This is a genomic window from Zobellia galactanivorans (genome assembly GCF_000973105.1).
In the GTDB taxonomy this organism is placed as follows: Bacteria; Bacteroidota; Bacteroidia; order Flavobacteriales; family Flavobacteriaceae; genus Zobellia; species Zobellia galactanivorans.
Genome location: NC_015844.1, coordinates 862,248 through 977,590, shown reverse-complemented (window position 1 = coordinate 977,590; position 115,343 = coordinate 862,248). Strand labels below are relative to the sequence as shown.

Genomic DNA, 115,343 nt, shown 5'->3' with positions numbered 1-115,343 from the left:
GAAGGAATTTTTGCATTTCATCGAGGGACTTGGTCCTGAACTCGATTACGGTACCTTCTTTCTCGTAGCCCAATAGCTCGTAATACAGGGTCGATTCTTTAAGGCGCTCTTTTTTGATACCGGCTTTCGTCAGTTTTTCGAAGTATCCCGATTTTACCTCTTCAAGGCTCATGGTTTGTGAATCGTAATACACATTGTTTAGGCTTACGACCATTCTACAGCTGTATTCCGGTGTTATACTGTATTCGTAAGTACCGTTGACGTTAATACTGTTCGGATGGCTGTTTTGTGCAAATGTCATAAATGAGAAAAAAATTAAGGTTAAACTTGTTATTGCTTTTTTCATGGAATCGACTTTTGGGTGATGTAAAAAAGTATGTATTTTTTTGAATAAACGTTTCAGGTGCCTTAAACTTATGCAACGGAGTATAAAAATGAGGCGACAATCATCCAGCTACCTATGAATATGCCCAATATCCCCAATTTGCCTTGTTTCGGTGCAATTTTTTGGCGTAGCTCTTCGGCTTTCGCACGTGCATCTTGGCGGTTTGATAGAAATAGTTTGTTAATGAGCCCTGAGCCCAACATAAAACCAAGTCCTGCCGAAACAATGTTGCCGGCAAGAAAGGTAATCCACCAGACCGGAGCGGAGGTCAGCCATCCTAGGTTTAAGATGGCGCTAATAATGCCCCACACGCCCCAGAAGCAAAATACAATACCGATCCATCCTTGGTAGGGCTCTATTTTTTCCAAGAGTTCTTCGGCGTTCGGTTTTTTTGATAGCAGTAATGATGGTACGGCTACGATACTCAATAAAATTAATGTAATTCCCCAGATCATAATGTTGTTTTTTTAGGTTTGTAATAGGGTTAAAAATCTATGGGGCAAAGTTGAGACAATGGCTGGGTGTAAAATACCCTTTTGCTAGCTAAAATGATATCCCTGAAAATAGGGTAGAGTACTTTTCTTTTTATCTTTGTGAGATTCGTTTTCACATAAAAATCACCAAAATTGATTTCTAAAACCACAATTGACCAAGTATACGAAACTGCCCGTTTAGAAGAGGTTATCGGAGATTTTGTGCAATTGAAAAAGTCGGGGTCTAACTTTAAGGGGCTCAGCCCTTTTTCCGACGAGCGGACACCTAGTTTTATGGTGTCTCCCGTAAAACAGATCTGGAAGGATTTTAGTAGCGGAAAGGGCGGGAATGTGGTGGCCTTTTTAATGGAGCACGAACATTTTACCTATCCCGAAGCCATAAAATACTTGGCGAAAAAATACAATATAGAGATAGAGGAGACCGAACGGACCGATGAGCAACGGCAAGAGGCCGATGAGCGTGAGAGTATGTACCTGGTTTCCGAATATGCGCAGAAGCACTTTGCCCAAATGTTATGGGAGAGTGAGCTGGGCAAGGCCATTGGATTGAGTTATTTTAAGGAAAGGGGCTTTACCGAAGACACTATAAAAAAATTCAATCTTGGGTATTGTCTTGATCAGTGGGACGGTTTTACCAAGGCTGCCCTAGAGGAAGGTTACAAGCTGAACTACCTTGAGAAAACCGGACTTACCATTGTAAAACACGATGGTCAAAACCCGAATAACCCAAAAACCTTTGATCGGTTTAAGGGCCGGGTAATGTTTCCGATACATTCCATGAGCGGTAGGGTCTTAGGGTTTGGAGGGCGTATTCTTGGTAATGATAAAAAGGCCGCCAAATACCTAAATTCCCCCGAAAGCGATATCTACCACAAGAGCAAGGTGCTTTACGGAATCTATTATGCCAAACAGTCCATAGCCAAAGAAGATAATTGTTATTTGGTAGAAGGGTATACCGATGTGATACAGTTCTATCAAAGGGGAATTCACAACGTAGTATCGTCTAGTGGTACGGCCCTAACACCTGAGCAGATACGGCTGATCAATAGGTTGACAAAAAACATTACGGTTCTTTTTGATGGCGATGCTGCCGGCCTACGGGCATCTTTGCGCGGTATCGACTTAATTTTGGAACAGGGTATGAACGTTAAGGTCTGTACCTTTCCGGAAGGGGAAGACCCAGATAGTTTTGCCAAAAATAATGCCCTTGAAGATGTACAGCGCTATCTCGAGGAGAAATCACAAGACTTTATTCAGTTTAAAGCCGGTTTATTGGCTCAAGAGGCGGCCAACGATCCTATAAAGCGGGCCGATACGGTTCGCGATATCGTACAGAGTATCTCGAAGATACCCGATGCGATCAAGCGGGAGATATATGTTCAGGAATGTGCCAATATCATGAAGGTATCCGAAGGGGTGTTGTTCAGTACTTTGGCGCAAATGGGCAAGAAGGTAGCCTCTGATACCGCAAAAAAACAACAGCCTCCGCAGACGGCATTTGATGTTGTAAAGAACGATGCACCCGAAGAGAAGGTAGATGTACAATATTTGCTCGAACGTAAGATTATTGAACTGTTGTTGCTTTATGGGGATGAAAAACAAGAGTTTGAAGATTTGGTGCTCAAAGAAAACGAGAAGGGCGATCTGATACTTGAGCCTGAGTCGATAGAGGCCAAGGTATACGAAAAAATTTATTTGGACCTGCAAGATGATGAAATCGAATTGGCGAACGAGCAGTTTCGAAACATTTATTATAAACTCATCGAGGCATTGAACCAAGATACCAATTTTACGATAAATACGTTTTTAAGTGGCTTGGACCAACCGTTGGTATCGGAAATTTCCTCCATATTGATGGAAGAGGAAAAGTATGTGCTCCATAGTTGGGAAAGAAAGGATATTTACCCGAAAGAGAAGAAAAAGGGGGTGGCCCAATTGGTAAGTGAGACCATTTTGACCTTGCGTTGTTTTCTTATAAAGAAGCGGATGACGTCATTGCAAGAACATACGAAGGAAAGCCAGCAAGACCATAGGGAAACCCTTGAGGAGATTATGAACTACCTGCAACTCAATAAGTTGTTGAACAAAAAACTGAACCGTGTGCTTTCTTGATTATTGGCTAAGGTGAAAACGAAATATTGGGGCATAAAAAAACCCTAATGAAATCATCAGGGTCTGTACGTCTTACGAAGGGTCTTGTTAGTACAATTCTAACGCTTTTGCCTGTTGCAAAAGGTCTACCATATTGTCTACGTTTAACTTTTTCATCAAACGCGCCTTATAGGTGCTGACCGTTTTTTCGTTTAAGTTCAAACCGATGGCAACATCTTTGTTTCGCTTCCCGCTAGCTAGTAATTTCAGTACTTCCACCTCACGTGTAGAAAGTTTTCTAAAGAACCTTCTTGGTTTCTGTGTACCTTCGTCGAAAGCCAATCGTTGGGCGAGTTCGTTCGTGATGAACATGTTACCTTCGCTTACTTTTTTTACTGCAGTGATAATGTAATCGATGTCAGAAGCTTTCGAAAGATATCCAAAGGCACCGGCGCGAATCGTACTTAATGCATACACGTCTTCAGATTGACCGCTGTACATTAGCACTTTTACGTTAGGGTGTTCTTTTTTGATTTTTCTTAGCGTGGCTATTCCATTGATTTCAGGAATGTCCATTTCCAGCATTACGACATCGGGACTTGTACTTTCCAATTTTTTGAAAAGTTCCGAAGTCGTTGATACTGCACCTACCATTTCAAACCCATTTGCAGATTCAAGAACATTAGTCACACCCATTCTAATAATGGGATGGTTGTCCGCAATTAATACTTTTATCATGTTGATAGTTTTAATCTAGATCAATAAACGCTTGTTAGCCCGTCTAAAAATACTGACATGCAATGTAAGGCTTAAAAATCTAATTCTTTAAACAAATTTGCTATTTTTTTCATAAAAAACGGGCTTTTTATGAATTTATTCGATTAGACTACCACCTTTTAGGTCAAGTTACTATAATAAGCTGTGTGGTATTTCGCATACGGGTATCGGAATCATCTTGTGGCGGTTAGCGGAATTGAACTTCGTATAGATTAGAAAGACTTCCTTGTCACGACCAGTAAAATCATCGGCGGTTTTACCTTCTTCCTGCATTTTCATGGCCCATTCCAGTTCAGGATAGCTTGCACCTATCTGATCTTCGTCGGTACGGTCATCGCCCCACAGGCCGTCTGTTGGTGCCGCTTTTTGAATATCGTCGTTAATCCCTAGAACACGGGCTATTTCGTATACTTGGGTCTTTAATAGGTCGGCAATCGGGCTAAGGTCGACACCGCCGTCCCCGTACTTGGTGTAAAATCCTACGCCGAAATCTTCTACCTTGTTTCCCGTTCCGGCAACCAGGTAGCCGTCAAGGGCCGCAAAATAATAAAGTGAGCTCATGCGTAAACGTGCCCTCGTGTTCGCCAAGGACATAAAACGCTCCTCTTCGTTTTCGACGGGAGGGAGCGCGGCAACAAGGCTGTCGAATACCGGTGTTAGGTTTACGGCATGCCGTTTTACGTTTTTAAAATTGTGTTGTAACCACTCAATGTGTCGGGAAGCCCGCGTAACCTGATTTTCGGCTTGATGTATCGGCATTTCAAGACATAAGAGCTCAAGACCTGTCTTGGCACAGAGGGTAGAAGTTACCGCAGAGTCGATTCCTCCTGATATGCCGATGACAAATCCTTTCATTTTCGCGTTTACGGCATATTCTTTTAACCAGTCAACAATATAATCTATTACCTTTTCTGTCTGCATAGGATGTTCATTTTGTCGGAATCGACTAACTTTGTGCCCTAAAATTAATGTCTTGAGGTTAAATATTGAAATCAATCGGAAATTACTTTCTAAACTGGCGACGTTTTTTGTCATTTTTACAATTTCTACCTCATTTATCGGGTGTAAAGAAAGTGTAAAGCTGTCTGAAGATGTCAAGAAGATAAAATTAGATGTGCAAATCGATAGGTTCGATAAGGAATTTGCGGCGGCCCGACCCGAAGATTTGCCGGTATTGAAGAAAAAATACCCCTATCTGTTCCCGAAACAGTATTCAGATAGTATTTGGATAGCTAAAATGCAGGATACGGTTCAGGTGGAACTTTTAGACGAGGTGGAAAAGGCCTTTTCCGATTTTTCGGAAGAAGAGCAGTCGCTCGAGCTTTTGTTCAAGCATATAAAATATTATTTCCCGCAATTCGATGCGCCAAAGGTCGTAACGGTGACTTCCGATGTCGATTATAGCAACCGTGTTATTTTGACCGATACGCTATTGCTTATAGGTCTCGATAACTACTTGGGTGCCGACCATAGGTTTTACGTCGATATTCAAAAGTACATCAGGGCAGATCTTGACAAACGCTATTTGACGGTTGATGTGGCCAGTGCCTTTGCGAAAAAAGTGGTGCCCGCCCCAAACGACAGAAGCTTTTTGGCGCAAATGATCTACTACGGCAAAGAACTCTACCTTAAGGATAGATTGTTGCCCTTGGTTTCGGAAGCCCAGCGGATCAATTATTCCGAAGAGCAATTGGCCTGGGCCATAGCCAATGAAGAGCCTATATGGCGGAATTTTATTGAAAGGGAATATTTATATAGTACCGATAATAAGTTAGGGCCTCGCTTTCTTGATCTGGCTCCTTTTTCGAAGTTCGGACTGGAACTCGATAATGAGTCGCCAGGACGTATAGGCCGGTTTATAGGTTGGCAGATCGTAAGGGCGTTTATGGATAGGAACGAGTTAAGCTTGCAGCAAATGCTCAATTTGCCGGCAGAGGAAATATTTAAAAAATCAAATTACAAACCGAAGAAATAATATGGCAAAGTTGCACACTTCAGAAATAACGTTGAAAGTTGGTTTAGACGAAAACCGCGTACCCGAAGAACTTACATGGTCGGCTCAAGACGGGGGAATAGACAACGAAGAGGCTAAGGCCATGCTTTTGTCGGTTTGGGACAGTAAGTCGAAAGAATCACTCAAGATAGACTTGTGGACAAAAGATATGCCCGTTGATGAAATGAAAATATTCTTCCATCAGACTTTGGTTTCTTTGTCCGATACCTTTATGAAAGCCACCCAAGACGAGAAAATGACCGCAACGATGAAAGATTTTTGCGATTATTTTGCGGAAAAATTGGATTTAAAATAAGGACTTTTCTAATTGGCCATAGGGACTTCCATTAAAAGGATTTTTGAATTTTCAAGATAGGAGAGGTCTATACGCTCGGCTTCCTCTATTCCCAATCCGTCCCTTTTGTCCAGGGCAATACCGTTGGCCGTACATTTTCCTTCCAAAAGAAAAATATAGACGCCGTTTGCAGGGTCTTTAAGTTGGTAAGTGGTCTTTTGGCCTTTGTCAAAATCGCCTAGGTGAAACCATGCGTTTTGATGGATCCAAATGCCGTCGTCATCGGCATGGGGCGAAACTATCTGTTGTAGATTGTTCTTAAGGCTATCGGGCTTGAGGCTGATTTGGTCGTAACGTGGACTCACGTTGACCTTGTTGGGGAGTACCCATATTTGCAGGAATTTTACCTGCTGATCCCGACTTTTGTTCTTTTCGCTATGTTGTATTCCCGTTCCGGCACTCATGGCCTGTATGTCGCCTTGACGTATGATTGTGGTGTTGCCCATATCGTCTTTGTGTTCCAGGTCGCCCTCTAGGGGAATGGAGATGATTTCCATATTCTTGTGGGTGTGGGTGTTAAAACCCATTCCGGCGGCTACTTGGTCGTCGTTTAGCACCCTTAATACACCAAAATTCATGCGCTCGAGGTCATGGTAGTTGGCGAAGCTAAAGGTGTGGTAGCTGTTTAGCCAGCCATGGTTGGCGTGACCTCTGGTGTCTGCTTTGTGTATTGTAGTGTGCATAGTGTTGGGTCTTTGAATATTGTGTTGGCTTATTGTTTCGTGCTAAAAAGGGAAATGGTATAATCCAGTAATTCTGAGCCTCCGTATTCCCCGTGTCCGGGAATGGCCGTTTTAAGGTCGGGATAGGCTGCTTTTATCTTTTTGATGGTGTTGCCCCATTCGTTGGTGTTCGCATCGCCTAGGTATCCTTTGGCGGCATTGAGCGATTTAAGGGCGCATCCGCCAAAAAGGAGGTGCTCGCTAGGGATGTAACTTACAATGTTGTCTTTGGTATGGGCCTCGCCAAAATGACGGTTGATTATTTTTTGCTTCCCAATGGTCAGTTCGTTGGTGGTGTCAAAACCAATTTGTGGAACCGGGTTTCCTTCTTTTTTAGCAAGTTCTATGGTCGTATTGCTAGCGTAAGAGGGAATGCTTAGTTCGTGAAAGGCCTCGATCCCGCCAAGGCAGTCGTCGTGAAAGTGGTTGATGACCACGGCCTTGATCTGTTGTTTTTTAGTTTCGGTTATCCAATGGATGAGCTCTTCGGAAGTTTCGTTGTCGGTGGGCGTATCGAAAACAACGGCCTGGCCTTGGTTTATGTAGATAAGTCCGTTACAGGCCACTTTTCCAAAGTCTCCGGTCGATAGGTAAGAGATATGGACGAAGCTGTTTTTGGAGAGCGGGATGATTTTTAAGTCCTCGCTACTGTAAGTTAAGGTCGGTTGTTGTGACTTACAGGAAAAGAAAGCCGTAATCAAGAACAAAAGTAATACGGTTGATTTATAGGTCATGGCTTTTGTTCTTTTAAGTACATAAATATATAGTTTTACATTGCATTATGAAAGATTCCGATATTCAAAAACTTATTTTTATCTACAACGCCGATTCTGGTTTGAAAAACGCATTGTTAGATAGTGCCCACAAAATTTTAAACCCCAGTACGTACAATTGTAATTTATGCGATATTACCTTTGGGGTGTTTACCGAGAACAAAATTTGGAAGCAATTTCGGGAGCAAACCGATTTGGAAATGGAGTTTTTGCACAAAGATGAATACAAGAAGCAATACGCTTCCAAGTTTGGCAATAAGTTTAGTTTTCCGATCATATTGGCCCAGGGCAATGGAGAGCTTCAGGTATTTGTGTCTACGGAGGAAATGAATACCATTGAAGATGCACAATCGTTGATACGGCTTATTGAAGAAAGGGTGAAGGCCTAAGCTTTTGTAGCCTTAAAAAAGTCGGCATTGATGTTGTCTATAAAATTGAGTACGTCGTCACGGCCATAGCCCTTTGATGAGGAAGTGATAAAATAGGAGGGGGCTTCTTCCCATACCCCGTTCAATAATTCCGAGATATACTTGTTTACGTTTTCTTCTATGGCCTTGGGCTTGAGTTTATCGGCTTTGGTAAAGATAATGCAGAACGGAATGTTGTTCTCGCCCAGCCACTCCATGAATTCCATGTCTATTTTTTGCGGTTCGTGGCGAATATCGACTAGAACAAAGGCGCAGACCAGTTGTTCGCGCTTGATAAAATAGTCGGTAATGTATTTTTGAAAAGTGTTCTTGCTCTTTTTCGACACTCGGGCGTAACCATATCCGGGTAAATCGACCAAGAACCAATTACCGTTGATCTTAAAGTGGTTGATCAATTGGGTCTTGCCCGGTCGGCCCGATGTCTTGGCCAGGCTTTTTCGCTCGGTTAGGCTGTTGATCAAAGATGATTTGCCTACGTTTGATCTTCCGATAAAGGCGTACTCGGGCAAGGGTTCGTTGGGGCACTTGGCCACATCGGTATTGCTGATTACGAAATTTGCCGATTTAATGTTCACCTTTAAGCTTGTTTAAGAGAAGTGAAGGGTTGTTAGAAATTGCGTTTGGTCAGCCAGCTGTCAAGAATCTCGTTGAACTTGTCAGGATGCTCCATCATAGGGGCATGGCCACACTTTTCGATCCAGTAAAGATCCGAGTCGGGTAGCAGCTCGTGAAAGAGTTTGGCTACGTCGGGTGGTGTTACACTGTCGTTCTCTCCCCAGATAATACATATAGGGGTGTTCATTTTAGGAAGGTCGTCGGCCATATTGTGCCTAATGGCACTTTTGGCGATTGCCAAGGTCTTTATGATCTTTTTACGGTCGTTGACCGTGGCAAATACTTCGTCTACGATTTCTTTGGTGGCGATCTCGGGATCGTAAAATACATCTTGGGCCTTCTTCTTTATGAACTCGTAATCGCCTCGTCTTGGATACCCATCGCCCATGGCGCTCTCGTACAATCCGGAGCTTCCGGTTATAATGAGGGCCTTTACCATTTTCGGATAGAGTTTCGTGTGTAGGAGGCCAATATGCCCTCCAAGGGAATTGCCCAGTAGTATAACGTTGTCAAGCTGCTTGAACTCAATGAATTTGGCCAAGAACTTGGCAAATTGCTTTACGTTGGTCTTAAGCATTGGCATATCGTAAATCGGTAGCTCGGGTATGAGCACCTTATACCCCTTTTTCGGAAAGTAGTCGGTGACACCTTGAAAGTTGCTTAGCCCTCCCATGAGACCGTGTAAAATAATGAGCGGCGTTCCTTCGCCTATCTCTATATACCGGAACTTTCCTTCCTTAATTAAATTTTTTTCCATTCAAGATACTTCTTGGTCTGTTGGCCAAAGATAGGCATAATCCTATTATGACTTGGTTACAAGTATAGCTCAATAAAGCGAGAATTGGCCATTATTTTTCATTCAGCGGTCAAAAACGTCATTTTTTTTCAAGCAAATTTAACCACAAGTTATGCCGAAAACCCACTATTTATTAACAAAGTGGTAATTAGTGGTAAAATGTGGTAATAAAATTTGTAGTTTTGAGTTATAGTATTGTAAAACAGCTTTTTTAAGTGATCAATTTCATTGGGACATACGATTGTAAGGCCGATGCCAAAGGTAGGGTAATGATTCCGGTTGCCCTAAAAAATCAGATGTCACCGATTTTGAATCAAGGCTTTGTGATCAAAAGATCTGTTTTTCAACCTTGTCTGGAATTGTATCCTATGGAGGAGTGGAATCTTCTGATGCAGAAGATGAACAAGAAAAACCGCTTCAAGAAGAAAAACAATGATTTTATCCGTCGTTTTTCGGCCGGAGTGAAAGTCATTGAGATCGATGGTACGGGACGAATGTTGATACCGAAAAACCTGGTGGAGTTTGCGAACATCTCCAAAGAGGTGGTTTTGAGTTCGGCCATTAACATTATAGAGATCTGGGACAAGGATAGCTATGAGAAAGTATTGGAAGAAACCGCTGAGGATTTCGCCGATTTGGCGGAAGAGGTAATGGGTGATGACGGAGATGACGAAAGCTATGTATCATAATCCTGTATTGTTGCAAGAGTCCGTTGACGGACTCAATATAAAAGAGAACGGTGTGTATGTCGATGTCACCTTTGGTGGCGGTGGGCACTCGAGAAAGATATTGGAGTACTTGGGAAGCGAAGGAAAGTTGTTCGCTTTCGATCAAGACGAAGATGCGCTTGCAAATGCCATTGACGATCCGCGTTTTACGCTGATCAATGAGAATTTCAGGTTCATCCGGCAGTTTTTGAAGTTCTACGGTATTCGAAAAGTGGATGGGATTTTGGCCGATTTTGGTGTTTCCTCACATCAGTTCGATAAAGCTGAACGTGGGTTCTCTACCCGGTTCGAGGCCGATCTTGATATGCGGATGAGCAAAAGGAACCTCTTGTCGGCTTATGAAGTGGTCAATAACTATGATTACGACGATTTAAGAAGGGTTCTTTTTCAGTATGGGGATTTAAGAAATGCCAATGCAATGGCCAAGACCATTTTGGCAAAACGGGAAGAAGCGCCGATCAAGACTACCGAAATGTTGAAAGAGGCGCTGCAGAAGTTCTTGCCGAAAGCCAAAGAGCATAAGATATTGGCCCAGATATATCAGGCCGTTCGCATTGAAGTGAACCAAGAGATCGCGGTAATCGAGGAGTTTTTGTTGCAGACTCCGGAGTTGTTGGATGAAGGAGGAAGGCTAAGTGTAATAAGTTATCATTCCTTGGAAGATCGTTTGGTAAAGCGATTTATACGGGAAGGACAATTTCAAGGTGAGGCGCCGAAGGATTTTTACGGAAATGTTGATGTTCCGTTCAAAAAAGTGGGGTCGCTTATAGTTCCTTCCAAAGAGGAAATAGCAAGGAACAATCGTGCCCGCAGTGCCAAATTGAGAATTGCGGAGCGCATAATTAAATAAAGTAAAAGGAATAAAGAAAAGCGAAAAAATGAAAAAAGGATTGTTGAACATATTAAAAGGTAGGTTTTTGGTGAGCGGCGACGCCCCCAAAAATTGGCTGTTTATCATTTTCACCTCTTTTCTGGCCACCGTTATGATCGGTAGTTCGCATAGTGCCGATAAAAAGGTGCATCAGATAGCGGCATTGAACGAAGAGGTAAAAGAGCTTCGGAACGAATTTGTAGATGTGCGCTCAGACGTGCAACAGTTAAAGTTGGAATCTACGGTAATGCAGATCGTGGCGGAAAAAGGCTTGTACCCGTCAGAGGTGCCGCCAAAACAAATAAAGGTTAAATCAAACAATAAGAAGGAAGAATAGTGGCCGTAACCGAAAAAAGCATATTGACCCGGTTGTACGTTGTAACGGCGTTCATGTTTTTGTTCGCTATTGCCGTGCTTTTCAAATTGGTGAATATCCAGTTTGTGCAAGGCGATAAGTACAAGGCCTTGGCGATGGAGCGCACTGAAAAGATGTTTACCATAGCGCCCAATCGCGGTAATCTATATTCTGACGATGGTAGTCTATTGGCGACTTCCGTATCGCGCTACACCATCCGTTTCGATGCCGTTACCGTGAGTGAGGAAGACTTTAGGAGGAATATCGTTCCCTTGTCCAATGCGCTTTCAAAAATGTTGGGTAAATCGTCTTCGCACTATCAGCAAGTTTTGAGGAAGGCCAAGGTGAACAAGAACAGATATGCCCTTATAGCCAGAAACCTTGATTACTCCGAATACATAGCGGTCAAAGATTTTCCGCTATTCAATAAGGGGCCGTACAAAGGCGGTTTGATCATAGAGCAGAAAACGGTTAGGGAGCATCCGTTGGGTAAAATCGCGGAGCGCAGTGTGGGCTATGAGAACGTAGACGAAAACGGATACTATTCAGGAGTGGGGCTCGAAAGGGCCTACGGTGAATACCTAAGGGGTGTTCAAGGGAAGCGTTTAAAGCAAAAAATTGCCAAAGGCCAGTGGAAGCCGATCGGGTGGGAGAATATCGTTGAGCCTAAAGATGGGTATGATTTGGTGTCTACCATCGATATTAATATTCAGGATATCGCCCACCACGCTTTGCTGGGGCAATTGGAGCATTATAAGGCCGACCATGGTTGTGTCATCGTTATGGAAACCGAAACGGGTGAAGTGAAGGCCATATCGAATTTGGGACGGACCGAAGCCGGTAAATACTATGAGCGCTTGAATTACGCCATAGGGGAATCGCACGAGCCGGGTTCTACCTTTAAGTTGATGTCGCTTGTGGCGGCCCTTGAGGATAAGGTGATTGATACCAGTACTGTACTCGATACCGAGAACGGAAGATGGAAAATTTACGATAGAACGGTAAGGGATTCCAAGTGGGGCGGATATGGTAAGATTTCCGCAGGGCATGCCTTTGAGGTTTCCTCTAACACGGCTTTCGCAAAAATGATCCACAATAATTACAAGAACGATCCCGAGAAATTCGTCAATCGTTTGATGCGTATGAACCTCCATAAAAAATTGGACCTCCCTATAAAAGGGGAAGGGGAGCCGGTTATCAGGTTTCCTGGCGACAAGGGTTGGTCCGGTATTTCATTGGCGTGGATGTCCCATGGTTACGAGGTATCCATGACGCCTTTGCAGGTGCTTACTTTTTACAATGCCATTGCCAATGATGGTGAAATGGTAAAGCCTCGATTGATCAAGGAAGTAAAGGAGTGGGACCGCACCGTTCAAAAGTTCGATAAAGAGGTGATCAGCGAAGCGATCTGTTCAAAGGAAACCGCTTCCAAGGTGCAAGAACTGCTGAAAAATGTAGTCGAAAAAAAATACGGTACGGGCCACCGGTTGTATTCGCCTAATTTTTCCATGGCGGGTAAAACGGGGACCGCGCAAAAAAATTACGTTTCGAAAGATCCTGATAAACTAAAGTACATATCGACTTTTGCGGGGTATTTCCCTGCTGAAAACCCAAAGTACTCCTGTATCGTGGTTATCCATGAGCCGGATAAAAGTGTGGGGTACTACGGTGCCGATGTTTCGGGGCCCGTATTCAAGTCCATAGCGCAGAAAGTATATGCGACTTCTCCTTTGGTAGACGAGGTGGATATGGACAAGATGGAAGACCCGCGATTGGAAAAATCGTATCAAAAATATTATGCCGAAGCCCAAAAACATTACAAGCAAGTGCCCAATGTGAAGGGTATGAGCGGTATGGATGCGGTTTCGATCCTTGAAAACCTTGGGATAGAGGTAGAGGTAAAGGGCAATGGAAAAGTAAAAAGACAGTCCGTTTCCCAGGGAACGAGCATTAAGGAAGCTAAAAAAATTACACTAGAGCTATCGTGAGACTATTGAAGGACATATTGTTCGGGGCAAGCCTGACCGATGTAATCGGTTCTACCAATGTATTGGTGAACAACATCCGTTTTGATTCTAGAAAGGTCGAAATGGACGATGTTTTTGTGGCTATCAAGGGAACGTTGACCGATGGCCATTTGTTCATAGGCAAGGCCATTGACCTTGGGGCAAAGGCTATTGTGTGCGAAACCTTGCCGGAACAGATAATAGATGGCGTAACCTATGTAGAGGTAAAGGATGGTAATACGGCCTTGGCCATGATGGCATCCAATTTTTACGGCAATCCTTCCAAAAACTTAAAATTGGTAGGGGTTACCGGAACCAACGGTAAGACTACCATATCGAGTCTGTTGTACCAATTGTTCAAGAAGGCGGGGTATAAGGTAGGGCTTTTGTCTACCATTAAAATAATGGTTGATGATCAAGTGTACGCCACCAGTCATACCACTCCCGATGCATTGACGATCAATGCGCATTTGCACCTAATGAACGAGGCCGGGGTGGAGTTCTGCTTTATGGAAGTGAGTTCGCATGGCATCCATCAAAAAAGAACACAAGGCTTGACCTTTGAGGGGGCTATTTTTACCAACCTCTCCCATGACCACTTAGATTATCATAAGACTTTTGCCGAGTATAGGGATACCAAAAAAATACTTTTCGATCAGCTGCCTAAAACTGCTTTTGCCCTTTCGAATATAGATGATAAGAACGGAGCGGTTATGTTGCAGAATACCAAGGCCAAAAAGTATACATATGCCCTTAGGACCTATGCCAATTATCGGGCACAGGTACTGGAGAGCCAGTTTAGCGGTACGTTGCTCAAAATAAACGAACATGAACTCTGGTCAAGGCTTATAGGTCATTTCAATGCCTATAATATGTTGGCGATTTTTGCCACGGCCGACCTGTTGGGCATGGAAACCTTGGAAACCTTGCGATTGTTGAGCGAACTGGAAAACGTAGACGGCCGCTTTCAATATTTTATATCGAGTAAAAAAATTACGGCTATAGTTGACTATGCCCATACGCCGGATGCGCTAAAAAACGTACTGGAAACAATCAGTACGCTGAGAACTGGAAATGAAAACGTTATCACCGTTGTGGGGTGTGGTGGCGATAGAGACAGCTCTAAGCGTCCGGTTATGGGTCATATTGCTTCGCAGTTGAGCGATAAGGCCATTTTTACCTCCGACAACCCGAGAGGGGAGTCTCCCATAGCCATTATAGATGCTATGGAAAAAGGGGTGGAACCACAGAACGTAAAGAAAATCCTATCCATAGAAAATAGGGAGCAGGCTATAAAAACGGCATGCCAGTTGGCTAATGCCGAAGATATCATACTCATTGCCGGAAAAGGACATGAGACCTATCAGGAAACGAATGGAAAGCGCATTCACTTTGACGATTTTGAAACGGTGAAAGACGTGCTTAAGCGCTTGGATAAATAACGAAGACCAAAGAAAATATAAAGACTAGAAGCTTAAAAGATGCTATACTACCTATTCGAATATTTAGAAAATGAATACCAGTTGCCAGGGGCGAGCTTGTTTCAGTTCACCACCTTTAGGGCGGCCATGGCCATTCTGCTTTCGTTGATGATAGCAACGGTATATGGTAAGCGGGTTATTCTTTTTCTTCAAAGACAGCAGATAGGTGAGAGTGTACGTGACCTTGGTCTTGAAGGACAAAAGCAAAAGGCGGGTACGCCGACCATGGGCGGCCTCATCATTATCATGTCAACTTTGATTCCAGTGCTTTTGTTGGCAAAACTTGATAACATCTACATCATTTTGCTGATCGTCACTACGCTTTGGATGGGCTTTATAGGCTTTGCCGATGATTATATCAAGGTATTCAAAAAAGATAAACAAGGTCTTAAAGGTAGGTTTAAGGTGTTGGGTCAAGTGGTTCTTGGTCTTGGGGTTGGGGCGACCTTGTACTTTCATCCCGGGGTGACCATGAGGGACGATTCCAGTACCATTATTACCGAGCAATTGACCGTACGTGACGTTATAGGCAAGGAAATCAAATCGGTGCGCACCACGGTTCCTTTTTTTAAGAACAACGAGTTGGATTATAGCGATTTTATCGGTTGGGCGGGAGAAGGTGCCCGTGACTACGCTTGGTTGATATTCATACCGATCGTGATACTTATCGTAACGGCGGTTTCCAACGGGGCCAACCTTACCGATGGTATCGATGGCCTTGCGGCGGGTACGTCGGCCATCATAGTTTTTACACTGGGGGTTTTTGCTTGGGTGTCGGGTAACGTCATCTTTTCAAATTACCTGGATATTATGTTTATCCCCAATTCGGGAGAATTGGTGGTCTTTATAACGGCATTTGTGGGGGCATTGGTGGGCTTTCTTTGGTATAACGCCTTTCCGGCCCAGGTTTTTATGGGAGACACCGGTAGTTTGACGATCGGGGGCATCATTGCCGTGATCGCCATTATTATCAGAAAAGAATTGTTGATTCCCGTGTTGTGCGGAATCTTCTTTGCCGAGTCGCTATCGGTCATGATACAGGTAGGCTATTTTAAGTATACCAAAAAGAAATTTGGGGAAGGTAGGCGTGTTTTTTTAATGTCGCCCATCCATCATCACTATCAGGTAAAAGGATATCACGAAAGTAAGATCGTTACCCGGTTTTGGATTATTGCCATCCTTTTAGCGGTCATAACCGTGGTTACCTTGAAAGTTAGATAAGATGAAAAGATTGGTGGTTTTAGGAGGAGGCGAAAGCGGAGTGGGTACGGCCATCTTAGGAAAACAACAGGGGTTCGAGGTTTTTGTATCGGACCGGGGAAAGATAAAAGAGAAATATAGAGACGTTCTTGAACATTTTGATATTGATTGGGAAGCCGAAAAGCACACGGAAGCAAAGATCCTGAATGCGGATCTGGTCATGAAAAGTCCGGGTATACCCGATACGGTTCCATTGGTGAAGGCATTGCACGATAAGGGCATTCCTGTTATTTCGGAGATTGAGTTCGCATCGCGATATACCGATGCTACTTTGATCGGTATAACCGGAAGTAACGGAAAGACCACCACTACTATGTTGACCAACCACTTGTTAAAAGAAGGTGGGTTGAACGTAGGGATGGCGGGGAATATCGGTGATAGCTACGCTAAAATGGTCGCTGAGAACAATTATGATTTCTACGTTTTGGAAATCAGCAGTTTTCAGTTGGACGGGATTGTGGATTTTAAACCGCATATCGCCATCCTAACGAACATTACGCCGGATCATTTGGACCGATATGATTACAAGTTTGAAAATTATGTCGCTTCAAAATTCCGAATAGCACAGAACCAGAACGAAGACGACTTTTTAATTTATGACGCAGACGATCCGGTGATTGTTGCCTGGCTTGAAAAGCATCCCGTTAAATCAAAATTACTCCCATTTTCCATAGAACAGGAACTGGGGGAAGGAGCATATCTAAAGAACAATAACATAATACTGAACATAACTAACGAGACATTGGAAATGACAAAAGACGCCTTAGCACTTGAAGGAAAACACAATTTAAAAAATTCTATGGCTGCAATGACAGCGGCAAAATTGGTGAGCATACGAAAAGCATCGATACGTGATAGTATCGCTAATTTTCAAGGAGCCCCCCATCGCCTTGAAAACGTATTGAAAATACACCATGTACAGTATATAAACGATTCTAAAGCTACCAACGTAAACTCCGTATTCTATGCTTTGGATAGTGTGAAAACACCTATTGTATGGATTGTCGGAGGACAGGACAAGGGTAACGATTACAGGGAGCTGATGCCTTTGGTTCGTGAAAAGGTAAAGGCTATCGTTTGCTTGGGATTGGACAATGAAAAGATAAAGGATGCCTTTGGCAATGTAGTGGATCTAATGGTGGAAACCTTTGCCATGGACGAAGCGGTTAAAGTGGCCTATAAGATTGCCGAGAGGGGAGACACGGTTCTGTTATCTCCGGCATGTGCCAGTTTTGATTTGTTTCAGAACTATGAAGATCGCGGAAACCAATTTAAGGCCGCAGTAAAGAACTTGTAAAGACAGTACGCAGTGAACGCATTTTTTGAAAATATCAAAGGAGATAAAGCTATTTGGGCCATTGCGGCCCTCTTGGGCTTGTTTTCGTTCTTGCCGGTATATAGTGCCAGTAGTAATTTGGTCTATGTAGTGGGTAACGGAACCACGTTTGGGTATTTGGTAAAACATGCATTGCTATTGTTTTTGGGCTTTGGTATCATTTATGGTGTTCATCGTATCCCCTCGCATTTCTTTAAGGGTTTGTCTTTGATCGCCATGCCTTTGGTGCTGGTTTTGTTGGTATTTACCCTGGCCCAGGGTACTACTATAGGCGGGGCCAACGCAAGCCGATGGATCAGCGTTCCCATAGTTGGTATCTCGTTCCAGACATCGAACCTGGCCGCAGTGGTGCTAATGATCTATGTGGCGCGCTACCTGAGTAAGGTAAGGCATAAAGAGATTACCTTTAAGAGAAGTATATTGCCCTTGTGGATTCCCGTTTTTCTAACGGTGGCCTTAATTTTGCCCGCGAACTTTTCAACGGCGGCCATTATATTTTCAATGGTACTCTTGCTTTGCTTTTTAGGGGGGTATCCGCTAAAATATTTGTTCGGTATCATTGGGGCGAGTGTATTGAGCTTGGCGTTCTTTATACTTACGGCAAAGGCTATTCCAGGGCTGTTCCCGAACCGCGTCGATACGTGGATCAGTAGGGTAGAGAATTTTGCCGATTCGGAAGATACCGAGGCCGATTACCAGATCGAGCGGGCCAAGATTGCCATTGCTACGGGAGGTATTGTCGGTAAAGGTGCGGGAAAAAGCATTCAGAAAAACTTTTTGCCACAGAGCTCATCGGATTTTATTTATGCCATTATCGTGGAGGAGTATGGACTGGTGGGTGGTTTCGCCCTTATGTTCTTTTATATGTTCCTGCTGTTCCGGATCGTGGTCGTGGCCAATGGAAGTGCCACTATTTTCGGTAAGTTGGCAGCGCTTGGGGTAGGGCTTCCCATAGTCTTTCAGGCGTTGATCAATATGGCCGTGGCGGTCGAGCTTTTTCCGGTAACGGGGCAGACCTTGCCGCTGATCAGTAGCGGTGGTACCAGTAGCTGGATGACCTGCTTGGCCATCGGTGTTATTTTGAGTGTGAGCAATAAGGAGGCTAAAGTAGAAAAGCCGTCCGAAGAGATAGATGAAACGAACCCTTTAGAAGTGTTGAGTGGGCAATTATAGATTCATACTTTCCGGTGGTGGAACGGGCGGGCATATTTATCCGGCGATCGCCATTGCGAACGAATTGAAAAGACGGCATCCTGACGCGCAGTTTTTATTTGTGGGCGCCAAGGATAGAATGGAGATGGAAAAAGTGCCTCAAGCAGGTTATGAGATCGAGGGATTGTGGATTAGCGGGTTGCAACGGAAACTGACCCTTAAAAATTTAATGTTTCCTTTTAAAGTAATAAGTAGTTTGATACAGGCCGGAAAAATAGTACGCAAATTCAAACCGCATGCCGTCATAGGTACTGGGGGATTTGCCAGTGGGCCAATGTTGAAGGTCGCTTCCGGAAAAGGGGTGCCCTGCGTATTGCAAGAGCAGAATTCCTATGCGGGTATTACCAATAAACTACTGAAAGATAAAGTGGCCAAAATTTGTGTGGCCTATGATGAAATGGACCGGTTTTTTCCCAAGGACAAGATCGTAAAAACAGGTAACCCGGTCAGGGGAGACCTGGTTGAAATGACGGCCGATAAAAACGAGGCCTTGAAGTTCTTCGGATTGAAAACCGATGTGCCTACCCTTTTGATTTTGGGAGGAAGCCTTGGTGCCCGACGAATTAACCAATTGGTGGCAAAGAACCTCGGTCTTTTTGAGCAAAACGGGGTACAGCTTCTATGGCAATGCGGAAAGCTCTATATCGATGAATATGCGAAATACAATTCCGATTCGGTAAAGGTGCTCGATTTTTTAAATCGAATGGATTATGCCTATGCTGCTTCCGATATTATCATATCACGTGCGGGTGCGGGTTCGGTCTCTGAATTGTGCATTGTAGGAAAGCCGGTGATATTTGTTCCTTCGCCCAATGTGGCCGAAGACCACCAGACGAAGAACGCCCGGGCATTGGCAAACGATAATGCGGCATTGTTGTTGAAGGAAAGTGAGTTGGATGCCAAGTTTGAAAGGGTGTTTATGGGGCTTTTTAATGATAAGGGGCAACAAGAACGTTTGTCGGCGAACATTAAAAAATTGGCCTTGCCGAACGCGACAAAAGATATCGTGGACGAAATTGAAAAATTAATTGGGAATGCCACCCGTAAATAATGGCATGGGAAGAAGTAGAAATGGACTTAAAACGCATACATAACGTATATTTTATTGGCATCGGAGGCATTGGTATGTCTGCTTTGGCACGTTATTTTAAGTTCGTTGGTAAGCAAGTGGCAGGTTATGATAAGACCGAAACACCACTTACCGAAGAGCTTTCCGGCTTGGGTGTCGCCATTCATTACGATGATGATATTTCAGCGGTGGGGGAAGGTTTTAAAAATCAGGAAAACACCCTGGTGGTCTATACTCCGGCAGTGCCTTTGGAGCATTCGGAATATCAATATTTTTTGGCCCAGGGTTTTGAAATCAAAAAACGCTCCGAAGTTTTAGGGCTTATTACCAAAGACAGCTTTTGTTTGGCTGTTGCGGGTACCCATGGCAAGACGACTACCACAAGTATTTTGGCACATCTGCTCAAAGAGTCCGGTGCTGCCTTTACGGGGTTTTTAGGAGGAATATCGGAAGATTTCAATAGTAACTTTGTGTTTGAGGGGACCGACTTTTCGGTGGTCGAGGCAGATGAGTTCGATCGTTCCTTCCTGAGGTTGTTCCCCAATGTGGCCTGTATCACGTCTATGGATGCCGACCATTTGGATATATACGGTAATCCGGAAGAGTTACAGAAGTCATTTTTAGAGTTTGCCGATAAGATTCCCTCGGATGGAGCCCTTTTTGTGCGAAAAGGTCTTCCCTTGAAAGGTATAACCTATGGTATAGAAGACGGGGCGGATTATTGTATAACGCACCTAAGAATAGAAAACGGTACTTATGTTTTTGATTTGGTGACGCCGGAAACCGTTTTGACCAACGTAATGTTCAATAAGCCGGGCCGGCACAATCTTTTAAACGGATTGGTGGCTTTTGCCATGGCGACCCGTGCGGGCTTGCCCCTTGAAAAATTGGCAAGTGCATTGGCGACCTTCAAAGGGGTGCAAAGGCGGTTCTCCTATAAAATAAAGACGGAGAAGTTTGTTTTTATCGACGATTATGCCCATCATCCTACCGAGATAAATGCGGTGTACGATGCGGTTGCCGAAATGCATCCGGGCAAAAAAACATTGGCGGTCTTTCAGCCCCACCTGTTTTCGAGAACCAGGGATTTTGCCGATGCCTTTGCCCAAAGCCTTTCAAGGTTTGATAGTGTGCTGTTGTTAGATATCTATCCCGCACGCGAAAAACCGATAGAAGGGGTAACGGCGGAATGGTTGCTGGGGAAAATTACAAACCCGAAAAGAAAAATAATCGAGAAATCCAAATTGCTAGATGAGATAAAGCGGCAAAATCCAGAGGTACTTATTACTATGGGGGCCGGAGATATAGGATTGGAAGTAAGTAAAATCACAAAAGAATTACAAGATGCGTATTAATTATAACTACATAAAGCTATTGGCCTTGGTCGTTGTAATAACGGGGCTTTACGCATTTTCTAACCAAAGAAGTGCGAAAAGAAGCATAAACGGCATTGCCATCGATTTTGTGGAAAATCAAAATTTGTTCATTACGGAAGGCGCGGTTAATAAATTGTTAATACAAAAATTCGGCAGTCTTGAAAACGTGCCCAAAGAAAAATTAGTTTTGAATACTATTGAGAAGGCCATTGAGGCCAACAAAATGGTGAAAAGTGCCCAAGTTTATCTTACTGTAAACGGTAAGTTGGCGTCGAAAATCATTCAACGCACACCAATCGGACGTATAGAAGGGGATTCAAAATTTTACCTTGACGAGGACGGAAAGCGGATGCCGCTGTCAACGAGTTATTCTGCACGCGTACCCATAATCACGGGCCGCACCACGGAAAAAGGCTTGGCAGATGTATATAAAATTTTGAACTATGTCAATACGGACGAGTTTCTGAAGAAAAACATCATTGGGCTACATATCGAGAATGAAGATGAATATCAGCTTCGTTTTCGTACGGAAGAGTTTGTTGTCGATTTAGGTGACGTAGAAAGACTGGAAGAAAAGTTTAGCAATTTCAAGGCATTTTACGCCAAGGCAAATAAAGACAAAACTCTGCAAAACTATGATGTTGTTAGTTTAGAGTTTGACAATCAAGTAGTGTGCACCAAAATTTAAGTTATGGAAGTAGGTAATTATTCGGTAGGATTGGACATTGGAACAACCAAGATCGTAGCCATAATCGGTAAGAAAAACGAGTATGGTAAAATTGAGGTTCTGGGCATCGGTAAATCTAAGAGTTTAGGGGTGCACCGTGGTGTTGTAAACAATATTACGCAAACCATTCAATCGATACAGCAGGCTGTGGAAGAGGCGGAAGCCAATTCCGGTTTGAAGATTGGGTCGGTTGTGGTCGGTATTGCCGGGCAGCATATAAGAAGTCTGCACCATAGCGATTATATCACCAGGCCCGATTCTGAGGAGGTCATCAATGATGATGATTTAGATAAGCTTTGTAACCAGGTTTACAAGTTGGTAATGCTTCCGGGTGAAGAGATCATTCACGTACTTCCACAAGAGTATAAAGTGGACGGACAGGCCGAGATCAAAGAGCCGATTGGCATGTATGGTGGCCGTCTTGAAGCTAATTTCCATGTGGTGGTAGGCCAGGTTTCTTCCATCAAGAATGTAGGCCGGTGTATCAAGAGCGCCGGACTCGACCTCGGGAACATCACCCTAGAGCCCTTGGCGTCTTCCGATGCGGTTTTGAGCAAGGAAGAAAAAGAAGCCGGTGTGGCATTGATCGATATAGGGGGCGGTACTACCGACTTGGCCATTTTTAAGGATGGTATCATACGGCATACGGCCGTAATTCCATTTGGTGGCGGTGTCATCACCGAAGACATCAAGGAAGGTTGCTCCATTATTGAAAAGCAGGCAGAACTTTTAAAGATAAGGTTCGGTTCGGCTTGGCCAGGTGAAAACAAGGATAATGAAATTGTTTCCATACCCGGTCTTCGTGGTAGGGAGCCTAAGGAAATTACCCTTAAGAACCTTTCGAAAATCATTCATGCACGGGTTGTTGAGATTGTAGAGCAAGTCTATACGGAAATCAAGAATTACGGCCATGAAGAACAGAAAAAGAAACTGATTGCAGGTATAGTGCTTACAGGTGGCGGTAGCCAGTTGAAGCATTTAAAGCAATTGGTTGAATATATTACGGGTATGGATACACGTATCGGATACCCTAATGAACATTTGGCAGGCGATTCAGATGCCGAAATCGCCAGTCCCCTCTACGCTACCGCCGTTGGTCTTTTGATGAACGCCGTAGCCAATGAGAAAAAGATCAAAACGGCAGAAACCAAAGAAACGCTCGTAGACGAAGGAGAGCTCGTTATGGCGGGACACGAAGAGGAAGCGCCCCAGTCAAATGGGCCTAAGGTCAAGAAAGAGCGCAAATCGGTATTTGATAAATGGTCGGAAAAGTTGAAGGACTTTTTGGATAATGCCGAGTAAAAGACAGAAACACACATTAACCAGTAATAAAAGACACTATGAACAACAACACGGAATTTGATGGAATTTCATTTGATCTTCCAAAGAATCAAAGCAATGTAATTAAAGTAATCGGCGTAGGGGGCGGTGGTAGCAACGCAATCAACCACATGTTCCAGTCGGGTATCAATGGCGTAGATTTCGTTATTTGTAATACCGATTCACAGGCCTTAAATAATAGTCCTGTGCCTACTAAAATACAATTGGGTGTTTCATTGACCGAAGGTTTGGGTGCTGGTGCCAACCCTGAGGTAGGTGAACAGGCCGCTTTGGAAAGTATGGAGGAGATCAAACAGATGTTGGCCACTACTACCAAAATGATATTTATTACCGCTGGTATGGGTGGTGGTACCGGTACAGGTGCCGCACCGGTAATAGCCAAACAAGCAAAAGAATTGGACGTGCTTACCGTGGGTATCGTTACCATGCCTTTTGAGTTTGAAGGTAAAATGCGTTGCGAACAGGCAAGGATCGGTATCGAAAAACTACGTTCCAATGTAGATTCCTTGATCGTTATCAATAACAACAAACTACGTGAAGTCTACGGAAACTTAGGTTTCAAGGCAGGTTTCTCTAAAGCGGATGAAGTATTATCGACCGCGGCAAGAGGTATAGCCGAGGTTATTACCCACCACTATACCCAGAATATTGACCTTAGGGATGCCAAGACGGTACTTTCAAATAGTGGTACCGCCATTATGGGTTCGGCCCAGGCAACCGGTTCCGCAAGGGCGCACGAGGCTATCACAAAAGCCTTGGATTCTCCCCTACTTAATGATAACAAGATCAGTGGGGCCAAGAACGTACTTTTGCTTATCGTTTCAGGTTCTCAAGAAATCACTATCGATGAAATCGGTGAGATCAACGACTATATTCAGGTCGAGGCCGGCCATGGCGCCAACATCATCATGGGTGTCGGTGAAGACGAAGATTTAGGAGAAGCGATTGCCGTAACCGTTATTGCTACGGGTTTCGATGTTGATCAGCAGAACGATATCGTCAATACCGAGGCCAAGAAAATCATCCATACTTTGGAAGATGAGCAACGTGCCCAACACGATTTGACGGCTAGAAAGAATATCGTTCATCAAATGCCGATCGAAACAGTAAAGGAAGAAGCGCCGGTGATCAAACACACTCTTGAGGAAGATGTGAAAGAGGAGCCGGGTATGGATTTAGTGGAGACCACAAGCTATATCAAAAACTTCAACGTTTTTTATGAAGAGGTTTTAGAGGAAGTGGCCGAAGTAGATACTTCAGAAGACGATTTTGTAATCGTAAATGCTCAAGATTCAATAAACGATATGGAGGTGGTCGATCCCATGACCGTTCCATACGACAATCTAAAGGAAGAGCAGATCACTATGAGCTTTGATATGCCCTTGACGCAAAAAGACGAGGTGGATGAAGAGGAGCAAGAGAACGTGATTACTTTTAGCCTAGACGATGATGTCAAGGATATCGAGGTAAAAAGCCATGTAGAGGTCATTCCTGTTTTAGAACACAACGACCAAGGTGAAAAGCGCTATAGCTTAGACGACTATATGGAAATAGAGGATAAGCTGAACAGGGCGAAACCGGTTCAAAAGCAAGCGCCAAAACCACAACAGGTGGTAAAGGAAGAGCCTAGAATAGAGGTGAAAGCGGTTGAAAGACGGGTGGAAACACAAGAACAGCCTCCTGTTGAAGTCGATCCGATGAACAGTCCTATCGAAGACCTTTTAAGGGAAAGGGCAGATGAGAGAAGAAGAAAGCTGAAAGATTTCAACTATAAGTTCCAGAACAGTGTGAGCAGTATAGATGAAATTGAAAAAGAACCGGCCTACAGACGTCAGGGAATCGATTTAAACGATGTCAGAAGAGATGAAACCAGGGTTTCAAGAACGACGTTAAGTGAGGATAGTAACGATGAGATTAGGTTGCGCTCCAACAATTCTTTTCTACACGATAATGTAGATTAAGGATTTCAAAATAAACTTAACTAACTCAAGCTTAAACCCGAAAAAATTAGTTTTTTTTCGGGTTTATTTTTTATCTTCGCAGTCCTAAATAAAAAGCATGGGCTTACAACAAAAGGTAATGGAACAGATGAAAGCGGCAATGAGGGCAAAGGATGCCGTTGCGCTAGAATCGCTCCGTGCCATTAAGTCGGCTTTGCTTTTGGCCCAGACCAGTGGGACGGGTGGTGAAATGACCGAGGAGGAAGAAGTGAAACTGGTTCAAAAACTAGTGAAGCAAAGAAAGGATAGTGCCGCTATTTTTAAGGAACAAGGTAGGGAAGACCTAGCGGAACCCGAATTGGCACAGGTAGCCGTAATCGAGCAATTTTTGCCGGAACAGCTTACCGAAGAAGAAATAGAAAAAGTAGTGGTCCAGACCATAGACGCCACAGGCGCGTCAGGTATGAAAGATATGGGCAAGGTTATGGGCATGGTGTCCAAAGAATTGGCCGGTCAGGCCGATGGTAAGACCATTTCGGCCATAGTAAAACAGAAATTAGCATAAAATTGGCCCCGTGGCGCAACTGAATAGCGCATCAGATTTCGGCTCTGAGGGTTGCAGGTTTGAATCCTGCCGGGGTCACTTTAATTGTAAAGCTACTAATTTTAATTAGTAGCTTTTTTTTGTTACATAGCATTCTACATTTAACTACAACCTTTATTGATTTTAAGATAGCTGTAATAGAATTTTTAGATCAGCAGCGTTCATTCTTAAGATAAAATTACACGAACCCACTTTTTTTCAATAACTCCATCGTATGATACAGGTCATTTAATACTGCCTTGATAACCAGTATATTTATGTGGTTCTAATTAAAAAATCATATATCATGGCTACAGTTAAAAATGGTACGGCTAAAAAAGTGTATTGGATTTTATTGATTCTATCTTTAATTATAGGATTTATTTTTTACGGTGCCTTGAAAGATCAATTTAGTGCACAGGTTCTAATTTTTTCTTCGGGTATACCTTTCTTTTTATTTGTAACAGGAATTTTCGGATTGTTGTGGCCTATAATCAAGCCTGCGGGAGATGAGGTTTATATTAGTCATGCTTTATTAATAGGATTACTTTTTATTATCCTATTTTTTATTCATGTTTGGATTCTGTTACCGCATATTTGTCCAGATTTTGGTGGGTGTTTAGGCGTTTGATTTCAACTGATATAGAGGGAATTGGTAAGCATTAATAAATTAGTTGTAACTGATTATCATTTTCTATATAGATGATAAAGCTTTTTTAGCGTAATTGTTTTCTATGCTGTAATGTGAAGATTCGTATTGGTTATGAAGTTAGATATTACCAGAATTAGTTATGCTTTGAGTTGTCTTTTTTGTGCCGCTATGATTTCCCCTACGGCCTGTCTATACTTCACAGGATTCCCCGCTTTTTTTATGGCCTTGTAGACTTTTTGCGGGTTGTGGGTAGATTGGGAAAAAAACTCCCAAAAACCAAGCATTTTCATCTTTATAGGGGTCGGTCCCGAAAGCATGGCGTCGTACTGTGTGTAGATGGTATCGTGAAATTCCCTGAAAATATCCCAGCGATCGACAGGGTAGTCCGTAGTGTCCGCTTTAATCATACTGGGTAAAAACGGATCGGCGATAAGGCCCCTGCCTATCATAAAATGGTTTATGGATGGGAAGCGTTCCCTCAAGGTCTTGAACTGTGCTACGGTAGTGATATCGCCATTGTAGTACAAGGTGTGTTTTGCTACATCCACGCATTTTTGGAAGGCTTCTAGGTCTACGCCTCCTTTGTATAATTGTTTCCCCAGTCGGGCATGGATGGCCACGTTTTTAAGAGGGTACTTTTCCAGTATGGGAAAGGCCTCTAGTATTTCATTGCTGTTCTCATAGCCGAGACGCATTTTCATCGAAATGGTAACATCGGTCTCGCTATGTGCACGATCTAATATGTGGTCTATTTTTTCGGTATTGCAAATAAGGCCCGAACCCATTCCGCTATTGGTGACCATAGGGTAAGGGCACCCCAGATTCCAGTTCAGTTCCGTATATCCTAAAGACTGAATATATTTTATCACAAATAAAAAATGCTCGACGTCAGCCGTCATTACTTGTGGAATGAGTTCCAAGGAAGTATTTACCTCAGGATTCAAATCACGCTGGTAAGACCCCTTAATGATCATCTTTCGGTTAAACCGGATGTATGGGGCATAATAGGTGTCTATTCCTCCAAAAAACTTTTGCTGTGCATTGCGAAAAACAAAATCGGTAAAGCCTTGTAAAGGGGAAGATAAGAGTGTGTAAGACATCAACGGGTTTTGAGCTTACAAAGATAAGGCAATATCACGATATTTCGATACGGGGCCTTAGGACCTTTATTCCGATTGTTTTTACAAGGTGGGATGTAAAATCTTTAAGTGACGGGGAGAAGTGACTTAATCCTATAAAAAACATACAGACCTATTTACATCGTATTCTTAGATGATGTCAATGACCTCCTCACATATATAATGCGTTGTGCCAACGATAAGGGCCAAGATCAAAATAACCAGAAGGCGGATCAAGCTTCGGTTTGCATTGGCTGCGAGTTTTTTCTTGAGGTAAAAATGATCGATAATAATGAATAGAAAGGCTATGATGCTTCCAATGACCAACCCTACGTGAAGTAGGGCGACGCCGTAAGCCCAGTCAAACATTTTTAAAAAACCGGTGGAAGGCTTCGGTTTTGGTCCTAAGATGATACGCATGTGTGCAATTCCGGCTAGTAGTGATATAAACACCCAAACCAAATAGCCTTTAACTTGTTTTATTATATCCATGGATTACATCAAACCGTGATTTTTGCACTCATCTCTTCGTAATGGTCAACCTTGACCCCGAATGTTTTACCGGTAGTTATCATATAATCGACCAAATTGGCTTTTTCGGTATCTTTATTCTTGCTTTCAATATCTAATTGAAGGGAGGTTTTTGATTGGTAGGGGAAATTTGAGATCATTGCCAATGCCTCGTTGATATCCATATCGCTTAGGGTGATGCCGAAGTGCTTCGCCAGTTCTCGGACTTCTTTCATCATTTTTTCAAGTTTGGCCATGTGTGCTGGGTTTTCGGCCAATTCCCCAAGTGTAATGTCGAGCGCTGCGGTCATTGCGGCCAAGGGAGAAACAAAAAGGTATTTTTTCCATAGTATGGTTTTGATATCCTTGGTGTAGCTTGCATTTAGGCCCCCTTTGACCAATAGTTCTTCTAACCATTTATAATCTTGGCCATCGCTATTTCCAAAGAAAATTTTTCCTGGGCCCCCAAGGTGTTTTACTACTCCCGGTCGTTCTATGTTTGAAACGATGTAGATACAGGCTTCGAGTATTTTTGAATTGTCTTGGTCAATGCTGTTTTCGATTACGTTTTTTGAGTCTACCCCATTCTGTATAGGAAGTATTATCGTTTCCTTCTTCAGGCAATCTTGATATTGGCCAATGGCGTTACCGAGTGAAAACGATTTGGTCGATACGATCAATAGATCGAGTAAACCTATTTCCTTGCTGTCATCCGATACCAAATAGGGTTTGCACATAATGGTTTTGCCTTCCGTGGTTAATGAAAGGCCATTGGTGATAATGCTTTCCTTGGTTTTGTTGCGGCAAATAAAAACAATCTGGGTATCTGGATCGTCTTTGTAATTTTCCGTAAGTTTTGCCCCGACGAAACTCCCGACTCCACCCATTCCTAAAATTCCTATTTTCATATGCTTTATGTATTGTCAAAAGTCTTGGCCAACCATTGGGGCCAGGGTTCATTCTACGGTTGTGTTTTGTGCACAATTGCATAAAAATAGGTAAACCTTTTGATTAAGCCTCGGCTCTGCACGACTAATATCCTGTATGCTAATCCGTATGTTTTGTCGTAATTCCCCATAGGTCTTAATATGAGCGGATACGGATCAGGTGATGCAGTAAACCTCCCATTTATAAGCAAAAAGCTGCAGCTTATACATTTTTGTGCGCAGCACATAAGAACTTTATGAAATAACTTACATTTTGGTTTACCTTAATCCTACTTAAAGAAGCGTTGTTGTTTCTTATAAATGTATTAAACTGTTAATTTCCGAGTATTAATGGTATGATTAAAACCACCTATAACAGAATTAAATCAATAGACATGTTAAGAGGTTTGGTCATGGTGATCATGGCCTTGGACCATGTGCGTGATTATTTTCATTACGATGCCTTTCTTTTTGATCCCACCGATTTAACACAAACCAACGGCCCTCTTTTCTTTACGCGATTTATCACCCATTATTGCGCGCCCGTATTTGTGTTTTTGGCGGGAACATCCGCTTTTTTTGTCGGCCAGCGAAAAGGTTTGAAATACTTGTCTAATTGGCTTCTTAAGCGTGGCTTTTGGTTAATTTTCTTAGAGCTTACCGTGGTAAAATTCGCATGGCTTTTTAAATTCGATTTGTCCTATAGTATGCTGCAGGTAATATGGATTCTTGGTCTGGCGATGATTTTCTTGGCAGGATTGATCCATCTGCCCAAGAGAGTGGTCTTGATACTTTCCGCCTTGGTCGTAGGCGGACATAACCTATTCGATTTTTTCGAATCGGGCGGAAGCCTGAATTCCGGTATTTGGTCGTTTCTCCATGGATTTAAATTGTTGACTTATGGCGATGTTCGGATCTTTGTTGCCTATCCTATTTTACCTTGGGTTTTTGTGATGCCTTTAGGGTATTATTTTGGAACCATCTATAAACAGAGTTTTGATAGTAAGACCAGGGCGAAAATTCTCCTGCAAATGGGCGCTGGGATTACCGTGGCATTTTTGATACTCCGGGTTATGAATTATTATGGAGATCCGTATTTGTGGACTTCACAAGGTTCGTGGAGCTATACGTTGATGTCCTTTTTTAATGTGACCAAATATCCGCCCTCACTGTTGTTCCTGCTAATTACGATAGGCCCATCCATTATGCTTTTGGCCTTTGCCGAAAAATGGAAGGGATGGGTATTTGATAAATTGGTAATCATAGGTCGTGTGCCCATGTTCTTTTATATAATCCATATTTATGTTATTCACTTACTGGCATTATTTGCAGCGGTATTAACAGGCTTTAGGGCATCGGATATGTATGTGGACCTATGGGTTACAATGCAACCAGGCCTAAAGGGATATGGTTTTGGTCTAGGGGTGGTGTACCTAATTTGGGCGGTACTTGTTGTAGCCCTCTATCCTTTATGCGCATGGTTTGACCGGTATAAAAGCAACCATAGGGAGAAGTGGTGGTTGCGTTATCTGTAGCTTCTATGGCTTGGGGCTAAAATATAGTGTGGGGAGGTTTGTGTGAATTTATTTTGTGCCGAATGAATGCTTCGGGGAACAACCACCGATCAAAATCTTTTTATCTTTGCTTCGTGAAACTATTGACCTTCATATTGTCCTTTTACTTTCTGGCACTCAATGTGGTACCCTGTAGTGATATGGAACCGCTTGCCGATGGTCAAGTTTCCGTAGTTGCGGATAGCGGTGATGGTTACGGGCATGCCCTAAACGATTTGTGTTCTCCGTTCTGCCACTGCCATTGCTGCCATACACATACGGTCAGTTTTGAAATCTTTTCGTTTGAACCTTTTCAGCCCTCAATTCCTCAAGAAGAATTAGCCCATTTCGATAGTTTGGGCAAAGATATTTCTCTAGACCTCTTACAACCTCCCAAGGTATAATTCAGTTTTTTAGGGGATACCTGTATCCTGTTGTAATGAATTCGTTTTAGATTTCATTACCCTAATTTTTGACGTTAATATTTCTCGACAGAAATAGACATTTTCTAACTGAATTATAGCAACCCATATGATTAATAGAATCATTGATTTTTCAATCCATAATAAATTTATTGTGGGTCTCTTCACGCTAGCACTTATTGGTGCTGGTATTTGGATCATAACCCAAGTTCCTATAGATGCCGTGCCTGATATTACCTTTGAGCAGAACCCGAAAGCCTTGCGCGAACATACCGAAATAGAAAACAAGGGGGGCAACCTGATTGCGGGAATGTACATAAAAGATCGTATTCAGGTAGGGAACAATTTAGTAAGGGCCCTTCCCGTAAGCGCTAGTGTCAAAGAGGGGGCAAAAAGTTTTGAATTTGCCGTAGGAAATGAAGGGGGTGCTTACCGTTTTGTTCCCCACGAGGTCACGCTAGGGGTGAAAGATGGCGATTGGGCAGCTGTTCGTTTTTTACGGCCCTTGGAAGCTATTGTGGCATTTGCGTTCAACAATGCCTACTATTTGATGGCGGAAATGAAAAAGGGAGAGACGGAACATAGCCATCGATGAAAATACCGCCCATTTTGTGCAATATTTTTTGCGTTTAAGGCCCTTATTTTCATTAGGATGCCGTTACTTTAGATAGCTTTAACGGTATACCCTTTGAAACAGGGGGGATGAATTGATAATTTTGAACAATGATGAAAAAAAAGAAAATCGTTCTTCGTGATACTGGAGCCCATGAACATTCCGCAGGTGATGGGCACGACCACGGGGGCAGTTGTTGTGATAGCCAAAAGAATGCCAAGTCGAGCCGTATCAAACAATACACACCTGCAATCATAAGTTTCGTATTGTTGATGTCGGGCATTCTGCTCGATTTTTTTAATGTAGGTTTTTTTAAGGATTGGCTCAGAATCGTTTGGTATGTAGCGGCATATATTCCAGTAGGTTTTCCGGTCATGAAGCAAGGTTGGGAGAGTATATTAAAAGGTGATTTTTTTACGGAATTTTTCTTGATGTCAATCGCTACGGTCGGGGCATTCGCCATTGGCGAGTTCCCTGAGGGGGTAGCGGTAATGCTTTTTTATACCGTAGGTGAACTGTTCCAACATTCGGCCGTGACAAAGGCAAGGGGAAATATAAAGGCTCTCTTGGATGTTAGGCCCAAATCGGCTACCGTTCTCCGTGATGGCAATCCGGTTTCGGTAGCGCCCGAATCGGTGAAAATAGGGGAGCGTATTCAGGTACGGGTAGGTGAAAAAGTGCCCTTGGATGGAAAATTGGTATCGCAAAAAGCCAGTCTGAATACGGCGGCTATTTCCGGGGAAAGCAAACCCTCGACCATTCTTCACGGCGATAAGGTATATGCGGGAAGTATCAATCTTGACGGTGTCGTTGAAATTGTGACGACCAAGGAATTTAAGGATAGTTCCATTGCCCGTATACTTGACATGGTACAGAATGCTACGGCCCGTAAGTCGAAAACGGAACTGTTTATCCGAAAGTTCGCCAAGATATATACACCGATCGTGGTATTCTTGGCCATTGGCCTGACCTTGTTTCCTTACTTTTTTGTGCAAGATTATATATTTAGCGAATGGCTGTACCGTGCGTTGATCTTCTTGGTAATCTCGTGTCCTTGTGCCTTGGTGATCTCTATTCCCTTGGGCTATTTTGGAGGTTTGGGGGCGGCTTCACGCAACGGTATTCTGTTCAAGGGGGCTTCCTTTTTGGATACCATAACCAAAATCAACACTTTGGCCATGGACAAAACGGGTACTATGACCAAGGGCGTGTTCAAGATAAAGGACATCGTAGTGTATTCCGAGGACGGATCCACCAATGCCCCCTTGACCGAACAAGATTTTATGCATTATCTCATGGCCATTGAAGCCCAATCCACCCATCCGATAGCCAAGGCAATTTTGGACTATAAAAACGATGGGGAAGGACATAAGGCCCAAGATGTTTTTGAAGTTGCGGGTAAGGGACTGATAGGTACCGTTGACCGTAAATCGGTATTGGCGGGGAACGAGGCCCTGATGCTCGTCAATGGAATTGTCGTTCCTGAAGCAGCGCGTGCCGTCGTTGAAAGCACGGTTATGGTAGCTATTGAAGGAAAGTTTGCAGGCTATGTCGTGATTGCCGACGAGCTAAAGGAAGGCGCTATGGAGGCGGTCGAAAGCATTCGGAAAATGGGCATTTCAAAAATTGTGATGCTGTCGGGCGATAAAGAGGCCATTACGCAAAAAGTAGCGGGAGAACTACATGTCGATTCGGCCATGGGCGGACTCCTGCCTGAAGATAAGCTTAAGGAAGTAGAACGACTAAAGGGCGTTGCCGGGGCAAAAGTGGCCTTTATAGGTGACGGTATCAACGATGCCCCGGTCTTGGCGGCCAGTGATCTGGGAATTGCTATGGGCGGTTTGGGCAGCGATGTGGCCATTGAAACTGCCGATGTGATCATACAAACGGACCAACCGGAAAAAGTGGTCCAAGCCATCGCCATAGGAAGGTCTACACGCCGTATCGTTTGGCAGAATATCGGTTTGGCTTTTGGGGTGAAGGCCATTGTCTTGATTCTGGGGGCCGGTGGCGTCGCTACCATGTGGGAGGCCGTTTTTGCCGATGTGGGCGTTGCTTTATTGGCCGTTTTAAACGCGGTTCGATTGCAAAATATGAAATGGCAATAGGAGGAAGCGTTCCTATTTTGAGGGGAACTGATTTCTCAGATGGAGGGAATATTGTTAAAATTGATAGATAGCCTAGTTAGGATTCTGTTGGTGTGGTTTTTTTACGCATTTTTATAATCCAAACAACTAGTACCATGCATTTAAAATTTACCAGCACGTTTTACGTGCTTCTTTTTGTATTGATGATTACGGAATTGGGACTGGCCCAAGATGGTGAAATCGAGATTACCGGAACAGTAGTCGAAAAGGGAGGCGGGCAACCGATAGCTTTTGCTACGGTCCTGGTAGGCGATAAGGCCACCCAAAAGGGTATCACGGGTACCACGACCCTAGATGACGGTTCGTTTAGTCTCAAGACCGAGGCCCGTAATTTCTTTGTTGAAGTCAGTTTTATAGGATTTGAGAAAAAAAGATTTGACGACCTCGTGCCCGCAAACGGTAAAATCGCTTTAGGGAAGGTAGAACTCGGGCAAGATGCCCAACAGTTATCCGAAGTCGTGGTGGCAGGCGAGGTTTCACGAACCCAGTTCAAGTTAGATAAACGTGTATTCAATGTCGGAAAGGATATCAGTAGCACAGGTGCGAGTGCCCTTGAGGTTCTAAATAACGTGCCGTCGGTGAACGTGAATATTGAAGGGCAGATAAGCTTACGCGGAAGCCAAGGCGTGCAAGTCTTGATAAATGGAAAACCTTCAATCCTTACCGGAGAGGGCGGAAATGCCTTGGGGACGATTACTTCCGATATGATCGAAAGGGTAGAGGTCATTACCAACCCTTCGGCAAAATACGATGCGGAGGGTACTTCGGGAATTATCAATATCGTTATAAAAAAGGAGGAACGTGAGGGACTTAACGGCTCCATTAGTTTGAATACGGGCTCTCCCGATAACCATAGTTTCGGACTTAGCCTTAACCGCCGAACCGAACGCTTCAATCTGTTTAGTCAGTTAGGGGCCGGTTATAGGGAACTCCCTAGCGATGTGGAGAATGTTAACCGAGATTTGACCGATGGTACTTCCATTTCTTCTGTGGGCGAGGAGTTTAGGAATGAGGAATTTTACAATGTTATCCTAGGAACGGATTACTATATCAATGAGAATAACGTACTGACCTTGTCGGGAAATTTTGCCTACGAAATCGAAGATCAGCCCTCAAACACCAATTTTAAGGCTTGGGATGCAAATGACGAGTTGGTCTCTGAATGGGAGCGTACCGAAACGACCGAGGCTACCAACCCAAAATACCAATATGAATTGCAGTACAAAAGTGATTTTAAAGATCACGAAGATCACGACCTTTTGTTCAGTGCCTTGGGGAATTTCTTTGGGAAGGACCAATCTTCCGATTTTGAAGATCTGACCGTATTCGGGGAAGATCGTGATGGTGTGCAACGAACGCGAACCGAGTTTAAGGAAGCCGAGTATACTTTTAAGTTAGATTATACCCGGCCATTTAATGAAGAGTGGACCATGGAAACCGGGGGGCAATATGTCATGAACGATGTCAGCAACGATTATGAGGTAGAAGATTTTGTGTTAGGGGAGTATCAATCCAATCCAGACTTGACCAATGTTTTTGAATACGACCAAAAGGTTATGGCCTTTTACGGTACAGCGGCATATGAAGGTAATAAGTGGGGAATAAAGGCCGGTGTACGGGCGGAACAGACCCATCTCAATACCTTGTTGAAAAATACCGATGAAAAGAATGGGCAAAAGTATACCAATCTCTTCCCAAGTGCGCATACGTCGTATAAATTCACTGACCAGGTCTCCATGCAGGCAGGGTATTCCCGCAGGGTGTACAGACCCGATTTATGGGATTTGAACCCCTTTTTCAATATCAGGAACAACTTTAATATCCGTAAAGGTAATCCTAGTTTGCAGCCCGAATTCACCGATTCATACGAGATAACGAGCATTTATGTTTTAGGTAAGGCATCCCTCAATTTTAGCGTTTATCACCGTTACACCACCGAAGTGATCGAATCTATCTATACTTTCGACGATGACGTGAAAATTAGTAGTCCCGAAAATATTGGAACGAACAAGGCCACAGGTGTGGAGTTTAATGGGAAATACAGTCCGGTAAAATGGTTTACCGCCACTACCGATTTAAATTATAATAGGTTTGTAAGGGATGGAAGCCTAGGTGAGCAAGTATTCGATTTTACCGCTGACCGATGGTCGGGAAAGCTCATGGCCAAGATCAAGATGCCGGCCGATATTGATTTCGAGGCAACCGGAAATTATCAGAGTGGTTATGAAACCATTCAGGGCAGAACCAGTGAAAACCTGTTTTTAGACCTCGGTGCCCGTAAAAAAATATTGAAGGGCAAAGGCGTAGTGAATATAGGGGTGAGAGATGCCTTCGCTTCTCGGGTAAACGAAACGGAAACGATACAGGAAGATTTTTCAAGTTATAGCCGAAGACAACGTGGTAGGTTTATTACTTTTGGCTTCAGTTACGGTTTCGGTAAAGGCGAGGCCATGGAATATTCCGGTAGAAGAAGATAAATCAACGAATTAAAGACTAAAAATGGGAAGAAAAACGGAAGAAAAAATGCGCACCTATCACCGTTACCTTGGCTTTTTCTTGGCCGGTATCATGGCCATGTACGCCATAAGTGGTATTATCTTGATTTTTAGGGATACCGATTTTCTCAAGAAAGAGTTTGCCATTGAAAAAACGATACAGCCCAATGTTAAGGCTGACGACCTAGGCAAGATGCTCAAAATAAAACACTTTAAGCTAGAAAAGGAAGAGGGCGGTATCGTGCACTTTGAAGGCGGTTCTTATGACAGTAAAACGGGCTTGGCCTCATATACCGTTAAAACATTGCCTTTCGTTTTGGACAAAATGACCAAGGTGCATAAGGCGACCTCTAGCCAACCCTTGTTTTTTCTGAATATTTTCTTTGGGGCTTCCTTGCTTTTCTTTGTGATATCGGCCTTTTGGATGTTCAGGCCCAGTGCCCCGATCTTTAAAAAAGGACTCTATTTTGCCTTGGGCGGGCTACTTCTTACCTTGATCTTGCTTTTTGTATGATCAAGAATCGAGAAGTCCGATTTTAATGGCATGCTTGGTCAGGCCGGCCAAGTTTTTTACCTGCAGTTTTGAGATGAGGTTCTTGCGATAGCTTTCTATGGTATGTTTGCTTAAATAGAGTTTATCGGCAATTTCTTGGGTGGTGTATTCGTCGGCAATGAGCTTTAAGACTTCTTTTTCACGGTCGGTAAGATGCACTTCGTCTTGCTTCTTGTTTTCGAACATGGCATCGGTATAGGCCTGTTTGATTTCCTGTGAGAAATACTTTTCGCCCTTGACAATGGTGCGCATGGCGGTTAAGAGCTCGTCTTTTTCTGCGTTTTTGGGTACATAGCCGTCTACATTGTTTTGGATCAGTTTTTCGATCATACTTCCATCAATATGCATACTCACTACCAAGGTCTTTAGGCTAGGGTGTTTTTCCTTCACTATGCGGTTTAAGGCTATGCCGTCCATTTCGGGCATGCTGAGGTCCGTTATCAGTAAATGGAGGTCGTCAGTGCCATTGATATCTAGATATTTAACGACTTGTTTTCCGTTTTTGGCCGTGGTCCTTACCGAAAATTCAGGGGCATCGTTCAAGATGCTTAGGAGGCCGTCAATGAACATTTTGTGGTCATCTGCTATGATGAGGTTATATTTCATTTGAAGTGGGTTTTATGGGGATTTCTATGGAAATAACAGTGCCCCTGTTTTGTAATGAGTCGATGTGAAACGTACCGTTCATATGGTTTATCCTGCTCCGTATATTTTCAAAACCGATACCTTCTTTTATGTCGGATGGGTCAAATCCTTTTCCATTGTCTTCAAAGAGAAGTGACAATTCCTTTTCCAGCAGGTTCAAGTGGATGTCAACCCGACTTGCTTCGGCATGTTTGAGGGTATTGGTCATCAATTCTTGAATAACCTTGAACAGCTCCATTTGGGTCATGTCGTCAATGCCGTTGATATCCGCTTCAGGATGGGGGTAAAAACCGATTTCAAGTTTTCCGCTACGGGAAATGGAGCCAATGTATTCCCTGATAAGCTCTGAAAAAGCATGTTGCTTGAATTTCTTGGGGATAAGCGTATGCGATATATCGCGCACCAGTTGGTAGGTTTCGTCCAGTTGATGGTTAATTTCCTTCCACTTGGAAGATTCCTTGGTCAGGGAAGCTACCTGTAGCTTGATTCCGGCTAGGTTTCCGCCTATACTGTCGTGTAATTCTTGGGCGATTCGTTTGCGCTCCTCGTCTTGGCCTTCTATGGCGGCCTTGATCAAGTTGAGTTCTTGCTCTTGTTTTAGGGCGGTAACCCTTTGCTGGTTTATGACTTCCTGTTTTTTTGTGAGTTCGCTTTGGGCCTGAATTTTTTGATAGTAAACATAGAGTAAGGCGATAATGGGGATCAATATGATTAAAAAGCCGATAAGAAATGCGTTCTTAATCGTTTTTTGCCTTTCTAATTCCGCGTTCTTGGCGATTTGCTCTTCTTCAAGACTTGAAATCGTTTTCTCTTTTTCTAGGGTTTCGTATTGAATTTCGAGCTCTTTAATGATTTCCCGTTGTTGTTTGGCCGTGATCTTATTGTTGACACGGAACAGCTGGGTCATTGCCGCATAGGCGTTTTTATAGTCTTCCAATTGCGAAAAACTCCTGGCCTGCATCGTTAAGGTCTCCTTTTGGAACTGTAAGTTTTCGCGCTCTATGGCATTGATATAGGCAATGCTTAGGGCTATGTTCGCGGTTTCGTACATCCCTTCCAAGTAATAGAGCTTGGCCAATAGCAGCGAACCTTCAAAATATATGGCGGTAAGATCGTTTGCCAAAGCTTGGTTTCGAACGGATTCGTACTCTTGAAATGCCTTTTCGATAGCTCCCGTTGCTTGGGCCAGTTTGGCCAGTTCAAGTTTTGCCGCAAGTTGCTTTTCAAAATCCTTAAAGTCGGTGGCCATACGCAAGGCCTCGTCGTATTGTGTTTTGGCCAACTCGTATTCTCCTTTCATCAAATGGGCATTGCCCATAAATATTTGGGCCTGTATGGTGAGTTCCGGAAACATGGTGCCAAAATCCATAATGGCCTTTGTCAGGGTTTCAAGGGCTTTATCGCTTTCCGAGTTTTGTATGTAACTATGGGCCAAGCCGATTTTGTTCTTGTATTGAAACTCTTCCGAATGGGCGGCTTCTGCATCTTTTAGGCCTTTGATGTGCCACTCTACCGATTTGTCCAAGAGACCGTTGATGTGGCTGCCGATACCTAAAAAGTAATGTGCTTTGGCATAGTGCAATTGCTTAGAGGCATCCGGTTTGTCCCAATTACCGAGTTCCTTCATGTATAGGTTGCCGTAGTGCAGGATAGAATCGGTATTTCCCCTTTTGATATGTTGTTCCGCCAATTGCTCAAAAACCGAAAAGCGCTGGCTCCCGTAATCGGCATTGTTTAAGGCCTCGTAGTATGAGGTTAGCGATTCTTCCTTGTTGTTCGGAATGGTAGAGAAGGTATTTATCTGAACCTTGTCCGTGTTTGCTGAATCACCATCGGCTTCTTGGGCCTTCACGGGCGATATCCCCAAGAAGAATATCAGGGTGATAATCGCGAGTAGGTGAAAGCTAGGGGCGATATGTAGGCTGTATTTTGTTTTCAGTGCTTTGGTTTTATCCTGGGAGGTACGCGCGTTTTAAATGGTTCCCTTCCAATTCAACAACTTTTTTCTCGATATATTTTAGCAATTCGGGGCAATCACTTTGGTAATCGTCGCAAATTACGGTTTTTGACTTTTTGCCCGTGCGCAAGGTGACAATTAGTTGACTGGTGCAAGAGGTGTCGGTACCGTAATAGGATTCTAGGTCCCAGAATCCGCTGGCCTCTAATTTCTTAAAAAAACCGATGGTCTGTAAGCTGTCTAAAAAGGTTTGGCTGTTATTGTTATAGGTTGAGGTCTCAAAATTGGAGGCGATGCCCGGAATGTGCGAAATTTTGTTCCGGGTAAGTTTGAACGAATCGAAATGAAAGGCACCCCGTTGGACCAATAGGGTATACTGTTCGGGTTTTCCGAAATGCCCCCCATCATGTGCTTTGTTCGATTTGTTGTTGTAGTACGCGGCCACGGCTAGACAAATGCATAAAAGTGTTGGGTAGATGTGTTTCATTGTTCAGGTTCTTGATGGTACAAATGTCATATTTTGTACCACCCTGGTAAATACCTGTAACCGTGAAATCATACCCCCTGAAAACGGGGGTATGTAAATTTTAGGTTTTGCTGATTTCCTCTTCCTTAAGGATCGAGGCAATGATGAGTTTGGCGTGTATCCTAGAGTTTTCTATAAACCACTTGTGGGTTTCCATCCCTCCGCAGATAACCCCTGCCAAATAAATTCCGGAGACATTGGTCTCCATGGTCTCGGGATCGTATTGGGGCAATTTTTTTTCGTCATCTGAAAGTTTGACTCCCATACGTGTCAAGAAGTCAAAATTTGGCTTGTAACCTGTCAAGGCCAATACAAAGTCGTTTTCTAAAGTGATAGTACCCTCAGGGGTATCGACGACGATTTCATTTGGGCGAACTTCTTTAAGCACGGAATTGTAATACGCCTTGATACTGCCCTCTTCGATACGATTGATGATATCGGGGCGCACCCAATATTTTACACGTTGGCCCACTTCGTTTCCCCTTATGATCAGTGAAACTTCGGCTCCCTTGCGCCAACATTCCAAAGCTGCGTCAATGGCCGAATTACTAGCGCCCACAACGGCTAGTTTTTGATGGGCATAATAATGCGGGTCATTGTAGTAATGGGCAATTTTAGGTAGGTCTTCCCCGGGTATGTTCAGGGTATTGGGCAGGTCGTAAAACCCTGTGGCCACGACAACCTTGTCGGCGGTATAGCTCTGTTTGCTAGTGGCGATGCTAAAACTTCCGTTGGTCTTTTCCACTTTTTCCACTTTTTCGAATAGGCGTATGTTCAGCTTGTTGGAACTAACTATTCTTCGGTAATACTCTAGGGCCTCGTTTCGCTTGGGTTTGGCCTCTTTGCTGATGAAAGGTATTTCATCGATTTCAAGCTTTTCCGAAGAAGAAAAAAACTGCATGTTCTGTGGGTAGTTGAACAAGGAGTTTACAATAGGGCCTTTTTCAAGGATGACGTAGTCCAGTCCTTTTTTTTTGGCTTCAAGTCCGCATGCGATTCCTATAGGTCCGCCTCCTATAATTACAACTCGAAAATGCTCCATCTATCGGTAGATTTTTTAAGTTCTGAAATGGTCTGTTTTGGGTCTTCGGTATTAAAGATAAAGCTTCCCGCTACCAGGGCATCGGCACCGGCTTTGATCAGGGCTTTTGCGTTTTTTGAATTGACACCGCCATCGACCTCTATTAGGGTAGGGGCGTCCGATTCTTTGATCAGTTCTTTGAGGTTGTGTATCTTTTCATAGGTATTTTCAATAAAACTTTGTCCCCCAAATCCCGGATTAACGCTCATGATAAGGGCAATGTCCAAATCTTTTATTACGTTTTTGAGCAGGTTGACATTGGTATGCGGGTTTAGGGCAACCCCGGCCTTCATGCCTTCTGCCTTTATGGCCTGTATCGTTCGGTGTAAATGTGTGCAAGCTTCGTAGTGAACGGTCAGATGGGTGGCGCCCAGCTCGGCAAAAGTTTTGATATAACGGTCTGGGTCTACAATCATCAAGTGCACATCTAAGGGCTTTGTAGCATGCTTGGCAATGGTTTTTACGACGGGCATACCGTAGGAGATGTTGGGTACGAATACCCCGTCCATAATGTCGATATGGTGCCAGTCCGCATCACTTTCGTTTACCATTTCTATATCGCGCTGCAAGTTGCCGAAATCGGCCGCCAGAAGGGAAGGTGCAATTTTTGTCTTGCTCATTTTATGTCTGTTCAAAAGGGTTTGTACAAAAGTAGTGAATTGTGTTTTTACGTATTATCCCATGCTGACAAAAGAATGGTATTTCTGCTGTTTTGCTCAGTGTTTTTGGAGATAGCGATCAATTTCGTCTATGTACTTTTGTTTTTCGTCGTTCTTCAGCCAACTCGCCTTAAATCCGTTTTTGGCAAGCGTCGCTATTTGGGGTTTTGAAAGGTTCAAGGCTTGGGCTACGCCTTGGTAATTTTCGTTCATATAACCACCGAAATAAGCGGGGTCGTCAGAGTTGATGGTCACCAACAGGCCATGGGCCATCATTGTGGGCAAGGGGTGTTCCTTTAAATCGCGAACCACCTTTAACTCAAGGTTCGATAGGGGGCATAGGGTAAGTGGAGTCTGTTGTTCGGCTAGTCGCTTTACCAGTTTCGCATCGTCGAGACAGCGGTTGCCATGGTCTATTCGGGTGACCATGAGCAGGTCTAAAGCCTCCCAGATATATTCTGACGGACCTTCTTCACCGGCATGGGCTACTGTCAAGAAGCCTTCTTCCAAGGCCTTTTTAAAGACATTTTTAAATTTTGATGGGGGATTGCCCACTTCAGAGGAATCAAGCCCTACAGCAACGATTTTGTCTTTGTGGGGCAATGCCTGCTCCAATGTTTTAAAGGCCGATGCTTCGTCGAGATGCCTTAAAAAGTTCATGATCAGTTTAAAGCTGATGCCCAATTGTTCTTGGCCATCTTTCAAGGCCTTGTAGATTCCGTTCAAGACGGTCTCAAAGGACACACCACGGTCGGTATGGGTCTGTGGGTCAAAGAATATTTCTATGTGTTTGACATTTTGCCCGCTTACCTTGGTCAGATAGGCCCAGGTGAGATCGTAAAAGTCCACTTCCTTTATAAGGACCGAGGCTCCGGCATAGTAAATGTCTAGGAATTCTTGAAGGTTGTTAAAGCTATAGGCCCGTTTTAAGGCCTCGACATCGGCATAATCAATTTTAAGATGGTTCCGTTTTGCGATTTTGAACATTAACTCCGGTTCAAAAGTGCCTTCAATATGTAGATGGAGTTCGGTTTTGGGTAAGCCTTCGATAAAAGTTTGAATGGAAGCGTCTTTCATAGGGAAGTGCATTTAGTTAAGAAAACGAGAGGTTTACCACTCAATTTAAGCGTTTTTTTACAAAGCTTGTCGCTTTTAACAATTTGTAGTCCCTTAAGGTGTGTACGGTCCCGTCTAAGAGGGTTTTGCTTATATGTGCTTAAGGCCTTCATAAACCGCAATGCCCACGGCATTGGCCAGGTTCAGGCTTCGAACGTGCTCGCTGTAAAGGGGTATTTTATACAGGTGGTCTTCGTACCTCGAAACTAGGGAAGGGGGAAGGCCCACCGATTCTTTGCCAAATACCAGAAATTGTTCGTCTTCATAAGGAATGGACCAATGGTTTTTTGAAGCATGGCTGGAAAAGAGTACGAGGTTCTTGTCGCCGTGTTGCTTCAGAAAGTCGTCTAAGCTATCGTATAGGTACAAATCGAGATGGGGCCAATAGTCAAGTCCTGCCCGTTTAAGGCGTTTGTCATCCAATTCAAAGCCAAAGGGTTTTATAAGGTGCAGCTTGGCGCCAGAGGCCAGTGCCAGTCTGCCAATATTTCCGGTATTGTTGGGTATTTCTGGTTCTACAAGTACAATATTGAACGACATGGGCTATTTTTTGTGAAACGATTTGAGATACAACTGTTCTACCTTGGTTCGGGCCCATGGTGTTCGCCTTAGGAACTTAAGCGAGGATTTTATGGTAGGATTGCTTTTGAAGCAGTTGATGTTTATGCGTTCGGCCAGTTCTTCCCAAGTGTATTTTTCTGTAAGCTTTTCTAGGATATCGGCCAGTTTTACCCCATGTAAGGGGTTGTTCGGCTGGGTTTTCGGTGTTTTGTTTTCAGATTCCATAGGTGTTGGAGGTATAGTGTTTTTGGTCTCGAACCATGACTACATTCTGCAAATACGCTATTGTAGTGCGGGTGTAATTTAAATGTTATAAATGAAAAAACTCCGGTAATCAGCCGGAGTTTATTCATCAATCAAAAAACGAACAGTCATGATAAACTGTTGTTGCTTTTAAAATTACAATATATATGCCAAATATCCAATTTAAGGATTATTTAACGTGTAATTTTCTCGGGTCGATTAACCCAAATAGGTTTTTAGGATCTTACTTCTTGAAGTGTGTTTCAACCTTCTGATCGCTTTTTCCTTAATCTGACGAACCCTTTCCCTTGTCAGGTCAAAAGTTTCGCCAATTTCCTCTAGTGTCATTGAGTGCTGTCCGGCCAAACCGAAGTACAAACGGATGACATCGGCTTCCCTAGGGGTCAAGGTTTCCAAAGCGCGCTCAATTTCGGTGCGCAAAGATTCGTGCAACAATTCTTTGTCGGGGTTTGGCGATTCACCACTACGAAGTACATCGTATAGGTTAGAATCTTCACCGTCGATCAAAGGAGCGTCCATAGATACGTGACGACCTGAGTTCTTAAGTGATTGCTTCACATCCTCCACCGTCATATCCAGCTCTTTTGCAATTTCTTCCGCAGATGGCATACGCTCATGTGCTTGCTCAAGAAAAGCAAAGGTCTTGTTGATTTTGTTGATCGAACCAATTTTGTTCAATGGCAAACGTACAATACGTGATTGTTCGGCCAAAGCTTGTAAAATCGATTGACGAATCCACCATACAGCATAGGAAATAAATTTAAATCCCCTCGTTTCGTCAAAGCGTTGTGCGGCCTTAATAAGGCCAAGGTTACCCTCGTTGATCAAATCGGGTAAAGTAAGTCCCTGGTTTTGGTACTGCTTGGCAACCGATACAACGAATCGAAGATTGGCCTTTGTGAGTTTTTCAAGAGCGACCTGATCGCCTGCCTTGATGCGTTGTGCCAATTCTACTTCTTCATCTGCTGTAATCAAGTCTACTTTGCCTATTTCTTGCAAGTACTTGTCCAAAGATGCGGTCTCCCTGTTGGTGACCTGTTTTGTTATTTTAAGCTGTCTCATGTAAATAAATTAGGTTCAGTTTGCATAGACTGCATATACTTATACGTAATAAAGCCAGAAATGTTACAAACAGGTGAAAAAAAGTTCATTTTTTAGATAAGTCGCATAAAAAAGCCCCAACTTAACGAGTTGGGGCTTAAATTATGTTAAACTTTTAGAAAGATTAATCTCTTCTAGGTTTGCGATCACGTCCGCCACCTCGTCTATCGTCCCTACCGCGACCACGATCCTTGTCGTTACGTGGTGGTCTTTCTACAAAACCTTCGGGTTTAGGTAACAAGGCTTTTCTAGAAACCTTTTCTTTGCGGGTTCTAGGGTCGGTACCCATGTATTTTACGTCAAAAACATCGCCCATGTTTACAACATCGGAAACATTTTCGGTGCGTTCCCATGCCAATTCGGACACGTGCAACAATACTTCATTGCCCGGGGCGTCTAAATATTCGACTACGGCACCGAAATCTAACATTTTAATGACCTTCACCTCGTAAACACTGCCTACTTCAGGTTTGAACATTAAAGAGTCTATTTTGGTCAATACCGCATCGATACCATTTTGGTCCGTACCCAATATTTCAACAATACCTTCTTCGGTAACGGGATCTTCATTGATAACAATGGTAGTTCCGGTTTCTTTCTGAAGTTCTTGGATCACTTTTCCACCAGGTCCGATAAGTGCACCAATGAATTCGTTAGGAATTACACGGGTTACCATCTTCGGAGAGTGAGGTTTTACGTCTGGGTTCGGAGCGGCGATAGTATCGGTCAGTTTTTTAAGGATGTGTAAACGACCATCTTTGGCTTGCTTCAAGGCATTTACCAAAATTTCGTAAGAAAGGCCTTTTACCTTAATGTCCATTTGGCAAGCGGTAATACCATCGGCGGTACCGGTTACTTTAAAGTCCATATCACCTAAGTGATCTTCATCCCCTAAAATATCTGAAAGTACGGCATATTTACCACTTTCCGTATCTGTAATCAAGCCCATGGCGATACCTGATACCGGTTTTTTCAATTGAACACCGGCGTCCATCAATGCCATAGTACCCGAACATACCGTTGCCATAGAAGAAGAACCGTTAGATTCCAATACTTCAGAAACAACACGTACGGTATAAGGGCAGTCATCAGGAACCATTCCTTTCAAGGCACGTTGTGCCAAGTTACCATGTCCTACTTCCCTACGGGAGGTACCACGGATAGGTCTTGCTTCACCTGTTGAGAAAGGAGGGAAGTTATAATGTAGATAGAAACGCTCTTCGCCTTCGTGCGATGGCATGTCTATTTGGTTGGAATCCCTAGAAGTACCTAAGGTTACGGTTGCAAGGGCTTGGGTTTCACCTCGGGTGAAAATAGCGGAACCGTGTGTTGAAGGCAAGTAATCGACTTCACACCAGATAGGTCTGATTTCATCGGTCTTACGTCCGTCTAAACGTAAGCCCTCGTTCAAGGTAAGGTCGCGAACAGCGGCTTTCTCGGCCTTGTAGAAATATTTAGAGATCAAGGAACCGTATTCTTCTTGCTCTTCTTCAGAGAAAGTAGCTATTACTTCTTCTTTGATGGCATCGAATGCGGCAGTTCTCTCGTGTTTTGCTGAACCGGCTTTTGCCACGGCGTATACTTTGTCATAAGCAAGGTCGTGAACTTTTTTGGCCAATTCTTCGTCTTCTCTTTCCGGTTCGTACTCGCGAACTTCTTTCCTTCCGAAAGCTTCGGCAAGTCTTAATTGGGCGGCACATTGTTCTTTGATCGCTTCGTGTGCGAATTTGATGGCTTCTGTCATTTCCTCTTCGGAAATTTCATCCATCTCACCTTCTACCATCATAACGGAATCGGCAGAGGCACCGATCATCATATCGATGTCGGACTCTTCTAATTGCGCTCTGGTAGGGTTGATGATGAACTCACCGTTAACACGACCGACACGTGCTTCTGAAATAGCACATTCAAATGGGAAATCGGATAATTGAATGGCGGCAGATGCAGCCAAACCGGCCATTGCATCTGGCATTACATTTTCGTCATGCGACATGAGTTGGATCATCACCTGGGTTTCAGAGTGGTAATCTTTTGGGAAAAGTGGGCGTAGTACACGGTCCACCAAACGCATGGTCAATACTTCCCCATCACTTGGTCTGGCTTCTCTTTTGAAGAACCCCCCTGGGTAACGGCCCGCTGCTGCAAATTTTTCGCGGTAGTCTACCGTAAGTGGAAGAAAGTCAACATCACTTTGTTTGTAATTGGAAACAACGGTACACAACAGCATACATTTTCCTGATTGCACAACAACAGAACCATGGGCCTGTTTTGCCAATTTTCCGGTTTCGATAGAAATTTCCCTACCGTCCCCGAGGTCGATGACCTCTTTAAATACTTTTGGAATCATAAATTTTAATTAAATACGTCTTTCGACGAATCGTTAAACAATGGTCTTATCGACTTGTTGAAGGTCGAAGTTGTTGTGTTGTGTTGACCAATGAAAAACTGGGTGCAGCTTTTTGTAAAAAAAATATCCTAATACATAGGATTACTAAAATAGATAAAAAAAATAAGGGCCGAAAATTTCAGCCCTTATGATATACTTATTTTCTAATGCCTAGTTCCTTGATAAGCTCACGATATTTTACAATATCTTTCTTTTTCAAGTAATCTAGTAGACTTCTTCTCTTACCTACCAAACGTACTAACGAACGCTCAGTGTTGAAATCTTTGTGGTTTCTTTTTAAGTGGCCGGTCAAATGATTGATACGGTGTGTAAACAATGCGATTTGTCCTTCGGTAGAACCAGTGTTCTCCTCTTTTCCGCCGTGTTTCTTAAAGATTTCGGCTTTTACTTCTTTTGTTAGATACATGCCAATATTATTTTAAATGATTTTTATGTATATGGCCGATTTTCGGTCAAGCGGCAAAGATACAATTAAAATTGATATTTTAAAGGGAGCCCTCTTAATATGTGGACTAAAATTCGCATCCTGATGGAAGCGGGTCTGCTTTTTCCAGGTCATTGGCGAACTTGGCATCCAAGATCGTGGGTATAAAACCGCTTTCTACGGAACCTTTTTGCCCCTTGGTAGAATATCCGGTGGCGTTCATATGGGCACGAACGTATACTTGGGTATTCTTTTTTAATTGGATGTTTGTACCCGTACGTGAAAAAGGTTGTTCGTCAACATGGCTGTGGGTAAGGATCCTTCGATAGATAAGGTGTCCGTCAAGGTCGACGATTTCCCACCAATCGGCGTATTGCTCGCAACCGGTGTCCGCACTTTCAATGGTAACCTCAAAAGAATAGGCGTTCTCATTTCCGGTAGTTTTTACCGCGATTACCCTAGCCCCATCTTTTAAAAAGCTTGCCGCATCTTCAGCGGCAAGCTCTTTTTCTTTATCGGTAGAACAACAGGTCAACCCCAGTGAAATGAAAATAAGAAGAACTATAGGTTTCATGCTGAAATTTCCTCAGACCTAACCGGGTTGTTCTGGATCAAATCAATATAAAGATTGATTTTCTTTTTCAAATCCCTTCTGTGGGAGATAAAATCGAGAAAACCGTGTTCTTTTACAAATTCCGCCGTTTGGAAACCATCGGGAAGTTCTTTTCCCGTAGCTTCTTTTACCACCCTTGGCCCGGCAAAACCGATCAAGGCGCCAGGTTCGGAGATGTTAATATCGCCCAACATGGCATATGAAGCCGTTGTACCCCCTGTAGTTGGGTCGGTACAAAGCGATATGTACGGTAATTTAGCCTCTGCCAATTGTGCCAATTTGGCCGAGGTCTTGGCCAATTGCATCAATGAAAGGGCGGCTTCCATCATACGGGCCCCACCTGATTTTGAAATCATAACAAAAGGAACCTTCTTTTTCATGGCATAATCTATGGCCCGTGCGATTTTTTCGCCTACCACACTGCCCATTGAGCCGCCTATGAAATTAAAATCCATACAGGCTATGACGATGTCTTTGCCCATAGACTTTCCAAAGCCGGTTCTAACGGCGTCTTTGAGTCCTGTTTTCTTCTGGGCGGCCTTTAAGCGTTCTGAATATTTTTTGGTATCCTCGAATTTTAAAGGGTCTTTAGAAGTCAATTTGGCATCAAGTTCCCTGAATTTGTTGTCGTCAAAAAGTATTTCAAAATACTCTTTACTCCCGATGCGAACATGGTAGTCGTCTTCAGGGCTCACATAAAAGTTTTTGGCGAGTACCTCAGACTCAACGATCTTTCCCGTTGGAGATTTGTACCACAACCCTTTTGGGGTGTCTTTTTTCTCTTCCGTCGCCGTTTGTATTCCCTTTTCCTTTCTTCTGAACCAAGCCGTCATATCTTCCATAAATTAGTTTGGGGATGTATTTCTACTTTATAGGGTGTTAACGTTGTTTAGGTCTTCAAAGGCTTTCTTCAATCTTTCGATAAAAGATTTTTCTCCTTCACGTAGCCAAACTCTTGGGTCGTAATATTTCTTGTTAGGTTCGTCGGCACCTTTTGGGTTTCCTATTTGTGATTGTAGGTAGTCTTTGTTGTCTTGGACATAATCACGTACCCCAGCTAAAAATGCATACTGCAAATCGGTGTCGATATTCATTTTTATAACCCCGTAGCCAATAGCTTCCCTGATTTCTTCAACGGTAGAACCCGATCCTCCGTGAAAAACAAAATCGATATGGTTATGCTCTACACCGTATTTTTCGGAAATGTATTCTTGGGAGTTTTTAAGGATTTTTGGGGTCAACTTAACGTTACCTGGTTTGTATACACCGTGAACGTTACCAAAAGCGGCAGCAATAGTGAATTTCGGACTTACTTTAGAAAGCTCTTCGTAGGCGTAGGCAACTTCTTCGGGCTGGGTGTACAATTTAGAATCGTCAACATCTGAGTTGTCAACACCATCTTCCTCACCACCTGTAATGCCAAGTTCGATTTCTAGGGTCATGTTCATCTTGCTCATGCGCTCTAAGTAGCCCTTGCAGATTTCAATGTTCTCTTCAAGAGGCTCCTCTGAAAGGTCGATCATGTGCGAGCTGAAAAGGGATTTTCCGGTTTCGGCGAAATGCTTTTCACTGGCATCTAAAAGTCCGTCTATCCAAGGCAATAATTTTTTGGCACAGTGGTCGGTGTGAAGAATAACGGTAGCGCCATAGGCCTCTGCCAATTGATGAACGTGTTTTGCTCCGGCAACGGCACCAAGAATAGCTGCTTTTTGACCATCGTTGGATAGACCTTTGCCAGCGTTAAACTGAGCACCGCCATTAGAGAATTGAATGATTACAGGGGCGTTTAAACTTGCCGCTGTTTCTAGAACACCGTTAATCGTATCTGAGCCGATAACGTTCACTGCCGGAAGGGCAAATCCTTTCTCCTTGGCATAATTGAAAATCGCTTGTACTTCGTCACCTGTTGCGACACCTGGTTTTATACTGTGGGCCATAATATTTCTGGTCTATATAGTTATGTAAAAAATGAATAGGGCAAATGTAATAAAATAAATAGGTCTAAAAAGATGGGTGTTTATAAGTTTATACCCTATAAGGCCGAATATTGTGATAAAATTAGCCTTTTGCCGCCCTGTTTTATGAGTGTTTTAAAAGATGTGCCTGTTTCTGCACGGTGGGGTGAAAAAATAATTTACGGCCATTTTAGAAGGGGTAGTTGATTCCAATTTGGAGTACCGCGTTGGCGAAATTGTAGTCCCTGAACCATCGTTTTGACATTTCTTCCGCTGGATTATAGGTTTTGAAGCCCAAATCGGCCCGTAAGATAAAATAGGTGAAATCGTATCGGAGTCCGAAACCGGTCCCTAGGGCAACGTCTTCCAAGGATTTGAATCCTGTAAAGGTGGCCGCCGGGTCTTCTACGTTGTCGAAAACGTTCCAAATGTTTCCGGCATCGGCAAAAAGTGCCCCTTTCATATTTCCGATTACGGGGAAGCGATATTCAAGGTTGAGCTCAATTTTTAGGTTGGCCTCGTTAAAGTCATTAATGGCGTCGGTGCTTCCAGGCCCAAGGGAATAGGGAGACCAGGCCCTGATGTCGTTGGCCCCTCCCGCAAAATAGCTGCGAACGAAGGGAATGTTGTCGGAGTTTCCGTAAGGAATGGCTATGCCGAAAAAGCTACGAAAGGCCAATACGTTGGTACGCGATGTGGCCCAATATTTTACATAGTCGAATTCTGTTTTAAGGTATTGGCTGTAAGGAACGCTGAAGACCAATTGGTCTCCGCTGTCATTTTCATTGAAGGGGACAATGTTCGAGAGCAAGGATAAAACATTGCCCGCACTTTCGAACTTGAACCTGAATTGATAGAATTGGTTGTCGGTAAGCCCTTCGCGGTTGTTCAGGTTCAGGGTGTAATTGCTGGCAAAGATCAGGTTGTCTTCGGTAAGCCGTTGTCTTCGCTCTTCGATACGGCTTACGGTTTGAAATTCATCAGCGGTACTCGACACCGTTCCATTAAGAATGGCATTTGTGAAATCGGTGGTTCCTAAAGGAATGCGAAGGCTTGGGTCGTCCGAACTTTCCGAGGTTTCAAAATTACGTGTCAGTTCGGGGTAGTTTATAGCGTCGTTATAGCTGTCAAAATTATCGGCTACCGCATCTAACTGTTCGTAGGAGTTTTGATAGACATTAAAAAATCGGTCGGGGTTTACGTTCTTTACGAACTGTATGTTGAGCAGTTCAATGTTGTGTTTGATAAAGTCCGAAGGTGTCCAGTTATAGCCCAAGACCGTACTGAAGGCCTGTTTGTCTAGGCCTATGTTTTTCTGAAAGCTCGTTCCGACGGAAATCCGTGTTCTGGGCAGGGTATAGCTCGGTATGATTTTACTGGTGTTGATAAAGGGAAACCAGAACCTGGGTATGTCTAAGGTGAGGTCGGCCCCGAACTCTTGAATGTTAAAGAACCTACTGTCTATTATACTGGGGTCGTTCGATGAGCCAATGCTCAATCTGCCCGCCAAATTCAAGTTCTCGGCACCTCCGAACAAGTTTCTCGCCTGTAAGGAAGGACTTAGCGCCAAGCCTACCTGCTGAATGTTGGATCGGGTGACTTCAAATGAGGTTCCCAGCGAATACTTGGGTCGCGCCGCCAGATAAATGTTGGCGTCTAAAACCGCTGCGCTATCGTTGGGTGTTGATGTGATCGTAGGATATTTAAAAACGCCCAAGCTGGTAATTTGCCTATAGGTTCGGGTACGGTCTATATCTTTATAAATACTGTCTTTTTCGAAAAATACGGCATTGGCCAAGGTCTTGGGCTTGAACCTTAGTTTGTTGCGGTAAAAAATGGTGTAGTCTCCGTAACGGATGAACTTTTGTTCGCTATCGCGTTCGTCATATAAATAATCGGTGTAAATATTGATCTTGTCAAATTTGTACACTTTGTATTCGGCACTGGTTACGGCACTGTCGCCCCGTCTTTTAAAGTTGTCGATGTTCAGCTCAATGTTCATTTTTTGATCATTGGCCAATTTAGTGGTATCGGTAGCGATGTCGTAAGAAATTGAGCTTTCTTGAAAGTTATAGATGCCCGAATTTCTAAAAATAGTGCTGAGGCGCTCCCTTTCACTGGCAAATTTCGTAAGGTCGAATTGGTCTCCGCTCTTAACGAACGATTCCGCCTTGTGGAGGGTGTAAATGGAGTCTATGGCCCTTGATGCAATCTTTTTGGATACCGAATCGATCATAAAGGGATGGCCGAGATCGACTTTATAGGCAACCATGGCCCTTCTTTTTTTACTGAGCGTGTCTATCTCGTATGTAGTGTTATTGTTAAAGTAACCTTTGCTTCCGTAATAGGCGCGCAGCCTTTCCAAGGTGCGTCTGGTTTTTGTGGTGTCTAAAATGGCCGGGGCCTCGCCGACCTTTTTGAGCCATTCGCTCAGACCGCTTACCAGAAAAGATTTACCGAGTCGGTCTACCTGTTTTTTGGAAAGGAAATTGATCAGCCTCTGTTCTCGTTTGGCACTTTCGTGAAGCCAGACCTGATAAGATGAATCCGGATTTTTTTTAGCGAGGTTGTGTAGGTTCAGTCGTAACGGGTAGCCTAAAAGTGTGGTGTTCGGCTCTTGAACGATCAAACTTTTTATTTCTTCGCTCTTGACTTCAATGCTGTCGGCGTAAATGGTGTTTTTTTTGAGCAAAAGTTCATCGTCATCCACGCGCTTTAGCGTGTTGCACGAGTTGACCACGAGAGCTATAAGCAATAGGCTTATTCTAATAGTGGACTTAGTAAAGCGAAACGTTTTGCCCATAGAGGTCAAAAATACATTGATTTCATTTAAACTTTTTTATTTGGAGTCGAAAATATAGGGTTTTCTGTAGGGATACACTTTTTTGGGGGAAATTTATGACCTTAATTTTAGTGTTTGGGTATAAATTGTAGCTTCAAAATAGCATATTTGCAGTCTGGATATATTCATAGTAAGACGCACAGAACTCCATGGTTTCAAAAAATCAGATCAAACTCGTTAAAAGTCTACACCAAAAAAAGTACCGTAATCGTCACAACCTTTTTGTGGCCGAGGGTATAAAGGTCGTAAGTGAGTTGGTGGCCTCAGATTTCAAGGTAAATGCCGTTTATAGTACCGATGCCGAAATAGAGGTGGGTGCGGCTGGTTTGGTGGAGCTTGTTTCAGAGGTGGAGTTGAAAAAAATGAGTGCGCTTACCGCTCCGAACAAAGTGTTGGGGGTTTTTGAGATTCCTAAGGCCCGAAAGCCCGATTTGACGGGGTGGGTCCTTGTGCTCGATGATGTTCGTGATCCGGGTAACCTGGGTACGATCATTCGGTTGTGCGATTGGTTCGGTATTGAACATTTGGTCTGTTCCTTGAATACGGTAGATTGTTACAATCCTAAAACCTTACAGGCTACTATGGGGTCGATATCCCGTGTGAATATCGGTTATACCGATTTGCCTACTTTTTTGGAGGGAGTGCCCAGCGATATATATGGAGCCTTTATGGACGGTGTCAGTGTTTATACGAAGGCTATGCCCGAGTCGGGAATATTGGTAATGGGCAATGAGGCCAATGGGGTGTCGAAAGAAGTGGAAGCTTTGGTGTCGCGGAAAATAAGCATACCCCAGTTTGGGAAAAACACTACGGAAAGCCTTAACGTGGCAACTGCTACGGCTATATTGTTAAATGAAATTAGAAGGGGCTAGCGCTTTTTTATTCAAAGGTAAAGTTGATAAAGAGTCCGCGTGTTTTCATGGATTCGATATTTCCGGTCCATGGACTGTTGGGGTCCTTGTCGCGTACCAGTTCGTCCGTTAGGCCGAAGACACCGCGTATGGATGGGGTAAATTTAAAGTACTCGAGGTAGAAATCTATACCGAAGCCCAGTTCGTAGTTGTAAGTCCATTTTTTCATACGGAAGGTTCCGCTGCTGTTGTCGTCAAGACTTTTTTCGTTGCTTCCAAGGTTGAGTGAGGCCGATGGGCCGGCAACTAGAAAAGGTTTGAAATTGCCAAAACGACGTGTGCCGATCTTTAAAAGAACGGGAAAATTGATGTAAGTCGATTTTACTTCGGTAATGGCGTCGCTTTCTCCTTCGTCAGTTGCGGCAAATCCGGGAAAACCCAAGGTTCTTGCGTTATAGTATAGTCCGGGTTCTAGCCTTACATCCAAAAATTCATTAAGGCGCAGTTCGCCGATAAGGCCTACGTTAAATCCGGTAGACTCCAAGACTTGTATGTCGGTGCCTTGGTTGCCCCGATCTTGTTTGTATTCAAATTTGAATCCGTATTGGTTGAAACCCAAAAAATAGCCGTAGTTCAAGAATTTTTTATCCTTGTTCTCGATATTTAGAACCGGGTTGGAATTGAATTGGGCGTTCGCCGGTAAGGATAGGAATAAGATACCTCCCAGAACCAAAAAAAATCTTTTCATTCAAAAAAAATTATCCGTCCGCTTTTCGCTTTTAAAAAGGTCGAACCTCTGGTTTATTTGGTCATAACGACCGTGTCATTTTTTTGTGGCAACGTAAATCGATGCAACCCCAAATGTTTGGGGCCTGTTCTCTACCTCTATAAACCCGATTTTGCGTAAAATATTGTTGAAGGCATCACCATGTGGGAAAACAGATGCCGATTCGCTCAGGTAAGAATAGGCTGCTTTGTCTTTGGAAAAGAGTTTGCCAATGGCGGGCAACATATATTTGGTATACGTATTATATCCCTGTTTAAACGGGGTTTTGGTCGGTACCGAGGTTTCTAAGACCACAAAGGTGCCTTTCGGGGCCAATACCCTGTGTATTTCGGCGAGGCCTTTTTCCAAGGTTTCAAAATTCCGAACACCAAAGGCTACGGTTACGGCATCGAAACTATTGTCTTCAAAAGGCAGGTTTTCGCTGTCGCCGATGACCATGTCTATTTTTTGGTCCAGGTTTTTTTGGGCTATTTTCTTTTTGCCGACCTCTAACATTCCAGGAGATATGTCAAGGCCTACAATTTTTTCGGCGCCGGTTTCCACCAGGTTAATGGCGAGGTCTCCTGTGCCTGTGGCAATGTCCAATATATTATTAGGTTTCTTCGCGGTCAAAATGGCCACCACCCTTTTGCGCCATTTGATGTCTATACCGAAGGAAATGACACGGTTCAGGCCATCGTAATTTTCTGATATGTTATCGAACATTTGCGTAACTTGGTCTTTCTTTCCAAGCTCGGAATCTTTGTAAGGAGTAACCTTTTTGTCCATTTTCGGGCAATTTTTGGGGCAAAGATACAATATCGTGACAAGTAAACGTTTATGCAACATCACGAAAGCCTAGGAGGGTAAAGTGTATTTTATGGGCATTTTAAAAAGTCAACCGAAATATTATGTAATTTTGCCCAGCAAAATATAAGCTAGAAACTGGTTTTATATTCATAGAGGGGTGTGTGCTGCCGATCCCAACAAAGTTGCTGATACATGAAAATTATAATTGCAGGTGCTGGTGAAGTAGGTTTTCACTTGGCCAAACTGCTATCTTACGAATCACAGGATATTACGCTCATCGATACTAAAAAAGAGAGTTTGGCCTATGCCGATACTCATTTGGATATTCGTGTGCTGCGTGGTGATGCCACTTCGCTTTCCGTACTTAGGGATGCCGATGTGCAAAATTCAAGGTTGGTAATCGGGGTAACTTCCTCGGAGACCACCAATATCACCTTATGTATGCTGGCCAAGCAATTGGGATGTAAAAGAACCATCGCCAGAATATCGAACACGGAGTTTATCGAAGAACGTGAAAGCATCCGCTTTGCCGATCTTGGTATAGACGAACTGATTTCCCCCGAAGAGCTGGCAGCGACCGAGATACAATTGCTGTTGAACAAGTCGGCTTTTAACGATACCTACGAGTTCGAGGAAGGTAAACTTATCATGATCGGGGTTTCGCTATTGGCCAGTGCGCCCTTTGTCGGAAAGACGGTAAAAGAGGCGGCCCGTATTTTTCCAGAACTCAATTTTATGCCGATCGCCTTACAGCGAACCGGTACCCAATATACGGTTATACCTAGGGGGGACACCGTTTTTAAACACGGTGACCAAGTTTATTTTATCACGACGAAAGAAGGGGTAGACCAACTGTATAAGCTTACGGGTAAAAAAAAGGAGTCCATTCGAAACGTAATGATCTTGGGCGGTAGTAAAGTGGGCTTTAAGGCCGCACGAGACCTGTGTGCCAACAAGTTCAATGTAAAACTTATTGAAAAGGATAAGGAAAAGGCCTTTGACCTTGCGGACGATTTGCCAAATGCCTTGGTCATTAACGGAGACGGTAGAAATGTTGAACTGTTGGAAGAGGAAAGCCTAGAGTCTATGGATGCCTTTATTGCGGTGACCGGAAACTCCGAAACCAACATTATGTCTTGTCTTGTGGCCAAGTCGAAGCGTATCAAGAAAACCATTGCCTTGGTCGAGAATATGGACTACTTTCAACTATCGCATTCCATAGGTATAGATACCTTGATCAATAAAAAGCTATTGGCTGCCAATAACATATTTCGCCATATTAGAAAAGGTGAAGTGGTAGCTTTGATGCGTTTGAACAATTTAAACGCGGAAATACTCGAATTTGTGGTCAAACCCAACTCAAGGGTAACGGGAAGTGTTATCCGTGAACTTGATTTCCCGAGGGCCGCTACCATAGGTGGGGTCATCAGGGGAGAAGAAGGAATCATAGCCTTAGGGGGCTTTGAAATACAGGCAGGCGACCGGGTAGTGGTCTGTTGTCTACCGGAAGCCATTCCTAAAATTGAACGATTGTTTCTTTAATGCAGCTAAATTCAAAAATAATATTTCATATCATGGGGCTACTGTTGCTTTGCAACGGTGGCTTTATGCTCTTGGCGACCTTGGTAAGCGGGATCTATGATGATGGCGCTACCCTAAGTATAGCTTTGGCGGCCATAACGACAATGTTTATCGGAATTTTTGCCATGTTCTATACCAAGGGACATAAAAAGGAGGTAAAGCGTAAGGAAGGTTATATTATCGTGACCTTCGGGTGGCTGGTAATGTCTTTTTCGGGCATGTTGCCCTATCTTTTTTCAGGGGCTATTCCCTCGGTTACTAATGCTTTTTTCGAAACCGTATCGGGGTATACTACAACTGGGGCCTCCATTTTAGATGATATTGAGGTATTGCCCAAGGGCTTGCTTTTTTGGCGTAGCCTTACCCATTGGATCGGGGGTATGGGGATCATTGTTTTGGCCATTGCCATTTTACCGCTATTGGGTATCGGGGGTATGCAGTTGTTCGCGGCCGAAGCCCCTGGGCCGAGCGCCGATAAGTTGCACCCGAGGATTACCGATACCGCCAAACGCCTTTGGCTGATTTATGTCGGATATACCTTGGCGGAAACCCTGCTTTTAAAATTGGCGGGCATGAGTTTCTTCGATGCTATAAACCATTCCTTGGCTACCCTTTCTACCGGGGGCTTTTCTACCAAGAACCTAAGTGTGGCCTATTGGAACGATCAGCCGATGATCCAATACATTATTATTGTGTTCATGTTTCTTGCAGGAAGCAATTTCGTACTCAGTTACTTTGCTTTTAAAGGGAAGGTGCAACGGGTGTTAAGGGATGAGGAGTTTAGGTATTATGGCGGCTTTGTGGTCATTTTTACCTTGGTGTCGGCCCTTGTGGTCTATTTTCATGCGGAAGTGCCCCTTACCGAATACCATCCTATGGTTTTAGGCCAGGCGGAAAGCGCTTTTAGACATACCTTGTTTCAGGTTATATCGGTAATCACCACTACGGGATTTGTTTCTGCGGATTTTACCAGTTGGACGCCCTTTATGACCGTTTTCTTTTTCGGACTGATGTTCCTCGGTGGCTCGGCAGGTTCTACTTCAGGTGGGATCAAGGTCATGCGGCATATTTTGATTATTAAGAACGGACTGTTGGAGTTTAAGCGAACCTTGCACCCCAATGCCATTATCCCCGTGCGTTACAACAATAAGACCGTTAAAGAGAAGATCGTTTATAACATCATCGCGTTTTTTGTGCTGTACATGTTGTTGTTCATCATAGGGGCTTTGGTATTAGGGGCCATGGGAATCGACTTTGTTACCGCCATCGGTGGTTCGGCCTCGTCCCTAGGTAATGTGGGGCCGGCCTTTGGGGGACTCTATCCCTTGAGCAATTTTAACGGATTGCCCGACGCGGGTAAATGGTGGTGCGGTTTTCTTATGTTGGCCGGTAGGCTCGAGCTCTTTACGGTTCTTATTTTACTTACCCCTTATTTCTGGAAGAGGACCTAGAAATTATTTCTTCTCATCCTTATTGTTTCGATAACGACATTAGGGTAAAAAAGGCCTTGTGAAGTATGGTCTGCAGTTCACGTAGTTTCAAATTTTTAAGGCAATAAGACTATTGGAACCATTTGCCTTGTCAAGTTTATAATTTGTATGTTTATATTTTGATAAATGTATAAAAAATCTTACATTGTATTCCTTTTTTGATGTAACTATTACGGTAGGAGCTTTATCGATTTGATGTTTTTGGCTACCGTGCCGTCAACCTTCCCCTGAAATAAGCAATGCCTCGGGCATTTGGTTTTTAGTCTGTATTTACTAGTTCTAATCATAAAATACGTTTTATCATGGGAAAAAAAGTTTTAGATTCAAGTATTGGGGAAGTAGCGGAGTTGGAAAGGGAAATAACTCCGGAAGAAATTGGCCAACAGGCCCAACTGATACCGTTTTGGTATAGAAACAGTGGCTTGTACGTAAAAAAGAGTAGGTTCTTTCCTGTATTTCCGAAAATACCGATAAAGATGAAGCCGTCTGGGGTTCAGACTGCAATCGACCTAGACGTTCTGAACGAGGAAGAACGGGCCAGTCTACCCATATTACCGTTTCTTACGTACGAAGAACTGAGGCTTGATATTGACGGTCAATTTCCGTTAATGATGGCCAGTGGTTACCTGAGGTTTCCAGGGGTTCACTACGTAGCGAAGTTGAGCAAGTCGGGTAATGATTATTTGGGTAAGATCTGGTACAGGCATGGTAATGTAGCCTCGTTTACCTACAAGTATATCAAAATAGAGTTGACCAATTCAATCTTCCCAAAAAACAAGAAAGCCAAGGTTACTTTTTACGGAAACGGCGACACCAAAAAAGTTTCGACCTATAATTTTAGTAGCAGTCAGTTTAGAAAAGTCGATTTTGAATTCGATTACGAAGAAGGGGTAAAACCGGTTTTGTCGATAGATACCCATGCCCATCCGATAAGGCCTGCGAGTCTGGTCAAAGAAAAATTGACACTTGAAAAGGTGTATCAGCGGGCTGGTTTTACGGTTACCCGATCGGCCGGTGATGAGGTTCCTTCGGCTTTAAAAGGGGCCAATGGTACTTGGAGCAATATGGAAATGCATGATGCCATGCAGGCCTATTGGTCTAAATTCAGCGCAGCACCCAAGTGGGCGTTGTGGACCTTCTTTGCCAAACAACACGATATAGGCCCGAACCTTGGAGGGATTATGTTCGATGATATCGGCCCTAACCATAGACAGGGTACGGCCATATTCTATGATTCCTTTATTAATAATGCTCCGGTGGGTGATGCCAATCCGGCAGCCTTTGTCAAACGTTCAAAATTCTGGACGGCCGCCCATGAAATGGGGCATGCCTTTAATTTGGCCCATTCGTGGCAAAAAAACTATCCCGGTTTTGGCTTTTCGTGGATCCCATTGACCAACGATCCTGAAGACCGTAGTTTTATGAACTATCCCGGTAGGGTTAGTGGGGGAGAAAACGCTTTCTATTCCGATTTTGATTTTAGGTTTACCGATAACGAGTTGTTGTTTATGCGCCATGCCCCTAACGATTTTGTCGAAATGGGAAATAGCGACTGGTTCGAGAACCATGCTTTTGAGCAAGAAGCGTCTATTACCGATAATAGGTTGGCGTTGGAGATAAACGTATTGCAGGAAGGCCAAGTGGCCGAATATCTTGAACCGGTGTATTTGGAGCTGACCTTGAGGAATACTTCCGGTGCGCCCATAGCGGTGAGCAAGCGCTTGATTGACAACCTTAAGAATGTCATGGTGCTTATTCAAGGCCCTAACGGAAAGGTGTCTAAGGTGCGTAGTTTTGTCGAGTACCTTCTCGAGGATAAAGACGTGGTCTTGCTGCCCGATGAAATCATGACCCATAAGCATTTTATATCCGCAGGTCCCGATGGTTGGTATATAAAAGATAGTGGTAGCTATAAAATTTCGGCCATGGTAGAGAACAAGGAACAAGTTTATAGTTCCAATCAGGTGGAGTTGGAAGTACTCTTGCCTAAAACTACCGAAGCCCAATTATTGGCGAATCAATACTTTACCGAAGAGGTGGCGCGAGTCTTGTTTTTTAATGGTAGCCGCGTACTAACCACCGGAAACAAGGTGTTGCAAAAAGTAGTCGATAACCTACCTGAAAGTAATGTTTCGGTATATGCGGCCATGGCACTGGCTATGCCCTATATGAAAGATTACAAGATGATGAATTTTGAAGAAAGTGCGCCACAGGCCGCTGTAAAAAGTGCCTCGGAGGAAAAAGGAGGGTTCAAGACTATAAAGGCCGATGAGAAAAAGGCAAAGGCCTTGATCGATATAGCTACGGCCCGTACCGAGCAATTTGCTAAAACCTATGGTATTGCATCGAACAACGCGCATTTGAGCGAGCTTCTCGGTTTTATAAAAGAAAATGACAGTGCGACAAAGCTCAATAAAATTGAGAAGGATTTGAATAAGTATAGCCGAAATTGACACGTGGGGGAATATTGTCAATTAAAAAAGGGTAGACGTGATGAAACGTCTACCCTTTTTGTATGTGTTAAAACCTATACTTGATTTATTGTTTCAGCGCTTTCTCAATTCTGGAAATAGCTTCCCTGATTTCCTTTTCGGCCGCGGCATAAGAGATTCTGATGCAATTTCCATTGCCGAAGGCATCTCCTGTCACCGTTGCTACGTTCGCATGCTCCAAAAGGTACATGGCGAAATCGGAGGCGTTGTTTATGGTTACCCCGTTCAAGGTTTTTCCAAAATAAGCGGTTACGTCAGGGTAAACGTAGAAAGCACCTTCGGGTTCGTTACAACGAAAACCGTCGATAGCGTTCAAAAGTTCAAGAATGATTTTTCTACGTTCCTTAAACTCATCGACCATATATTGAATGCGGTCGGGAGATTCGGTTAGGGCGGTAATTACCGCTCTTTGGGCAATACAGTTGGCGCCACTGGTAACTTGGCCCTGTAGTTTGTTACAGGCACGAGCTATGTAAGTTGGGGCTCCAATGTATCCGATACGCCATCCGGTCATGGCAAAGGCCTTGGCCACTCCGTTTACGGTTACCGTACGATCGTACATATCTTCGAATGCGGCCATAGAGGCATGCTCGGTTACGCCGTAGTTGATATGTTCGTATATTTCATCACTTACCACTATAATTTGTGGGTATTTCTGTAAAACGTCCGCAAGGGCGCGTAATTCTTCCTTGCTATAAATAGAACCACTAGGGTTACATGGGGAACTGTACCAAAGCATTTTGGTTTTTGGCGTAATCGCGGCTTCCAGTTGTTCGGGAGTCATTTTAAAATCGCTCTCTATGCTGGTGGCCACTTCTACAGGTACGCCATCGGCCAATTTTACGATATCGCTATAGCTAACCCAATAAGGACATGGGAGAATAACCTCGTCACCTTTGTTCAATACCACTTGCGCTACATTGTACAAAGCTTGTTTGGCTCCGGTAGACACAACGATCTGCGGACGCTCATAGCTGATACCATTGTCTCTTTGAAACTTGGTGATGATCGCATCCTTCAATTCTACGTACCCATCAACAGGGGTGTATGAATTGTAGCCGTCGTTTACGGCTTGAATGGCCGCTTCCTTGATGTAGTCGGGCGTATTAAAGTCTGGTTCACCCAAGCTTAGTCCGATAATGTCTTTTCCTGCTGCGCGCAATTCTCGGGCCTTGGAGGCCATTTCTAGAGTGGCCGAGGGAGCTAGACTGTTGATGCGGTCAGACAGTTGGTTCGTTGTTGCAGTCGATGATGTCATAATAAAACTAATGTTTTACACGGTACGTATACACGTGTGCTAATAAAATTACGTTCAATGGGTCTATTGAAGGTTCAGGGTAGGTCGTTTACCGAGCTCCTTCAAATGTTTAAAGTGCGAAATTATAGCTTTTCGGGTAGTTTTGTACTCGTTGTAGGGCAAATTAAATTCCTTTGCCGTTTCTTTCACAATTTCTGCAATTTTTGTGTAGTGTACATGACTGATGTTAGGGAAAATATGATGTTCTACCTGGTGGTTCAAACCTCCCGTAAACCAATTGACCAATTTGTTTTTGGTGCCAAAGTTCACGGTCGTGAACAATTGGTGTATGGCCCATGTATTTTTCATAGTACCGGTTTCGTCGGGTAATGGCGTATCGGCCTCGTCAACGATGTGGGCCAATTGAAATACTACGCTCAAGATAACCCCGGCTACGTAGTGCATGATAAAGAAGCCCAACAATACCTTCCACCAAGCGATATCGACAAAAATCAGCGGCAGAACGATCCAGATGGTGATATAGAGCACCTTTGTAATAACCAAAGTACTCCAATTTACTACGGGGTTCGGTAATTTACCGTACGAAAGTTTGCGTTTCATATAACGGTACATCTGCTGAAAATCGGTGGTGATGGCCCAGTTGAACGTCAATAGCCCATAAAGGAATACCGAATAGAAATGTTGGAACTTATGGTGCTTGCGCCATTCGGCATGTTTGCTAAAGCGCAGGATGCGGCCCGCTTCCATATCTTCATCGTGCTCGTGGATGTTGGTATAGGTGTGGTGCAATACATTGTGCTGCACTTGCCAGTTGTAAACATTTCCCGCTAGGATATAAATACTGCTTCCCATGAGTTTGTTTACCCATTTTTTGTTCGAATAGGCCCCGTGGTTGCCATCGTGCATAACGTTCATACCAACGCCAGCCATACCGATTCCCATGATAATGGTAAGAATCAGGTTGGCCCAGGTCGGAAGGCCTAGGGTCAATATCAGGAAGTAAGGGGTCAGAAAAATGGCGAACATAATCACCGTTTTTAGGTGTAAGCGCCAGTTGCCCGTCTTTTTTAATTTGTTCTCTTTGAAATAATCGTTTACGCGCTTGTTCAAGGTTCTGAAGAACTGTGCGGAATCTTTTCTAGAGAAACGTACTGTTTTTTGGTCCATATAAATAGTATTTTTGATAAATATCGTAGAAACGCAAAGGTTTAAATGTCGATAAAATATTATTTCATCGATGAATATAGTAGTTTTGTAACTATACAAATATACGCATGACTGCCGAATTAGTTTTTAAATATTTTCCCAATTTATCAGAACTTCAACAAAAACGCTTCATTTTATTGGAAGAACTGTATAAAGATTGGAACCAAAAGATAAACGTAGTTTCTCGTAAAGATATAGATGAACTTTATTTGAGGCATGTGCTCCATTCAACCGGAATAGCTAAAGTTCAGCAGTTTAACGATGGGGCTTCCGTTCTTGATGTAGGTACCGGTGGGGGCTTCCCCGGTGTGCCCCTGGCTATACTTTTTCCTGAAGTACAGTTCACTTTGGTCGATTCTATCGGTAAAAAAATTAAAGTGGTAGAAGAGGTCGTTCAAGGTCTTGGTATAGACAACGTACGTACCATCAATGCCAGGGTAGAGGAAACCAAGGAACAACATGACTTTATTGTAAGTCGAGCGGTTGCCGCAATGCCTACTTTTGTGCACTGGGTCAAAGGGAGAATAAAAAAAGATTCGCTACACGAACGTAGAAACGGAATTCTTTACTTAAAAGGTGGGGACTTGTCGGAAGAACTGGAAGGTTATAAGTCCGTAGAGACCTATGATCTTACCGACTACTTTGAAGAGTCTTTTTTCGAAACCAAAAAAGTGGTTTACCTGCCCATGAAATACAAGGGCTAGTCTATAAGCTCAATAGGTGGTAATACGCCTTTCTATATTTCCTCGCGTAAATTTTTAAATAACTCCATACGTGTATACGTAAGCAATCTACAATCATTCGTGATTTACTGTATGTTTTCTGCATATCCATAATCCTCATTTTTTTTACAGTTACTACAAAGTACGTAATTATTACGATTAGTTTACAATTACTTAACGTTAAATTTACATTAAAAGTATGTATTCAATCGAATTTTAGTCTTTTTTCCTTAAAATCAAGGAGATAAAATTGAATTTATGGGCTTCGATATCCTCATTGGAGCAGATTTGCTGTTTGATAAGGTTTGTTTTTTAAAAACCTTATAATGAGTTTGTTATAAGATTGACATCGACTGAAATCACTTCGTTTTGGTGAAGTAATGTATGTGTTATGTTATTTTAATGTAAATATAACGTTAACTCGAAGGAGTAAATTGTGTTGGTTTGGAAAAAAGAGGGGTAGGGGTATAAAAAAAGCCTTTCAACACCCATGTGTCGAAAGGCTTTTGAAGGTTTTACGCTTTTCTTACTTGCTCCATGGGGGAGTGACACCATTAGATCGCGCATAGGCGATCAATTGGCCCTTGTGCTCTCCGTTGTGTTCCATTATGGCCAAAAGGCCGCCCAACTTGTTCATTTTGGCAAATCCAAAGTCCACTTCATCCGCAAATTGGTCGTTCTCTACTTGGGTTATTTTATCAAGAACGAATTCATTCGATTTTTTCAATGCGGCTATAATGTTTTCCTTGCCCGTAATTTTCGAGAGGTTCATCATATCTACCTCTTCTGGTGGGGCAAAACCCATTTTAGAGGCTAGGTAGTAGTTTCCCCCGGCAACGTGCAACAGGGCTTCTGCAACCGAGTTGACCCCTTCGGTAGGGCGCCAGGCGTATTGCTCTTCTGAAAAGGCTTCCGCTAAGGCAATTACCTGTTCTTGGTTTCCCTTTAAAACACCCTGAATGGTGTTCTGGGTCAATTTTTCTTGTGCATACGTTATGGTAGCTACCATAAGGAATGTCATTAATGCGAGTTTTTTCATTTTCTTTTCATTTTAGTGGTTAAATAAATTCCCCAATTGTCCGATTCTAAAACCGGGAATTGGGGAATTTAGCAAAAGTTACAATAAAATACTGATAATCAGTATTGTTTTGATGTCTTGTTTAGCCTAGGAAGGGGTACCTGTAATCCGTTGGGGTCACAAAAGTCTCCTTAATAAGGCGGGGAGAAACCCATCTTAACAAGTTTTGGGCCGAACCGGCCTTATCGTTGGTTCCGGAAGCCCTAGCGCCTCCAAAAGGCTGCTGGCCTACAACGGCTCCAGTCGGTTTGTCGTTGATGTAGAAGTTACCGGCACAGTTTTGTAGTGCTTTGGTAGCTTCGTCGATCGCATATCTGTCCGTAGACAAAACGGCTCCTGTCAAGGCGTATTCCGAGGTTTCGTCAACGAGCTTAAGGGTCTTGGACCAATCTTCGTCCTCATATACATATACCGTAACCACTGGGCCGAACAATTCGGTTTCCATGGTGGTGTATTTGGGGTCTGTAGTAAGAATGACCGTAGGCTCTATAAAATACCCTTTGGATTTGTCGTAGTTTCCACCGATGATCACTTCCGCATTGTCGTCGTTTTTGGCTTGATCGATGTATTTGGCCAATTTGTCGAATGAACCTTCGTGGATAACCGCCGTTACAAAGTTGCTCATATCTTCGGGGCTTCCGGGTTTGTTGAACGAAGCAACGTCTTTCTTGACAGATTCAAGAATTTCTTCCGATAACGATTTAGGAAGGTAGACGCGCGAGGCCGCACTACATTTCTGACCTTGGAATTCAAAACCGCCACGAACGATAGCGGTGGCCACTTGCTGTGGTTTTGCCGATGGGTGTGCGATGATGAAATCCTTTCCGCCGGTCTCCCCAACGATTCTTGGATAGGTTTTGTATTTATGGATGTTGGTTCCTATCTGCTTCCAAAGTTCTTTGAAGACATGGGTAGAACCTGTAAAATGGATACCTGCAAAATCAGGACTGTCCAATACGGTCTCGGTAATCATTACCGGATCTCCGTAAACTACGTTGATCACTCCGTCGGGAAGACCTGCTTCCTTGAAGATGTCGACGATTACCTTTGCCGAGAATACTTGGCTGTCGCTGGGTTTCCATACCACTACGTTACCCATCATGGCGGCACTTGCTGGAAGGTTTCCGGCAATGGCGGTAAAGTTGAATGGGGTAATGGCGTAAACAAAGCCTTCTAGGGGTCTGTATTCTACACGGTTCCAGATACCTTCGGCCGAATCGGGTTGCTCTTCGTAGATCTGTGACATGTACTCTACGTTAAAGCGAAGGAAATCGATCAACTCACAGGCTGCATCGATTTCGGCCTGATGTATGGTTTTCGATTGTGCGATCATGGTAGCGGCATTGATCTTTGCCCGGTAAGGCCCTGCGATCAATTCGGCAGCCTTTAAAAAAATGGCGGCACGCTGTTCCCAAGTAAGGTCGGCCCAAGCCGATCGAGATGCCAAGCCGTTTTCAATGGCCTGGGTCACATGCTTCTTTTCGGCTACATGATATTGGCCTACGATGTGTTTATGGTCGTGTGGAGGAGACATCGGCTTGGTATTGCCGGTCTTAATTTCTTCTTTACCTATATATAAGGGTACGTCTACATTCCCGTTAAAATAAGCACGGTACTGTTCTAAGACTTCTTCTCTTTCGGAAGAGCCTGGTGCATAACTTTTTATCGGTTCGTTGATAGCTGTCGGTACTTGAAAAAAACCTTTGCTCATAATACTTTAATTAAGTTTTAAAAAATAGAGCGTAAAGGTAGGATTCTTAGTGCGAATAAAAAATTGCTATGGGGGTAATAATGCCCGTAAAATATGCTAAAAAAAGCATAAAGCCATAGGGCGTGAACCCACTGTAAAACCAATGTGCTAACAGTTTTTTTTAAATCGGCGTAAAAATACTATGATATTGAAAGGGAATGGCTTAATTCAGTGCAAAAGGGGCGTGAAATTTAAACGTAGGAATATAGACCCTAAATTTTTCGGTGGAACTAAAATTTACCATATTGTAATGGCCTCTCATAGCGCCGATAGGCGAGGCTAAAAGGCAACCGGAAGTGTAAGTGTGCGATTCGCCGGGTTTGATGACCGGTTTCTTGCCGATTACACCTTCCCCGTCAAGGATCTCTAGCTCGTTAAGGGCGTCGTAGATTTTCCAGTGACGCGAGGTCAACTGTACCGAATCCTTGCTTTGGTTTTCTATGGTGATGGTGTAGCCAAAGGCAAAGTGCATTTTATAGTTCTTGAAGAATGTACCCTCAAAACTGGTGTTTACCGAAATTTTTATGCCCTTGGTTACCTGTGTGATCATAAGCGTTTCCTTCTAAAAGGTGATAATGTTTCCGGTAAAAAGAATTACCGTGGAAAATATAGCCAATATAAAAAAAATAGTGTTGAGAAAGAGATATTTAACAATAGTTTTGAATATGCTCTGCCCGTAAAAATTCCGCATAGCCGCAAAAAGGTATGTCGAAAAAATCATTAGAAAAATCCAATTGCTGTTTGTTTTGAAAACGGAGTCAATCAAATAACTAATAATGAGCAAGATAAACAATAAAGCGGTGTTGTGGAAACTAAAGATCAAATGATCGGTGTAACTGTATTTTTTTCTGATATATACCAGCCAGATAAATAGGGTGAAGACCGGTAAAAAGAAAAACACGACGAACGGTAATTTTGAGATCAAGGTGCTTAGGAAGCTGCCGGGCGATTTTTGGAGTTTTAAGAACCCGTTGGCGATGTTGAATGCCATTTTGTTCTCGAAAGTTTCGGCAAATCCGTATTTCTGCTCTATATCTTGGTAGTCGTAAATGGTGTCGTGCTTCAAAAGGGTGGTGAATAAAACGTGCTTGGCGCTGAAGCGGTCGCCTAAAAGACCTTGGTCTATTTTCTTTAAATGGGCGCCTGGGTCGAGTAAGAGCAATGAGTCGCGCTTGCGCTTTCGCTCTTTGTATGTGTCGTAGTTTACCGCTTTTTTAAGGGAATCGATTTTTTGTGATAATACGACTTCCTCTTCGTTTGCCGGGTCTATCGTCAATTCGGAAATCACGTCTTCAACGGCCGAGAAGTCCTGAACGGCGTATTTGTCCAGTTTTGAAAAATTTCCCGTAAAATTTATCATCAAAAAATAGATGATGGCAAGGCTTAGCAAAAACCGAAACGGGTTGGTAAAAGAAATGCGCTTGCCGTCGATATAGTTTCTTGTAATCTTTCCCGGTCTGATGAGTAGGGTAGAGAGTGTGCGGAACAATCGTGAGTCGTAGGCGATCAGGGTGCCGAAAAACTCGTCCACATAATCTTTGAGGGATATTTTTTTAGTGCTGTTGGCCTGCGAGCAATTGGGGCAATACCTGTCACTTAGGTCTAGGGGATGTCCGCAATTGAGGCATTCGGTACCTCGGTATTTGAGGTGGTACCTTCCTTTTCCTGATATTATGGGCTTGTCGTTCATTTGTCCTGAAAAAATACAAGGCCAAGGGGGGGCGGTTTAGTTACTGATATTCCTCGAGTTGGCCGAGCCAACGCCGATAATGCTGTCATATAGGTCACCGAAGTTTCTGTAATATACCAAAATAAGGTAGTTGTTTTCGGTGAAGTGGTAGTTGCCGCAAATGGTATTGAGTTCTATGCTGCCATCTTCGCGTTTTATAACGTATTTATAGTTGTAGAAGCCTTGCTTGAGTTTGATTTGGGCTTCCATCATCCCGTTATTTTCGTTATAGGTCATTTTGTTCCCCTCGTTCAGGGCGTAATTGTTGTGCTTCCCGAAAACATAGACCTCGTCTAGGGCCAGGCGTTCGTCGTAGGGTAGGGCAAAATGGACCATGGTGTACTCCGCTTCCCTGCTATTGTCGTCGCCTTGTAGGGTGCGAACGACAAAGTCGCCGTTGATGTCGGGGTAATAAGTATAGGGTTGGTCGGCACGATATTCGTCGGCAAACAAATAATGGTCGTAAAGTTCACCGATTTCTATTCTTGAAATTTGCGATGTCGGTGCCCTAAGGTCGCTGGTGTCGAAATTCAGGAATTCGTTACCGCCATAAAAACTGGTTTCTTGGTCGTATTTGTAGACCAGTTCGGATCCCAAGGTGTATTGCGGGGCTATATTATAAAGTGCCGTTTCCCATTGATGGTTCTGTAAGATGGCCACTTTTACTTCTTTTTTCGGGTTGACCAGCTGAAAGTTTCCGGCGTTGATGCTGAATTGTACCACTTGTTTTTCGTTCAGGAAGTTGAAATCACGCGAACGTTTGACCGTGCCTCCTACGGTGACGAGGTTTTTGTAGACGACAAATCGCCTTGAAAATTGAAGTTCGTAGCTATCGTTGTAGATTTCCAATATGAAATTGCCGCTAACCTTTAATCCTACGTTTTCGTTGGGTATGGTCAGTTTGTAGTTGGAATAGGACTGTAGGGTGGAGTAACTGTTCTCGTAATCGGTGATGCGTTGGTTGTCCACCCCATTGAGGTATTGCGACTTTAAAAGTTGCGACGGTTGCCAGTCGTAATCGCAATGGACGATCTTGTAATAATAGTCCCGTTCCTCCGCCGTAATGTCGTCAAACTCGAGCTTGATGCTCTCGCCGAGCTCTACTACGGGAAATTGGTCTTCCGTAGGTCCTCCAAAGATGACGGTCTTAATATGTTCCGGAGGATTCACTTCCACTTGAACCTGAGCCCATATTGAAGATGCTAAAACGAAGGAAAAAACCAGTGTAAGATTCAAGCGCATTACCAGCTATTTTTTGTTACAAAGGTAAACAAAAAGCTTGCCCAAAAAATTTAGATCGCTGTGTGGCCTAAATTTCTAGGCATTTATTATGAAAACAATCCTTTTAGTATTATTTTTGCTCGAAATTTTGTTAACCTAAGGTCTAGAACAATATGTCTAAAGACATCAGGATTAAAAAGGGCTTGAACATAAATCTTGTTGGAGCTGCAGATCAAACTACCTCAAAAGCCGTTTTAAGTAACGTTTATGCCATAAACCTAAACGATTTTCACGGAGTCACACCTAAAATGTTGGTAAAGCAAGGTGCTGAAGTCAAAGCGGGAGAACCAATTTTTTACAATAAGGACAAGGAAAACATGCTTTTCGTCTCGCCGGTAAGTGGTGAGCTTGTAGAGATTGTAAGGGGCGCAAGAAGGCGCATTCTCACGTTAAGGATTTTAGCCGATAAAGAGCAGGCCAACGTTTCCCACGATTTGTTAAATGTTGAAAACGCCTCTAAGGAAGAGGTCAAGGCATACTTGTTGAAGACAGGATGCTGGCCTTTTATCAAGCAACGGCCGTACGACGTTATAGCGAATCCGGATGTGAATCCGAAAGCGATTTTCGTTTCAGGATATGTTACGGCGCCACTTGCTGCGGATTTGAATTACGTTTTGCAAGGAAAGGAAAAAGAACTTCAGGCCGCATTGACCGCCTTGGGCAAATTGACACCCGGTAAGGTCCATGTTTCTGTCGGAAAATCCGATAACTCCCCATTGGCCGGTGTAAAAGGAGTGGAGCTGCATAAGGTTTCGGGTCCGCATCCCGCAGGCTTGGTCGGTACACAGATCAATAAAATCGATCCGATCAACAAAGGGGAGACCGTTTGGACGGTAACGCCACAAGACTTGGTGATCATCGGTGAGTTGTTGCTGACCGGTAAGTTTAACCCTGAGCGTATCGTGGCCTTGGCCGGATCGTCGGTTAAAGCGCCAAAGTACTACAAAACCAAAATTGGAACCGAAATCTCTACCTTTTTATATAGTAGCGGTGTTGAAGGTGATAATTTTAGGGTAATCAACGGTGATGTGCTTACGGGTTCAAAATCGGCACCTGATGGGTACTTGGGTTACTACAATAATACGGTAACGGTGATTCCTGAAGGGGATGATTACGAATTCTTTGGATGGAACAAACCTGTTTTCAATAAAATATCGGCTACAAGGGCATTGACGTTCTCATGGATGCAGCCCAATAAAAAATACGACCTGACTACAAATACCAACGGGGAGCACCGTGCTTTTGTGGTAACGGGTATGTATGAAAAAGTATTTCCGTTAGATATCTATCCTATGCAGTTGCTTAAGGCGTGTATGGTGAAAGATTTGGATGAGATGGAGCAACTGGGGCTTTATGAAGTGGCGCCGGAGGATTTCTCGTTGACCGAGTTTGTTTGTGTTTCAAAACAACCGCATCAACAGATCATTAGGGAAGGATTGGATCTATTGCATAAAGAAATAGGATAAAAGATGAGTGATAAAAGACTGACTTTCAAAAAAAGGCTGCACATTTTAAAGCACCATTACCGTGGCAAGAAAATGGCGCCGGCCTTCAATGCGTTGCATACATTTTTGTTTGCTCCTGACGAAACCACGCATTCGGGTTCGCACGTAAGGGCCGCAGATGATTTAAAACGTACCATGAACACGGTGATCATGGCCTTGGTGCCGGTATTGATTTTTTCAATGTTCAATGCGGGCTACCAACACTATTCGGCCATAAACGGATTTCCTCAAGATTTCTCGTTGATGAACGATTTCCTTACTTGGGACAACTTCTGGATCGGAATCATAAAAGTGCTTCCTTTATTAGTGGTGTCTTATGGAGTGGGACTTCTAGTTGAATTTATATTTGCCGTAATCAAAGGGCATGAAGTGGAAGAAGGCTACTTGGTAACGGGTATGTTGGTTCCCTTGATCGTTCCTATCGATACGCCACTTTGGATGTTGGCCGTGGCCGTAGTTTTCGGTGTGGTCATCGGTAAAGAGGTCTTTGGCGGTACCGGGATGAATATCTTGAACCCCGCGCTTACCATAAGGGCGTTCTTGTTCTTTGCTTATCCAACATGGATGAGTGGTGACAAGGTTTGGGTATATCAGGCGGTTGAACGCGCCGGTGGCCCCGATGCTATTTCTGGTGAGACTATTTTAGGGTATTTGGCACAGAATAAAGCGGCCGAGATGTCGTATTCGGTATCGGATATGTTCTTCGGTTTTATACCGGGTTCTGTCGGTGAGACTCCTACATTCTTGATTCTTTTGGGAGGCTTGTTCTTGATCTTTAGTAAGATCGCTAGCTGGCGTATTATGCTAAGTGCCGTTATCGGTTCCTTGGTCATGGGCTTGGTCTTCAACGGAGTTGTCGATGCGGGCTGGATCGGTGAGACCAGCAAGTTTTACGGTCTTATGAGTTTTGAATTTTGGAAACATTTGATCGTTGGTGGTTTGGCCTTTGGTATTGTCTATATGGCTACGGACCCGGTTACGGGCGCACAGACCAATAGGGGGAAATGGTTCTACGGATTCTTTATCGGTTTCCTTTCGGTAATGATACGGGTATTCAACCCCGCCTATCCTGAAGGGGTCTTCTTGGCCATTCTTTTAATGAACGTTTTTGCGCCGACAATTGACCATTATGTGGTTCGTGGCAACGTAAAACGTAGAATGAAACGACTCAAAAATGCAACCATCTTGCCTAAGGATTCGGAAGGCAAGGCAAACGAACTTCACGCAGAAACCGTATAGTTATGGCAATCAATACAGATAAAAATTCATATACCGTTATTTTCGCTGCCGTTATGGTAGTGATAGTAGGTTCTATTCTCGCTTTTGCGGCCTCCGGTCTTAAAGATAGGATAGCCGAGAACGAACGGTTTGAAAAGCAACAGAACATTCTTTATGCCATGGGCGTAAACGAAAATGTTGACGAGGGTAGTGTAAACTTCGTTTCTACCGATAAGGTAGAGGGCGAGTTTAAAAAGTATATCAAAGAGCAATTGGTTATCGAAGGTGGTGAAATTACCAAAGACGACCATGCGTATTTGATCGATATGAAAAAGCAAATGGCTATCGCCGCCAAAGGTGAAACGCCCAAGCTTCCGTTGTTGATCGGGGAAAAAGACGGGGAGACCTTCTATATCATCCCGATGTACGGAAAAGGTCTTTGGGATGCCATCTGGGGTTTTATCGCAGTTGACAAGACCATGACCGTTAAAGGGGTCTATTTCGACCACAAAGGTGAAACACCAGGTCTAGGGGCAAACATCAAGCAGCGTTATTTTATGGATGATTTCACTGGTGAAAGCATCCTTAAGGGTACGGCCTTTGAAGGTATTACCGTAGCCAAGGGAAATAACGACCCCTTGAACAATACAAAAGATGACAACGAAGTCGATGCGCTCGCAGGGGCAACAATTACCGGAAACGGGGTGTCGGCTATGATTAAAGAGAGTGTACATCTCTATGAGGACTATTTAAAAACCGTTAGCGCAAAATAATATGGCACTATTAACAAAAAAAGATGCAAGTCTAATAACAGACCCGTTAGCCGATAACAACCCTATTACCATTCAGGTATTGGGTATATGTTCTGCGCTGGCGATTACGGCAGAGTTGAAAGCTTCCGTAGTAATGGCGGTCTCGGTACTTTTCGTTTTGGCTTTGGGTAACGTGGTGATTTCCTTGATGCGAAACATCATTCCTTCCAAAATTAGGATTATCGTTCAGTTGATCGTGGTAGCTACTTTGGTAATTATCGTGGATCAGGTCTTGAAGGCCTTTGCCTATGAGTTGAGTAAAACGCTTTCGGTATTTGTTGGTCTGATCATTACCAACTGTATTATTATGGGACGCTTCGAGGCTTTTGCCTTGGGTAACGGTCCGTGGAGGTCGTTCTTGGATGGTATCGGTAATGCCTTGGGTTATGGCGTTATCTTGGTCATCGTAGGCTTCTTTAGGGAGCTTTTGGGATCAGGAACTTTATTCGGTTATCCTGTCTTAGGAAATCCGATCGAAAAGACGGGCTTGTATTCCATAGGTTACGAGAACAACGGATTTATGATTATTCCACCGGCGGCTTTGATCGTTGTAGGTATTATCATTTGGGTACAGCGTTCAAGAAATCCGGCCTTGGTCGAAGATCATTAATTAAGGTAAAAAGATAGAATTATGTTAGAGCATATTGAATTATTTTTTAAGTCCATCTTTATAGATAATATGGTGTTCGCCGTATTCTTGGGGATGTGTTCTTACTTGGCAGTATCTAAAAAAGTAGCTACCGCCGTAGGTTTGGGAGCTGCCGTAATTTTTGTACTGGCCGTTACCGTTCCCTTGAACTGGTTGTTGGATCAGTATCTTTTAAGGGATGGTGCGTTGGTGTGGTTAGGACCTGAATACGCCGATTACAACTTGAGCTTCCTTTCCTTCATCCTATTCATTGCCACCATTGCTACTATGGTACAATTGGTAGAGATCGTAGTGGAGAAATTTTCACCTTCACTTTATAACTCCTTGGGTATTTTCTTGCCTTTGATCGCAGTAAACTGTGCGATATTGGGGGGCTCGCTTTTTATGCAGTCAAGGGATATCCAAACCTTGGGCTTGGCTTTCAATTACGGTGTTAGCTCTGGTATCGGATGGTTCTTGGCCATCTTGGCCATTGCCGCTATTCGCGAAAAGATCAGATACTCCAATGTACCGGCCCCGTTAAGAGGTCTGGGTATAACCTTTATTATAACAGGTTTGATGGGTATCGGTTTCCAAAGTTTTGGAGGTATGTTGACAGGTGGTGACGACGCTGCCCCTGTTAAGGAAGAACAACAAGTGGTTAACGACAAGGTATCGGAAATCGAGAAGAAAGAGCTTGAAAAGAAAGATATCGAGGAAAAGGAAATTTCTTATAACGACGCAATAAATAATTAGATATGCTATTAGCAGCAAGTACCGGCGGAACTATTCTTATTACAGTAGTCGCATTTTTGATACTCTTAATGATTTTGGTGGCCCTCTTATTGTTCACCAAGGAAAAACTATCGCCTTCGGGTCCCGTTACCATTACGATCAACGGGGAGAAGAAGATAGAGGTGGGCTCGGGAAGTTCATTGCTTTCTACACTCGGTAACCAGAAAATTTTCTTGCCGTCGGCTTGTGGTGGCGGTGGAACCTGTATTCAGTGCGAGTGCCATGTGCTTTCCGGTGGAGGTGAGGCCTTGCCTACAGAAACACCCCACTTTTCTAAAAGGGAATTGAATGCGGGAGCTCGTTTGGCCTGTCAGGTGAAAGTAAAACAAGACATGGAGATTACCATACCCGAAGAGGTGTTCGGTATCAAAAAATGGCCTGCCAAAGTGGTTCGTAACTATAACGTAGCCTCCTTTATCAAGGAATTCGTTGTTGAGATCCCCGAAGATATGGGATACAAGGCTGGGGGATATATCCAAATCGAGATTCCGGAATGTGAGATCAAGTATTCCGATATCGATATTACCGCCCACCCGGAAGAACATGAAACACCCGATAAGTTTCAAGCGGAGTGGGACAAGTTCAACCTTTGGCCTTTGGTAATGAAAAACCCTGAAACCGTAGAGCGAGCCTACTCGATGGCTTCTTACCCTGCGGAAGGAAGAGAGATCATGTTGAACGTTCGTATTGCGACTCCACCATGGGATCGTGCCAAGAACGGGTGGATGGATGTTAACCCAGGGGTGGCTTCATCTTATATATTCTCCTTGAAACCTGGTGACGATGTAGTTATCTCAGGACCTTACGGTGAATTCTTTATCAACGAGTCCGATGCTGAGATGTTATATGTTGGTGGTGGGGCAGGTATGGCGCCAATGCGTTCGCATTTGTACCATTTGTTCAAAACCCTTAAGACCAACAGAAAAGTAACGTATTGGTACGGTGGTCGTTCTAAAAGGGAACTTTTCTACATTGACCACTTTAAGAAATTAGAGCAAGAGTTTCCAAATTTCAAATTCTATATGGCACTTTCTGAGCCTATGGAGGAAGATAACTGGAAGGTTAAGGAAAATATTGATGCACCGGGTGACGGCTTCGTAGGCTTTATCCACAACTGTGTGATCGAGCACTATTTGAACCATCACGAATCACCTGAAGATATAGAACTTTATTTCTGTGGACCTCCATTGATGAACAAGGCGGTACAGAAAATGGGTGAAGACTTTGGTATTCCCGATGAGCATATCCGCTTTGATGATTTTGGTGGATAATCATATACGTACCAACAAAGGAGTTTTAGTATGTTATATCGTACAAGCTTTTTAAATTGAATAAAAACCGATGTACTAACATCGGTTTTTTTTGATCTAATTTTTTTAGTGTTATGGGGAAACCGTTAACGGACCGAGAACTGCATAACCTGGCCATGAACATTGTGGGGCGGGAGCTTGAGGCTGAAGGCTACGATTTTATGGGCGTGAACAGCGAACCTAAAAAGAATCCCCAATTTGTTTGCCTAAAGGATAAGGTATTGCATTTTATCGTGGTACGCTATGTACCGCACCCGAAAGACCCTACGGTTTATGACGAGGCCTTAATGGCTAAAATGAAGGATCATGCCAATAAGCATGAAGCGCGAACCTATTATGCGGGGGTGGGACTGTCAAATGCCGAGAACCAAGATTTACCGGTATATTTGAACGAGGCCTATATTGTTGATTATAGAGGTTTAATTGAGATTGAAGATGAATAGATTGATAGTGTTTCTTGTCGGATTGCAGTTGATTTCATGTGGTGGTCCGGGTGGTATGGTCCGAAACGAAGCATCGGGTGCGGCCTTGGGTACCTCGTATAACCTTATATATCTGTCGCCTGAAAAGCTCGACTTGCAAAAGCAAATCGATTCGGTCTTTGATGCGATCAACCATTCCTTGTCGACCTATATTCCGACCTCCGATATTTCGAGGATCAATAAGGGCGATTCTACCTTGGTAGTGGATCATATGTTCAGGGAGGTTTTTAATTTGTCACAAGAAGTGTACACCCATACGAAAGGCCATTTTGATCCCACTGTGGGGATTTTGGTAAACGCTTGGGGCTTTGGCCCGGGAAAACAAATGGAGATGGATAGCGCCCGCGTAGATAGCCTTCTGCGTTATGTGGGTTTCAATAAAGTAAAGCTTACCGAGCGCTTTACCGTTCAAAAGACCGAACCCGATATCTATTTCGATTTTAATGCCATTGCCAAAGGGTATTCCATTGATCGCTTGGCGAAGCTGATGGAGATGCACGATGTTGAAAACTACTTGTTGGAAGTAGGTGGGGAGCTCGTGGCCAAAGGTCAAAACCAGATCAAAGGGAAGCCTTGGGTCGTGGGAATAGAAGATCCTACCATTGAAGACGATCGAAAATTGAAGGCTACCATCCAACTTCAGGATAAGGCCTTGGCCTCATCGGGAAACTACCGGCATTTTAGGGAAGACCCGGTCAGCGGGGTAAAATATGTGCATACGATCGACCCCGTTACGGGGTTTACCAAAAACTCCAATACCTTGGCCGCTACCGTACTTGCCGATAATTGCGCAAAAGCCGATGCCTATGCTACTTCCTTTATGGCAATGGACTTAGATGAGGTGTTGAAGCTTTTGACGGTTAGGCGCGAGCTGGAGGCCTATATTATCTTTTTTGATGAGAAGGGGGAAACCCACGAGTTTATGACCCCGGGTTTTGAGGCCTTGCTGACGAAATCTTAGGCCGGTTTTTTTACCAGGGGAATGATTTCACCCTTGGCCAATCGGTACCTGTCTATGTCTTCGGGCGAAAGGGTGGCGGTATAGTCTACTTCCTCGACGATAAAACCTATGCTTCTTAACTTGTCGAAATAATCGCGACCGTAAATGCGAACGTGGTCGTACTGCCCGAATATCTTGGTGCGTTCCTTTTTGTCGGTGATGCTATCATCTTCAAAGGTGGTCTCGCGTTCCAAGTCTTGCGGAATCTGTAAGATGCCCCAACCTCCCTTTTTCAAGACGCGATAGAGCTCCTGCATGGCCTTGGTGTCGTCCGGTATATGTTCGAGCACATGGTTGCACAAAATCACATCAAAGCTGTTGTCTTCAAAAGGTAGGTTACAGATATCGGCCTTTACATCGGCTAGGGGCGAAAAAAGGTCGGTAGTAGTGTAATCTAGGTTTTTCAGTTTTCTAAAGCGCTTGTAAAACGCCTGTTCCGGGGCAAAATGGAGCACCTTTAGGTTTTCGGTAAAGAAGTTCGATCGATGTTTTAGGTAAAGCCATAACAAACGGTGCCTTTCCAAAGACAAGGTGTAAGGGGCAAGCACATTTTCCCTGGGGCTTTCGTAACCGTAGGGTAAAAAGCGCTTGAACCTTTTGCCGTCAATAGGGTCTTCATAGCGATTGCCGCGCATCCAAAGACCTAAAAGCGGTCGCACTAGGTAGCTTAACTTGATAAGCAGCGGCCTAGGAACGGCATTTAGAATGAACTTGAAAATTTTGGACACGTATGGAACGGGTTTGTTCGGGTTACCTATATCCGCTCTTGCTTAAAGAACCAATTTTTTCTGATGGAACTGATCTTCTTCGTCGCTTTCGATACCTAGGGCTTCATAAATATACTGATAGGTAGAGAGAAGCTCGGGTTTGCCGTTAACGATGGCCACATTGTGTTCAAAGTGGGCACTGGGCTGACCGTCGGCCGTTAAGATCGTCCAACCGTCCTTGAGTTGCTTGATGCGCCGTGTTCCCATGTTGATCATAGGCTCTATGGCAACAACAAGACCTTCCTTGAACTGTTTTCCACGACCGCGTTTACCGTAGTTCGGCATTTCGGGGCCTTCGTGTAATTTCTTGCCCAGACCATGGCCTACCAATTCGCGAACTACGCCATAACCGTGACTCTCGCAATAGTTCTGAATGGCATAGGCCACATCGCCAACGCGGTTTCCCGCCTTGAATTGGGCAATGCCCAAATACAATGATTCTTTGGTGACCTTGAGTAGTTTTTTGGTCTCTTCCGCTATTTCACCAACGGGAAAGGTATAGGCGTGATCGCCGTAGTAACCGTTTTTAAGGGCACCACAATCTACCGAAATAATATCGCCTTCTTTCAAAGGTTCTGCGTTGGGTATGCCGTGCACCACTTGGGCGTTCGGACTCATGTTCAACGTATTCGGAAAATCGTACATGCCCAAGAAACCTGGTTCAGCGCCCTGCTCCCTGATAAAATCTTCTGCTAATTTATCAAGATATAGGGCGGTGACACCTGGTTTTATCTCCGATGCCAGCATGCCCAAAGTTCTTGATACCACCAAGGCGCTTTCACGCATTAGTTCTATTTCCTCGGGTGTTTTTAATTTGATCATAGTGGCAAAGGTAAAAATATTTGATGTTATTGACTAAACAAGAGCCTTTCTTGTCATTAATTCGGGTTGGGGAACGCCCATCAGTTTTAAAATGGTAGGGGCGATATCACCCAGAACACCGTCTTTGATCTCTTTGATTTCCTTGTCGACCAAGATCAATGGTACGGGGTTGGTGGTATGTGCGGTATTCGGACTACCGTCAGGATTTACCATGGTGTCACAGTTACCGTGGTCGGCAATGACTATGGAAGTATAGCCGTTTTCCAGTCCTGCGGTCACTACGTCCTTGGCACATTCATCGACCACTTCACACGCTTTGATAGCAGCAGACATAACCCCCGTATGGCCTACCATATCAGGGTTGGCAAAGTTTAGGCAGACAAAATCGACCTCTCCTTTTTTCAATTCGGGAATGATGGCGTCCCTAATGTCATAGGCGCTCATTTCCGGCTGTAAGTCGTAGGTGGCTACCTTTGGGGAAGGACATAGCAAACGTTGCTCGCCATTGAAGGGCTTTTCACGGCCACCATTGAAGAAAAAGGTAACGTGCGGATACTTTTCGGTCTCGGCAATACGAATTTGCTTTTTATTCGCCTTTTCCAAGACTTCGCCCAAGGTGTCCTTGATATTGTCTTTGTCGTAAACCACGTGAACCCCGGTGTACGAATCGTCGTAATTGGTAAGGGTTACGTAATACAGGTTGAGTTTGTGCATGTTCTGCTCATGCATATCGTTCTGGCTCAAGACTTCGGTAAGCTCGCGTCCACGGTCGGTCCTGAAATTGAAGAAGATGACCACATCGTCATTTGAGATTTTGGCAACGGGGCTTCCCTTACTGTCGGTCATTACAATGGGTTCGATAAACTCATCGGTTACGCCCTTGTCATAGTTCTCCTGCATTTTTGCGGCAATGTCGGCGGTTTTATCACCTTCGGCATTTACCATAAGGTCATAGGCTTTCTTTACGCGCTCCCATCGTTTGTCCCGGTCCATGGCAAAATACCTTCCGATTACGGAAGCCAGTTTGGTGTTTTTATCGCTACAGAAATCGCTCAGGTCCGTCAAGAAACCTTTTCCGCTTTTGGGGTCTACGTCCCTACCATCGGTAAAGGCGTGAACGAACATATTTTTTACGCCACTGGCGTTACCGGCCTCAATAAGTCCTTTGATGTGGTTGATGTGGCTGTGTACCCCGCCATTACTCAACAAGCCTAAAAAGTGTACGGGTTTGTCGTTCGCCTTGGCATAGGTAAAGGCATCTTGTAAGACCTTTTCGTCTTTCAAGGTGTTCTCTTTTACGGCCAAGTTGATCTTTGCCAAATCTTGGTATACGATACGTCCGGCACCAAGGTTCATATGGCCCACTTCGCTGTTTCCCATTTGACCCTCGGGCAAACCTACGTTCATACCATCGGTAAGAAGGTTGGCGTTCGGGTAGTTTTTGTAAAGGGAGTCGACTAAGGGAGTATTGGCATTGTCTATTGCGGAGACCTTGGGGTCGGGCGATTTGCCCCAACCGTCAAGAATCATAAGTATTACTTTCTTGTTCATGGGTTCTGAAAATTAGATTTTCAAAAGTACTGTGATCTATGAGGAAATACCAATTATGACGGGGCTTTTTTACGGTGATTTCAACATTGTTAGAGATACCACATTTTACTGTTCGAAATAGTATTTTTTAAATTTCTGGGGAAGGACGGCATTACAGCGCTACCAAAGGCGAGACACTTGAAAAATGGATGTAAAGGGCCGATGGCCCGCGCTTCAGATAAGAGGTTGTAGGAAGCCCAATTGTTAAAATTCTGTTATTATGCCCCAAATCTTGTAACAAGATGGCGAAAATCAAGTCTATCTAGTACAATCAATAAAAATTCATCAATTAAAATCACTCATCATGAAAAAAACAGTATTCACTTTCGCTATGGCCTGTTTGGTCGGATCTACAGCCTTAATGGCCAATGACAACACTACTACGAACAATGCACCGGCATTTGAAATGTACCGGACTTTAGAAGTAAATTCTTTCTGCAAGGCAATTATGCAGGGCGATTTTGACACCGTAAAAAAATTGATAGAACTGGGCGAAGACGTCAACCAAAAGTCTTTGGGAATGACACCGGCCATTTTTGCCGCACGCTATAACAGGGCGGAAATCCTAGAATTGTTGATCGCAAATGGGGCAAGCCTAAAGATCAAGAGCGATAAGGGGTATTCCATAAAAAAATACGCAGAGCTATCCAATGCGGTCGATGTCCTAAGGGTCATTGATTCGGCCATGGGAAGCTAAAAGCTTGAATTGGCCCGATTGCTATGAAAACTAAAACCCGACCATATTGCTATGGCCGGGTTTCTTTTCATATAGTGACTCGTAAAAGAGCGGTAAAACGATACGGATCAGAATTCAAATCCGTGTAAGGCCCTATGCATAAACGCGTAAACGGCCATAAACAACATTAATCCACAAAACACCGAATAGGCCTTTAAAAGAAATACAACGATTTCAGGCTTGCAATTTTCGAATGCTTGGACGTACAAATTTTTAAAGTGCAATAGTGTTCCCATATAGTTTCTCTTTTAATGCCTTGTCTAGGGGCATTGGTTATTGTAAAGCTATAAGGGTTAAATCAGTGCTCTGGCAATGGTAGTCTTTGGGAGGTGTAAAGATAGCCAATTAAACGGCGGTGACTTTGCAGTTCATCGAATTTAACAACTCTTCACGGAATTTATAAAATAAATCGTAACCTCTTGGGGAACAATGGATAGGATTTTGTGGGGAAGCCGTATGAAGTGGGTCGGGCCTTACTGATTTCGGTATTTTTCTATGGATTCCTGTATTTTCTCGATCCGGTTTTCAGGGTCGGGATGGGTGCTTTGGAATTCAGGGGTCCGGTTCGGGCCGGCCGCCGCTTTTAAGATTTCCATTACCTTGATCATTTCTTCGGGGCGATAGCCCGATTTTATCATAAAGAGAACGCCCAGGTCATCACTTTCAAGTTCATCGCCACGACCGTTTTTAAGCAAGGTGTTTTGGCCGATTCCACCGACCAATCCGCCCATATCGCCACCGACGGAAGCTCCAGTCGATAGGGTTTGCCAAAATTCGCCCTCGGCAATGCGTTCTGCCGAATGTCGGCCGATCACATGGCCTATCTCGTGGCCTAAAACCCCGGCGAGCTGGGCCTCGTTCAGTTGTTTGAACAGGGCATAGGTGATAAAGACCGGACCGCCGGGCAATGCAAAGGCATTGATCGTTTGGTCGTCGGCCAATAAGTGAAAGTCGTATTTATAAGGAGTTTCCCGGGCAATGCTGTTCTGTACGAGTTTATGCCCTATTTGGTCTACGTAAGATTGTAGCTTCTCATCGGGGTATAGCCCTCCGTATTGTTGGGCAATTTCAGGGGCACTGTTCAGGCCGATGGCAATCTCTTGCTCGGTACTCATGTTAATGGTCTGTACCCTTCCGGTATAGGGGTTTTCCTCTTTGCTGCTCCAACGCTTGATAAAGGCAAACGCCACAATGGCCAAGCCGATGAATATCCTAATTTTCCAACTTCCTCTTCGCATGGTTTAGTGTTCTTTTGTACCTCAATATACAAAAGACCTAAAGAAGTTCGGTATTGATATCCAGGATATTATCTTGTATGTAGTTGGTCAAGAAGCCTTCGGTAAAATGTTCGGTACCGTAGAAATCTTCGTTTTTTAGCAATTGCATGATGTTCTTTCTTCTGAACTCGGTCAACATAGGAACCGATAATGGGGCATAGCTATAGTGCCATGGCTCGTATTTAAAGCCTCTACGGCCGGGGGTGTCGGTATAGACCAAGTGAAAATCGAAGTCCTTGGCATTTTCATCCATCCATTTCTTGAAATCGGCATAGGGTTCGCCTTCCCCGAATTTCGAAGGTACCAGCATATCGCCCTCTACCTTGCGATTACCGTCAACAATGTCGATGTCGGTACCCCAATGGTGTCGGCTTGTGCCGGGTATGGTGGAGTATTCTATGATCTTGTCAATGGCCTTTAGCGGGGCCATGTTGCCGTCGTCGGTGTATTTTAGGAATTTGCGTTCCCAGATAGAACGTTGACGTTCAAAACTGCGGTAGCTGGAGACAACTTTTAAATCTATGCCATCGCCGTAAGCGGCTTTTTTCATTTCAACAAAGGCGTCATGTGCCTCTTTTCTTAAATTGATGCCCTTACCGTAGAGTTTGATATCGGTCTTGCCCATCAGTTCTAAAATGCTGTACTCAAAATCTTTTGAGAATGCCAAATTGGGCAGTGCGGCCAATGCCAGGCCTGCAACCCCACTCTTTTTTATGAATGCTCGTCGTTCCATACTACCATTTTGTTTTAATCGTGTTCGCAATCTAGACAAAGATACCCAAATTTGATGCCAAGAATAGATCGCGACCGAATTCATAACGTTTGAACTAGCAATTATCGTGTAAAATGACGGTGGTAAATAAGAAAAAAACCTAAGGCTTCCCGCTATCGGAATGATTCCTATGGCTTTAAGGCCGATTTGTGCCGCTCGTTGGGGCATGGAAACAGTAGTAGGGCAAAAGTGAAATAGGGGAGGTAGGTTCAACATCCTACAAAAAAAGAAAAGGCACGTTCCAGGGGTATCACTATGTCCGGGCTTTATGTGGTGCGGCAAAATAGGGTGCATAAAAAAGGGGCCTTTAAGCCCCTTTTTTTATCAGTCGTTCGCCAAATACAAAAATCCTTGAAATTCAAGATCTAGATCGTCTAGGGTAACGATGTAAAAGTATACGCCCGAGGGAAGTCCCTTATCGCGCGATACCACAAAGTTGTTCTGTGTAGAGTGTCCGTTGAATTCATTGGTGTAATTTCTTTTTTCAAAAACCTTGAGTCCTTCCCGGTTAAAGATCTGCATAAAGTTGTTGGGCGATAACGCCAATTCGGGAATCTCGAGAAAATCGTTGATTCCGTCACCATTGGGGGAGACGAAGTAATTTTCGAGGTCGAGATAGTCACGGGGCTCGCCTGCGGCCGCAAAGGTAAGTACCGCGTAGTCATCGGGGACAATCGTGCCCGTAGCGGCAATACCTTGGCTAAGGGATCCTGAAGAGACGGGCCCTCCGAGGCTTACCCATCGGTTTTCCGACTTGCTATAGCCGACAATGACCACTTCGTTAACGTCATTGGTCAAAAGGCTGATGTTGCTCCTTTCGTTCCAAAGCAGTTGTACGGTAGAAGGCACCGAGCCTTCTAAATGCCAGAATTCCACGGTGCTGATCCGGCCGATCTCGGCAGCCTTGTTATCGGTATTGAACGAACCCGGTATAATGCTCGGGCTGTTCGGGTCTTCTAAATAATAGGCGCATCGGGCCAGGGTATTCGGACTTTCGGAAATTAAGCGCAAGGGGCGAAACTGTTGGGTGTCGCCTACGGGGAACATAAAATCGGACTGACCACTTACGCTGGCATAGCCATCTACCTTACTGATATCGCTTTGGCCGTTAGGAAAGGCATTGTTCAAAAAGTTAAGGGAATTGAAGGTCTGTGCCCGATCGGTGATGACATCCCCGCTTACGAAGTTGGCATTGTTCAATACGTTCAAGCCGGTCTGTAATATGGCACCCGAACCGGTTACGAACTCAACATCGTAAAGGGTGGCGGGCAGGCTGCCGCTAATGGTGCGGAGGTTATCGCCATAAAAACCGACCAGGCCGAGGTTTTCGTCAAAACTACCGTCGTTGATCAGGTCGGTATGAAAGCCTATTCGCCCTCCGTCGTGAACACGCAGGTTGCCGGCATTGTACAGGGCCGATTGGGCCTGTACGCCCGATGCCAAAATGAGTGCCGCTATGTATAGGTATTTCTTCATGTGCTGCTGATGGTACTCCGTTGATTACTTCTTTAAAAGGGCCTTGATCTCTTCCAGGTCGTTTTTAATGGATTTCAATTCTTGGGCCATGGCCTCTTTTTCGGCCTTTAGCTTGTGGATCTCTTTTTCTTGCTCGATGGTATGAAGAAAAAGTTCCTCTATTTTTTCGAGGTTCTGCAAGTTCGATTCGCTCAAGTTCCAATGCCCTTCTTCTTGGGCTTTTACGGCCGAGGTAACACCGGGCAGGTGATGGTTCTTTTTTATAAACGCTTCTATTTCCTTTAAATTATTGAAGTGGTAGTCTTCTTTTAAGTCTGAACTTCCTAAAAAGTATTTTTGGAAAACGTAGTCGGGGACAACAGTGTTGCCGTTCAATAGTATGTCGCCACCCGAGCTTATGTCAGCAGTTGTGCTTACAGTACCATCTACTTGAACATTTCCGGCTACATGAAGCTTTTCGACAGGAGTAGCTGTTCCGATACCTACGTTTTGACTGGCATCGACTCGTAAGGCTTCTGTACCTGCTGTAGACAAACCTAAGTTGTCTTCTGAAGCCCTAAACATGCCCGTGTTGCTATCGCCGTTTGTAAAAAAACCATAACCTGGGTTGTTGTCAGTACCACCAGTAGCTTCGAAACCACCTCTGGACCTTATTGCGCCATTAACATCCAATTGCACTTGCGGAGCTCCGGGTAAGTCGCCGATACCGACATTGCCGCCGTCAGTGTCGAAAAGGAAATCGTTGCCATCCATTTCGATTGTTCTGTCTTCGGTCAAGGTGATATCAGTGGCACTTAGATTGTCGGGTGTGGCCCAAACGGTTTCTCCTGAAGCGTTGGTCGTCAATACCTGCTCATTGCTACCAGCACCATTTCGGGCGATAAGGTTACCGTTACTGATTTCTACGTTTCCGTTGATATGTAGTTTTTCACTAGGGGAGTTAGTTCCGATGCCTAGGCGTTTGTCGGCTGTACTCCAATATAATTCTGAATTTTCATCCGTGGCAGAACCATCCGTGTCGGCAAAAAATATAGAGCCTGTAGTGCCTTTAACGGTTAGGTCGTTCAATTTGTTGATCGCCGCTTCTACATCTTCCTCTGGTGTTGTATCCCCATCAATATCTATAGGGGTAGCCAATTTTACTTTTGTAGCGGTATTGTTGCTCCATGTGGCATCTGTACCGTCGTAAACCAATAATTGGTCGGCTGCGCCGCCTGTAGGCAGGGCTACATCTGAAACATCTTTCCATGTTACGGCACCAGTGCCGGTTGAGGTTAATACTTGACCATCATCACCCCGATCTCCCGCTATTTCTATACCGTTGTATAGAACAATGTCCTTGTTATTTTTAATGGTAAAGGCCTTGTCGGCAAGGGTGGGGTTTACTTCGGTACCCGGACCGAAGGTATCGTTTTGAAGAAAATGAAAGTCTCCTCGAGCCCATGATTCTTGTCTTTCATAGACCAAAGCCCCCTTTCCAAATGTGCCAACAGTTTCAGTAGAAAACAATATACCCGTTGTTTTTCCGGGAGTATTGGCATTTTGGTTTTGTAATTGCAAGGCATAAGCAACACCGGCGAAATTATCAGCAATGTGTACTTTTGCCTCGGTAGATTGTGGGCCTCCATCTAAACCTATGTATAGAGCACCATAGCCTGATCCGCTAACTTTTCTCCCTTCCGGGTCGTAATAAAACCCTCCATCATCTCTGGTGTTATCATTGTCATCAGCAGTGGTCGGGGTGCCATCGTCATCGGCATAAAATATAGCCTTTGCCGTACCATTGTGCCCACCCGAGTTATCGGCAATAGTCCAACCGCCCGCACCTGAATTGGCAGAAGTGTCCCATTGTATGATTTCCCCATTAGAGGTCGCCCCCATATCGCTTAGGTCGTCGAGGGTAATGGTGCCGTCCTTGATCTTGGCCGAGGTCACCGAGTCGTTTTGTATGGTAAGCACCCCGGTATTGTCGATGGTGGCGTCGCCGCTCAGTGCTACCGCTTGTTTTACGCCTGCAGCATCGCCCACGAATATTTGGGCATCGGGCAGGGCATTGTTATCGTCCACGTATTTTTTGGTGGCGGCGTCTTGGGCTGCCGTTGGGTCGCCCAGATTTGTGATTTGCAGGTTTCCGGCGCTATTGCCCCCGGCCGTAGCCAATACTTCGGCGAGGGTAGGCGTGGTGGTTCCGGTAGGGATATCGGCCCATTCCACTTGGTTGCTTGTGCTGTTGGTGATCAACATTTTATCGGAGGTGATTGGGGCCGTGGCGGGTATAATATCGATATCAATTTCATTGTTGGCGGCATCGTCCGTTACCGAAATAATTCCGGCATCACCTGCATTTATGCTCTTAAAAGGTAGGTCTGTACCGCTTTTGGTCAAGGTTATTCCTACCCCGCCGATACCTGCGTTAGAGGCCGTATTCGCTTCACCTCCTGCACTAAGGCCATCAACCTCGGTCTGGATTTCTACAATGGCATCCTGAACGTTCGTACTGGTGGTGTTGCCTGTGGCGGTGAAGGGTACTTCGGCAGCCGTTTGGTCGTCGTCTCCACCTCCGGCCAAGGGACTTAAATCGACCGTGGTAAGGTTGCCCGGTTCCGTAATCACCAATTCATTGGCGGCATTCAGAACGGCACTTGTGATAAGTTCATTGGTAATGCTTCCGTCAACTTCGTTGGCTACGTTGATCCTGTATTCGTCCCCTACCACCCCAGTACCGCTAACGGTGGTGTTGGTCCCGTCTATGATCTTGGTGTCCGAACCGCTGGAGGTCGGTAGGGTGACCGAGCCTCCTCCCCGTGATAAGGAGAGTTCGTTGGTGGTTGTGTTTAGATTTAGTATTTGTATTTCGTTCGTAGCGTTCGTATCGCCATCAGCCGCAATGGCCGTTGTGTTGGCGGCAATATTGTTTTCCAAGGTAGAGGCGTCGAAAAAGGCCGCCCCATTGGCATCGGGCGTAATGCTGTTGCCTGCATTGGCGCTGACGATATCGGCACTTGTGATAAAACCTTGGTCGTTGGTAAAATCGCTGAGGTTGATGTTGTCGTTATCGAGGGCAAAGGCCCCTACGGAGTTTTCCGCTAGTTTGTTCTGAGTAACCGAATTGTCCTGAAGCTTGCCCTGGCCGATCGAACCGTCTTGAATATCTATTCCATTAATGCCCCCATCACGGATCTGTTCGCTGTTGATGCTGTTCGGAGCGATCTCTATCGTGTTCCCGTTTGGCGTAGGCGTAATGGCTATAGTACTTTCGGCGTTCAGTTCCGGGTCGGTAATTAGGCCGCCCGCGGCTTCGCACATGCTGATCCAGGCGGTGCCGTCGTAATAATAAATACAATCGGCCGTGGTGTTGTAGACCATGGCTCCGCGATTGGGTACAATGCTGGCCATTTGCGACTCGTCTACCCGAGTTATGACCAGAACCTTGTTCGAACTTTCTAGCTCTAAAATAGAGGATGGGTCTATGGTTTGCGGGTTATCGCCAATTTTTACCTGGGCTTGGGCAAAACCTATGATAAAGAAACCAATTAAGAATAAGGGTATTGAAATGCGCTTTTGCATACAATTACGATTTAAGGTGTTAAGCATATTAGGGTCAACAAAAATAAACTTATCTAATAATTTATCTAATTTAACAAGACAAACTACTTGTTCGTCAGGCTAAAAGGATTACAATGGGTAGTAAAAGGTCATCGATAACATGGTTTTGGCTGCGATTACGAATTAACAAAAGTTTAGAGGGCATGGTTTTTTTAAGACCGAAACATGTATTTTCTTTATAAACTCGTTTAAAAAGGAATCGACACGGAACTTGTTCTTAACTATTGTACGAAAGTACTATGAATAAAGTTGCCCCGAATCTATTTTTAAACCGACCAATACTTTGACCCAATTATAGAACGCTTACAATTAAAACAACCAAATGAAAAATATCCCTACCCTGGTTTTCATACTTTTTACCTTTTTAAACATATCGGCCCAAGACGATGATCGATCCTTGTTGCGAGGTACGGTGCTTTACCGAAGTATTAGTGTCCCTAATGAGAATGTTATCAATATTACGGCCGAGAATGCCGTCATTTCAGATGAAAAAGGGCAGTTTGCCATTATGGCCAAGGCTGGGGACGAGTTGGCCTTTACCGCTATCAACTATCAGATGGAAGTGATTAAGGTCACCGAAGAGATCATAAAGAAAGGACGCCTTGTAGTGGAAGTGACCGAAAAGGTGACCGAACTCGACGAAGTGGTGGTAAGTCCCGAAAACCAAGAAAAATTCATACAGCTGCAGAACGAAGAGTTTAAAAAAGTGGAGTACGATATCGACCGCTCTACCGAAGTTGAAAATATAGCCTTGAGCCAGGCGGATAGGGGAATGAAAAATGGCCTCAATTTTGTCAACATCTTTAAGGCATTGGCCAAATCGGGGAAAGGCGACAACGCCGAGAGTCGGCCCCGTATGAAGATGAGCGAAGTGCTAAGACAGGTGTATGACGACGAGTTTTTTGTGGCCGACCTTAAATTACCACAGGCGGCTATTGACGATTTTTTACAATATATAGATACTCACGAACCCGAATATGCCCTGCTCTTGAAAAAGAACGAATTTGAATTGATCGATTTTCTGGTCAATAAGAGTAAGGCCTATCGAGAACAAATAAATGAAGAGAAATAGTTTTCTTTTTGCTATTTTTTTTACGGTCTTGGCACGCCTTGCTGCCCAAGACCTTATTTCCGTTGAACTTGAGGGTCGCGTTTACAGTAAAGACGGCGACGTGGCCGCTACCCATGTTCTCAATACCACCACGAAAAAGGCCACCATTACCGATATTGACGGTTTTTTTGATATAGCCGTTAAATTGAACGATACCTTGGTGTTTTCCGCCGTACAGTACAAGCGTAAGGAAATTGTGGTTTCCATGAGCATTTTGGAAAGCAAGTTCCTGATGATTCCCCTAGAAGAGGCCCTGACCGAATTGGATGAGGTAATCGTAACGCCCTACAGCCTGTCGGGACATATGGCGAGCGACCTTCAGACCTTGGAAATCGAACCCGTGGTAACGGCTTCTACCTTGGGCCTGCCCAATGCCTTTGTGGTGCCGATGGATAAGGCCGAACGCGAGCTTCGGGCGGCCACGGCAAATCCCTATATGAGTTTAGATCCCTTGATCAATACCATTACCGGGCGCAAGAAGATGTTGAAGGCCCGCGTTAAACGCAATGAGAAATACGAACGGACCCAGCGTGTACGCGAGTTTTATGTAGATTCGCTCTATACCGTAGAACTAAAGATTGCCCAAGATAAAATCGATGATTTTCTGTATTTCTGTGAGGTCGATTCGGCCTTCCAACAAATTGTGGATACCCATGACCGATTGCGAATATGGGACTTTATGAAGCGGAAAAGTGTAATATACCGCAGGAACCATAGGGAAGAAGAGTAAAATGGCTTGGCTGGTAAAAAGTCATGCTTCAATAGTGTGGGGCTAAAACCTTTCGGATATGAAACCTTTAAAAGGACTTCTTTTTACAAGTGTAATGCTAGTGGTTTCTACCGTGGGAAAGGCCCAGAGTTCCGAAACTTTAGAGGGGCGTGTGTACAGCGATAACAACGATGTGTCGGGAACCCATGTGTTGAATACGACGACCAATAGGGCTACGATAACCGATGCCAACGGCTTTTTTGATATTGTGGTAAGGCTTAATGATACCTTGGTGTTTTCCGCCGTACAGTACAAACGCAAGGAAATCGTGGTTTCTGAAAGTGTTCTTGAAAGCAAGTTGTTATTGGTTCCCCTGGAAGAGGCCCTGAACGAATTGGAAGAGGTAGTCGTAACGCCATACAGTTTATCGGGCCATATGGCGAGCGACCTGAAAAACCTGGAAATTGATCCGGTGGTGACGGCTTCTACCTTGGGGCTGCCCAACGCCAATGCCAAAAGATGGACCCAAAGTGAGCGTTTGCTCCGGGAGGCTTCGGCCATGTCGGTGACCGGAACCACATCGGGCCTGGGTGCGGGCGGGGCGGTTTCCTTGAATCCTATTATAAACGGAATTACCGGCCGTACCAAAATGCTCAAGAAACGTGTAAAACGCGATCGAGCCTATTCGAGAACCGAAAGGGTAAGGGCGTTTTATGTAGATTCGCTCTATAGCACCGAATTAAAGATCCCCCAAGATAAAATAGATGATTTTCTGTACTTCTGTGAGGTCGATGCCGATTTTCAGCAAGTAGTGGATGGTCACGACCGATTGAAAATTTGGGCTTTTATGAAGCGGAAAAGTGTGGTCTATCGTAAAAATTATGAAGCGTACGAAGAAGGGGAAGATTGACACTAGGGTTGAGGTGGTTTTTTCTTTTGGGGAATAGATTAAAAAAGAACATATGAAGCCATGGCTGAAATTAGCTTTTATGTGTGCCATAAGCTTGGTGGCTCATGCTTCATATGCCCAAGAACCGATTTCCTTGGAAGGCCGTGTGTACAGCGAGAACATGGATGTTTCCGCCACCCACGTATTGAACACCACAAGCAAAAAGGCGACTATAACAACGGTCGATGGTTTTTTTGATATCGTAGTTCACCTGAATGATACCCTGGTCTTCTCGGCCGTGCAATTTAAAAGGAAGGAAGTAGTGGTTACCCAATCGGTTATGGAAAGTAAATTGCTCATAGTGCCCCTGCAGGAAGTCTTGACCCAGTTGGAAGAGGTAGTGGTAACCCCGTATAACTTGACCGGCGACATGGGGAGGGACCTAGATCGGGTGCCGGTCACTTCGGTAATTACATCGCACTCCTTGGGACTGCTGAACAAAAAGGTAAGGCTTAAGCCTAAGGGCGTGGGGGAAACCCTGCGATTGAACAAATACCTCAACCTGGTTACGGGATATGATACCCTTACCTTAACGCCCGATATTCGTCTCGATTTAAAGATCGTTAGGCTGGCCGACGATATATCGGGGCGGACCAAGGATTTGGAAAAGTATAAAACCCTTGAGAACGAGCTTAACCAAATTGAGGCGATACGATTGTTCTTTACCGACTTCGTTTTTGTAAGCACCTTAAAAATTCCCGAAGCCCATATAAACGATTTTTTGAACTACTGTATGGTCGATAAAGGGTTTAAGGAAGGTGCGAAGGCCGACGACATGGCTTCTGTATATGGGCTGATGGAAGCAAAGGCCCCAGGGTATAGAAAAAATAACGGCTTGGAATAATGCGGTTTTTGGCATAACATTTGCCTATTTTTGCGATAGAAAATGAGATTATGAAGTCTTTGAAAAAGTTGCTCGTATTATTACTGCTTCCTTTAATGGCCTTTACGGCTGCCCACAAGTTTTACGTAAGCGTAACCAACGTAAACTATTCCGAAAAGGATAAGGCCTTACAGATTACCTCCCGTATTTTTATCGATGACCTAGACAAATTGCTGCTTGAACGCTACGATTTAAAGGCGCAATTGGCAACCGGGGAAGAATCGCCATTGGCCGACGCCTATCTAGAAAAATACCTAAGGGCCAAATTTGTAATAGAGGTCAACGGCAACAATGTCGATTATACCTATATCGGTAAGAAGTACGACGCCGATGTGGTGATTTTCTATATCGAGGTTCCTAACGTCGATAAGGCTACCTTGAAATCGGTGCAAATAGAGAACGAAATCTTGACCGACCTCTTTGACGAGCAACAAAATGTAGTTCATTTTAAGATAGGTGACCAGAAAAAAAGCTTTGTTTTGGTCAAATCTCGTACTAAAGGAATGTTAAACTTGTAACATATAGGGAACTATTCCTTAAAATATTTTATTTTTCACGGATTAAAACCACACAGACATATGAACAAATTGAAGTATTGTCTTGCATCGTTATTTTTTGTGTTCGCCAGCGTTCTGATGGCACAAGAGGGCGTTAATGCAGACAAGGAACCAGGGCATTACAATCAGAGTAAATTCAAACAGTTGTACGAAGAGTTCGCTACTCCGAACAATTATCGTTCCGCCTCGGGAGCACCCGGACCCGATTATTACCAACAACAGGCCGATTACAAAATGGATATCGAGCTTGATGATAAAAATGCGAAAATTTTTGGTGCGGAAACCATTACCTATACCAACAATTCGCCCGATGACCTTGAATACCTTTGGCTTCAGTTGGATCAAAACGTAAGGGCCAAGACTTCAAAATCGCCTTTGCGTGACGGGGGAGGCGTACCCATGGCCGAACAAGTGGGGTCATTCGCACAAAAATACATGACCGAGCCTTTTGACGGGGGCTTCAATATAGAGTACGTGAAAGATGCCAGCGGAAAACCGTTGAAGTATACCATCAATCAGACCATGATGCGTATCGATATTCCAAAACCTTTAAAAAGTAAAGAGAAGATTTCCTTTTCCATCAAGTGGGACTACAATATTCCAGACCACACCGTAAACAGGGCACGTTCGGGTTATGAATATTTCCCTAAAGATGGTAACAGGGCCTATGTTATTGCGCAGTTCTTTCCAAGAATGGCCGTATATAGCGATGTAGAAGGTTGGCAGAACCACCAGTTCTGGGGTAGTGGCGAGTTTGCCCTTACCTTTGGTGACTACGACGTAAACATTACCGTACCTGCCGATCACGTTCTTGATGCTACGGGAACCTTGCAGAACCGAAAAGATGTATTTACAAAGGAGATGATGGCGCGCTACGAAAAGGCGAAGAAGTCGTATGACAAGCCGGTAGTGATCGTTACCCAAGAGGAAGCCGAAAAGGCGGAAAAAGGGTTTTCCAAAAAGAAAAAAACATGGAAGTTCAAGGCAGAGAACGTAAGGGATTACGCCTTCGCTACATCAAGAAAATTCATTTGGGACATGCAGGCCGTTAAAGTGGGCAGCAAAGACGTTATGGCCGTTTCGCTTTATCCAAAAGAAGGAAACCCGCTATGGGAGGAATATTCTACCAAAGCCGTGGCACATACGCTTAAATCGTATTCATCGCATACCTTCGATTATCCTTACCCTAAAGCCATTTCGGTACATGCCAAGCAACAGGGAATGGAGTATCCGATGATTTGTTGGAACTACGGTCGCCCTAACGAAGACGGTACGTATTCAGACCGTGTAAAATTCGGTATGATCAGTGTGATCATTCACGAGGTAGGCCACAACTTTTTCCCGATGATCGTAAATTCAGACGAGCGTCAGTGGGGATGGATGGATGAAGGTCTTGATACCTTTATGCAATATATGGCGGAGCAAGAATTCGGGGAAAAATATCCTGAAGCCATTGCCCCTAATAGCAAATACCCATCGAGAAGGGGAGAGCCTTCCAAAATCGTACCCTATATGGCAGGGGATCAAAGCAGCATTGCACCGATCATGTCGAACCCTGAAAACGTATACCAGTTAGGCCCGAATGCCTATGGTAAACCGGCAACGGCCTTGAATATTCTTCGTGAGACCGTAATGGGCCGCGAACTTTTCGACCATGCCTTTAAAACATATGCACAACGCTGGATGTTTAAGCACCCGACACCTGAAGATTTCTTTAGGACTATGGAAGATGCCTCTGCGGTCGATTTAGACTGGTATTGGAGAGGATGGTTCTATACTACCGATTTTGTGGATATAGGTGTCAAAGGCATCAAAAAATACTACGTTACCGACAAGCCTAGCAAGAAAATGCAAGAGTATATGGCGGTGCGCGGCATCACCGAGGCCGACTTACCTCCTTTGGTGTATTTGGCGGAAGAAGGTAGTGACGACCTCGATCCGAACCTAAAAGGCAAGACGCCTTCCGAAAGTTCGCAGTCTTTGAAAGAATTTATGATGGACAATATGACGGCCGAAGAACGTGCCGCCGTAAAAGAGCCTAAGTATATCTATCAGGTCACTTACGATAAGCCAGGGGGTATACCCATGCCGTTGATCGTTGAATATACCTATGCCGACGGTTCTACCAAAAATGTTACCTACCCACCTGAAATTTGGCGTAAGAACGATAAAGAGGTAAGTGTAGTGATATCATCACAGAGCGAACTTACCGGAATCGTTGTCGACCCAAAGGCGGAAACGGCCGATATAGACACGTCTAACAATGCATGGCCCAAGAAAGAGGAAAAGTCCGATTTCGAGAAGATGAAGGAAAATGCTGTCAAGGGCAAATAAATTTTGTTAATATCACAAAAAGACCTGTCAGGTTTTCTATACCTGACAGGTCTTTCTATGTAAACTTCATTATATTTGTGGTATGTATTCACTGCACTTCTTATTTATTAGCGGGGGCGAAATCTTCTTTATCATGTTTATCGTGGTGATGGTTTTCGGCGCCGATAAGATACCCGGCATAGCCAAGGGGCTGGGCAAGGGTATGCGCCAATTGAAAGACGCCACGGAAGATATCAAGCAAGAAATTCAGAAGAGCGCCGAAAAACAAGGCGTTGATACGAGTTTTATAACCGATATCAAAAAAGACATCGATGATGTCAAGAACAATATTACCTCAGGGATCGGTACCGACATCAAAAAAGAAATGGACGGGGTCAAAAAGACCGTCGATGATGTTACGGGAACCATCAAAAGAAGCTAGTTTTGCTCGAAAAGATCTTAGAATGGGATAGGGAAACCTTTATCTACCTGAACAATCTGGGCATTGAAGACTACGACCAATTTTGGATTATCGTTACGCACTTCTCCACTTGGATTCCCCTTTTTGCCCTATTCTTTATTCTTATTTTTATAAAATATCCCAAGAGAGAGGCCATTTTTGTGGTGCTTACCATAATCTTGATGCTGTTTTTCGTCGTCACCCTTACCGATTTGACCAAAGAGGTCGTGGCCCGTTTGCGGCCCAATAACGATGAAACGATGAATACACTTATACGGATTCTTAAGCCTTCCTCATCCTATAGTTTTTTTTCCGGCCACTCGTCAAGTTCGTTTTCGGCGACCACTATTGTGGTACTCTTTTTAAGAAGGCGTTTTAAATGGTGCTGGCTATTCTATATATGGCCCCTATTGTTCGTAAGCAGCCGTATTTTTGTAGGGGTACATTTTCCTACCGATATTATTGTTGGTTCTTTGGTCGGTGTTTTGTCGGCCTGGCTTTTTTATATGCTCTACCTCAGGCTTATAGTACCCTACTTAGGGTTAAGCCGTCCCTGATCGGTAGCAATACCGTTTCTACCCGTGGGTCTTCCTTTAGTTTTTTGTTGAACTCCAAAAGAATGGGGGTTACCTTGTCTTTTTTCTCCACGGGTTCCACTACTTTTCCTGACCATAGTACGTTGTCAGATAAAATAACGCTGCCCGGACGGGTCTTCTGTATGGCAAGTTCAAAATAATCGGGGTAGTCCCTTTTTTCGGCATCGATAAAGACGAGGTCAAAAGTAGATTCAAGTTGGGGGATGATGGTTTTGGCATCTCCAATATGCTGTACGATTTGGTCTTTGTAGGCACTGCGTGAAAAATAGCGTTCTTGAATGTCTTGCAGCTCTTCGTTGATGTCTATGGTATGTAGCTGGCCGTCCTTTTGCATGCCTTCCGCCAAACATAGGGCGGAATAGCCCGTATAGGTACCGATTTCAAGGATGTTCTTGGGGTAGATGATCTTTGAAAGCACGCTTAAGACCCTTCCCTGAAAATGCCCGGTGAGCATACGGGGGCGGACTACTTTTAAGTGCGTTTCCCGGGTAAGTTCTTGAAGTAGTTGGGGTTCGTCCTCTGAATGGTTTTGGATATAATCCTCTAAATCCGAAGATAGGAAATGCATGAGCTGTAATTTCTGCAAATATATAGTATTTTAGAACTCCAGAAGTTCAAATTGGAAGAGATCAAGCTATGGATACATTTAAAATTCGAACGGCAATTCTAAGCGATTTGGAAACCTTGTTGGAATTTGAGCAGGGTATTATCGCGGCCGAAAGACCTTATGACCCTACCCTTAGGGCCGGTCGTATCAGTTATTACGATTTGGGGGAATTGATCAATAGTGATGATGCCGAGGTGGTAGTGGTCGAGCACGAAGGAAGTATTGTGGCTTCGGGCTATGCCAAAATCAAAAAGGCCCAGGCGTTTCTAGACCATGGGATGTATTCATATCTAGGCTTTATGTATACCCATATCGATTATAGGGGAAAAGGATTGAACAAAATGGTTATCGATGCCCTAAAAAAATGGTCCGATTCAAGGGGTATTTCCGAGGTACGCCTTTCCGTCTATAGCGATAATACTGGGGCCATCAAGGCCTACGAAAAAGCAGGATTTAAAAAACATATTATCGAGATGCGAATGGTTGGGCCAAAGTAGGGGCCAATATCGTTTGTGAAATTGTATTTTTATAAAAAAAAACGCCGATATGAAGTTCGAGAATACTTTGGGTTTTGCCCAAAAACTAGATGGTCAAGATCCATTGCGAAACTATCGTAATCAATTTTATTTCCCCAAGGTAGACGGAAAAGAGGTCATCTATTTTACAGGAAACTCCCTCGGATTGCAGCCTAAGCGTGCCCAAAAGTTTGTTGATGAGGTAATGACCGATTGGAAAGAACTGGCCGTAGAAGGCCATTTTCATTCCGATAAGCCTTGGTGGGATTACCATGAGCGATTGGCCGCCCCCTTGGCCAAAGTGGTCGGGGCCAAGACCGAAGAGGTGTCGGTGATGAATACCCTTACGGTAAACCTGCACCTTTTGATGGTTACCTTTTACAGACCCACTGCCAAACGTTATAAAATTATTTGTGAGGAAAAGGCTTTTCCTTCGGATCAGTATATGCTGCAAAGTCAGGTACGCAATCACGGACTTGATCCTGACGATGCATTGGTAGAGGTGAAAAAAAGGGAAGGTGAAAATTTTTGGCGGACCGAAGACGTACTTCAAAAAATCAATGAAGTAGGTGATGAATTGGCCCTGGTGCTGATCGGTGGGGTCAATTATTACAATGGGCAGGTGTTCGATATGGAAACCATAACCCAGGCCGGAAAGGCCGTAGGTGCTAACGTTGGTTGGGATTTGGCCCATGGCGCCGGTAATATAGAGCTCAAATTGCACGATTGGGATGCCGATTTTGCGGCATGGTGCAGTTATAAATATATGAACAGTGGCCCGGGCAATGCTTCGGGCGTGTTTATACACGAACGCCACCTGAATAAAAAGGATATACCTCGTTTAGAAGGATGGTGGGGTACCAAAAAGGAAACACGGTTTTTGATGAAACCCGAGTTTGAACCTATGGCCAATGCCGACGCGTGGCAATTGAGCAACCCACCGGTGCTGTCGTTAGCACCTTATCTGGCCTCCTTGGAAATGTTCGAGGAAGTAGGTATGGAGGCCTTGATCGAGAAAAGAGATCGTATAGTGGGCTATTTGGAATTTGTACTTCATGAAATAGACAAGGAAACCGACAAGGCTACCTTTGAAATCATTACACCCAAGGATAGGGGGACCCAGCTTTCCGTTTTTCTTCACGGCCAGGGGAAATCCCTTTTTGATTACTTGATGAAAAACGGGGTTATTACCGATTGGAGGGAACCCAATGTCATCCGTCTTGCTCCTGCACCGTTTTACTGTTCCTACGAAGATATGTACCGCTTCGGTCAAATCTTAAAAAAAGGAATACAAACCGTATAATTTTATTTTTTCTTCACAACCATCGCCTTGCCCCGACCTATCGGGGCTAAGACTGGTTTTTATTGCCCTTTCCGTTTTTTTTAAGAGTGTAGTTCATCGAATTTATAGGGGTCTTGTCGGCTAATTGAGTGGTTGTTTCCGTACATTAAATGTAAGTTTTAACCCCAAATATTAAAATGAACATGAAAACTAAAAATGAAAAAATGAACAATAAAACGTTCCCTACGCGATTTATGCTTTTTATGGCGACCTGTGCATTGGTTTTAGGATCCTGTACTGAAGATGCCGTGGAACCTGAGGCCGAAACTTCCGTCCGTCCCAAAGCGGAAGTTGAGGCTCAACAGGAATCTCAATTCGTTACTAAATATTTCTTGGGTGATGCCGTAAAGGTGGAACTGGAAGAAGATGGTACGTACAGCTTGGCGGGTACGGATATCCGATTGTTCGAAGACCAGCTTTCCGATTCTCCTGATGCTTATGATCCCAACCCTGTCCCCGGGGAAGAGCTTTCAGGTTTAGCCCAGCACGGTAGTATCAGAAAGTGGCCCGATAACACCGTGTATTATGTAATAAACGGATTGAGTTCAAGTGTTCGGTCAGAATTGCAAAAGTCCTTTGACGAATGGACGAGCAAGACCAATGTCCGTTTTAAGGAGCGTACCAACCAATCTAATTACGTAACTATATCATCTTCAGGTTCTAATAGTAATTCAGGTGTTGCTACCTTAGGTATGTACGGTTCCAGTGGTTATATCAAACTGGGTACCCGTGCGACTGCCGTGGTGATTATTCATGAGTTAGGTCACACTTTGGGTTATATTCATGAGCAAAACCGTGCCGATAGGGACGATCATATCATCATCAATATAGAGAATATACAACCTGATGCCGTTGATCAATTCTACAAGAATACTTCGGCTATTTATCTTACCAGTGATTTCGATATCAACTCTACCATGATGTACGGTAGCTATACGTTCAGTAAAAACGGTCAACCTACGATTACCGATTTGAACGGAAATATTTTGCCTCAAAGACAGGCCAGTCTTTCTCCTTTGGATATTGAAGGAACCAATGTGGCCTACCCATCTACCGATGGTGGAGGTAGTCCTGAACCGGGAGCGGATCTGTGCGATACTGCCGAAGAGTTTTCATCGAATAAAGCTTACAGTGTTGGTGACTACGTAACCTATTATGGCAGATTGTACCAAAGGGATTATACCCGTTGGAATTATATCAAGACTTGTAATTAATTCTAACCGGGGTTAAAGCAAAGACAGGTTTACTGTCCGTTATACATATTAAGTGATCAAAGGCCATCTGCATAAGATGGCCTTTTTTTCATTTCCCGAAAAAGCTTTTTGAATTACCTTCGCGGTCAAATATCTTGTATGAAGTCTTTACGCCTAATACTTACCAATTCACGCTATTTTGGGGCTGCCTGGGTCTTTGCTAGTATAAATATCTTATTTGGTACCTGGGCAATTTATATCCCGGCGGTAAAGGAGCAACTTCAAATCGATAAGTCGCAATTGGGCTTGGCCATATTTTTTCTATCGCTAGGGGTGTTTACGGTATTCCCCATGGCATCGTCGATTATCAATAGAATCGGTGTGGGAAGGGCTACGTGGTACGGGGTCGTTATGAGCTGTGTAGCGGCGCTTATGCCCTTGTTGGCTCCCAACTACTATACACTTATGGCCGCATTGTTTCTGTTCGGGGCTTCCAATGGTATTACCGATATCGCCATGAATACCTTGGTAACGGAACTTGAAAAGGAAGATAAGAAGAGTTTTATGAGTGCGTCCCACGGATTTTTTAGCCTAGGCGGTGTTTTGGCAGGATTGGGTAGCTTTTTGATCGGTCCGCTCGATAATCCGCCTTTACACATGGGGCTTGCGGTACTTCTTGTCTTTACGGTCAATTTTGTATTTCATGGAAAGTATAAAAACGTGGTTGCCGTCTCTGAAGGAAAGGAAGCCTTTAGTCTAAAGCTTTTTAAACCGATGTTGTTTTTGGGGCTCATTTCATTCGTTTCCATGGGAAGCGAGGGGGCCATAGTCGATTGGAGCGGACTCTATTTGAAAGAGGTGAGTCTGGCTCCGGAAGTACTCTGGGGCGCCGGATTCTTAGGGTTTCAGATTACCATGACCTTAGGAAGGTTTCTAGGCGATGCCCTCAGTGAAAACATCGGTTCGGTAAAAATGGTAACCTTGGCTACCCTGGTCGTGTTAACGGGTTACCTTATGGTACTGACCGCAGATACCTTTTGGGCCATTTCCGGTTTTGCGCTAAGCGGACTCGGTTTTTCGGTAATGGTGCCCGAACTCTTTCGTATCGGAGGAAAGGTCAAAGGGGTCGATTCTTCCCAAGGGGTTTCGTTTATTGCGGGTACGGGCTACGCCGGCTTTTTAACGGCCCCGCCCATTTTAGGATATATTGCCGATAGTTCTTCCTTAAAGACTTGTTTTCTAGTGTTGTTCGCCTGTGCGCTTTTAGTCCTTGCCGCCACGTTTAAGCTCAACCGTAAGCGGTAAGAAAGGGCTCGGTCAATTTGTTTTTACCTCTAGGCCGGTGAAGTAGAGCTTAAAGCTGCCGTCTTCGTTTTGGTGCATTTTTGCAATTTTTAGTCCGCCAACCTCACTGTAATCTTCCCAAGTGGTGGTCATTGAAGGTTCTGCCTGGTTGCCTTTTCTGAATACCCATTCTTTGATCAAGTAGTCGTCGCCAAAATAAAAGTCATAGGCGTCACCAGGGGTGTAACCGCCTTCTTGTTTGTAAACGACGGTCAATTTCTGCATACTTTCCTTGCTGATCGGGGCTTCGGCTTTAAGACTAAGCTCGTTGGTGCTTCCGTTTTTGTCCCATAAAATATTAATGGGGGCTATCAACCAGTATTTGTCGTTTATGAATCCGCCGTTGGTTTTATAGGCCGTACTGTCCATATCCTTTCGGTTATAGGTCAAGGTGTCGTTTGCCGATATGGCGGTTACTTGGTTGGTTTTGGGTTTCCATATCCAACTGCGCTCAAAGTGGGCGGTATCCCTGTCGACGTTAAAAGTGAATTTTAGCTCTTCGACTTTGTTCCAATTTTTATAGCCGTTGGCATAGGCTATTTTTTCAAGAACGGTCAGCTCTTTTTCGGGTGGGGAGGGCTCTGCCTTTTTGTTTTCTTTACAGCCGATAAAAAGGAAGGTAAATAAGATATATGCGGAAAGGTACTTTGCCATGACTCTGTTTTTGGTCAAAGATAATGGCTTTTGTACTAAGGGGGCGGCCATACATGAAAAATCATAGGAAGCCTCTTTTAAAGAAGGGCAGGGTTAGAAGTGGGGGCCATCGTTAAATAGGGAGGTGGATGGTAATTTCCGCGATAATGTCCATACACTATTTTAGTACGGATAAATTGTTTAATTTTGAGTGGTATAAACAATCACAAATGAGTTCTAAAAAAGGAAAAGTTCAAGAAGCGATAGACGAGAAATTACTAGAAGAACGCAAAGTCTTCTTGTGGGGCATGGTAGATGATGATTCTGCCAAGCATGTCATAGACCGTTTATTGTATTTAGATATGCAGAATAATAAGGAGATACAATTGTTCATCAATAGTCCGGGCGGGTATGTTACCTCTGGCTTTGCCATGTACGATACCATAAAGTCGTTAAAGAGTCCCGTTTCAACTATTTGTACCGGTCTTGCGGCCTCTATGGGGTCTATTTTACTTTCTGTAGGAAAGAAAGGCCGTAGGTTTATTCAGCCTCACGCACAGGTAATGATACATCAGCCTAGTGGTGGAGCAAGAGGTCAGGCTTCCAATATAGAGATCCAGGCCAAGGAAATTATCAAAACTAAAGAACTAAGCGCCCGTATTCTTGCCGACAATTGCGGCCAAGACTATGAAAAGGTGTTGAAAGATTTTGATAGGGATTACTGGATGAACGCTGAAGAATCGGTAGCATACGGTATCGTAGACGGCATTTTAGAATAATCCTTCTTGAGTATCGAAAAGAAAAAAGTCCTTCGTAATTAAAAATTATGAAGGACTTTTTTTTGGATATATATAGACGCTTGCGCGGAATTTTCATAAGTATTTACGAAAGAAAGGCAAATCAAGGATTTTTTATTTACGTTAAAAAAATATTAAACTCAAATCTGGGGCCAGATGGTTTTGAATTCTGTTTAAATCGGTCGATACCGAAGGGCGCAAATGGCCAAGCGTAACAAAGTAGGAGTTTTCTGTGGACTAAGGTCCTGTATTTAGAGACTCTTATAGAATTTAGTACATTTACCACTTTCTCATTATCTGAAATTTATATGAAACAAAGTTCTAGGAACATTGCCATAATAGGCTCCGGTCTTGTTGGTTCGCTGTTGTCCATCTACCTCAAAAAAATGGGGCATACGATTACCGTTTTCGATAGGAGGCCCGATATACGTAATGTTGAATTTTCAGGACGATCCATTAATCTGGCGATGAGCAATCGGGGATGGCAGTCGTTACGGGAAGTTGGAATTGAAGATGAGATAAAGAAAATAGCCATACCCTTAGACAAACGGGCCATGCACGTTATCGGGAAGCCGATGTATTTTCAGAAGTACGGGAAGGACGGCGAGGCCATATGGTCTATTTCGCGAGGGGTGCTGAACCGAAAGATGATCGACTTGGCCGAAGAGGCAGGAGTGGAATTTCGTTTTAATGAGAAGGTCTGGAACGTAGACTTGCCCGAGGCTACCTTGTATACGGGAGAGTCGGAAAAAGGGGAGTGGAAAGCGTATAATTACGACATTATCTTCGGTTGTGATGGGGCATTCTCAAGGGTGCGCCACAAAATGCAACGCCGTAGCCGATTTGATTATTCGCAAGACTTTATTGATGTAGGTTATAAAGAGCTTTCGATTCCGGCCAATGAAGACGGAAGCCATAAACTGGACAAAAATTCATTTCATATTTGGCCTAGGGGCACTTTTATGCTGATCGCTATGCCGAATATTGACGGGAGCTTTACCTGTACCCTGTTTATGCCCTTTGAAGGGGAGGTGTCTTTTGAAAGCATTAAGACCAAGGAACAGGCCACGTCCTTTTTTAAGACCTATTTCCCGAATGTTCGAAAAGAGATAGAGAACTTGACCGGGGATTTCTTTAAAAACCCTACAAGCGCCATGGTAACGATCAAATGTTATCCTTGGACCTATTGGGACAAGGTAGCCTTGGTAGGTGATTCAGCGCACGCTATAGTGCCCTTTTATGGTCAAGGTATGAACGCCGGCTTTGAAGATATTTTTGCCTTGAAGCAGATTATCGAAAAACACGGTGATGACTGGGGAACTATTTTTGAAACCTACCAAAAGGAGCGTAAGCCCAATGCCGATGCCATAGCGGAACTGAGTTATCGCAATTTTATGGAAATGAGCAGCAAAACGGCCGATGCCAAATTTTTGTTGCAGAAAAAAATAGAGAAACGTTTTGCCGAATTGCATCCTGATAAATGGATACCGGCCTATTCGCGGGTTACTTTTTCAAATAAGCCCTACGCCGAGGCTTTGGCCATGGGCGATGCCCAAGAGGAAATTATGAAAGAGGTAATGCAAATGCCCGATATTGAAAGCCTGTGGGACAGTGACGAGGTCGAGCAAAAGATTTTGAGTCTGTTGTAGTTCCCTTGAACACAAAAAAAAAGCCATCATAAAAATGATGGCTTTTTTTGTATCGGTATAGTTCGACTATAATTTGGCGAACATTTTTTGCATTTTTTCAGCTTCTTCTTCGGCTAGAACAGGGTCTACCAAGATTCTTCCACTGTGTTCATCGGTAATGATTTTCTTGCGTGAGGCAATTTCTACCTGTACCTGTGGAGGTATGGTAAAGAAAGATCCCCCTGAGGCACCTCTTTCGATCGGCACAACGGCCAAACCGTTCTTAACATTATGGCGAATACGTTTGTACGCCTTCACCAATCGCTCTTCTATTTCGTTTTGGAATTTTTCGGAATGCTCGATAAGTGCCTTTTCTTCTTTTTCGGTCTCTGCCAAAATAGCGTCAAGCTCACTTTTCTTGTGCTTCAAATGCGATTCACGCTCGGCCAAACGTTCCTTGGTTTCGGAAATAACTTCTTTCTTCTGCTCTATCTGTGCCTTGAACTCTTTAATGTTCTTTTCGGCAAGTTGAATTTCGAGTTCTTGAAACTCTAATTCTTTACTGATAGAGTTGAATTCCCTACTGTTACGAACGTTCTTTTGTTGTTCCGCGTATTTCTTTATAAGCGCTTTTGCCTCTTCTATGAGGTTCTTTTTGGCACCAATCTCAAAATTGATGGTCTCAACATCTGTCTTTAACTTGTCCAATCTCGTTTTTAGACCAAGAACGTCATCTTCCAAATCTTCTACTTCTAAAGGAAGTTCGCCACGTACGTTGCGTATTTCATCGACTCTTGAATCAATCAATTGCAAGTCGTACAATGCCCTTAACTTTTCCTCTACCGTTGCTTCTGATTTTTTTGCCATATACTTTATAAATACTTGATGGGATTGGTTTTACTTTCCGATAAACGGATTGCAAAATTAGGGATTTTTTTTGTAAGATAGTCAACTAAAAGGTTTTTTGTAAACTGCTCGCTTTCATAGTGTCCGATATCCGCGATCACTATTTTGTCTTCCGCTTTGTAAAACTCGTGGTATTTAATGTCTGCGGTGATCAAAATATCGGCGCCGGCAGCTTTGGCGGCATCGATGGCAAAGGCCCCACTGCCCCCCAGAACCGCAACGCGCCGAATTTCCCTTCCTAATAGTTTGGAATGCCGAATGCCTCCGGCCGACATCGTTTGCTTTACTTGTTTTAAAAAATCCAATTCCCCCATGGGCGAATCGAGTGTCCCTATCATGCCCATACCCAGATTTTGGTCATTGTTCTCGAGCGTGCTTATCTCATAGGCCACTTCTTCATAGGGGTGGGTGGCAAACAAGGCTTTCATTATTTTAGATTGGTGTGCCTTTGAAAAGGTCACGTTCAGTTGGGTTTCTTCTTCATAATGGGTCTTGCCTATTTCTCCCAAGGTGGGCTTGGCATTTTCCCTGGCTTTATAGCTACCCAGTCCGTTGACATTAAAACTACAGTTGCTGTAATTCCCGATATTTCCTGCTCCGGCATTGAATATGGCTTCCCTAACGGCATCCGCATCTTTTAGGGGGACATAAGTCGTCAGTTTTTTAATGCTCCCCTTTTGGGGAATCAAGGCTTTGGTGTTTTTGATGCCCAAAACGTCACATATTTTTGCGTTGACCCCGTTCGGTACATTGTCCAAAGCAGTGTGCATGCTGTAAATGGCGATATCGTTTTTAATGGCCTTGATGACTACGCGTTCAACGTACGATTTGCCCGTAATCTTTTTTAATCCCCCAAAAATGATAGGGTGGAAGCTGACGATAAGGTTGCACTTCTTTTCGATGGCCTCGTCGATTACGTTTTCCATAGTGTCCAAGGTTACGAGAATACCCCTAACTTCGGAGGTGGAATCGCCTACCAAAAGGCCTACATTGTCAAAGCCTTCGGCATAGGGTAGAGGAGCTAGATCCTCGAGTATTTCGGTGACTTCTTTTACGGTCATGTCTATTTTTTATTAGGTCTAAAGATAAAATATTATATTTTCGCCTTTGTGCAACTACTTAGAAAAATATTGTTTCCCGTATCCTTGGTGTATGCCTTGGTGGTCTACCTCCGTAATTTTTTATATGATCAAGGGATTTTTAGTTCCAAGCGCTTTGAAACACCTATCATTTGCGTTGGAAACCTGAGTGCCGGCGGTACTGGAAAAACACCTATGGTCGAGCTGTTGGTCGCCCTATTGAAAGATCGATATAAAGTGGCGGTGTTGAGCAGGGGCTATCGTAGAAAATCAAAAGGCTTTGTTCTGGCCGATGCCCAGGCCACGGTAGAAACACTAGGGGATGAGCCTTATCAGATATTTTCAAAGTATACCGATCTGGCCTTGGCCGTAGATGCCGACCGACGCAACGGCATCACTATTTTGGAAGAGAAAATACGCCCCGATGTTATTCTCTTGGACGATGCCTATCAACACCGTAAGGTAAAGTGTGGGTTTTCGATACTCCTTACCTCTTTCGATAGCCTTTATGTAGATGATTGGTATTTGCCTACGGGGAATTTGAGGGATAGTAAAAAGGAAGCGGGGCGGGCCCAAGTTATCGTAGTGACCAAATGTCCCCAAGATTTAAGTCTTGCGGCACAACAGGAGTTACAAAACAAGCTTCGCCCGAAAGCCCGCCAACGACTTGTATTCTCTTATCTGGCCTACGGAAACCGGCTCATAGGAAACGAGGGCAGTATAGGTTTCGAAGATTTGCGTGGGCAAAACGTTACATTGGTGACAGGTATTGCGAATCCGAAACCCTTACTGGTCTATTTGGAAAAAATGGGGGTGAAGTTCGAACACCTGAAGTTCAAGGATCATCATAGTTTTTCTGGAACCGAACTGGAAATGCTGAGACAAAAACAGTGTATCCTTACTACCGAAAAAGATTTTGTTCGCTTAAAGGATAAGGTCGACCAGCTTTATTTTATACCCGTACGGCATAAGTTCCTTGCGGATGGCGAGGCTGTGCTAAAGCAAAGTCTAGAAGAATTTATGTAATCGAATTCTTGAGTTCTTTTCGGTTGAAAATGTTCTCGCCGATTTTTTGGTAGAAGACCTCGGGTTTGAACGGTTTGGTAATTACGTCGTTACAGCCGGCCGCATAAAAACTCTCTAAACTATCGTCTAAAGAAATAGCCGTCAAGGCAATAATAGGCGTAACGATATCGAACTTGCGTATTTCAACGGTCGCTTCTTCACCGCCGATTCCGGGCATGTGGATATCCATTAAAATGGCGTCGTAATAATTTTCACGGGCCAAATCGATCGCTTCGGCACCATTGTTGGCAATGTCGCTCGTAATCTCTTTTTTGCTCAACATTTTTTTGGTGATGACCTGGTTGATCTTATTGTCTTCAACAATTAAAATGTTCAAGCCCTTAAAGTCGTATTCCTGCTCGGTGATGGCAAATGGAATATCGTCAACCAAGCTTTCCTTGCTTTTCGCTTCCAGTTCAAAGAAGAAGGAGCTTCCCACACCGAGTTCACTTTGTAGTTGGATTTTACTTCCGAATAGGCCCAATAGGCTTTTTACGATGGTAAGGCCCAAACCGGTACCGCCGTATTCCCTGTTGATCTGTATGGATCCCTGTTCAAAGCCGTCAAAAATATTTTCCTGCTGCTCTTTGGCTATACCTATTCCCGTATCCTTAACCTCAAAGTAGAGGGTAATGTCTTCGTCGTTTTTCTTCAATAACTTGGCAATGACCCGTACCTCTCCGTTTTTTGTAAACTTAAGGGCGTTGCCTACGAGGTTCAAGAAAACCTGCGAAAGCTTCAAGGGGTCGCTTAGTATGTGGTAAGGTATCTCGGGATCGTAGTCGAGAATTAATTCGGTTTTGTTGTTCTGTGCGCTCTGTTTGAGCGAATCGATAACTTCTTGAAGTACCTTTTTTAGATTGAACTGTACGTTCAGGGGTTCCAGCTTATCGGCATCGATCTTGTTGATCTGAAGAATGTCGTTAATGAAATTCAACAAATAATCACCTGAAAACTTTAAGGCTTTTAGGTGTTCTTTTTGGTTCTTGCTCGGGTTTTCCTCCAAGAGTAAATGGGTAAGGCCCGTTACGGCATAGAGCGGTGTTCTTAGTTCATGGCTTACGGTAGACAAGAAATTGGTCTTGGCTTCCATGGCCGTTACGGCGGCATCCCTTGCGGCCTTAAGTTCATTGTTCTTGGTCTGTAAGAGCTCGTTGGTCTTCAGTTTGATCTGGTTGTTCCTAAAAAGGGAAACGGCCAAAAGGGTAATGATCGTCAATAGGGCGGAGGTGAGTATGGCCGTAATGTCCGATTTGTTCTTTGATTCGTTCAGTTCTTCTATTTTGGCTTCTTGACGTTTTATCTCGTCGCTCATAAAATCGAACTGGATCTTTTCGGCAGTCTTAGCCTCGGTTTTCATTTTGGCAATATTGAAAAGCGAGTCGCGTATATGTAGTAAATTTTTGTTGTGCTCTAAAGATTTAGGGTATTGGGCCAGTTGCTCGTAAGTGTTGGTGAGCATTTCATTGGCTTCCCAAATTTCCTTGAAAAAATTATTTTTCTTGGCAAGCTTGAGGGCGTTCTCGGCATTTATGGCAGCTTCGTTAAACTTTTCCGTTTGAAAATGTAATTGTGCGAGGCCCAAATGTGCCCTGGTCGCCAGATAGTCACTTTCGTATATGTCCGTATTGACAATAAGTGAATTGAAATTCTTTGCCGCGCTATCGAATTTTTCCAGTTTTAGGTAGATATTACCTTCAGCGAGCAATATGTTATTGAAGAAGTTTCGGTCGTTGTTCAGTTGCTTGGCCTCATTGAGCATAAAAATGGCCTGAAAATTCTTGTCGTCGTGAAAGAGTAATATGGCTTCGATGTACTTTTGCATGGCATGGCCATAGGGGTATTCTATGTCTTTTAGCAGGGCTTTGGCCCTGTCCCAGTAAAAATACGTGGTCTCTTCCTTCTTTAGTTTGAGGTATACCAAGGCGAATTTATGGTAGCAGTCTACCAAGGCCTTTACGTCGGCATTGGCTTCTGCGACCTCTGCGGCCTTTTCAAGGGCTTCCAATGCCAGGTCGGTCTCGTCCCTGTTGCGATGGGCCCGGGCGGCTTCAAAATAAATGCGGACATCCTTGTTTTTTAAGTGAAGGGTGTCCTGTGAATGTCCGGTTTGGGCAGTCAGGATAAGGATGAATACCAGTAGTATTCGCGTGAGTTTTATATGTTGTAGGTTGAACCTCAAATGTATTTTTTTTGAACCAGTAATTGCATTAGGTCGACGAGCCTGCTACTATAGCCGGTTTCGTTATCGTACCAACCGATGATTTTAACCATTTTTCCAATCACCGAGGTCATCATAGAGTCAAACGTACAAGAGTGGTAACTATTGTTTATATCGATGGATACAATGGGGTCTTCGGTGTATAATAGTATGTTTTTGAGTTCTTTATGGGCTTTTTCCTTGAAAATAGAGTTTATTTCATCTATAGATGTTTCATTCTTAACATTAAAGGTGATATCGGTTAAAGAACCGTTGGGTACGGGTACCCGAATTCCGCATCCGCCGATAACCTCTGCCAAATGTGGAAAAATCTTGGTCAGGGCCTTTGCGGCACCTGTTGTTGTGGGAACGATCGATTGAGCGGCCGCCCTGGCCCTTCTCAGGTCGTGATGGGGCTGGTCGTGCAGGCTCTGGTCGGAGGTATACGAATGTATGGTGGTAATGTAGGCTTGCTCTATACCGCATAGCTCATCGATAATCTTGATCATCGGAGCGGCATTGTTGGTCGTGCAAGAGGCGTTCGAAATAATGGTATCCTCTTTGTTCAAGATGTCTTCGTTGATTCCCAATACCACCATCTTGATATCCTCGTCCGCCGGGGGAGCCGATAAAATTACTTTTTTTGCGCCATTGGCCAGATGGGGTGCTAGACTTTCCTTGGTCTTAAACTTGCCCGTACACTCTACAACAAGATCAACCTCATAATCTGACCACTGGATTTCGGCCGGACTTGTATGGTTGGTCAGGTTTATACCGTTTCCGTTGACAAGGATTTGATTTTTTTCGTAGCCGACTTCGGCTCCAAAAACCCCGTGGATACTATCGTATTTCAATAAATGGGACAGTGTTCGCGCATCGGCCAAATCGTTAATGGCAACTACGTTTAAGTTGGGGTGGCCATCTAGCAGTCTAAATAGCGTACGGCCAATACGGCCAAATCCGTTTATGCCAATCTTGGTTTTTTTCATCTTAAAGGGACGGGCTTATCAATAATATGATCTACTTAACTCTGTGTTTTTTCTTTGGTATGCTTAGAACGGTAGCCGATTATCCCACAAAAACCTAGTTAATGTGTTTGTGTGCCTTGTACGAAGATCGTACCAGCGCCCCGCTTTCAACATGTCTGAATCCCATTTCCAAACCGATTTCTTCATACTTCTTGAACTGTTCCGGAAGAATAAATTCTTTAACGGGCAAATGTTTTTTCGAGGGTTGTAGGTATTGTCCAATGGTTACTACATCAACATTTGCATTTCTTAGGTCTTTCATGGTCTCTATGACCTCTTCTTCAAGTTCGCCCAAACCGAGCATTATTCCAGACTTTGTACGGTTTACGCCCTTGTCGTGTAAATACCGTAATACTTCTAAACTACGCTCGTACTTGGCTTGGATACGTACCTCACGTGTAAGTCGTTTTACGGTTTCCATATTATGCGATACCACTTCCGGACCTACGGCTACGATCCGATCTAGGTGTCTTTCTATTCCCTGAAAATCGGGAATTAGGGTCTCTAAAGTGGTTTCAGGGTTCATTCTGCGAATGGCCTTTACCGTTTCCGCCCAGATAATGGAGCCCATATCTTTGAGGTCATCCCTGTCTACGGAGGTGATTACGGCGTGTTTAATGCCCATAATCTTGATTGAACGGGCCACTTTTTCGGGTTCGGCCCAATCAACGGTGTCGGGTCGTCCCGTCTTTACACCACAAAAACCGCACGATCGGGTACAGACATTCCCTAATATCATAAAGGTAGCGGTGCCTTCTCCCCAACATTCGCCCATATTCGGACAACTGCCCGAAGTACAGATGGTATGTAGGTCGTACTTGTCGACCAGTCCCCTTAGCTGGGTGTATTTTTTGCCGGTCGGCAATTTCACTCTTAACCATTTGGGTTTTCCCTTGGGCGGATGTACATTGGTTATGGTTTCCGTACTCATAGCTTGTGCAATTTTATACAAATATACGATTTAGGCGTGCAGTAACATGCGGTCGCCAATGGTTTTTGATGGCATGCCATTATGGGGGCACCTAAGGTGCGATAGATCTTTAGGGGGAACGCTATTTTTTTTGAATGACCTCTGCCAATAGTTTTTTTGCGCGCAATAGCTTCACTTTTACGTTGTTTATGGGCTCATTGAGCTCTTTCGCAATGTCGGCATAGCTTAACTCTTTAAAATACCTTAGGTTGATGACCTCTTGATAGTGGGGCTTTAGTTTTTTGATGTGCAGTAAAAGACTGGCCAGGTTCTGTTCGCGGATCAATTGGTCTTCCGCCGATGGGGCGTCGTCAAGTACTTTCTTTACCACGTCTTGGTGGCCACCGGTCTCAAGGTTTTTTTTGCGCTTACGGATGAGGTCTACATGAATGTTCTTGGAAATGGCAATGAGCCATGTCTTGAATTCATAATCGGCATTGTAGGTGTTCAGTTTATCGAAGGCTTTTGAGAAGGTTTGAACGGTGATATCTTCGGCATCGTTCTCGTTCTCGGTACGCTTCAGTTGAAAACCGTAGACTTCGTTCCAAAAGGTATCTAAAAGCGTGCTATAGGCTATTTGGCTACCCGCAAGAGCTTTTTTAATGGTAGTTTGGATATGGTCGCCGGCTCTTGCCAAAAGAATATAAGTTTGAGATAAAAGTTTATATGGAAGACTGAAGGTTTACATTGTCGTCTTTTCTACAATCTTGTTCGCTAGGAAGTTTTCCGCACATACCGCAGGCCTCCCCGTCTTTATTCAGGAAAGGACTCTGACTGGCACAAGTTCCGGCAAACTTGCCATCTTTTTTAGACCATATTTTGATGGCTATTCCTGCAAATGCCAAAGCCAATAACCCAATGGTCAATAATACAAGTTTCATATTAAGTTATTTTGGGGCAAAGATATAAAATTAAGCCCCGAAACGGAAGTTTCGGGGCTTAATGATATCTTAAATGTGATACGGTTTAATATGCGATGTTCGCAACAATGTTTTCAACCGTTGGACTTTGGTTACCTCCCTTTGGTTCTATGGTGATATAGCTAATGGCATCATCCGCATAGGGTAGGGCCAATAATTTCTCTTGGCTATTGGCTTCCTTGATAATGCCCAAGTTTACCATTTCCCCGTTTACCTCTGCCCACATCTGGTAACATTGGTTTTCAGGTAGGTGTGGCAATTTGCTTACGTTTATATAAGAAAGACGTTTTACGGGGTTGATATAGGCCACCGCTTTGAGTTCTTTTGCCTTTTTGTTCCCTTTGACCGTGTATTTTTTGGTCTCGGGGTTCTGAAGTACGATAAACTGGTTTCTTACGTCTTCAAGTTGGGCACGCATGGTCTCCTCTAAATCGTCGATCTTATTGTTGACGATGGTGTTTTCTTCTTGAAGGCTCTGGTTTTGGTCCCAGAAGAAATATGAGGCGCCCACCGATAGCAACACGGTGAAACTGGCCGCAATGGCCATTCGGTAAAAATTCCTTTTCATTCCCGTTTCCTTGCGAATACTTTTAAGGATACGGTCTTTCAATTGCTCAGGGGCCTTGACGGCATGCATCTTGGCATAGGTCTCTAAATTGTCCTGTAGTTCTTCATAGGTCTCCCTTACTTCGGGATACATTGAGATATAGCGTTCTACACGCAATGTTTCCTCTGTAGTGGTTGTGCCTAAAAGATAGCTCTCGAGTAAATCGGAGTCTAAAAATAATTTTATCTTTTCTTTCATGGTTTTAAGGTATCAAGTTAATCGATAACACCAACAGTAGGGTAGGGCCGTAAATTTTCTTGAGTTCCCTCAGACCGATCTTTAATCTCGATTTTATAGTTCCCAGCGGAATGTCAAGCTCATCACTTGCTTCCTGTTGTGTCATTCCTTGAAAAAACAAGGCGTCTAACACAATTTGGTATTTGGTCTCTATCTTTTCGAGATTCTCACGGACGTCCATAAACTCGGGTCGTGTACTGTTGACGCCTAAATTATATACGTCAGAAACATCGATTTGGATTTCTTTGTCGCTTTTTGTATTGACACTCCTTAATTTATCTATTGCAGTATTTCGTGTAATCCGGAATAACCATGTAAAAAGTTTCGCTTTTGAAGCGTCGTATGAGTCCGATTTTTTCCAGATTTTCACAAAACTTTCCTGTAAGACATCTTGGGCCAGTTCCTCGTCACGTACCACTTTATTGGCAACTCCCAATAGGGTGTCGCCATAATGTTCGTACAAGAGGGAAATCGCTTTATCGTTTCGTTCTCGCAGTAGTTCTACAATGTGCTTTTCAAGTAAAGTACTCATTTTTCTGTATGGGGCGAAAAAAAAATCGACCTTATGGCATCCAATCCGATAGATTGTACCGTATATGGTTTGACGCTAATTTATAAAATAGATTTTTTATATCGCCGCGTTAATATTAATAATGTAAATGTGCACTTGGTAACTGCACATTTAATTTTTGGTTAGTTTGGTTTGGTATAGCCCCCGGAATTCTTTTTCGGGGGTTATTTTATGATATTGACTTCGGGTGAAATCCGTATTCCGAATCTATGGTCTACTTCTTCTATAATTTTATATGCCAAGTTTAAAATTTCGTCTCCGCTTGCATTTCCGTAGTTGACAAGAACCAATGCCTGGTTTTTATGGACACCGGCATCACCGAATTTTTTCCCCTTAAACCCACATTGCTCAATAAGCCATCCGGCAGGTATTTTATAGGCTTCTTCCGAAACCTTGTACGATGGGGCATCGGGGTGCTGCTGTGAAAATTTCCGATATGCTTCGGCACTGATTACCGGGTTTTTAAAAAAGCTGCCACTATTGCCCAAAACCTTTGGGTCTGGCAGTTTGCTTTGCCGTATGGCAATAACCGCATTTGAAATATCCTTTATCGTGGGGTCCGTAATCCCCTTTTTTTCAAGTTCGGCCTCGATTGCGCCATAAGATGTATTTTTTTTATGGTTGCGCTTTGTGAGCTCAAAGGTAACCGAAACAATAACGTACCGACCTTTGCCTTCATTTTTAAAAAAAGAATCGCGATAACCGAAGCGACACTCTTCTTTGGAAAAGGTTTTCAAGGTCTGTGTCTCAATATGCATGGCCTCGCACGAAACAAAAGTATCTTTCAGTTCTACACCGTAGGCCCCTATATTTTGAATGGGGGCGGTGCCTGTATTGCCCGGAATGAGCGACATGTTTTCGAGCCCCCCGTAATTCCGCTCAAGGGTGTACAGCACCATTTGGTGCCAGTTTTCACCGGCCAAGACCTTTAACCTAACGGTATCGTCGTTTTCCGAAACAACCTCCTTTCCTTTGAGGTTGATGTGCAATACCAGGGCGTTCAGGTCGTTGGTGATAAGCATATTGCTTCCGCCGCTGAGGATGAATTTTTCAGGGTAGCCTTTTAGCTGAAGTGCCGATTTTAAATCGTTTAAACTATTGACTTCAACAAAAAACTTTGCCTTGGCATCAATGCCAAAGGTGTTATAGGTTTTAAGGGATATATCTTTATTGACTTCCATTAACCTATATAACTGGCTAGTCCTTCCTTTAGTATATGAACAGCTTTCTTTAAGTTTTCTTTGTCGAGAACGTAGGCAATTCTTATCTGGTTCTTTCCGTGGCCTTCAGACGCATAGAAGCCTGCAGCAGGGGCTACCATTACGGTTTCGTTGTCTAGTCGGAATTCCTCTAACAGCCATTGGGCAAAAGCATCGGAGTCGTCTATGGGCAATTCAACGATACAATAAAACGCCCCCTGGGGCACCCCTATTTTTACACCTTCTATTTTTTTCAATTC

At 43.9% G+C, this 115,343-nt stretch carries 110 protein-coding genes and 1 tRNA gene (2 of these 111 cut by a window edge); 55 read left to right on the top strand and 56 right to left on the bottom strand.

Features of this window, described 5'->3' with window-relative positions:
- Window positions 1-301, bottom strand: the 5' portion of a protein-coding gene (locus ZOBGAL_RS03845; RefSeq protein WP_013992192.1) for an SIMPL domain-containing protein. Its footprint begins 263 nt before the window's first position; only the first 301 of its 564 coding nucleotides appear in the window; the start codon lies at window positions 299-301; its stop codon lies beyond the left edge, outside the window.
- A gap of 113 nt (window positions 302-414) precedes the next feature.
- A complete protein-coding gene (locus tag ZOBGAL_RS03840; RefSeq protein ID WP_013992191.1) occupies window positions 415-840 on the bottom strand; it encodes a hypothetical protein in 426 nt (141 codons plus the stop codon).
- A 171-nt stretch (window positions 841-1,011) separates the two neighbouring features.
- On the opposite strand from ZOBGAL_RS03840, the gene dnaG reads away from it, so the two are divergent.
- A complete protein-coding gene (gene dnaG / locus ZOBGAL_RS03835) occupies window positions 1,012-2,991 on the top strand; it encodes a DNA primase (protein WP_013992189.1) in 1,980 nt (659 codons plus the stop codon).
- Between the two features lie 87 nt (window positions 2,992-3,078).
- Here dnaG and ZOBGAL_RS03830 read toward each other — a convergent pair whose 3' ends face one another.
- Both ZOBGAL_RS03830 and nadE read right to left on the bottom strand, forming a co-directional pair.
- Window positions 3,079-3,708: a response regulator gene (locus tag ZOBGAL_RS03830; protein WP_013992188.1), complete on the bottom strand. Its 630-nt coding sequence runs from the start codon at window positions 3,706-3,708 to the stop codon at window positions 3,079-3,081.
- Between the two features lie 171 nt (window positions 3,709-3,879).
- Window positions 3,880-4,668 (bottom strand): NAD(+) synthase, encoded by a 789-nt coding sequence (nadE, locus tag ZOBGAL_RS03825; RefSeq protein ID WP_046287320.1) that lies wholly within the window; start codon window positions 4,666-4,668, stop codon window positions 3,880-3,882.
- A 136-nt stretch (window positions 4,669-4,804) separates the two neighbouring features.
- Between nadE and gldB the strand changes: the two genes are divergently transcribed.
- Complete coding sequence (gene gldB / locus ZOBGAL_RS03820; protein ID WP_449488404.1) at window positions 4,805-5,722, top strand: gliding motility lipoprotein GldB; 918 nt, start codon at window positions 4,805-4,807, stop codon at window positions 5,720-5,722.
- 1 nt (window position 5,723) lies between these two features.
- Window positions 5,724-6,056 carry a gliding motility protein GldC gene (gene gldC, locus ZOBGAL_RS03815; RefSeq protein ID WP_013992185.1) on the top strand — a complete coding sequence of 111 codons (333 nt, stop codon included), beginning with the start codon at window positions 5,724-5,726 and terminating at the stop codon, window positions 6,054-6,056.
- A gap of 8 nt (window positions 6,057-6,064) precedes the next feature.
- Here gldC and ZOBGAL_RS03810 read toward each other — a convergent pair whose 3' ends face one another.
- Complete coding sequence (locus tag ZOBGAL_RS03810; protein ID WP_013992184.1) at window positions 6,065-6,778, bottom strand: pirin family protein; 714 nt, start codon at window positions 6,776-6,778, stop codon at window positions 6,065-6,067.
- A 29-nt stretch (window positions 6,779-6,807) separates the two neighbouring features.
- Window positions 6,808-7,551, bottom strand: a complete 744-nt coding sequence (locus ZOBGAL_RS03805) for a subclass B1 metallo-beta-lactamase ZOG-1 (protein ID WP_013992183.1) — start codon at window positions 7,549-7,551, stop codon at window positions 6,808-6,810.
- A 47-nt stretch (window positions 7,552-7,598) separates the two neighbouring features.
- Between ZOBGAL_RS03805 and ZOBGAL_RS03800 the strand changes: the two genes are divergently transcribed.
- Window positions 7,599-7,979 carry a hypothetical protein gene (locus tag ZOBGAL_RS03800; RefSeq protein ID WP_013992182.1) on the top strand — a complete coding sequence of 127 codons (381 nt, stop codon included), beginning with the start codon at window positions 7,599-7,601 and terminating at the stop codon, window positions 7,977-7,979.
- Here the strand turns inward: ZOBGAL_RS03800 and yihA are convergent.
- Window positions 7,976-8,593: a ribosome biogenesis GTP-binding protein YihA/YsxC gene (gene yihA / locus ZOBGAL_RS03795; RefSeq protein ID WP_013992181.1), complete on the bottom strand. Its 618-nt coding sequence runs from the start codon at window positions 8,591-8,593 to the stop codon at window positions 7,976-7,978. The genes ZOBGAL_RS03800 and yihA overlap by 4 nt on opposite strands.
- A 32-nt stretch (window positions 8,594-8,625) precedes the next feature.
- Window positions 8,626-9,390 (bottom strand): alpha/beta fold hydrolase, encoded by a 765-nt coding sequence (locus tag ZOBGAL_RS03790; RefSeq protein WP_013992180.1) that lies wholly within the window; start codon window positions 9,388-9,390, stop codon window positions 8,626-8,628.
- 254 nt (window positions 9,391-9,644) lie between these two features.
- Between ZOBGAL_RS03790 and mraZ the strand changes: the two genes are divergently transcribed.
- The 16 genes from mraZ to ZOBGAL_RS03710 all read left to right on the top strand — a co-directional run bounded on the left by mraZ (window position 9,645) and on the right by ZOBGAL_RS03710 (window position 26,345).
- The gene (gene mraZ / locus ZOBGAL_RS03785) at window positions 9,645-10,118 is read left to right on the top strand and encodes a division/cell wall cluster transcriptional repressor MraZ (RefSeq protein ID WP_013992179.1); all 474 of its coding nucleotides are present in this window, start codon (window positions 9,645-9,647) and stop codon (window positions 10,116-10,118) included.
- A complete protein-coding gene (rsmH, locus tag ZOBGAL_RS03780; RefSeq protein ID WP_013992178.1) occupies window positions 10,108-11,007 on the top strand; it encodes a 16S rRNA (cytosine(1402)-N(4))-methyltransferase RsmH in 900 nt (299 codons plus the stop codon). The genes mraZ and rsmH overlap by 11 nt, the downstream gene beginning before the upstream one ends.
- A gap of 28 nt (window positions 11,008-11,035) precedes the next feature.
- On the top strand, window positions 11,036-11,365 hold the full coding sequence (locus ZOBGAL_RS03775) for an FtsL-like putative cell division protein (RefSeq protein WP_013992177.1): 330 nt from the start codon (window positions 11,036-11,038) through the stop codon (window positions 11,363-11,365).
- Window positions 11,365-13,371, top strand: a complete 2,007-nt coding sequence (locus tag ZOBGAL_RS03770; RefSeq protein ID WP_013992176.1) for a penicillin-binding protein — start codon at window positions 11,365-11,367, stop codon at window positions 13,369-13,371. Before ZOBGAL_RS03775 ends, ZOBGAL_RS03770 begins: the two co-directional genes overlap by 1 nt.
- On the top strand, window positions 13,368-14,831 hold the full coding sequence (locus tag ZOBGAL_RS03765; RefSeq protein ID WP_046287319.1) for a UDP-N-acetylmuramoyl-L-alanyl-D-glutamate--2,6-diaminopimelate ligase: 1,464 nt from the start codon (window positions 13,368-13,370) through the stop codon (window positions 14,829-14,831). The genes ZOBGAL_RS03770 and ZOBGAL_RS03765 overlap by 4 nt, the downstream gene beginning before the upstream one ends.
- Before the next feature lie 39 nt (window positions 14,832-14,870).
- Window positions 14,871-16,091: a phospho-N-acetylmuramoyl-pentapeptide-transferase gene (mraY, locus tag ZOBGAL_RS03760; protein ID WP_013992174.1), complete on the top strand. Its 1,221-nt coding sequence runs from the start codon at window positions 14,871-14,873 to the stop codon at window positions 16,089-16,091.
- 1 nt (window position 16,092) lies between these two features.
- Window positions 16,093-17,427, top strand: coding sequence for a UDP-N-acetylmuramoyl-L-alanine--D-glutamate ligase (gene murD, locus ZOBGAL_RS03755; protein WP_013992173.1), 1,335 nt, complete (start codon window positions 16,093-16,095; stop codon window positions 17,425-17,427).
- 12 nt (window positions 17,428-17,439) lie between these two features.
- A complete protein-coding gene (locus ZOBGAL_RS03750) occupies window positions 17,440-18,639 on the top strand; it encodes an FtsW/RodA/SpoVE family cell cycle protein (protein ID WP_013992172.1) in 1,200 nt (399 codons plus the stop codon).
- The gene (murG, locus tag ZOBGAL_RS03745) at window positions 18,626-19,729 is read left to right on the top strand and encodes an undecaprenyldiphospho-muramoylpentapeptide beta-N-acetylglucosaminyltransferase (protein WP_013992171.1); all 1,104 of its coding nucleotides are present in this window, start codon (window positions 18,626-18,628) and stop codon (window positions 19,727-19,729) included. The genes ZOBGAL_RS03750 and murG overlap by 14 nt, the downstream gene beginning before the upstream one ends.
- Window positions 19,730-19,749: 20 nt before the next feature.
- Window positions 19,750-21,102 (top strand): UDP-N-acetylmuramate--L-alanine ligase, encoded by a 1,353-nt coding sequence (gene murC, locus ZOBGAL_RS03740; RefSeq protein WP_046287734.1) that lies wholly within the window; start codon window positions 19,750-19,752, stop codon window positions 21,100-21,102.
- The gene (locus ZOBGAL_RS03735; protein WP_013992169.1) at window positions 21,092-21,811 is read left to right on the top strand and encodes a cell division protein FtsQ/DivIB; all 720 of its coding nucleotides are present in this window, start codon (window positions 21,092-21,094) and stop codon (window positions 21,809-21,811) included. Before murC ends, ZOBGAL_RS03735 begins: the two co-directional genes overlap by 11 nt.
- Before the next feature lie 3 nt (window positions 21,812-21,814).
- Window positions 21,815-23,152 carry a cell division protein FtsA gene (ftsA, locus tag ZOBGAL_RS03730; RefSeq protein WP_013992168.1) on the top strand — a complete coding sequence of 446 codons (1,338 nt, stop codon included), beginning with the start codon at window positions 21,815-21,817 and terminating at the stop codon, window positions 23,150-23,152.
- Window positions 23,153-23,190: 38 nt separating this feature from the next.
- Window positions 23,191-25,152 (top strand): cell division protein FtsZ, encoded by a 1,962-nt coding sequence (gene ftsZ, locus ZOBGAL_RS03725; RefSeq protein ID WP_013992167.1) that lies wholly within the window; start codon window positions 23,191-23,193, stop codon window positions 25,150-25,152.
- 97 nt (window positions 25,153-25,249) lie between these two features.
- Window positions 25,250-25,696 carry a GatB/YqeY domain-containing protein gene (locus tag ZOBGAL_RS03720; protein ID WP_013992166.1) on the top strand — a complete coding sequence of 149 codons (447 nt, stop codon included), beginning with the start codon at window positions 25,250-25,252 and terminating at the stop codon, window positions 25,694-25,696.
- Between the two features lie 4 nt (window positions 25,697-25,700).
- Window positions 25,701-25,774, top strand: a tRNA-Arg gene (locus ZOBGAL_RS03715).
- A 247-nt stretch (window positions 25,775-26,021) separates the two neighbouring features.
- Window positions 26,022-26,345 carry a hypothetical protein gene (locus ZOBGAL_RS03710; protein WP_013992165.1) on the top strand — a complete coding sequence of 108 codons (324 nt, stop codon included), beginning with the start codon at window positions 26,022-26,024 and terminating at the stop codon, window positions 26,343-26,345.
- 158 nt (window positions 26,346-26,503) lie between these two features.
- On the opposite strand, the gene ZOBGAL_RS03705 is transcribed toward ZOBGAL_RS03710, so the two are convergent.
- From ZOBGAL_RS03705 to ZOBGAL_RS03695, 3 genes are all read right to left on the bottom strand, one after another.
- The gene (locus ZOBGAL_RS03705; RefSeq protein WP_013992164.1) at window positions 26,504-27,466 is read right to left on the bottom strand and encodes a tRNA dihydrouridine synthase; all 963 of its coding nucleotides are present in this window, start codon (window positions 27,464-27,466) and stop codon (window positions 26,504-26,506) included.
- Between the two features lie 168 nt (window positions 27,467-27,634).
- Window positions 27,635-27,976: a hypothetical protein gene (locus ZOBGAL_RS03700; protein ID WP_013992163.1), complete on the bottom strand. Its 342-nt coding sequence runs from the start codon at window positions 27,974-27,976 to the stop codon at window positions 27,635-27,637.
- 8 nt (window positions 27,977-27,984) lie between these two features.
- Window positions 27,985-28,902 (bottom strand): ketopantoate reductase family protein, encoded by a 918-nt coding sequence (locus tag ZOBGAL_RS03695; RefSeq protein WP_013992162.1) that lies wholly within the window; start codon window positions 28,900-28,902, stop codon window positions 27,985-27,987.
- A 374-nt stretch (window positions 28,903-29,276) separates the two neighbouring features.
- Here ZOBGAL_RS03695 and ZOBGAL_RS03690 point away from each other — a divergent pair, with 374 nt between their 5' ends.
- The 6 genes from ZOBGAL_RS03690 to ZOBGAL_RS03665 all read left to right on the top strand — a co-directional run bounded on the left by ZOBGAL_RS03690 (window position 29,277) and on the right by ZOBGAL_RS03665 (window position 36,664).
- Complete coding sequence (locus ZOBGAL_RS03690) at window positions 29,277-30,455, top strand: DUF1624 domain-containing protein (RefSeq protein ID WP_013992161.1); 1,179 nt, start codon at window positions 29,277-29,279, stop codon at window positions 30,453-30,455.
- A gap of 113 nt (window positions 30,456-30,568) precedes the next feature.
- Complete coding sequence (locus ZOBGAL_RS03685; protein WP_046287733.1) at window positions 30,569-30,877, top strand: DUF6660 family protein; 309 nt, start codon at window positions 30,569-30,571, stop codon at window positions 30,875-30,877.
- Window positions 30,878-31,004: 127 nt separating this feature from the next.
- On the top strand, window positions 31,005-31,490 hold the full coding sequence (locus ZOBGAL_RS03680) for an efflux RND transporter periplasmic adaptor subunit (RefSeq protein ID WP_013992159.1): 486 nt from the start codon (window positions 31,005-31,007) through the stop codon (window positions 31,488-31,490).
- Between the two features lie 131 nt (window positions 31,491-31,621).
- Complete coding sequence (locus ZOBGAL_RS03675; RefSeq protein ID WP_046287732.1) at window positions 31,622-33,616, top strand: heavy metal translocating P-type ATPase; 1,995 nt, start codon at window positions 31,622-31,624, stop codon at window positions 33,614-33,616.
- A gap of 134 nt (window positions 33,617-33,750) precedes the next feature.
- Window positions 33,751-36,132 carry an outer membrane beta-barrel family protein gene (locus ZOBGAL_RS03670; protein ID WP_013992157.1) on the top strand — a complete coding sequence of 794 codons (2,382 nt, stop codon included), beginning with the start codon at window positions 33,751-33,753 and terminating at the stop codon, window positions 36,130-36,132.
- Between the two features lie 22 nt (window positions 36,133-36,154).
- The gene (locus ZOBGAL_RS03665; RefSeq protein ID WP_013992156.1) at window positions 36,155-36,664 is read left to right on the top strand and encodes a membrane protein; all 510 of its coding nucleotides are present in this window, start codon (window positions 36,155-36,157) and stop codon (window positions 36,662-36,664) included.
- Here the strand turns inward: ZOBGAL_RS03665 and ZOBGAL_RS03660 are convergent, their stop codons facing one another.
- From ZOBGAL_RS03660 to tamL, 15 genes are all read right to left on the bottom strand, one after another.
- Entirely contained in the window at window positions 36,665-37,309 is a 645-nt protein-coding gene (locus ZOBGAL_RS03660; RefSeq protein WP_013992155.1) for a response regulator, read from the bottom strand. It abuts the gene before it with no gap.
- Window positions 37,299-39,200, bottom strand: coding sequence for a tetratricopeptide repeat-containing sensor histidine kinase (locus ZOBGAL_RS22565; protein ID WP_231854792.1), 1,902 nt, complete (start codon window positions 39,198-39,200; stop codon window positions 37,299-37,301). The genes ZOBGAL_RS03660 and ZOBGAL_RS22565 overlap by 11 nt, the downstream gene beginning before the upstream one ends.
- Window positions 39,201-39,297: 97 nt before the next feature.
- Window positions 39,298-39,792, bottom strand: a complete 495-nt coding sequence (locus ZOBGAL_RS03650) for a hypothetical protein (RefSeq protein ID WP_013992153.1) — start codon at window positions 39,790-39,792, stop codon at window positions 39,298-39,300.
- Between the two features lie 100 nt (window positions 39,793-39,892).
- The gene (locus ZOBGAL_RS03645) at window positions 39,893-40,873 is read right to left on the bottom strand and encodes a YpdA family putative bacillithiol disulfide reductase (protein WP_013992152.1); all 981 of its coding nucleotides are present in this window, start codon (window positions 40,871-40,873) and stop codon (window positions 39,893-39,895) included.
- Window positions 40,852-41,532 carry a ribulose-phosphate 3-epimerase gene (rpe, locus tag ZOBGAL_RS03640; protein ID WP_013992151.1) on the bottom strand — a complete coding sequence of 227 codons (681 nt, stop codon included), beginning with the start codon at window positions 41,530-41,532 and terminating at the stop codon, window positions 40,852-40,854. The genes ZOBGAL_RS03645 and rpe overlap by 22 nt, the downstream gene beginning before the upstream one ends.
- Before the next feature lie 96 nt (window positions 41,533-41,628).
- On the bottom strand, window positions 41,629-42,648 hold the full coding sequence (locus ZOBGAL_RS03635; RefSeq protein ID WP_013992150.1) for an adenosine deaminase: 1,020 nt from the start codon (window positions 42,646-42,648) through the stop codon (window positions 41,629-41,631).
- Window positions 42,649-42,777: 129 nt separating this feature from the next.
- The gene (locus ZOBGAL_RS03630) at window positions 42,778-43,227 is read right to left on the bottom strand and encodes a tRNA (cytidine(34)-2'-O)-methyltransferase (RefSeq protein WP_013992149.1); all 450 of its coding nucleotides are present in this window, start codon (window positions 43,225-43,227) and stop codon (window positions 42,778-42,780) included.
- 3 nt (window positions 43,228-43,230) lie between these two features.
- A complete protein-coding gene (locus tag ZOBGAL_RS03625; RefSeq protein ID WP_013992148.1) occupies window positions 43,231-43,473 on the bottom strand; it encodes a VF530 family protein in 243 nt (80 codons plus the stop codon).
- A gap of 237 nt (window positions 43,474-43,710) precedes the next feature.
- Window positions 43,711-44,574 carry a sigma-70 family RNA polymerase sigma factor gene (locus ZOBGAL_RS03620; RefSeq protein ID WP_013992147.1) on the bottom strand — a complete coding sequence of 288 codons (864 nt, stop codon included), beginning with the start codon at window positions 44,572-44,574 and terminating at the stop codon, window positions 43,711-43,713.
- 163 nt (window positions 44,575-44,737) lie between these two features.
- On the bottom strand, window positions 44,738-46,960 hold the full coding sequence (locus ZOBGAL_RS03615; protein ID WP_013992146.1) for a polyribonucleotide nucleotidyltransferase: 2,223 nt from the start codon (window positions 46,958-46,960) through the stop codon (window positions 44,738-44,740).
- A gap of 196 nt (window positions 46,961-47,156) precedes the next feature.
- Window positions 47,157-47,426: a 30S ribosomal protein S15 gene (gene rpsO, locus ZOBGAL_RS03610; protein ID WP_013992145.1), complete on the bottom strand. Its 270-nt coding sequence runs from the start codon at window positions 47,424-47,426 to the stop codon at window positions 47,157-47,159.
- A gap of 106 nt (window positions 47,427-47,532) precedes the next feature.
- Window positions 47,533-48,018 (bottom strand): hypothetical protein, encoded by a 486-nt coding sequence (locus ZOBGAL_RS03605; RefSeq protein WP_013992144.1) that lies wholly within the window; start codon window positions 48,016-48,018, stop codon window positions 47,533-47,535.
- Window positions 48,015-48,890 carry an acetyl-CoA carboxylase, carboxyltransferase subunit beta gene (accD, locus tag ZOBGAL_RS03600; protein WP_046287318.1) on the bottom strand — a complete coding sequence of 292 codons (876 nt, stop codon included), beginning with the start codon at window positions 48,888-48,890 and terminating at the stop codon, window positions 48,015-48,017. Before accD ends, ZOBGAL_RS03605 begins: the two co-directional genes overlap by 4 nt.
- A 36-nt stretch (window positions 48,891-48,926) precedes the next feature.
- The gene (gene fbaA, locus ZOBGAL_RS03595) at window positions 48,927-49,994 is read right to left on the bottom strand and encodes a class II fructose-bisphosphate aldolase (RefSeq protein ID WP_013992142.1); all 1,068 of its coding nucleotides are present in this window, start codon (window positions 49,992-49,994) and stop codon (window positions 48,927-48,929) included.
- Window positions 49,995-50,202: 208 nt separating this feature from the next.
- On the bottom strand, window positions 50,203-52,815 hold the full coding sequence (gene tamL, locus ZOBGAL_RS03590) for a translocation and assembly module lipoprotein TamL (RefSeq protein ID WP_013992141.1): 2,613 nt from the start codon (window positions 52,813-52,815) through the stop codon (window positions 50,203-50,205).
- 188 nt (window positions 52,816-53,003) lie between these two features.
- Between tamL and ZOBGAL_RS03585 the strand changes: the two genes are divergently transcribed.
- The gene (locus tag ZOBGAL_RS03585) at window positions 53,004-53,726 is read left to right on the top strand and encodes a TrmH family RNA methyltransferase (RefSeq protein WP_013992140.1); all 723 of its coding nucleotides are present in this window, start codon (window positions 53,004-53,006) and stop codon (window positions 53,724-53,726) included.
- 7 nt (window positions 53,727-53,733) lie between these two features.
- Here ZOBGAL_RS03585 and porT read toward each other — a convergent pair whose 3' ends face one another.
- The gene (gene porT, locus ZOBGAL_RS03580) at window positions 53,734-54,453 is read right to left on the bottom strand and encodes a type IX secretion/gliding motility protein PorT/SprT (protein WP_013992139.1); all 720 of its coding nucleotides are present in this window, start codon (window positions 54,451-54,453) and stop codon (window positions 53,734-53,736) included.
- 75 nt (window positions 54,454-54,528) lie between these two features.
- A complete protein-coding gene (gene ubiE, locus ZOBGAL_RS03575; protein ID WP_013992138.1) occupies window positions 54,529-55,260 on the bottom strand; it encodes a bifunctional demethylmenaquinone methyltransferase/2-methoxy-6-polyprenyl-1,4-benzoquinol methylase UbiE in 732 nt (243 codons plus the stop codon).
- 213 nt (window positions 55,261-55,473) lie between these two features.
- On the opposite strand from ubiE, the gene trkA reads away from it, so the two are divergent.
- From trkA to ZOBGAL_RS03560, 3 genes are all read left to right on the top strand, one after another.
- Window positions 55,474-56,823 (top strand): Trk system potassium transporter TrkA, encoded by a 1,350-nt coding sequence (gene trkA, locus ZOBGAL_RS03570; protein ID WP_013992137.1) that lies wholly within the window; start codon window positions 55,474-55,476, stop codon window positions 56,821-56,823.
- Window positions 56,823-58,313, top strand: a complete 1,491-nt coding sequence (locus ZOBGAL_RS03565; RefSeq protein WP_046287317.1) for a TrkH family potassium uptake protein — start codon at window positions 56,823-56,825, stop codon at window positions 58,311-58,313. The genes trkA and ZOBGAL_RS03565 overlap by 1 nt, the downstream gene beginning before the upstream one ends.
- Before the next feature lie 341 nt (window positions 58,314-58,654).
- On the top strand, window positions 58,655-60,805 hold the full coding sequence (locus ZOBGAL_RS03560; RefSeq protein WP_013992135.1) for a reprolysin-like metallopeptidase: 2,151 nt from the start codon (window positions 58,655-58,657) through the stop codon (window positions 60,803-60,805).
- A gap of 85 nt (window positions 60,806-60,890) precedes the next feature.
- Here the strand turns inward: ZOBGAL_RS03560 and ZOBGAL_RS03555 are convergent, their stop codons facing one another.
- Both ZOBGAL_RS03555 and ZOBGAL_RS03550 read right to left on the bottom strand, forming a co-directional pair.
- Window positions 60,891-62,102: a pyridoxal phosphate-dependent aminotransferase gene (locus tag ZOBGAL_RS03555; RefSeq protein WP_013992134.1), complete on the bottom strand. Its 1,212-nt coding sequence runs from the start codon at window positions 62,100-62,102 to the stop codon at window positions 60,891-60,893.
- A gap of 63 nt (window positions 62,103-62,165) precedes the next feature.
- Window positions 62,166-63,269, bottom strand: coding sequence for a fatty acid desaturase family protein (locus ZOBGAL_RS03550; RefSeq protein ID WP_013992133.1), 1,104 nt, complete (start codon window positions 63,267-63,269; stop codon window positions 62,166-62,168).
- A gap of 107 nt (window positions 63,270-63,376) precedes the next feature.
- On the opposite strand from ZOBGAL_RS03550, the gene rsmG reads away from it, so the two are divergent.
- Window positions 63,377-64,012: a 16S rRNA (guanine(527)-N(7))-methyltransferase RsmG gene (gene rsmG / locus ZOBGAL_RS03545; RefSeq protein ID WP_013992132.1), complete on the top strand. Its 636-nt coding sequence runs from the start codon at window positions 63,377-63,379 to the stop codon at window positions 64,010-64,012.
- Between the two features lie 544 nt (window positions 64,013-64,556).
- Here rsmG and ZOBGAL_RS03540 read toward each other — a convergent pair.
- From ZOBGAL_RS03540 to ZOBGAL_RS03520, 5 genes are all read right to left on the bottom strand, one after another.
- Window positions 64,557-65,069, bottom strand: coding sequence for a DinB family protein (locus ZOBGAL_RS03540; RefSeq protein ID WP_013992131.1), 513 nt, complete (start codon window positions 65,067-65,069; stop codon window positions 64,557-64,559).
- Window positions 65,070-65,190: 121 nt separating this feature from the next.
- Complete coding sequence (pruA, locus tag ZOBGAL_RS03535; RefSeq protein WP_013992130.1) at window positions 65,191-66,819, bottom strand: L-glutamate gamma-semialdehyde dehydrogenase; 1,629 nt, start codon at window positions 66,817-66,819, stop codon at window positions 65,191-65,193.
- A gap of 202 nt (window positions 66,820-67,021) precedes the next feature.
- On the bottom strand, window positions 67,022-67,408 hold the full coding sequence (gene apaG, locus ZOBGAL_RS03530) for a Co2+/Mg2+ efflux protein ApaG (protein WP_013992129.1): 387 nt from the start codon (window positions 67,406-67,408) through the stop codon (window positions 67,022-67,024).
- A gap of 12 nt (window positions 67,409-67,420) precedes the next feature.
- Window positions 67,421-68,548 (bottom strand): DUF3667 domain-containing protein, encoded by a 1,128-nt coding sequence (locus ZOBGAL_RS03525; protein WP_013992128.1) that lies wholly within the window; start codon window positions 68,546-68,548, stop codon window positions 67,421-67,423.
- Between the two features lie 36 nt (window positions 68,549-68,584).
- Entirely contained in the window at window positions 68,585-69,829 is a 1,245-nt protein-coding gene (locus ZOBGAL_RS03520; RefSeq protein WP_013992127.1) for a type IX secretion system plug protein, read from the bottom strand.
- A gap of 152 nt (window positions 69,830-69,981) precedes the next feature.
- Between ZOBGAL_RS03520 and ZOBGAL_RS03515 the strand changes: the two genes are divergently transcribed.
- The 8 genes from ZOBGAL_RS03515 to ZOBGAL_RS03480 all read left to right on the top strand — a co-directional run bounded on the left by ZOBGAL_RS03515 (window position 69,982) and on the right by ZOBGAL_RS03480 (window position 77,579).
- Complete coding sequence (locus tag ZOBGAL_RS03515) at window positions 69,982-71,334, top strand: Na(+)-translocating NADH-quinone reductase subunit A (protein WP_013992126.1); 1,353 nt, start codon at window positions 69,982-69,984, stop codon at window positions 71,332-71,334.
- Between the two features lie 3 nt (window positions 71,335-71,337).
- Complete coding sequence (locus tag ZOBGAL_RS03510) at window positions 71,338-72,612, top strand: NADH:ubiquinone reductase (Na(+)-transporting) subunit B (RefSeq protein WP_013992125.1); 1,275 nt, start codon at window positions 71,338-71,340, stop codon at window positions 72,610-72,612.
- A gap of 2 nt (window positions 72,613-72,614) precedes the next feature.
- Window positions 72,615-73,364 carry a Na(+)-translocating NADH-quinone reductase subunit C gene (locus ZOBGAL_RS03505; RefSeq protein ID WP_013992124.1) on the top strand — a complete coding sequence of 250 codons (750 nt, stop codon included), beginning with the start codon at window positions 72,615-72,617 and terminating at the stop codon, window positions 73,362-73,364.
- A gap of 1 nt (window position 73,365) precedes the next feature.
- Window positions 73,366-74,013 (top strand): NADH:ubiquinone reductase (Na(+)-transporting) subunit D, encoded by a 648-nt coding sequence (locus ZOBGAL_RS03500; RefSeq protein WP_013992123.1) that lies wholly within the window; start codon window positions 73,366-73,368, stop codon window positions 74,011-74,013.
- A 21-nt stretch (window positions 74,014-74,034) separates the two neighbouring features.
- Complete coding sequence (nqrE, locus tag ZOBGAL_RS03495; RefSeq protein ID WP_013992122.1) at window positions 74,035-74,787, top strand: NADH:ubiquinone reductase (Na(+)-transporting) subunit E; 753 nt, start codon at window positions 74,035-74,037, stop codon at window positions 74,785-74,787.
- Window positions 74,788-74,789: 2 nt separating this feature from the next.
- Window positions 74,790-76,097, top strand: coding sequence for an NADH:ubiquinone reductase (Na(+)-transporting) subunit F (gene nqrF, locus ZOBGAL_RS03490; protein WP_013992121.1), 1,308 nt, complete (start codon window positions 74,790-74,792; stop codon window positions 76,095-76,097).
- A gap of 113 nt (window positions 76,098-76,210) precedes the next feature.
- The gene (locus ZOBGAL_RS03485) at window positions 76,211-76,579 is read left to right on the top strand and encodes a hypothetical protein (protein ID WP_013992120.1); all 369 of its coding nucleotides are present in this window, start codon (window positions 76,211-76,213) and stop codon (window positions 76,577-76,579) included.
- Window positions 76,572-77,579, top strand: coding sequence for an FAD:protein FMN transferase (locus tag ZOBGAL_RS03480; RefSeq protein WP_046287316.1), 1,008 nt, complete (start codon window positions 76,572-76,574; stop codon window positions 77,577-77,579). Before ZOBGAL_RS03485 ends, ZOBGAL_RS03480 begins: the two co-directional genes overlap by 8 nt.
- Here the strand turns inward: ZOBGAL_RS03480 and ZOBGAL_RS03475 are convergent.
- Genes ZOBGAL_RS03475 through gpmI form a run of 3 tightly spaced genes read right to left on the bottom strand, consistent with a single transcriptional unit; the run spans window position 77,576 to window position 80,758 of the window.
- A complete protein-coding gene (locus ZOBGAL_RS03475; RefSeq protein WP_013992118.1) occupies window positions 77,576-78,346 on the bottom strand; it encodes a class I SAM-dependent methyltransferase in 771 nt (256 codons plus the stop codon). The two genes, ZOBGAL_RS03480 and ZOBGAL_RS03475, sit on opposite strands and share 4 nt — an antisense overlap.
- 42 nt (window positions 78,347-78,388) lie before the next feature.
- Window positions 78,389-79,207 carry a type I methionyl aminopeptidase gene (gene map / locus ZOBGAL_RS03470; RefSeq protein WP_013992117.1) on the bottom strand — a complete coding sequence of 273 codons (819 nt, stop codon included), beginning with the start codon at window positions 79,205-79,207 and terminating at the stop codon, window positions 78,389-78,391.
- A gap of 33 nt (window positions 79,208-79,240) precedes the next feature.
- On the bottom strand, window positions 79,241-80,758 hold the full coding sequence (gpmI, locus tag ZOBGAL_RS03465; RefSeq protein WP_013992116.1) for a 2,3-bisphosphoglycerate-independent phosphoglycerate mutase: 1,518 nt from the start codon (window positions 80,756-80,758) through the stop codon (window positions 79,241-79,243).
- A gap of 343 nt (window positions 80,759-81,101) precedes the next feature.
- Between gpmI and ZOBGAL_RS03460 the strand changes: the two genes are divergently transcribed.
- A complete protein-coding gene (locus ZOBGAL_RS03460; protein ID WP_013992115.1) occupies window positions 81,102-81,494 on the top strand; it encodes an ankyrin repeat domain-containing protein in 393 nt (130 codons plus the stop codon).
- A 107-nt stretch (window positions 81,495-81,601) separates the two neighbouring features.
- Here the strand turns inward: ZOBGAL_RS03460 and ZOBGAL_RS23970 are convergent, their stop codons facing one another.
- From ZOBGAL_RS23970 to ZOBGAL_RS22560, 5 genes are all read right to left on the bottom strand, one after another.
- Window positions 81,602-81,769, bottom strand: a complete 168-nt coding sequence (locus tag ZOBGAL_RS23970) for a DUF6747 family protein (RefSeq protein WP_316932901.1) — start codon at window positions 81,767-81,769, stop codon at window positions 81,602-81,604.
- A gap of 237 nt (window positions 81,770-82,006) precedes the next feature.
- Window positions 82,007-82,771 carry a M48 family metalloprotease gene (locus tag ZOBGAL_RS03455; RefSeq protein WP_013992114.1) on the bottom strand — a complete coding sequence of 255 codons (765 nt, stop codon included), beginning with the start codon at window positions 82,769-82,771 and terminating at the stop codon, window positions 82,007-82,009.
- A 37-nt stretch (window positions 82,772-82,808) separates the two neighbouring features.
- Window positions 82,809-83,543 carry a M15 family metallopeptidase gene (locus ZOBGAL_RS03450; protein ID WP_013992113.1) on the bottom strand — a complete coding sequence of 245 codons (735 nt, stop codon included), beginning with the start codon at window positions 83,541-83,543 and terminating at the stop codon, window positions 82,809-82,811.
- Window positions 83,544-83,906: 363 nt separating this feature from the next.
- Complete coding sequence (locus ZOBGAL_RS03445; protein WP_013992112.1) at window positions 83,907-85,058, bottom strand: gliding motility-associated C-terminal domain-containing protein; 1,152 nt, start codon at window positions 85,056-85,058, stop codon at window positions 83,907-83,909.
- Window positions 85,059-85,082: 24 nt separating this feature from the next.
- On the bottom strand, window positions 85,083-88,625 hold the full coding sequence (locus ZOBGAL_RS22560; protein ID WP_013992111.1) for a vacuolar protein sorting family 37 protein: 3,543 nt from the start codon (window positions 88,623-88,625) through the stop codon (window positions 85,083-85,085).
- A 361-nt stretch (window positions 88,626-88,986) separates the two neighbouring features.
- Between ZOBGAL_RS22560 and ZOBGAL_RS03435 the strand changes: the two genes are divergently transcribed.
- The 8 genes from ZOBGAL_RS03435 (at window position 88,987) to ZOBGAL_RS03400 (ending at window position 96,203) form a co-directional block, all read left to right on the top strand.
- A complete protein-coding gene (locus ZOBGAL_RS03435) occupies window positions 88,987-89,736 on the top strand; it encodes a hypothetical protein (protein ID WP_013992110.1) in 750 nt (249 codons plus the stop codon).
- Window positions 89,723-90,505, top strand: coding sequence for a carboxypeptidase-like regulatory domain-containing protein (locus tag ZOBGAL_RS03430; protein WP_013992109.1), 783 nt, complete (start codon window positions 89,723-89,725; stop codon window positions 90,503-90,505). Before ZOBGAL_RS03435 ends, ZOBGAL_RS03430 begins: the two co-directional genes overlap by 14 nt.
- A 58-nt stretch (window positions 90,506-90,563) precedes the next feature.
- Window positions 90,564-91,394 (top strand): carboxypeptidase-like regulatory domain-containing protein, encoded by an 831-nt coding sequence (locus ZOBGAL_RS03425; RefSeq protein ID WP_013992108.1) that lies wholly within the window; start codon window positions 90,564-90,566, stop codon window positions 91,392-91,394.
- Between the two features lie 52 nt (window positions 91,395-91,446).
- Window positions 91,447-92,277 carry a peptidase associated/transthyretin-like domain-containing protein gene (locus ZOBGAL_RS03420; protein ID WP_013992107.1) on the top strand — a complete coding sequence of 277 codons (831 nt, stop codon included), beginning with the start codon at window positions 91,447-91,449 and terminating at the stop codon, window positions 92,275-92,277.
- A 50-nt stretch (window positions 92,278-92,327) separates the two neighbouring features.
- A complete protein-coding gene (locus ZOBGAL_RS03415; protein WP_013992106.1) occupies window positions 92,328-92,834 on the top strand; it encodes a DUF6702 family protein in 507 nt (168 codons plus the stop codon).
- Window positions 92,835-92,894: 60 nt separating this feature from the next.
- On the top strand, window positions 92,895-95,207 hold the full coding sequence (locus tag ZOBGAL_RS03410; RefSeq protein ID WP_013992105.1) for a M1 family metallopeptidase: 2,313 nt from the start codon (window positions 92,895-92,897) through the stop codon (window positions 95,205-95,207).
- Between the two features lie 82 nt (window positions 95,208-95,289).
- A complete protein-coding gene (locus ZOBGAL_RS03405; RefSeq protein WP_013992104.1) occupies window positions 95,290-95,628 on the top strand; it encodes a twin-arginine translocase TatA/TatE family subunit in 339 nt (112 codons plus the stop codon).
- A 2-nt stretch (window positions 95,629-95,630) separates the two neighbouring features.
- Window positions 95,631-96,203 carry a phosphatase PAP2 family protein gene (locus ZOBGAL_RS03400; protein ID WP_013992103.1) on the top strand — a complete coding sequence of 191 codons (573 nt, stop codon included), beginning with the start codon at window positions 95,631-95,633 and terminating at the stop codon, window positions 96,201-96,203.
- Here ZOBGAL_RS03400 and ZOBGAL_RS03395 read toward each other — a convergent pair.
- Complete coding sequence (locus tag ZOBGAL_RS03395) at window positions 96,169-96,810, bottom strand: O-methyltransferase (RefSeq protein ID WP_013992102.1); 642 nt, start codon at window positions 96,808-96,810, stop codon at window positions 96,169-96,171. The genes ZOBGAL_RS03400 and ZOBGAL_RS03395 overlap by 35 nt on opposite strands.
- Window positions 96,811-96,878: 68 nt before the next feature.
- Between ZOBGAL_RS03395 and ZOBGAL_RS03390 the strand changes: the two genes are divergently transcribed.
- The 4 genes from ZOBGAL_RS03390 (at window position 96,879) to ZOBGAL_RS03375 (ending at window position 101,204) form a co-directional block, all read left to right on the top strand.
- Window positions 96,879-97,346: a GNAT family N-acetyltransferase gene (locus ZOBGAL_RS03390; protein ID WP_013992101.1), complete on the top strand. Its 468-nt coding sequence runs from the start codon at window positions 96,879-96,881 to the stop codon at window positions 97,344-97,346.
- A gap of 49 nt (window positions 97,347-97,395) precedes the next feature.
- On the top strand, window positions 97,396-98,667 hold the full coding sequence (gene kynU / locus ZOBGAL_RS03385; RefSeq protein WP_013992100.1) for a kynureninase: 1,272 nt from the start codon (window positions 97,396-97,398) through the stop codon (window positions 98,665-98,667).
- A 203-nt stretch (window positions 98,668-98,870) separates the two neighbouring features.
- Window positions 98,871-99,920, top strand: coding sequence for a M12 family metallopeptidase (locus tag ZOBGAL_RS03380; protein WP_158499712.1), 1,050 nt, complete (start codon window positions 98,871-98,873; stop codon window positions 99,918-99,920).
- Window positions 99,921-100,058: 138 nt separating this feature from the next.
- Window positions 100,059-101,204, top strand: coding sequence for an MFS transporter (locus ZOBGAL_RS03375; RefSeq protein WP_013992098.1), 1,146 nt, complete (start codon window positions 100,059-100,061; stop codon window positions 101,202-101,204).
- Window positions 101,205-101,216: 12 nt separating this feature from the next.
- On the opposite strand, the gene ZOBGAL_RS03370 is transcribed toward ZOBGAL_RS03375, so the two are convergent.
- On the bottom strand, window positions 101,217-101,897 hold the full coding sequence (locus ZOBGAL_RS03370) for a hypothetical protein (protein WP_046287727.1): 681 nt from the start codon (window positions 101,895-101,897) through the stop codon (window positions 101,217-101,219).
- 209 nt (window positions 101,898-102,106) lie between these two features.
- On the opposite strand from ZOBGAL_RS03370, the gene ZOBGAL_RS03365 reads away from it, so the two are divergent.
- Both ZOBGAL_RS03365 and ZOBGAL_RS03360 read left to right on the top strand, forming a co-directional pair.
- On the top strand, window positions 102,107-102,655 hold the full coding sequence (locus ZOBGAL_RS03365; RefSeq protein ID WP_046287315.1) for a ClpP family protease: 549 nt from the start codon (window positions 102,107-102,109) through the stop codon (window positions 102,653-102,655).
- 326 nt (window positions 102,656-102,981) lie between these two features.
- Entirely contained in the window at window positions 102,982-104,322 is a 1,341-nt protein-coding gene (locus ZOBGAL_RS03360; RefSeq protein ID WP_013992095.1) for an FAD-dependent oxidoreductase, read from the top strand.
- A gap of 66 nt (window positions 104,323-104,388) precedes the next feature.
- Here the strand turns inward: ZOBGAL_RS03360 and ZOBGAL_RS03355 are convergent, their stop codons facing one another.
- Together ZOBGAL_RS03355 and ZOBGAL_RS03350 are read right to left on the bottom strand one after the other, a co-directional pair.
- A complete protein-coding gene (locus ZOBGAL_RS03355) occupies window positions 104,389-105,168 on the bottom strand; it encodes a zinc ribbon domain-containing protein (RefSeq protein ID WP_013992094.1) in 780 nt (259 codons plus the stop codon).
- A 5-nt stretch (window positions 105,169-105,173) separates the two neighbouring features.
- Entirely contained in the window at window positions 105,174-106,268 is a 1,095-nt protein-coding gene (locus tag ZOBGAL_RS03350; protein ID WP_013992093.1) for a Nif3-like dinuclear metal center hexameric protein, read from the bottom strand.
- A gap of 48 nt (window positions 106,269-106,316) precedes the next feature.
- Here ZOBGAL_RS03350 and lpxK point away from each other — a divergent pair, with 48 nt between their 5' ends.
- A complete protein-coding gene (lpxK, locus tag ZOBGAL_RS03345; RefSeq protein ID WP_013992092.1) occupies window positions 106,317-107,312 on the top strand; it encodes a tetraacyldisaccharide 4'-kinase in 996 nt (331 codons plus the stop codon).
- On the opposite strand, the gene ZOBGAL_RS03340 is transcribed toward lpxK, so the two are convergent.
- The 9 genes from ZOBGAL_RS03340 to ZOBGAL_RS03300 all read right to left on the bottom strand — a co-directional run.
- Window positions 107,305-109,533, bottom strand: a complete 2,229-nt coding sequence (locus ZOBGAL_RS03340) for a tetratricopeptide repeat-containing hybrid sensor histidine kinase/response regulator (protein ID WP_013992091.1) — start codon at window positions 109,531-109,533, stop codon at window positions 107,305-107,307. The genes lpxK and ZOBGAL_RS03340 overlap by 8 nt on opposite strands.
- Window positions 109,530-110,540, bottom strand: a complete 1,011-nt coding sequence (gene gap / locus ZOBGAL_RS03335) for a type I glyceraldehyde-3-phosphate dehydrogenase (RefSeq protein WP_013992090.1) — start codon at window positions 110,538-110,540, stop codon at window positions 109,530-109,532. Before gap ends, ZOBGAL_RS03340 begins: the two co-directional genes overlap by 4 nt.
- 94 nt (window positions 110,541-110,634) lie before the next feature.
- Window positions 110,635-111,510 carry a lipoyl synthase gene (gene lipA / locus ZOBGAL_RS03330; protein ID WP_013992089.1) on the bottom strand — a complete coding sequence of 292 codons (876 nt, stop codon included), beginning with the start codon at window positions 111,508-111,510 and terminating at the stop codon, window positions 110,635-110,637.
- A gap of 121 nt (window positions 111,511-111,631) precedes the next feature.
- The gene (locus ZOBGAL_RS03325) at window positions 111,632-112,186 is read right to left on the bottom strand and encodes an RNA polymerase sigma factor (protein WP_013992088.1); all 555 of its coding nucleotides are present in this window, start codon (window positions 112,184-112,186) and stop codon (window positions 111,632-111,634) included.
- Between the two features lie 25 nt (window positions 112,187-112,211).
- Window positions 112,212-112,430 (bottom strand): hypothetical protein, encoded by a 219-nt coding sequence (locus ZOBGAL_RS03320; RefSeq protein ID WP_013992087.1) that lies wholly within the window; start codon window positions 112,428-112,430, stop codon window positions 112,212-112,214.
- Window positions 112,431-112,515: 85 nt separating this feature from the next.
- On the bottom strand, window positions 112,516-113,274 hold the full coding sequence (locus ZOBGAL_RS03315) for an anti-sigma factor (protein ID WP_013992086.1): 759 nt from the start codon (window positions 113,272-113,274) through the stop codon (window positions 112,516-112,518).
- 4 nt (window positions 113,275-113,278) lie between these two features.
- The gene (locus ZOBGAL_RS03310) at window positions 113,279-113,845 is read right to left on the bottom strand and encodes an RNA polymerase sigma factor (RefSeq protein ID WP_013992085.1); all 567 of its coding nucleotides are present in this window, start codon (window positions 113,843-113,845) and stop codon (window positions 113,279-113,281) included.
- A gap of 203 nt (window positions 113,846-114,048) precedes the next feature.
- A complete protein-coding gene (gene murB, locus ZOBGAL_RS03305) occupies window positions 114,049-115,065 on the bottom strand; it encodes a UDP-N-acetylmuramate dehydrogenase (protein ID WP_013992084.1) in 1,017 nt (338 codons plus the stop codon).
- Window positions 115,065-115,343, bottom strand: partial view of a pyridoxal phosphate-dependent aminotransferase gene (locus ZOBGAL_RS03300; RefSeq protein WP_046287726.1) — the end only. Its footprint extends 912 nt past the window's final position; only the last 279 of its 1,191 coding nucleotides appear in the window; the start codon falls outside the window, past its right edge — the gene reads right to left on this strand; the stop codon is at window positions 115,065-115,067. Before ZOBGAL_RS03300 ends, murB begins: the two co-directional genes overlap by 1 nt.

Bases quoted from the DNA above. Each gene is read 5' to 3' on its own strand.
- ZOBGAL_RS03840 (WP_013992191.1), bottom strand. From the start codon at position 840: ATGATCTGGGGAATTACATTAATTTTATTGAGTATCGTAGCCGTACCA.
- ZOBGAL_RS03830 (WP_013992188.1), bottom strand. From the start codon at position 3,708: ATGATAAAAGTATTAATTGCGGACAACCATCCCATTATTAGAATGGGT.
- nadE (WP_046287320.1), bottom strand. From the start codon at position 4,668: ATGCAGACAGAAAAGGTAATAGATTATATTGTTGACTGGTTAAAAGAA.
- gldC (WP_013992185.1), top strand. From the start codon at position 5,724: ATGGCAAAGTTGCACACTTCAGAAATAACGTTGAAAGTTGGTTTAGAC.
- ZOBGAL_RS03810 (WP_013992184.1), bottom strand. From the start codon at position 6,778: ATGCACACTACAATACACAAAGCAGACACCAGAGGTCACGCCAACCAT.
- ZOBGAL_RS03805 (WP_013992183.1), bottom strand. From the start codon at position 7,551: ATGACCTATAAATCAACCGTATTACTTTTGTTCTTGATTACGGCTTTC.
- ZOBGAL_RS03800 (WP_013992182.1), top strand. From the start codon at position 7,599: ATGAAAGATTCCGATATTCAAAAACTTATTTTTATCTACAACGCCGAT.
- ZOBGAL_RS03790 (WP_013992180.1), bottom strand. From the start codon at position 9,390: ATGGAAAAAAATTTAATTAAGGAAGGAAAGTTCCGGTATATAGAGATA.
- rsmH (WP_013992178.1), top strand. From the start codon at position 10,108: ATGTATCATAATCCTGTATTGTTGCAAGAGTCCGTTGACGGACTCAAT.
- ZOBGAL_RS03775 (WP_013992177.1), top strand. From the start codon at position 11,036: ATGAAAAAAGGATTGTTGAACATATTAAAAGGTAGGTTTTTGGTGAGC.
- mraY (WP_013992174.1), top strand. From the start codon at position 14,871: ATGCTATACTACCTATTCGAATATTTAGAAAATGAATACCAGTTGCCA.
- murD (WP_013992173.1), top strand. From the start codon at position 16,093: ATGAAAAGATTGGTGGTTTTAGGAGGAGGCGAAAGCGGAGTGGGTACG.
- murC (WP_046287734.1), top strand. From the start codon at position 19,750: ATGGACTTAAAACGCATACATAACGTATATTTTATTGGCATCGGAGGC.
- ZOBGAL_RS03735 (WP_013992169.1), top strand. From the start codon at position 21,092: ATGCGTATTAATTATAACTACATAAAGCTATTGGCCTTGGTCGTTGTA.
- ftsA (WP_013992168.1), top strand. From the start codon at position 21,815: ATGGAAGTAGGTAATTATTCGGTAGGATTGGACATTGGAACAACCAAG.
- ftsZ (WP_013992167.1), top strand. From the start codon at position 23,191: ATGAACAACAACACGGAATTTGATGGAATTTCATTTGATCTTCCAAAG.
- ZOBGAL_RS03720 (WP_013992166.1), top strand. From the start codon at position 25,250: ATGGGCTTACAACAAAAGGTAATGGAACAGATGAAAGCGGCAATGAGG.
- ZOBGAL_RS03710 (WP_013992165.1), top strand. From the start codon at position 26,022: ATGGCTACAGTTAAAAATGGTACGGCTAAAAAAGTGTATTGGATTTTA.
- ZOBGAL_RS03705 (WP_013992164.1), bottom strand. From the start codon at position 27,466: ATGTCTTACACACTCTTATCTTCCCCTTTACAAGGCTTTACCGATTTT.
- ZOBGAL_RS03700 (WP_013992163.1), bottom strand. From the start codon at position 27,976: ATGGATATAATAAAACAAGTTAAAGGCTATTTGGTTTGGGTGTTTATA.
- ZOBGAL_RS03695 (WP_013992162.1), bottom strand. From the start codon at position 28,902: ATGAAAATAGGAATTTTAGGAATGGGTGGAGTCGGGAGTTTCGTCGGG.
- ZOBGAL_RS03690 (WP_013992161.1), top strand. From the start codon at position 29,277: ATGATTAAAACCACCTATAACAGAATTAAATCAATAGACATGTTAAGA.
- ZOBGAL_RS03680 (WP_013992159.1), top strand. From the start codon at position 31,005: ATGATTAATAGAATCATTGATTTTTCAATCCATAATAAATTTATTGTG.
- ZOBGAL_RS03675 (WP_046287732.1), top strand. From the start codon at position 31,622: ATGAAAAAAAAGAAAATCGTTCTTCGTGATACTGGAGCCCATGAACAT.
- ZOBGAL_RS03670 (WP_013992157.1), top strand. From the start codon at position 33,751: ATGCATTTAAAATTTACCAGCACGTTTTACGTGCTTCTTTTTGTATTG.
- ZOBGAL_RS03665 (WP_013992156.1), top strand. From the start codon at position 36,155: ATGGGAAGAAAAACGGAAGAAAAAATGCGCACCTATCACCGTTACCTT.
- ZOBGAL_RS03660 (WP_013992155.1), bottom strand. From the start codon at position 37,309: ATGAAATATAACCTCATCATAGCAGATGACCACAAAATGTTCATTGAC.
- ZOBGAL_RS03650 (WP_013992153.1), bottom strand. From the start codon at position 39,792: ATGAAACACATCTACCCAACACTTTTATGCATTTGTCTAGCCGTGGCC.
- ZOBGAL_RS03645 (WP_013992152.1), bottom strand. From the start codon at position 40,873: ATGGAGCATTTTCGAGTTGTAATTATAGGAGGCGGACCTATAGGAATC.
- rpe (WP_013992151.1), bottom strand. From the start codon at position 41,532: ATGAGCAAGACAAAAATTGCACCTTCCCTTCTGGCGGCCGATTTCGGC.
- ZOBGAL_RS03635 (WP_013992150.1), bottom strand. From the start codon at position 42,648: ATGAAAGACGCTTCCATTCAAACTTTTATCGAAGGCTTACCCAAAACC.
- ZOBGAL_RS03630 (WP_013992149.1), bottom strand. From the start codon at position 43,227: ATGTCGTTCAATATTGTACTTGTAGAACCAGAAATACCCAACAATACC.
- ZOBGAL_RS03625 (WP_013992148.1), bottom strand. From the start codon at position 43,473: ATGGAATCTGAAAACAAAACACCGAAAACCCAGCCGAACAACCCCTTA.
- ZOBGAL_RS03620 (WP_013992147.1), bottom strand. From the start codon at position 44,574: ATGAGACAGCTTAAAATAACAAAACAGGTCACCAACAGGGAGACCGCA.
- ZOBGAL_RS03615 (WP_013992146.1), bottom strand. From the start codon at position 46,960: ATGATTCCAAAAGTATTTAAAGAGGTCATCGACCTCGGGGACGGTAGG.
- rpsO (WP_013992145.1), bottom strand. From the start codon at position 47,426: ATGTATCTAACAAAAGAAGTAAAAGCCGAAATCTTTAAGAAACACGGC.
- ZOBGAL_RS03605 (WP_013992144.1), bottom strand. From the start codon at position 48,018: ATGAAACCTATAGTTCTTCTTATTTTCATTTCACTGGGGTTGACCTGT.
- accD (WP_046287318.1), bottom strand. From the start codon at position 48,890: ATGACGGCTTGGTTCAGAAGAAAGGAAAAGGGAATACAAACGGCGACG.
- fbaA (WP_013992142.1), bottom strand. From the start codon at position 49,994: ATGGCCCACAGTATAAAACCAGGTGTCGCAACAGGTGACGAAGTACAA.
- tamL (WP_013992141.1), bottom strand. From the start codon at position 52,815: ATGGGCAAAACGTTTCGCTTTACTAAGTCCACTATTAGAATAAGCCTA.
- ZOBGAL_RS03585 (WP_013992140.1), top strand. From the start codon at position 53,004: ATGGTTTCAAAAAATCAGATCAAACTCGTTAAAAGTCTACACCAAAAA.
- porT (WP_013992139.1), bottom strand. From the start codon at position 54,453: ATGAAAAGATTTTTTTTGGTTCTGGGAGGTATCTTATTCCTATCCTTA.
- ubiE (WP_013992138.1), bottom strand. From the start codon at position 55,260: ATGGACAAAAAGGTTACTCCTTACAAAGATTCCGAGCTTGGAAAGAAA.
- trkA (WP_013992137.1), top strand. From the start codon at position 55,474: ATGAAAATTATAATTGCAGGTGCTGGTGAAGTAGGTTTTCACTTGGCC.
- ZOBGAL_RS03565 (WP_046287317.1), top strand. From the start codon at position 56,823: ATGCAGCTAAATTCAAAAATAATATTTCATATCATGGGGCTACTGTTG.
- ZOBGAL_RS03560 (WP_013992135.1), top strand. From the start codon at position 58,655: ATGGGAAAAAAAGTTTTAGATTCAAGTATTGGGGAAGTAGCGGAGTTG.
- ZOBGAL_RS03555 (WP_013992134.1), bottom strand. From the start codon at position 62,102: ATGACATCATCGACTGCAACAACGAACCAACTGTCTGACCGCATCAAC.
- ZOBGAL_RS03550 (WP_013992133.1), bottom strand. From the start codon at position 63,269: ATGGACCAAAAAACAGTACGTTTCTCTAGAAAAGATTCCGCACAGTTC.
- rsmG (WP_013992132.1), top strand. From the start codon at position 63,377: ATGACTGCCGAATTAGTTTTTAAATATTTTCCCAATTTATCAGAACTT.
- ZOBGAL_RS03540 (WP_013992131.1), bottom strand. From the start codon at position 65,069: ATGAAAAAACTCGCATTAATGACATTCCTTATGGTAGCTACCATAACG.
- pruA (WP_013992130.1), bottom strand. From the start codon at position 66,819: ATGAGCAAAGGTTTTTTTCAAGTACCGACAGCTATCAACGAACCGATA.
- apaG (WP_013992129.1), bottom strand. From the start codon at position 67,408: ATGATCACACAGGTAACCAAGGGCATAAAAATTTCGGTAAACACCAGT.
- ZOBGAL_RS03525 (WP_013992128.1), bottom strand. From the start codon at position 68,548: ATGAACGACAAGCCCATAATATCAGGAAAAGGAAGGTACCACCTCAAA.
- ZOBGAL_RS03520 (WP_013992127.1), bottom strand. From the start codon at position 69,829: ATGCGCTTGAATCTTACACTGGTTTTTTCCTTCGTTTTAGCATCTTCA.
- ZOBGAL_RS03515 (WP_013992126.1), top strand. From the start codon at position 69,982: ATGTCTAAAGACATCAGGATTAAAAAGGGCTTGAACATAAATCTTGTT.
- ZOBGAL_RS03510 (WP_013992125.1), top strand. From the start codon at position 71,338: ATGAGTGATAAAAGACTGACTTTCAAAAAAAGGCTGCACATTTTAAAG.
- ZOBGAL_RS03505 (WP_013992124.1), top strand. From the start codon at position 72,615: ATGGCAATCAATACAGATAAAAATTCATATACCGTTATTTTCGCTGCC.
- ZOBGAL_RS03500 (WP_013992123.1), top strand. From the start codon at position 73,366: ATGGCACTATTAACAAAAAAAGATGCAAGTCTAATAACAGACCCGTTA.
- nqrE (WP_013992122.1), top strand. From the start codon at position 74,035: ATGTTAGAGCATATTGAATTATTTTTTAAGTCCATCTTTATAGATAAT.
- nqrF (WP_013992121.1), top strand. From the start codon at position 74,790: ATGCTATTAGCAGCAAGTACCGGCGGAACTATTCTTATTACAGTAGTC.
- ZOBGAL_RS03485 (WP_013992120.1), top strand. From the start codon at position 76,211: ATGGGGAAACCGTTAACGGACCGAGAACTGCATAACCTGGCCATGAAC.
- ZOBGAL_RS03480 (WP_046287316.1), top strand. From the start codon at position 76,572: ATGAATAGATTGATAGTGTTTCTTGTCGGATTGCAGTTGATTTCATGT.
- map (WP_013992117.1), bottom strand. From the start codon at position 79,207: ATGATCAAATTAAAAACACCCGAGGAAATAGAACTAATGCGTGAAAGC.
- gpmI (WP_013992116.1), bottom strand. From the start codon at position 80,758: ATGAACAAGAAAGTAATACTTATGATTCTTGACGGTTGGGGCAAATCG.
- ZOBGAL_RS03460 (WP_013992115.1), top strand. From the start codon at position 81,102: ATGAAAAAAACAGTATTCACTTTCGCTATGGCCTGTTTGGTCGGATCT.
- ZOBGAL_RS23970 (WP_316932901.1), bottom strand. From the start codon at position 81,769: ATGGGAACACTATTGCACTTTAAAAATTTGTACGTCCAAGCATTCGAA.
- ZOBGAL_RS03455 (WP_013992114.1), bottom strand. From the start codon at position 82,771: ATGCGAAGAGGAAGTTGGAAAATTAGGATATTCATCGGCTTGGCCATT.
- ZOBGAL_RS03450 (WP_013992113.1), bottom strand. From the start codon at position 83,543: ATGGAACGACGAGCATTCATAAAAAAGAGTGGGGTTGCAGGCCTGGCA.
- ZOBGAL_RS03445 (WP_013992112.1), bottom strand. From the start codon at position 85,058: ATGAAGAAATACCTATACATAGCGGCACTCATTTTGGCATCGGGCGTA.
- ZOBGAL_RS22560 (WP_013992111.1), bottom strand. From the start codon at position 88,625: ATGCAAAAGCGCATTTCAATACCCTTATTCTTAATTGGTTTCTTTATC.
- ZOBGAL_RS03435 (WP_013992110.1), top strand. From the start codon at position 88,987: ATGAAAAATATCCCTACCCTGGTTTTCATACTTTTTACCTTTTTAAAC.
- ZOBGAL_RS03430 (WP_013992109.1), top strand. From the start codon at position 89,723: ATGAAGAGAAATAGTTTTCTTTTTGCTATTTTTTTTACGGTCTTGGCA.
- ZOBGAL_RS03425 (WP_013992108.1), top strand. From the start codon at position 90,564: ATGAAACCTTTAAAAGGACTTCTTTTTACAAGTGTAATGCTAGTGGTT.
- ZOBGAL_RS03420 (WP_013992107.1), top strand. From the start codon at position 91,447: ATGAAGCCATGGCTGAAATTAGCTTTTATGTGTGCCATAAGCTTGGTG.
- ZOBGAL_RS03415 (WP_013992106.1), top strand. From the start codon at position 92,328: ATGAAGTCTTTGAAAAAGTTGCTCGTATTATTACTGCTTCCTTTAATG.
- ZOBGAL_RS03410 (WP_013992105.1), top strand. From the start codon at position 92,895: ATGAACAAATTGAAGTATTGTCTTGCATCGTTATTTTTTGTGTTCGCC.
- ZOBGAL_RS03405 (WP_013992104.1), top strand. From the start codon at position 95,290: ATGTATTCACTGCACTTCTTATTTATTAGCGGGGGCGAAATCTTCTTT.
- ZOBGAL_RS03395 (WP_013992102.1), bottom strand. From the start codon at position 96,810: ATGCATTTCCTATCTTCGGATTTAGAGGATTATATCCAAAACCATTCA.
- ZOBGAL_RS03390 (WP_013992101.1), top strand. From the start codon at position 96,879: ATGGATACATTTAAAATTCGAACGGCAATTCTAAGCGATTTGGAAACC.
- kynU (WP_013992100.1), top strand. From the start codon at position 97,396: ATGAAGTTCGAGAATACTTTGGGTTTTGCCCAAAAACTAGATGGTCAA.
- ZOBGAL_RS03380 (WP_158499712.1), top strand. From the start codon at position 98,871: ATGAACAATAAAACGTTCCCTACGCGATTTATGCTTTTTATGGCGACC.
- ZOBGAL_RS03375 (WP_013992098.1), top strand. From the start codon at position 100,059: ATGAAGTCTTTACGCCTAATACTTACCAATTCACGCTATTTTGGGGCT.
- ZOBGAL_RS03370 (WP_046287727.1), bottom strand. From the start codon at position 101,897: ATGGCAAAGTACCTTTCCGCATATATCTTATTTACCTTCCTTTTTATC.
- ZOBGAL_RS03365 (WP_046287315.1), top strand. From the start codon at position 102,107: ATGAGTTCTAAAAAAGGAAAAGTTCAAGAAGCGATAGACGAGAAATTA.
- ZOBGAL_RS03360 (WP_013992095.1), top strand. From the start codon at position 102,982: ATGAAACAAAGTTCTAGGAACATTGCCATAATAGGCTCCGGTCTTGTT.
- ZOBGAL_RS03355 (WP_013992094.1), bottom strand. From the start codon at position 105,168: ATGGCAAAAAAATCAGAAGCAACGGTAGAGGAAAAGTTAAGGGCATTG.
- ZOBGAL_RS03350 (WP_013992093.1), bottom strand. From the start codon at position 106,268: ATGACCGTAAAAGAAGTCACCGAAATACTCGAGGATCTAGCTCCTCTA.
- gap (WP_013992090.1), bottom strand. From the start codon at position 110,540: ATGAAAAAAACCAAGATTGGCATAAACGGATTTGGCCGTATTGGCCGT.
- lipA (WP_013992089.1), bottom strand. From the start codon at position 111,510: ATGAGTACGGAAACCATAACCAATGTACATCCGCCCAAGGGAAAACCC.
- ZOBGAL_RS03320 (WP_013992087.1), bottom strand. From the start codon at position 112,430: ATGAAACTTGTATTATTGACCATTGGGTTATTGGCTTTGGCATTTGCA.
- ZOBGAL_RS03315 (WP_013992086.1), bottom strand. From the start codon at position 113,274: ATGAAAGAAAAGATAAAATTATTTTTAGACTCCGATTTACTCGAGAGC.
- ZOBGAL_RS03310 (WP_013992085.1), bottom strand. From the start codon at position 113,845: ATGAGTACTTTACTTGAAAAGCACATTGTAGAACTACTGCGAGAACGA.
- murB (WP_013992084.1), bottom strand. From the start codon at position 115,065: ATGGAAGTCAATAAAGATATATCCCTTAAAACCTATAACACCTTTGGC.